At 63.4% G+C, this 114,645-nt stretch carries 98 protein-coding genes and 2 pseudogenes; 63 read left to right on the plus strand and 37 right to left on the minus strand.

Translation table 11 applies throughout. The features are described 5' to 3' along the window. Both PSV33_RS14365 and PSV33_RS14370 read right to left on the minus strand, forming a co-directional pair. A pseudogene (locus tag PSV33_RS14365) lies at nt 1–121 on the minus strand (electron transfer flavoprotein subunit beta/FixA family protein); the annotation flags it as partial. Nucleotides 122–412: 291 nt separating this feature from the next. Next, nucleotides 413–1,012: a TetR/AcrR family transcriptional regulator gene (locus PSV33_RS14370; RefSeq protein ID WP_096666845.1), complete on the minus strand. Its 600-nt coding sequence runs from the start codon at nt 1,010–1,012 to the stop codon at nt 413–415. Nucleotides 1,013–1,157: 145 nt separating this feature from the next. Between PSV33_RS14370 and PSV33_RS14375 the strand changes: the two genes are divergently transcribed. The 20 genes from PSV33_RS14375 (at nt 1,158) to PSV33_RS14470 (ending at nt 28,089) form a co-directional block, all read left to right on the plus strand. After that, entirely contained in the window at nt 1,158–2,294 is a 1,137-nt protein-coding gene (locus PSV33_RS14375) for an acyl-CoA dehydrogenase family protein (RefSeq protein WP_096666847.1), read from the plus strand. Nucleotides 2,295–2,364: 70 nt separating this feature from the next. Continuing rightward, nucleotides 2,365–3,573: an acetyl-CoA C-acetyltransferase gene (locus tag PSV33_RS14380; protein WP_096666849.1), complete on the plus strand. Its 1,209-nt coding sequence runs from the start codon at nt 2,365–2,367 to the stop codon at nt 3,571–3,573. Nucleotides 3,574–3,618: 45 nt separating this feature from the next. Next, nucleotides 3,619–5,751: a 3-hydroxyacyl-CoA dehydrogenase NAD-binding domain-containing protein gene (locus PSV33_RS14385; RefSeq protein WP_096666850.1), complete on the plus strand. Its 2,133-nt coding sequence runs from the start codon at nt 3,619–3,621 to the stop codon at nt 5,749–5,751. Nucleotides 5,752–5,802: 51 nt separating this feature from the next. Then, complete coding sequence (locus tag PSV33_RS14390) at nt 5,803–7,422, plus strand: carboxyl transferase domain-containing protein (protein WP_096666852.1); 1,620 nt, start codon at nt 5,803–5,805, stop codon at nt 7,420–7,422. Between the two features lie 8 nt (nt 7,423–7,430). Then, nucleotides 7,431–9,392: an acetyl/propionyl/methylcrotonyl-CoA carboxylase subunit alpha gene (locus tag PSV33_RS14395; RefSeq protein ID WP_096666854.1), complete on the plus strand. Its 1,962-nt coding sequence runs from the start codon at nt 7,431–7,433 to the stop codon at nt 9,390–9,392. Between the two features lie 55 nt (nt 9,393–9,447). Beyond that, on the plus strand, nt 9,448–10,623 hold the full coding sequence (locus PSV33_RS14400) for an acyl-CoA dehydrogenase family protein (RefSeq protein ID WP_096666856.1): 1,176 nt from the start codon (nt 9,448–9,450) through the stop codon (nt 10,621–10,623). Then, the gene (locus tag PSV33_RS14405; protein ID WP_096666858.1) at nt 10,620–11,756 is read left to right on the plus strand and encodes an acyl-CoA dehydrogenase family protein; all 1,137 of its coding nucleotides are present in this window, start codon (nt 10,620–10,622) and stop codon (nt 11,754–11,756) included. Before PSV33_RS14400 ends, PSV33_RS14405 begins: the two co-directional genes overlap by 4 nt. Beyond that, the gene (locus PSV33_RS14410; protein WP_096666859.1) at nt 11,753–12,721 is read left to right on the plus strand and encodes a MoxR family ATPase; all 969 of its coding nucleotides are present in this window, start codon (nt 11,753–11,755) and stop codon (nt 12,719–12,721) included. Before PSV33_RS14405 ends, PSV33_RS14410 begins: the two co-directional genes overlap by 4 nt. Continuing rightward, complete coding sequence (locus PSV33_RS14415; protein WP_176491323.1) at nt 12,705–14,135, plus strand: VWA domain-containing protein; 1,431 nt, start codon at nt 12,705–12,707, stop codon at nt 14,133–14,135. The genes PSV33_RS14410 and PSV33_RS14415 overlap by 17 nt, the downstream gene beginning before the upstream one ends. 32 nt (nt 14,136–14,167) lie before the next feature. Next, nucleotides 14,168–15,808, plus strand: a complete 1,641-nt coding sequence (locus PSV33_RS14420) for an MBL fold metallo-hydrolase (protein WP_096666863.1) — start codon at nt 14,168–14,170, stop codon at nt 15,806–15,808. A gap of 5 nt (nt 15,809–15,813) precedes the next feature. After that, the gene (locus PSV33_RS14425) at nt 15,814–16,332 is read left to right on the plus strand and encodes a PaaI family thioesterase (protein ID WP_096666865.1); all 519 of its coding nucleotides are present in this window, start codon (nt 15,814–15,816) and stop codon (nt 16,330–16,332) included. A gap of 39 nt (nt 16,333–16,371) precedes the next feature. Further along, nucleotides 16,372–18,153 carry an acyclic terpene utilization AtuA family protein gene (locus PSV33_RS14430; RefSeq protein WP_096666867.1) on the plus strand — a complete coding sequence of 594 codons (1,782 nt, stop codon included), beginning with the start codon at nt 16,372–16,374 and terminating at the stop codon, nt 18,151–18,153. Nucleotides 18,154–18,191: 38 nt separating this feature from the next. Continuing rightward, a complete protein-coding gene (locus PSV33_RS14435; protein WP_096666869.1) occupies nt 18,192–19,385 on the plus strand; it encodes an acyl-CoA dehydrogenase family protein in 1,194 nt (397 codons plus the stop codon). 108 nt (nt 19,386–19,493) lie between these two features. Beyond that, nucleotides 19,494–20,174 carry a TetR/AcrR family transcriptional regulator gene (locus PSV33_RS14440; protein ID WP_255249955.1) on the plus strand — a complete coding sequence of 227 codons (681 nt, stop codon included), beginning with the start codon at nt 19,494–19,496 and terminating at the stop codon, nt 20,172–20,174. A 247-nt stretch (nt 20,175–20,421) separates the two neighbouring features. Further along, the gene (locus tag PSV33_RS14445; protein ID WP_096666873.1) at nt 20,422–21,036 is read left to right on the plus strand and encodes a TetR/AcrR family transcriptional regulator; all 615 of its coding nucleotides are present in this window, start codon (nt 20,422–20,424) and stop codon (nt 21,034–21,036) included. 65 nt (nt 21,037–21,101) lie between these two features. Beyond that, nucleotides 21,102–21,689, plus strand: coding sequence for a hypothetical protein (locus PSV33_RS14450; RefSeq protein ID WP_096666875.1), 588 nt, complete (start codon nt 21,102–21,104; stop codon nt 21,687–21,689). 87 nt (nt 21,690–21,776) lie between these two features. Continuing rightward, nucleotides 21,777–22,214, plus strand: coding sequence for a DUF883 domain-containing protein (locus tag PSV33_RS14455; protein WP_096666877.1), 438 nt, complete (start codon nt 21,777–21,779; stop codon nt 22,212–22,214). 231 nt (nt 22,215–22,445) lie between these two features. Beyond that, the gene (locus tag PSV33_RS14460; protein ID WP_300562916.1) at nt 22,446–23,519 is read left to right on the plus strand and encodes an efflux RND transporter periplasmic adaptor subunit; all 1,074 of its coding nucleotides are present in this window, start codon (nt 22,446–22,448) and stop codon (nt 23,517–23,519) included. Next, entirely contained in the window at nt 23,516–26,797 is a 3,282-nt protein-coding gene (locus PSV33_RS14465; RefSeq protein ID WP_096666881.1) for an efflux RND transporter permease subunit, read from the plus strand. Before PSV33_RS14460 ends, PSV33_RS14465 begins: the two co-directional genes overlap by 4 nt. After that, complete coding sequence (locus tag PSV33_RS14470; protein ID WP_096666883.1) at nt 26,794–28,089, plus strand: TolC family protein; 1,296 nt, start codon at nt 26,794–26,796, stop codon at nt 28,087–28,089. The genes PSV33_RS14465 and PSV33_RS14470 overlap by 4 nt, the downstream gene beginning before the upstream one ends. A gap of 485 nt (nt 28,090–28,574) precedes the next feature. On the opposite strand, the gene PSV33_RS14475 is transcribed toward PSV33_RS14470, so the two are convergent. Continuing rightward, nucleotides 28,575–29,417 carry a TauD/TfdA family dioxygenase gene (locus PSV33_RS14475; protein WP_096666885.1) on the minus strand — a complete coding sequence of 281 codons (843 nt, stop codon included), beginning with the start codon at nt 29,415–29,417 and terminating at the stop codon, nt 28,575–28,577. Beyond that, nucleotides 29,414–30,661: a CoA transferase gene (locus PSV33_RS14480; protein ID WP_096666886.1), complete on the minus strand. Its 1,248-nt coding sequence runs from the start codon at nt 30,659–30,661 to the stop codon at nt 29,414–29,416. Before PSV33_RS14480 ends, PSV33_RS14475 begins: the two co-directional genes overlap by 4 nt. 205 nt (nt 30,662–30,866) lie before the next feature. On the opposite strand from PSV33_RS14480, the gene PSV33_RS14485 reads away from it, so the two are divergent. From PSV33_RS14485 to PSV33_RS14525, 9 genes are all read left to right on the plus strand, one after another. Beyond that, complete coding sequence (locus tag PSV33_RS14485; RefSeq protein ID WP_096666887.1) at nt 30,867–31,712, plus strand: IclR family transcriptional regulator; 846 nt, start codon at nt 30,867–30,869, stop codon at nt 31,710–31,712. A gap of 16 nt (nt 31,713–31,728) precedes the next feature. Beyond that, nucleotides 31,729–32,490 (plus strand): enoyl-CoA hydratase-related protein, encoded by a 762-nt coding sequence (locus PSV33_RS14490; protein ID WP_096667022.1) that lies wholly within the window; start codon nt 31,729–31,731, stop codon nt 32,488–32,490. Between the two features lie 7 nt (nt 32,491–32,497). Then, entirely contained in the window at nt 32,498–33,904 is a 1,407-nt protein-coding gene (locus PSV33_RS14495) for an MmgE/PrpD family protein (protein WP_217992607.1), read from the plus strand. A 343-nt stretch (nt 33,905–34,247) separates the two neighbouring features. Continuing rightward, on the plus strand, nt 34,248–35,234 hold the full coding sequence (locus PSV33_RS14500; RefSeq protein ID WP_096666889.1) for an NADPH:quinone oxidoreductase family protein: 987 nt from the start codon (nt 34,248–34,250) through the stop codon (nt 35,232–35,234). 122 nt (nt 35,235–35,356) lie between these two features. Continuing rightward, complete coding sequence (locus PSV33_RS14505; protein WP_096666890.1) at nt 35,357–36,511, plus strand: acyl-CoA dehydrogenase family protein; 1,155 nt, start codon at nt 35,357–35,359, stop codon at nt 36,509–36,511. 43 nt (nt 36,512–36,554) lie between these two features. After that, nucleotides 36,555–37,031, plus strand: coding sequence for a MaoC family dehydratase N-terminal domain-containing protein (locus tag PSV33_RS14510; protein WP_096666891.1), 477 nt, complete (start codon nt 36,555–36,557; stop codon nt 37,029–37,031). After that, nucleotides 37,028–38,254 (plus strand): CoA transferase, encoded by a 1,227-nt coding sequence (locus PSV33_RS14515; RefSeq protein ID WP_096666892.1) that lies wholly within the window; start codon nt 37,028–37,030, stop codon nt 38,252–38,254. The genes PSV33_RS14510 and PSV33_RS14515 overlap by 4 nt, the downstream gene beginning before the upstream one ends. 200 nt (nt 38,255–38,454) lie before the next feature. Further along, nucleotides 38,455–39,432 (plus strand): tripartite tricarboxylate transporter substrate binding protein, encoded by a 978-nt coding sequence (locus tag PSV33_RS14520; RefSeq protein ID WP_096666893.1) that lies wholly within the window; start codon nt 38,455–38,457, stop codon nt 39,430–39,432. Nucleotides 39,433–39,435: 3 nt separating this feature from the next. Beyond that, nucleotides 39,436–40,578, plus strand: coding sequence for a CaiB/BaiF CoA-transferase family protein (locus PSV33_RS14525; protein ID WP_096666894.1), 1,143 nt, complete (start codon nt 39,436–39,438; stop codon nt 40,576–40,578). 387 nt (nt 40,579–40,965) lie between these two features. Here PSV33_RS14525 and PSV33_RS14530 read toward each other — a convergent pair. The 8 genes and pseudogenes from PSV33_RS14530 to PSV33_RS14565 all read right to left on the minus strand — a co-directional run bounded on the left by PSV33_RS14530 (nt 40,966) and on the right by PSV33_RS14565 (nt 49,417). Next, nucleotides 40,966–42,376: pseudogene (locus tag PSV33_RS14530) on the minus strand (IS701 family transposase). A 60-nt stretch (nt 42,377–42,436) separates the two neighbouring features. Next, on the minus strand, nt 42,437–43,198 hold the full coding sequence (locus tag PSV33_RS14535) for an IclR family transcriptional regulator (RefSeq protein WP_096666896.1): 762 nt from the start codon (nt 43,196–43,198) through the stop codon (nt 42,437–42,439). A 268-nt stretch (nt 43,199–43,466) separates the two neighbouring features. Then, on the minus strand, nt 43,467–44,279 hold the full coding sequence (locus PSV33_RS14540; RefSeq protein ID WP_096666898.1) for an alpha/beta hydrolase: 813 nt from the start codon (nt 44,277–44,279) through the stop codon (nt 43,467–43,469). A gap of 44 nt (nt 44,280–44,323) precedes the next feature. After that, a complete protein-coding gene (locus tag PSV33_RS14545; RefSeq protein ID WP_096666900.1) occupies nt 44,324–45,556 on the minus strand; it encodes an acyl-CoA dehydrogenase in 1,233 nt (410 codons plus the stop codon). Between the two features lie 16 nt (nt 45,557–45,572). Beyond that, nucleotides 45,573–45,974: a Zn-ribbon domain-containing OB-fold protein gene (locus PSV33_RS14550; RefSeq protein ID WP_096667024.1), complete on the minus strand. Its 402-nt coding sequence runs from the start codon at nt 45,972–45,974 to the stop codon at nt 45,573–45,575. A 5-nt stretch (nt 45,975–45,979) separates the two neighbouring features. Then, nucleotides 45,980–47,149 carry an acetyl-CoA acetyltransferase gene (locus PSV33_RS14555; RefSeq protein WP_096666902.1) on the minus strand — a complete coding sequence of 390 codons (1,170 nt, stop codon included), beginning with the start codon at nt 47,147–47,149 and terminating at the stop codon, nt 45,980–45,982. A gap of 20 nt (nt 47,150–47,169) precedes the next feature. Continuing rightward, nucleotides 47,170–48,819: a cyclohexanecarboxylate-CoA ligase gene (locus tag PSV33_RS14560; RefSeq protein WP_096666904.1), complete on the minus strand. Its 1,650-nt coding sequence runs from the start codon at nt 48,817–48,819 to the stop codon at nt 47,170–47,172. A gap of 112 nt (nt 48,820–48,931) precedes the next feature. After that, nucleotides 48,932–49,417, minus strand: coding sequence for a MaoC family dehydratase (locus PSV33_RS14565; RefSeq protein WP_096666905.1), 486 nt, complete (start codon nt 49,415–49,417; stop codon nt 48,932–48,934). Nucleotides 49,418–49,545: 128 nt separating this feature from the next. Here PSV33_RS14565 and PSV33_RS14570 point away from each other — a divergent pair, with 128 nt between their 5' ends. Beyond that, entirely contained in the window at nt 49,546–50,355 is an 810-nt protein-coding gene (locus PSV33_RS14570) for an SDR family NAD(P)-dependent oxidoreductase (protein WP_176491325.1), read from the plus strand. A gap of 8 nt (nt 50,356–50,363) precedes the next feature. On the opposite strand, the gene PSV33_RS14575 is transcribed toward PSV33_RS14570, so the two are convergent. From PSV33_RS14575 to PSV33_RS14640, 14 genes are all read right to left on the minus strand, one after another. Further along, nucleotides 50,364–51,872, minus strand: a complete 1,509-nt coding sequence (locus tag PSV33_RS14575; RefSeq protein WP_096666909.1) for an AMP-binding protein — start codon at nt 51,870–51,872, stop codon at nt 50,364–50,366. A 20-nt stretch (nt 51,873–51,892) separates the two neighbouring features. Continuing rightward, nucleotides 51,893–52,759 carry an alpha/beta fold hydrolase gene (locus PSV33_RS14580; protein ID WP_096666911.1) on the minus strand — a complete coding sequence of 289 codons (867 nt, stop codon included), beginning with the start codon at nt 52,757–52,759 and terminating at the stop codon, nt 51,893–51,895. Then, on the minus strand, nt 52,756–53,457 hold the full coding sequence (locus PSV33_RS14585) for a transglutaminase family protein (RefSeq protein ID WP_096666913.1): 702 nt from the start codon (nt 53,455–53,457) through the stop codon (nt 52,756–52,758). The genes PSV33_RS14580 and PSV33_RS14585 overlap by 4 nt, the downstream gene beginning before the upstream one ends. Nucleotide 53,458: 1 nt before the next feature. Beyond that, nucleotides 53,459–54,340, minus strand: coding sequence for an SDR family oxidoreductase (locus PSV33_RS14590; protein WP_096666915.1), 882 nt, complete (start codon nt 54,338–54,340; stop codon nt 53,459–53,461). Between the two features lie 24 nt (nt 54,341–54,364). Next, nucleotides 54,365–54,799 (minus strand): PaaI family thioesterase, encoded by a 435-nt coding sequence (locus tag PSV33_RS14595; RefSeq protein ID WP_096666917.1) that lies wholly within the window; start codon nt 54,797–54,799, stop codon nt 54,365–54,367. Continuing rightward, the gene (locus tag PSV33_RS14600; protein ID WP_096666919.1) at nt 54,796–55,272 is read right to left on the minus strand and encodes a PaaI family thioesterase; all 477 of its coding nucleotides are present in this window, start codon (nt 55,270–55,272) and stop codon (nt 54,796–54,798) included. The genes PSV33_RS14595 and PSV33_RS14600 overlap by 4 nt, the downstream gene beginning before the upstream one ends. Then, complete coding sequence (locus PSV33_RS14605; RefSeq protein WP_096666921.1) at nt 55,269–56,333, minus strand: MBL fold metallo-hydrolase; 1,065 nt, start codon at nt 56,331–56,333, stop codon at nt 55,269–55,271. The genes PSV33_RS14600 and PSV33_RS14605 overlap by 4 nt, the downstream gene beginning before the upstream one ends. A gap of 2 nt (nt 56,334–56,335) precedes the next feature. Next, nucleotides 56,336–57,481, minus strand: coding sequence for an acyl-CoA dehydrogenase family protein (locus tag PSV33_RS14610; protein ID WP_096666923.1), 1,146 nt, complete (start codon nt 57,479–57,481; stop codon nt 56,336–56,338). Nucleotides 57,482–57,570: 89 nt separating this feature from the next. Next, nucleotides 57,571–58,368 carry a crotonase/enoyl-CoA hydratase family protein gene (locus PSV33_RS14615; RefSeq protein WP_096666925.1) on the minus strand — a complete coding sequence of 266 codons (798 nt, stop codon included), beginning with the start codon at nt 58,366–58,368 and terminating at the stop codon, nt 57,571–57,573. Nucleotides 58,369–58,454: 86 nt separating this feature from the next. Then, complete coding sequence (locus PSV33_RS14620) at nt 58,455–59,432, minus strand: hydroxymethylglutaryl-CoA lyase (protein ID WP_096666927.1); 978 nt, start codon at nt 59,430–59,432, stop codon at nt 58,455–58,457. Nucleotides 59,433–59,450: 18 nt separating this feature from the next. Then, a complete protein-coding gene (locus PSV33_RS14625) occupies nt 59,451–61,448 on the minus strand; it encodes a biotin carboxylase N-terminal domain-containing protein (RefSeq protein ID WP_096666929.1) in 1,998 nt (665 codons plus the stop codon). Nucleotides 61,449–61,514: 66 nt separating this feature from the next. Continuing rightward, nucleotides 61,515–63,122 (minus strand): carboxyl transferase domain-containing protein, encoded by a 1,608-nt coding sequence (locus PSV33_RS14630; RefSeq protein ID WP_096666931.1) that lies wholly within the window; start codon nt 63,120–63,122, stop codon nt 61,515–61,517. Nucleotides 63,123–63,153: 31 nt separating this feature from the next. Continuing rightward, nucleotides 63,154–63,945 (minus strand): enoyl-CoA hydratase/isomerase family protein, encoded by a 792-nt coding sequence (locus tag PSV33_RS14635; protein ID WP_096666933.1) that lies wholly within the window; start codon nt 63,943–63,945, stop codon nt 63,154–63,156. Next, nucleotides 63,942–65,108, minus strand: coding sequence for an acyl-CoA dehydrogenase family protein (locus PSV33_RS14640; RefSeq protein WP_096667026.1), 1,167 nt, complete (start codon nt 65,106–65,108; stop codon nt 63,942–63,944). The genes PSV33_RS14635 and PSV33_RS14640 overlap by 4 nt, the downstream gene beginning before the upstream one ends. Nucleotides 65,109–65,267: 159 nt before the next feature. On the opposite strand from PSV33_RS14640, the gene PSV33_RS14645 reads away from it, so the two are divergent. From PSV33_RS14645 to PSV33_RS14800, 32 genes are all read left to right on the plus strand, one after another. Continuing rightward, nucleotides 65,268–67,316: an NADPH-dependent 2,4-dienoyl-CoA reductase gene (locus PSV33_RS14645; protein WP_096666935.1), complete on the plus strand. Its 2,049-nt coding sequence runs from the start codon at nt 65,268–65,270 to the stop codon at nt 67,314–67,316. Between the two features lie 18 nt (nt 67,317–67,334). Then, nucleotides 67,335–68,501, plus strand: a complete 1,167-nt coding sequence (locus tag PSV33_RS14650) for an acyl-CoA dehydrogenase family protein (protein WP_096666937.1) — start codon at nt 67,335–67,337, stop codon at nt 68,499–68,501. A 93-nt stretch (nt 68,502–68,594) separates the two neighbouring features. Then, on the plus strand, nt 68,595–69,773 hold the full coding sequence (locus PSV33_RS14655) for an acyl-CoA dehydrogenase family protein (RefSeq protein WP_096666939.1): 1,179 nt from the start codon (nt 68,595–68,597) through the stop codon (nt 69,771–69,773). After that, entirely contained in the window at nt 69,770–70,942 is a 1,173-nt protein-coding gene (locus tag PSV33_RS14660) for an acyl-CoA dehydrogenase family protein (RefSeq protein WP_096666941.1), read from the plus strand. The genes PSV33_RS14655 and PSV33_RS14660 overlap by 4 nt, the downstream gene beginning before the upstream one ends. 56 nt (nt 70,943–70,998) lie before the next feature. Further along, nucleotides 70,999–71,919 (plus strand): SDR family oxidoreductase, encoded by a 921-nt coding sequence (locus PSV33_RS14665; protein WP_096666943.1) that lies wholly within the window; start codon nt 70,999–71,001, stop codon nt 71,917–71,919. A 98-nt stretch (nt 71,920–72,017) separates the two neighbouring features. Then, nucleotides 72,018–72,875 (plus strand): MaoC/PaaZ C-terminal domain-containing protein, encoded by an 858-nt coding sequence (locus tag PSV33_RS14670; protein ID WP_096666945.1) that lies wholly within the window; start codon nt 72,018–72,020, stop codon nt 72,873–72,875. Between the two features lie 63 nt (nt 72,876–72,938). Continuing rightward, a complete protein-coding gene (locus tag PSV33_RS14675; protein WP_096666947.1) occupies nt 72,939–73,742 on the plus strand; it encodes an enoyl-CoA hydratase/isomerase family protein in 804 nt (267 codons plus the stop codon). Nucleotides 73,743–73,760: 18 nt separating this feature from the next. Further along, nucleotides 73,761–74,927, plus strand: a complete 1,167-nt coding sequence (locus PSV33_RS14680) for an acyl-CoA dehydrogenase family protein (RefSeq protein WP_096666949.1) — start codon at nt 73,761–73,763, stop codon at nt 74,925–74,927. Nucleotides 74,928–74,935: 8 nt separating this feature from the next. Further along, complete coding sequence (locus tag PSV33_RS14685; protein WP_096666951.1) at nt 74,936–76,153, plus strand: CaiB/BaiF CoA-transferase family protein; 1,218 nt, start codon at nt 74,936–74,938, stop codon at nt 76,151–76,153. 200 nt (nt 76,154–76,353) lie between these two features. Next, on the plus strand, nt 76,354–77,151 hold the full coding sequence (locus tag PSV33_RS14690) for an ABC transporter ATP-binding protein (protein WP_096666953.1): 798 nt from the start codon (nt 76,354–76,356) through the stop codon (nt 77,149–77,151). Next, entirely contained in the window at nt 77,138–79,084 is a 1,947-nt protein-coding gene (locus PSV33_RS14695) for an AMP-binding protein (protein ID WP_096666955.1), read from the plus strand. The genes PSV33_RS14690 and PSV33_RS14695 overlap by 14 nt, the downstream gene beginning before the upstream one ends. Nucleotides 79,085–79,087: 3 nt before the next feature. Further along, on the plus strand, nt 79,088–79,975 hold the full coding sequence (locus tag PSV33_RS14700) for a branched-chain amino acid ABC transporter permease (protein WP_096666957.1): 888 nt from the start codon (nt 79,088–79,090) through the stop codon (nt 79,973–79,975). 5 nt (nt 79,976–79,980) lie between these two features. Beyond that, a complete protein-coding gene (locus PSV33_RS14705; RefSeq protein WP_096666959.1) occupies nt 79,981–81,054 on the plus strand; it encodes a branched-chain amino acid ABC transporter permease in 1,074 nt (357 codons plus the stop codon). 49 nt (nt 81,055–81,103) lie between these two features. After that, entirely contained in the window at nt 81,104–81,919 is an 816-nt protein-coding gene (locus PSV33_RS14710; RefSeq protein WP_096667028.1) for an ABC transporter ATP-binding protein, read from the plus strand. 139 nt (nt 81,920–82,058) lie between these two features. Beyond that, nucleotides 82,059–83,285 (plus strand): ABC transporter substrate-binding protein, encoded by a 1,227-nt coding sequence (locus PSV33_RS14715; RefSeq protein WP_300562945.1) that lies wholly within the window; start codon nt 82,059–82,061, stop codon nt 83,283–83,285. 248 nt (nt 83,286–83,533) lie between these two features. After that, on the plus strand, nt 83,534–84,331 hold the full coding sequence (locus PSV33_RS14720) for an SDR family oxidoreductase (RefSeq protein WP_096666963.1): 798 nt from the start codon (nt 83,534–83,536) through the stop codon (nt 84,329–84,331). Nucleotides 84,332–84,390: 59 nt separating this feature from the next. Then, a complete protein-coding gene (gene badI / locus PSV33_RS14725; protein ID WP_096666965.1) occupies nt 84,391–85,182 on the plus strand; it encodes a 2-ketocyclohexanecarboxyl-CoA hydrolase in 792 nt (263 codons plus the stop codon). A gap of 111 nt (nt 85,183–85,293) precedes the next feature. Further along, complete coding sequence (locus PSV33_RS14730; protein ID WP_096666967.1) at nt 85,294–85,926, plus strand: TetR/AcrR family transcriptional regulator; 633 nt, start codon at nt 85,294–85,296, stop codon at nt 85,924–85,926. A gap of 144 nt (nt 85,927–86,070) precedes the next feature. Beyond that, on the plus strand, nt 86,071–86,580 hold the full coding sequence (locus tag PSV33_RS14735; RefSeq protein WP_096666969.1) for a MaoC family dehydratase: 510 nt from the start codon (nt 86,071–86,073) through the stop codon (nt 86,578–86,580). Between the two features lie 58 nt (nt 86,581–86,638). After that, nucleotides 86,639–88,324 (plus strand): electron transfer flavoprotein-ubiquinone oxidoreductase, encoded by a 1,686-nt coding sequence (locus tag PSV33_RS14740; RefSeq protein ID WP_096666971.1) that lies wholly within the window; start codon nt 86,639–86,641, stop codon nt 88,322–88,324. Between the two features lie 425 nt (nt 88,325–88,749). Continuing rightward, nucleotides 88,750–89,541, plus strand: a complete 792-nt coding sequence (locus PSV33_RS14745; RefSeq protein ID WP_096666973.1) for an ABC transporter ATP-binding protein — start codon at nt 88,750–88,752, stop codon at nt 89,539–89,541. A gap of 11 nt (nt 89,542–89,552) precedes the next feature. Continuing rightward, nucleotides 89,553–90,335: an ABC transporter ATP-binding protein gene (locus PSV33_RS14750; RefSeq protein WP_096666975.1), complete on the plus strand. Its 783-nt coding sequence runs from the start codon at nt 89,553–89,555 to the stop codon at nt 90,333–90,335. Continuing rightward, nucleotides 90,332–92,200 carry an AMP-binding protein gene (locus PSV33_RS14755; RefSeq protein WP_096666977.1) on the plus strand — a complete coding sequence of 623 codons (1,869 nt, stop codon included), beginning with the start codon at nt 90,332–90,334 and terminating at the stop codon, nt 92,198–92,200. The genes PSV33_RS14750 and PSV33_RS14755 overlap by 4 nt, the downstream gene beginning before the upstream one ends. Continuing rightward, entirely contained in the window at nt 92,200–93,072 is an 873-nt protein-coding gene (locus PSV33_RS14760; RefSeq protein WP_096666978.1) for a branched-chain amino acid ABC transporter permease, read from the plus strand. The genes PSV33_RS14755 and PSV33_RS14760 overlap by 1 nt, the downstream gene beginning before the upstream one ends. Further along, nucleotides 93,072–94,118: a branched-chain amino acid ABC transporter permease gene (locus tag PSV33_RS14765; protein ID WP_096666980.1), complete on the plus strand. Its 1,047-nt coding sequence runs from the start codon at nt 93,072–93,074 to the stop codon at nt 94,116–94,118. The genes PSV33_RS14760 and PSV33_RS14765 overlap by 1 nt, the downstream gene beginning before the upstream one ends. Before the next feature lie 41 nt (nt 94,119–94,159). Continuing rightward, on the plus strand, nt 94,160–95,362 hold the full coding sequence (locus PSV33_RS14770; protein ID WP_096666983.1) for an ABC transporter substrate-binding protein: 1,203 nt from the start codon (nt 94,160–94,162) through the stop codon (nt 95,360–95,362). Between the two features lie 55 nt (nt 95,363–95,417). After that, nucleotides 95,418–96,626, plus strand: a complete 1,209-nt coding sequence (locus PSV33_RS14775) for an ABC transporter substrate-binding protein (protein WP_096666985.1) — start codon at nt 95,418–95,420, stop codon at nt 96,624–96,626. Between the two features lie 56 nt (nt 96,627–96,682). Beyond that, entirely contained in the window at nt 96,683–98,152 is a 1,470-nt protein-coding gene (locus PSV33_RS14780; RefSeq protein ID WP_096666987.1) for a biotin carboxylase N-terminal domain-containing protein, read from the plus strand. 2 nt (nt 98,153–98,154) lie between these two features. Continuing rightward, nucleotides 98,155–98,655 carry an acetyl-CoA carboxylase biotin carboxyl carrier protein subunit gene (locus PSV33_RS14785; protein ID WP_205853031.1) on the plus strand — a complete coding sequence of 167 codons (501 nt, stop codon included), beginning with the start codon at nt 98,155–98,157 and terminating at the stop codon, nt 98,653–98,655. A 10-nt stretch (nt 98,656–98,665) separates the two neighbouring features. After that, the gene (locus PSV33_RS14790; RefSeq protein WP_096666989.1) at nt 98,666–100,264 is read left to right on the plus strand and encodes a carboxyl transferase domain-containing protein; all 1,599 of its coding nucleotides are present in this window, start codon (nt 98,666–98,668) and stop codon (nt 100,262–100,264) included. A 9-nt stretch (nt 100,265–100,273) separates the two neighbouring features. Continuing rightward, on the plus strand, nt 100,274–101,137 hold the full coding sequence (locus PSV33_RS14795; RefSeq protein WP_096666991.1) for an SDR family oxidoreductase: 864 nt from the start codon (nt 100,274–100,276) through the stop codon (nt 101,135–101,137). Next, the gene (locus tag PSV33_RS14800) at nt 101,134–102,012 is read left to right on the plus strand and encodes an SDR family oxidoreductase (protein WP_096666993.1); all 879 of its coding nucleotides are present in this window, start codon (nt 101,134–101,136) and stop codon (nt 102,010–102,012) included. Before PSV33_RS14795 ends, PSV33_RS14800 begins: the two co-directional genes overlap by 4 nt. 105 nt (nt 102,013–102,117) lie before the next feature. Here the strand turns inward: PSV33_RS14800 and PSV33_RS14805 are convergent, their stop codons facing one another. The 11 genes from PSV33_RS14805 to PSV33_RS14855 form a co-directional block, all read right to left on the minus strand. Further along, complete coding sequence (locus tag PSV33_RS14805; RefSeq protein ID WP_141396314.1) at nt 102,118–102,456, minus strand: hypothetical protein; 339 nt, start codon at nt 102,454–102,456, stop codon at nt 102,118–102,120. Nucleotides 102,457–102,578: 122 nt separating this feature from the next. Then, the gene (locus PSV33_RS14810; RefSeq protein ID WP_096666997.1) at nt 102,579–103,391 is read right to left on the minus strand and encodes an ABC transporter ATP-binding protein; all 813 of its coding nucleotides are present in this window, start codon (nt 103,389–103,391) and stop codon (nt 102,579–102,581) included. Nucleotides 103,392–103,501: 110 nt separating this feature from the next. Further along, a complete protein-coding gene (locus tag PSV33_RS14815; RefSeq protein ID WP_300562961.1) occupies nt 103,502–104,836 on the minus strand; it encodes an ABC transporter substrate-binding protein in 1,335 nt (444 codons plus the stop codon). Nucleotides 104,837–104,898: 62 nt separating this feature from the next. Continuing rightward, nucleotides 104,899–105,975, minus strand: coding sequence for a branched-chain amino acid ABC transporter permease (locus PSV33_RS14820; protein ID WP_096696809.1), 1,077 nt, complete (start codon nt 105,973–105,975; stop codon nt 104,899–104,901). A gap of 69 nt (nt 105,976–106,044) precedes the next feature. Then, complete coding sequence (locus tag PSV33_RS14825) at nt 106,045–106,974, minus strand: branched-chain amino acid ABC transporter permease (protein WP_096696808.1); 930 nt, start codon at nt 106,972–106,974, stop codon at nt 106,045–106,047. 18 nt (nt 106,975–106,992) lie between these two features. Beyond that, entirely contained in the window at nt 106,993–107,778 is a 786-nt protein-coding gene (locus tag PSV33_RS14830; protein ID WP_170954696.1) for an ABC transporter ATP-binding protein, read from the minus strand. 14 nt (nt 107,779–107,792) lie between these two features. Continuing rightward, nucleotides 107,793–109,739, minus strand: coding sequence for an AMP-binding protein (locus tag PSV33_RS14835; protein WP_300562964.1), 1,947 nt, complete (start codon nt 109,737–109,739; stop codon nt 107,793–107,795). 50 nt (nt 109,740–109,789) lie between these two features. Continuing rightward, the gene (gene meaB, locus PSV33_RS14840; RefSeq protein WP_096696806.1) at nt 109,790–111,136 is read right to left on the minus strand and encodes a methylmalonyl Co-A mutase-associated GTPase MeaB; all 1,347 of its coding nucleotides are present in this window, start codon (nt 111,134–111,136) and stop codon (nt 109,790–109,792) included. Then, entirely contained in the window at nt 111,133–112,821 is a 1,689-nt protein-coding gene (locus PSV33_RS14845) for a methylmalonyl-CoA mutase (protein WP_300562967.1), read from the minus strand. The genes meaB and PSV33_RS14845 overlap by 4 nt, the downstream gene beginning before the upstream one ends. A gap of 1 nt (nt 112,822) precedes the next feature. Then, on the minus strand, nt 112,823–113,263 hold the full coding sequence (locus PSV33_RS14850; RefSeq protein ID WP_096696805.1) for a cobalamin-dependent protein: 441 nt from the start codon (nt 113,261–113,263) through the stop codon (nt 112,823–112,825). Between the two features lie 10 nt (nt 113,264–113,273). Continuing rightward, a complete protein-coding gene (locus tag PSV33_RS14855; RefSeq protein WP_170954692.1) occupies nt 113,274–113,903 on the minus strand; it encodes a TetR/AcrR family transcriptional regulator in 630 nt (209 codons plus the stop codon). A 244-nt stretch (nt 113,904–114,147) separates the two neighbouring features. Here PSV33_RS14855 and PSV33_RS14860 point away from each other — a divergent pair, with 244 nt between their 5' ends. Continuing rightward, nucleotides 114,148–114,591, plus strand: coding sequence for a PaaI family thioesterase (locus tag PSV33_RS14860; RefSeq protein ID WP_300562971.1), 444 nt, complete (start codon nt 114,148–114,150; stop codon nt 114,589–114,591). The last annotated feature ends 54 nt before the right edge of the window (nt 114,592–114,645 follow it).

Below are 114,645 nucleotides of genomic sequence, written 5' to 3' on the forward strand. Positions count from 1 at the left end.
TCTCGTCGAACGGGTTCATGGACAACTTCTGGTTCGCGAGATCGACTCCCGAACCGTCGGACTTGACGCGGGCCTTGACGTTGTAGTCCAGCACCCGCTTGACGGCGACCAATATCTTCACTTCATCTCCATGTGATTAAAAAATAGGCAACTCAAAAATGGTAAGAACGGAGCAAATCCGGTCCGCTTAACCCGAATGGCACTTACTTAAGCCAAAAAGGCTGTCATCCCGGCCTTGAGCCGGGATCCATGCCACATGTTCCACCGCACAGGCCCGCGAGGCATGGATTGCGGGTCAAGCCCGCAATGACAACTTCAGGCGTCATCCACGTTTCCGTTTGTCATCCCGGCTCAACGCCGGGGACAGGTTTCTCGGTATTCGCGCCTTAAGTAAGTGCCATTCCGCTTAACCCTAGCTCACTCCCGATGCGGCCACACGAGGAAACAGCATCGTGTACATGCGCTGCGCCAGCGCGTCAACGTCCAGGCGCCCGCCTGGCCGGTACCACTGCGCCGTCCAATTGAGGGCACCGAGCACCGTCTGGCGCACCAGCACGACATCGGCGTCGACCAGGCCCAGAGTCGCGGCCTCGTTGATCGGCTCCATCCACAAGGCCTCGTAGGCGTCGCGCGATGCCATCACCCGGGTCTGCGCGTCCGGCGACAGGCTGCGCCACTCGTAGAGCAGCACGGTCATGGCGTCGAGCCGCGGACCGAGCAAGGCCTTCAGGTGGCTGCGCACCATCGACAACAGCCGCTCGGGCAGCCGGGGCTGGCCGGCCAGCCCGTCGCGCACCGACTGCATGATGTCGCGAACGCCCTCCTCCATGATCGCCACCAGCAACTCCTCCTTGGTGGCGAAGTGATAGAAGAGCGAGCCCGAAGTCATGCCCATGGCCTGGGCAATCTCGCGCACCGAAGTGCGCTCGAAGCCCTGGCGCCGGAACCGGCTCGCCGCGGTCGCCAGGATCGCATCTCTGCGCGGGAGTGGGTTGCTTCGCTGCTCTATCATGCCATATACTATACCATCTAACAAGCGTTTGGTTGATGGCTTTGTCCATCGCGTGTTGGGCGCTTCCGGCGCCTTCCCGCGTGGACGAGCGACTCTTCGCGGCCGTCGGCCATGCCAGTGTCAATCGGACTTCAAGGACAGACCCATGCTCAACCGCACCATCTTCGGTGAAGAACACGAACTCTTCCGGGACCAGGCCCGCCGCTTTCTGGAAGAAGAAGTCATCCCCCATCACGCCGGCTGGGAAACCGATGGCATCGTGCCGCGCGCCGTCTGGCGCAAGGCCGGCGCCGCGGGCTTGCTGTGTCCAGCCATTCCCGAAGCCTACGGCGGCGGTGGCGGCACGCGCCTGCACAGTGCCGTGCTGATTGAAGAAGTCTCGCGCGCCGGCACGAGCGGGCTCGGCTTCGGCCTGCACTCCGACATCGTGGCGCCCTACATCCTGGCCTACGGCACCGAGGAGCAAAAGCGCAGCTGGCTGCCGAAGATGGCCACCGGCGAGGTGATTGGCGCCATCGCCATGACCGAGCCGGGCGCGGGCAGCGACCTGCAAAACGTGCGCACCAGTGCGGTCCGTGACGGGGACCAACTGGTGATCAATGGTCAAAAGACCTTCATCACCAACGGCCAAAACGCCGACCTGGTGATCGTTGTCGTCAAGACCGACCCGACGCAAGGCGCCAAGGGCACCTCGCTGGTGCTGGTCGAGACCGATCGTCCCGGTTTCACGCGCGGGCGCAACCTCGAAAAGATCGGCATGAAGGCGCAGGACACCTCGGAACTCTTCTTCGACGACGTGCGCGTGCCGGTCAGCAACATCCTTGGCGGCGAGGGCAAGGGCTTTTTCCTGCTGATGCAGGAACTGGCCTGGGAGCGCATGCAGATCGCCATCGGCGCGGTGGCGGGCGCCGAGGCCGCGCTCGAATGGACGCTGGCCTACACCAAGGATCGCAAGGCCTTCGGCCAGCGCGTGATTGACTTCCAGCACAACCGCTTCAAGCTCGCCGAAATGAAGACCGAGGTGCAGATCGCACAGGTCTTTGTCGACCGCCTGCTCGGCCTGCTGATGGACGGTCAGCTTGATGCTGCCACCGCCGCGATGGCCAAGTACTGGACCACCGACCTGCACTGCAAGGTGATCGACCAATGCCTGCAGATGTTCGGCGGCTTCGGCTACATGTGGGAGTACCCGATTGCCCGCGCCTATGCGGATGCGCGCGTCGCGCGCATCTACGGTGGCGCCAACGAAATCATGAAGGAAATCATCAGCCGTACGCTGTAGCACCCGCCGCCAGCCGCTTTTCGCCCTCTTGCCTATCGCTTCCACAGATTCAAAAAGAAGGAAACCCACCATGACCGACGCATTCATTTACGACGCCGTGCGCACGCCGCGCGGCAAGGGCCGCAGCTCGGGTGCGCTGCACGGCACCACGCCCATCAGCTTGGCCATCACGGCGCTGCAGGCACTGCGCGACCGCAACACCCTGGACACCGCCTTCGTGGACGACATCATCCTCGGCTGCGTCGAACCCGCCGGCGAGCAAGGCGCCGACATCGCGCGCGTTGCGGCCATCGCCGCCGGGTACCACGAGAGCGTGGCCGGCGTGCAGGTCAATCGCTTTTGCGCCTCGGGGCTCGAGGCCTGCAACATGGCCGCCGCCAAAGTGATGTCGGGCCAGTCGCCACTGGTCATCGGCGGCGGCGTGGAGAGCATGAGCCGTGTGCCCATGGGCACCAGCGGCGGCGCCTGGGCGATTGACCCAGCAGTGGCGATTCCGACCTATTTCGTGCCGCAGGGCATTTCGGCCGACCTGATTGCCACCCTATACGGCCACAGCCGCAGCGACGTCGACAGCTACGCGGTCGAAAGCCAGCGCCGCGCTGCGCTCGCCTGGGCCGAGGGCCGCTTCGCCAAGTCGATCGTTCCAGTCAAGGACGTGAGCGGTTGCCTCGTACTTGAGCGCGACGAACACATGCGCGCCGAAACCACGCTGGAGTCGCTGGCCAAGCTGGAGCCTGCGTTCAAGGTGCAGGGCGAAAAATACGGTTTCGACGCGGTGGCCATCCAGCGTTATCCGGAGCTGGAGCGCATGGTGCACGTGCACCACGCTGGCAATTCGTCGGGCATTGTTGACGGTGCGGCTGCGGTGCTGATCGGCAACGCCGAGGTCGGTAAACAGCTGGGCCTGAAAGCCCGTGCCCGCATCCGCTCGTTCGCCTCCATCGGCAGCGAGCCCACCATCATGCTGACCGGCCCCTCCTACTCGGCGGAAAAGGCGCTCAAGCTCGCCGGCATGAAGGCCAGCGACATCGACCTCTATGAATTGAACGAAGCCTTCGCCTCGGTCGTGCTGCGTTTCATGGAAGTGATGAAGGTCTCGCACGACAAGATGAACGTCAACGGCGGGGCCATCGCGATGGGGCACCCCCTGGGCGCGACCGGCGCCATGATTCTGGGCACCCTGCTCGACGAACTCGAGCGGCGCAACCTGTCCACCGGCCTGATCACGCTGTGCGTGGGCGCCGGCATGGGCACCGCCACCATCATCGAGCGCGTCTGAAGCCCCGGCACGACGCGAACCTCATCACAGACCTGGACCACCACCATGACGATTGACTACAAGCTTGATGCCGACGGCATCGCCACCATCACTTGGGCCATGCAGGACGTGCCCATGAACGTCCTCAACCAACAATCGATTCCTGCCTTCGCCGACGCCGTGAAGCGTGCCCAGGCGGATTCCGCCGTCAAGGGCGTGATCGTCACCTCGGCGAAGGCGGACTTCATTGCCGGCGCTGACCTCAACATGGTGCTGGCGCTCCAAGATGCCGCTGGCATGCTGGATTTTGTGTCGTCGTTACACAGTCTGCTGCGCGGCATCGAAACGGGCGGCAAGCCATACGTGGCGGCCATGAATGGCACAGCGCTGGGCGGCGGCTATGAAATTGCGCTGGCCTGCCATCGGCGCATCGCCGCCGACAATCCCAAAGCACTCATCGGGCTGCCCGAAGTCACGCTCGGCTTGCTACCAGGCGGGGGTGGCACGCAAAGGCTGCCACGCGTGATCGGCGTGCGCAACGCCCTGCCCTTCCTGCTGGAAGGTAAGAAACTCGCACCCAAAAAGGCACTGGAAGCCGGCCTGGTTGACGAGGTCGTCCCGGCCGATGAATTGCTCTCTCGTGCCAAGGAGTGGTTACTCGGCGACGGTGCCAAGAACGCCACCAGGCCATGGGACCAGAAGGGTTTCAAACTTCCCGGAGGCGCTGTGCAAAGCCCCGCCGGCTACGAAACCTTCACCGCAGGCAACGCCATGCTGCGCGCCAAAACCTTTGGCAACTATCCCGCACCTGAGGCGATCTTGAACTGCGTCTACAACGGCTGCCAGGTCGACATCGACACCGGCTGCAAAGTCGAAATGCGTGAATTCGCGAAGCTGGCGACGGGGGTCGAATCCAAGAACATGATCCGCTCGCTGTTCTTCGGCATCACCGCCGCCAGCAAGCTGGCCTCGCGGCCTAAGGGCGTGCCCAAGGCCAGCTACCGCAAGGTCGGCATTCTGGGGGCCGGCATGATGGGCGCGGGCATTGCCTTCGCCGCCGCGGAGGGCGGCATGGACGTGGTGCTGCTCGACAGCAGCACCGACGGCGCGGCCAGGGGCAAGGCCTACAGCGAAGGCCTGTGGAACAAACGCGTTGGGGCCAAGCGCCTGACCGAGGCCGAGCGTGATGCCAAGCTCGCGCTGATCAAACCGACCACCGACTTTGCCGACCTGGCAGGCTGTGACATCGTGGTCGAAGCGGTGTTTGAAGACCGTGCCATCAAGGCCGACGTGACGCGCAAGGCCGAAGCGGTGATTGCCAGCAGCGCCATCTTCGCCTCCAATACCTCCACCCTGCCGATCAGCGGGCTGGCCGAGGCCTCGGCGCGTCCGGCCAACTTCATCGGCCTGCATTTCTTCTCGCCAGTCGACAAGATGCCGCTGGTCGAGATCATTCGCGGCCAGGCTACCAGTGACGAATGCCTGGCCCGCGCCATGGACTTCGTCAAGGCGATCCGCAAAACGCCCATCGTCGTCAATGACAGCCGCGGCTTCTACACCAGCCGCGTGTTCTCCACCTACGTCGGCGAAGGCCTGGCGCTGCTGGCCGAAGGCGTGAAGCCGGCCCTGATCGACAACGCCGGGCGCATGACCGGCATGCCGGTGGGGCCGCTGGCGCTGGCCGACGAAGTCTCGCTCGAACTGATGGCGCGCATCCGCAAACAAACCGCCGCCGACCTCGGCGCGGCCTACCAGCGCAGCGCCATCGACGACGTTTGCGACCGCATGGTGGACAAATTGGGGCGGCTGGGTAAAAAGACCGGCCAGGGCTTCTACGACTACCCGCAAGACGGCCCCAAGCAGCTCTGGCCGGGCCTGGCGCAGGAGTTCCCGCTGTCAGCCACGCAACCCACAGTCGAAGAGGTCAAGCAGCGCCTGATGTTCATCCAGTCGCTTGAGACCGCACGCTGCCTCGAAGAGAAAGTTCTGCTGGCACCGATCGATGCTGATGTCGGCGCGATCCTGGGCTGGGGCTTCCCAGCCTACCTGGGTGGCCCGATCGGCCAGATCCACAGCCTGGGGGTGTCCGCCTTTGTCAAAGCCTGCGAGAGCCTGGCAGAGCGGCACGGTGCGCGCTTCGCGCCGCCGCAACTGCTGCGCCGCATGGCCGACCATGGTGAGCGTTTTTACGACCTGTAAGCAGGCCTGTTACCACATTCGTTCACTGCGACCTTTCAGCGAGAACCGCCCATGCCCGCCATTCAAAGTCAAGTCGACCCGCAGTCAGAGAGCTTCCAGCGCGAGCGCGCACAGATGCTCGCGCTGATCGACAGTTTCCGCACGCTCGAAGACCGTGTGCGCAACACGTCGAACAGCCAGGAAGCCAAGTTCCGCGCCCGCAAACAGCTGCTGCCGCGCGAGCGCATCGCGCTGCTGCTCGACCGCGGCTCGCCGTGGCTGGAGTTCTCGACCCTGGCCGGTTTCAGGATGCACGACGACGACGGCGAGAAGAACGTGCTGGGGGGCGGGATCATCTGCGGCATCGGGGTGGTGTCGGGCATCCGCTGCGTGGTGATCGCGTCGGACAGCGCGATCAAGGGCGGCACCATCACGCCGATGGGCCTGCGCAAGAGCCTGCGCGCCGAAGCCATCGCACTGGAGAACAAACTGCCGGTGGTGCGACTGGTCGAGTCCGGCGGCGCCAACCTGATGCATGTGGGCGAGGTGTTCATTGACGGCGGCCGCGGCTTCGCCAACCAGGCACGGCTATCGGCCAGGGGCATTCCGCAGGTCTGCGTGATGCACGGCCACTCGACCGCCGGCGGCGCCTACCTGCCGGGCATGTCCGACTATGTGATCATGGTGCGCGGCCGCGCCAAGGCTTTCCTGGCCGGCCCGCCCTTGCTCAAGGCCGCCACCGGCGAGATCGCCACCGGCGAAGAGCTGGGCGGCGCCGAGATGCACTGCTCGATGTCGGGCGTGGCCGAGTACCTGGCCGAGGACGATGCCGACGGCATCCGCATCGCACGCGACATCCTGGCGCGGCTGCCGTGGAACGACCGCTTGCCGATGCGAGCGGTGAAGACCTGGAAAGAGCCGCGTTATCCGGTCGAGCAACTGGCGGGCGTGGTGCCGGTTGACTTCCGCCAGCCCTACGACATGCGCGAAGTGCTGGCGCGGGTGATCGACGACTCCGACTTCCTCGAATTCAAATCGCTGTACGGCTCCAGTACCGTGTGCGGCCATGGCGCCATCGAGGGACACCCTTGCGGCTTCATCGGCAACAACGGGCCCATCGATCCGCAAGGCGCCACCAAGGCGACCCAGTTCATCCAACTGTGCTGCCAGTCTGGCACCCCGATCGTCTATCTGCAGAACACCACCGGCTTCATGGTCGGCAAGGACGTCGAACAGGTCGGCATGATCAAGCACGGCGCCAAGATGATCCAGGCCGTGGCCAATGCCACCGTGCCGCAGATCACCGTGATGACCGGCGCCTCCTTCGGCGCCGGCAACTACGGCATGTGCGGCCGCGCCTACGACCCGCGCTTCATGTTCGCCTGGCCCAACGCGCGGGTGGCGGTGATGGGCGGCGAACAGGCCGCCACCGTGATGCGCATCGTGACCGAGGAAAAAATGGCCAAGACCGGACAGGAACCATCGGCCGAAACCATGGCCACCATGAAGAGCGAGATCCTGGCGCGTTTTGACCTCGAATCGCATTCGCTGTTTGCCACCGCGCGCCTGTGGGACGACGGCATCATCGACCCGCGCGACACCCGCCGCGCGCTCGCCACCACCCTGGCGGTGTGTCGCGAAGCCGGGTTGCGGCCTCTGAACTCGAACACCTTTGGCGTGGCACGGATGTGAGAACCCTGATGAACTTCACAAAAATTCTGATTGCCAACCGCGGCGAAATCGCCTGCCGGATCATCCGCACGGCCCAGGCGCTGGGCTACCGCACGGTGGCCGTTTACAGCGAAGCCGATGCTCAAGCGCTGCATGTCACCATGGCCGACGAAGCCGTGTGCATCGGCCCGGCGCCGGTGCGTGAGAGCTACCTCAATGTCGCGGCGCTGCTGGCGGCGGCGCGCAGCACGGGCGCCGATGCGGTCCACCCCGGCTACGGCTTCCTGTCCGAGAACGACGCCTTTGCGCAGGCTTGCCTCGACGCCGGGCTGGTGTTCATCGGCCCGGACCCGCAGGCCATCCTGAAAATGGGCAACAAGGCCGGCGCCAAGCGCTTGATGCTGGCCGCGGGTGTGCCCTGCGTGCCGGGCTACCAGGGCGCGGACCAATCCGACGCCACACTGGTCGCGCAGGCGCGCGACATCGGTTTCCCGATCATGGTCAAGGCTGCCGCGGGCGGCGGCGGACGCGGCATGCGGCTGGTCGAACAGCCGCAGGACTTGCCCTCCGCGCTGGTCAGTGCCCGTTCGGAAGCAGGCAATGCCTTCGGCAGCGAAGAGCTGATTCTCGAACGCGCGGTGATCGAACCGCGCCACGTCGAAATCCAGGTCTTCGGCGACCGGCACGGCCACATCATCCACCTGGGCGAGCGCGACTGCTCGATCCAGCGTCGGCACCAGAAGGTGTTCGAAGAAGCGCCCTCCCCGGCGGTCACGCCCGAGCTGCGCGCGCAAATGGGTGCGGCGGCGGTGGCGGCGGCGCGCACCGTGAACTACGTCGGCGCCGGCACGGTCGAGTTTTTACTTGACCGCGAAGGGCGTTTCTACTTTCTGGAGATGAACACACGGCTGCAGGTCGAACACCCGGTGACCGAGTGCATCACCGGTCTGGACCTGGTGGCGTGGCAGATCGCCGTGGCCCGTGGCGAGCCCTTGCCGCTGACTCAGGAGCAAGTGCAATTGAACGGGCACGCTATCGAAGTGCGCCTGTATGCCGAAGACCCGTACGCGGGCTTCCTGCCGCAAAGTGGCGATGTTGCGCTCTGGCGCCCGCCCACGGGCGAGGGCGTGCGCGTTGATCATGGACTGACATCAGGTCAGACCGTCAGCCCGCACTACGACCCCATGATCGCCAAGATCATTGCGCACGGCGCGACCCGCGACGAGGCCCGACGACGCCTGATCGGAGCGCTGCAACGCACCCGCCTGCTCGGCCTACCCCACAACCGTGCCTTCCTCGAAGCCGTGGCCAGCCACCCGGCCTTCGCCGCTGGCGAAACGACCACTGCCTTCATCGCCCAGCACTTCGACAGTGCGGCGCTGGTGCGGCCCCAACCCGATTCGTTGGCGTTGGCGCTGGCCAGCACGCTGTGGTTCGAAGCCAGCGCCACGCCGGTCGCAGCCGCGCCCTGGCGCTCCAGCGGACCGGCACGCTGGCCGATGCTGATCGGCGAGGGCGAACACCGCCATGCCGTGCACATCACGGTCACAGGAACCCACAGCTACACGCTCGAAGTGGGCGCGGCGCTGCACCACATCACCCTCAGCGGGCGCGAAGGCGAGTGCCTGCGCCTGATCGCCGATGGCGTGCAGCAGCACGCGGCGGCGGTGTTTGCCGGCGGCGTGTTGCACCTGGAACTGGGCGACCTGAGCGCCAGCTTTGAAGACTTGACCTATGCCCCGCCGGCCGCGGCTGCAGGAAGCGCGGAGTCACGCGTGCTCGCACCCATGAATGGACGGGTGCTGGCAGTTGACGTCCAAAATGGCGACACGGTCACCAAGGGGCAACGCCTGGCGGTGCTCGAAGCCATGAAGATGGAGCATCAACTGCTGGCCCGTCGCGATGGCGTGGTGGACCAGGTTGCGGTGCGCGCTGGCGACCAGGTTGCCACGCGCGCATTGTTGGTGTCACTGGTCGAGCAGCCTGATTGATGCGCACGTCGCCCTGCACGCACGACACACGCCATACCCACGAGGAGTAATACCCATGCCAGCCGAAACCCTGCCTGCCAAGAGCCCCTTCTATACGCCCGAGCACCTGGCGTTCCGCGATGCGATGCGCCGCTTCGTCGCCAGAGAAATCAGCCCGCATGTTGACGCCTGGGACGAAGCCGAGTCCTTTCCTGTCGAGTTGTACCGCAAGGCAGCCGAGATCGGCCTGCTTGGCTTGGGCTTCCCCGAAAGCCATGGTGGCAACGACGGCGACCTGTTCATGACCATCATCGCCGCGCAGGAACTTGCGCGTTGCGGTGCTGGCGGTGTCCTGGCGAGTCTGCTGTCGCACACCATCGGCTGTCCGCCCATCGTCAATGTGGGCAACGAGGCGCTCAAGCATCGCGTCTTGCCGCCGGTGCTGCGGGGCGAGAAGATCAGCGCGCTCGGCATCACCGAACCCTCCGGCGGCTCGGACGTGGCCAACCTCAAGACCACGGCGCGCCGGGATGGCGACCACTACGTCGTCAACGGCTCGAAAACATTCATCACCTCCGGCATGCGCGCCGACTTCTACACCGTGGCGGTGCGCACTGGCGGGCCGGGGCCAGGCGGCGTGTCGCTGCTGCTGATCGAGAAAGGCACGCCCGGCTTTACGCAAACGCCTTTGAGAAAAATGGGCTGGTGGTGCTCCGACACCGCCGCCCTGTATTTCGACAATTGCCGCGTGCCGGTGGAGAACCTGGTGGGGGTGGAAAACCAGGGCTTCAAGGCCATCATGAAGAACTTCAACCGCGAGCGCATCTTCCTCGCCGCCGGTGCCAACGGTTTTGCCCGTGTCTGCCTGGACGAAGCGCTGGCCTGGTCGCGTGAACGCGAGATGTTTGGCGGCAAGTTGATCGACCAGCAGGTCACCCGCCACAAACTCGCCGACATGGCCATGCGCGTCGAGGCGACCCAGGCCATGCTGGAATTGCTGGCCTGGCGCGTCGAACAGGGCGACACGCCAGTGGGCGAAATCTGCCTGCTGAAGAACCAGGCCACCCAGACCATGGCCTATTGCGCTAGCGAGGCGGTGCAACTGCACGGCGGCGCCGGCTTCATGCGCGGTGTCAAGGTGGAACGCATTTACCGCGAGGTCAAGGTCAACGCCATTGGTGGCGGCGCCGAAGAGGTGATGCGCGACCTGGCGGCGCGCCAGCTCGGGTTTTACGCCGGAAGCCCTCGATGAAGTCCACCACCTCACCCACACAGCACATGCCGCCTTCGGCGCTGCCCGAGGCCATGCGCCTGGCCTTGTCGGACGCGCCAGCGCCTGACTGCGCGCACGGCTTCCCCCGTGCCTGGTGGCGTCATCTCGGCGCCAGCGGCCTGCTCGGTGTGGGGTTCGACAGCGACGGCGGGCCGCCCGTCACGGACGCCGTGCGGGTCAGCGCTGTGGCCGAAATCGTCGCCCGGGAATCCGCCAGCCTGGGCCTCGGCATGGCGTGGATGATGCAGCAGATGCTGGGGCGCTTCGTGCTGGCGCCGAATCTGCGCAGCGACCGGCATCGTGCCCTGCTGCAATCAATGACGGTCGGCGACACACTGCTGGCACTCGCGATCTCCGAGCCCGGCACCGGCGCGCATCCCAAACACCTGAGCTGCCGGGCGGTTCGGGACGGCGACGACTGGCTCTTAGACGGCCACAAGGCCTTCGTCAGCAACGGCCCGGCCGCCGATGCCATCATCGTGCTGGCCGTCAGCGGCGAGCACCAGGGGCGCAAGCGCTTCGATGCGTTCGTCGTTGAGGCCAACACACCGGGTCTGACCCGCGAACTGGACGACAAAGTGCGCGGACTGGCGCCGCTCGGCCATTGCGGCCTGCGCCTGGTCGGCTGCCGGGTGCCGGACAGCCAGCGCCTGGGCGCGCCGGGGCAGGCCTTCGACACCATCGCGCGGCCGCTGCGCGCGATCGAAGACGCGCTGCTGCTGGGGGCTATGCTCGGCGCCATGCAAGCCGAGCTGGATGCCCTGGCACGCTGGTTCCGCAATGCAGCCCGCACGCCGGCTTTGACGCGTGACCTGGGCGCCCTGCAACTCGAACTCGATGCCCTGTCACCCGTGGTCCGACATGCTGCCCAGCACCTGGACCAGCACGGGCCGGACGAGGCACTGGCGGCGTTCAATCTGGGCGCGCGCCGCCTGTTTGATCGCTGGCAAGGCGCCTGTGAATCCTTTGCCGCGGCCCTGGACGACCATGAACCGGCCCTGCTCACCCTGGCGCGCGACCTGCGCCTGGTGCTGGGCATAGCCCGCGGCATCGCCGACTCCCGACAACTTCAAGCCGGCGAAAAAATGCTGCTCACCCAAGGAAACCGATGAAAACACTTTACCAAACCCACTTTGATTCCATTGATGGCCTGGCGCAGCGCCTGGCTGCGGTCGACTACATTGCCAGCCGCGAAATCGCCACCTCGGTCTACCTGGGCTTCAACCTGGAAAAGCCGATCCTGGTCGAAGGCCCGGCCGGCGTCGGCAAAACCGAACTGGCCAAGGGCATGGCCGAGATCCTCGACGTGCCCCTGATCCGCATGCAGTGCTACGAGGGCCTGGACGAGTCCAAGGCCCTGTACGAGTGGAAATACGGCAAGCAACTGCTGTACACGCAACTGCTCAAGGACAAGCTGGGCGAGATGATGCAAGGCGCGGTCGGCTTGGCGGCCTCGATCGAACGGCTGCATGCACACGACGACCTGTTCTTCTCCGAACATTTTCTGGAGCCGCGCCCGCTCTACCAGGCCTTGCACCAGGAGCGCGGCTGCGTGCTGCTGGTGGACGAGGTTGACAAGTCCGATCCCGAATTCGAGGCGTTCCTGCTCGAAGTGCTGTCGGACTTCCAGGTCTCGGTGCCCGAACTCGGCACCATCAAGGCCAAGGTCAAGCCCATCGTCTTCCTCACCAGCAACAACACGCGCGAGATGAGCGACGCGCTCAAGCGCCGCTGCCTGCATTTGCACATTCCCTTCCCCGAGGCGAAGCTGGAGCGGCGCATTCTGGAGCGCCGCGTGCCCGGCTTGTCGGCAACCCTGAACCGCGAGCTGGTGGCCTTCATTCAGGCGGTGCGCCAGATGGACCTGAAAAAGCAGCCCTCGGTCAGCGAGACCATCGACTGGGCCAAAACGCTGCTGCTGCTGCACGCCGAACACCTGAGCCTGGACATGGTGAAGGGCACGCTCAACGTCTTCCTCAAGTTTGAGCAGGACATTGCCTCGGCCAGCGAGCAACTGTCGGCCCTGCTGCAGCAAGCGCGCAAGGATGCGGAGATTCCCCGTGCAAGCCACGCTTGAAGACTTTTTCAAGGCGCTGCGCGGCAGCGACCTCGAGATCAGCCTGAACGCCCAGATCGATGCGGCGCGCGCCGTGGAACTGGTGGGCTGGCGCGACCGCACCCTCCTGAAAAGCGCGCTGGGCACGACACTGGCGAAAACCACCCCGGATCGCGTCCTGTTCGACGAGTCCTTTGACCGCTTCTTCCGTTTCAGCTCTTTTGAGAACATGACCGCGCAAGGCCGCCCGACCAAGCACGCTTCCAACCCCGGCGCCGACGCCACACCAGCGCAAGACCTGCCCGAGCAAAGCCCCAAAGACCCGACGGCCACCGGCTCCGGCGGGCCGGGCGGCTGCCAGGGCAGCGGTGGCCAGGCCTTGTCGCAATTGCTGCTGGCGGGCGATTCGGCCGCGCTGGCCAAGCGCATGCAGGAAGCCGCGCGCGAGGTCGGCCTGACCGACATCTGGTTCTTCACGCAAAAAGGCTACTACACCCAGAAGATCCAGAAGGCCATGGGCCTGGAATTGCTGGACCGCGAAATTTCCGACACCAAACGCCAGACGTTGGCGCCCGAGCGCGCTCGCGAACTCGAACGGGTGCGCAAGAAATTGTTCGTGGAGGTGCGCAATTTCGTCGAACGCAAACTCGCGCTCTACGGCACGGCACCGACGCGCCAGTTGCACGACGATTTCCTGCAATCGCAAAAGCTCTCCAACATCGAAAAACGCGATTTCGCGCGCATGCACGTCATCGTCAGCAAGATCGCCAAGCGGCTGGCCGATCGCCACTCGCGGCGCAAGAAAAAACGGGTGCGCGGCCAGCTCGACTTCCGCAAGACCCTGCGCAAGAACGCGGCCTACGACGGCGTGATGTTCGAGACCTTCTGGCGCTCCAAAGTGGTGGACCGTCCGCGCGTGGTGGCCATTTGCGATGTCAGCGGCTCGGTACGCCAGTACGCGCGCTTTTTGCTGCTGTTCCTGCACAGCCTGGGCGAGCAGGTGAGCGACCTGCGCAGCTTCGCCTTCACCAACCACCTGGTCGAGGTGAGCGACACCTTCGAGTCGCTGCCGGTCGAACAAGCGGTCGACAAAGTGATGCAGGCGGTGGGCGGCAGCGGCACCGACTACGGGCAGACCCTGCTCGATATTGAAGAACAATTGCTGGGCGACATCGACCGCCGCACCACGGTGCTGATCCTGGGCGACGCGCGCAACAACCGCGGCGAGGCGCATGTCGAGGTCATGAAGCAGCTTTATGAGCGCGCGCGCCGGGTGATCTGGCTCAACCCCGAACCGACCTCGTTCTGGGGTTTGGGCGACTCGGAAATGAAGCGCTACGCGCCCTATTGCCACATCGCGCGCGAATGCAATTCGCTGGCCCACCTGGAAAGCACGCTCGATGCCTTGTTGCGCACCCATTCGGCCAGCGCGTAGAGCCCATCCACCCCCGCCCAAGGAACACCGCCATGGCCCGCTCCACCCTGCAACTGCACCCCCATAAAGAACCAGCCGTGGCGCACCCGGCGGCCACCCTGTTACTGCTACGCGATGGCGCGCAAGGGGTTGAAGTTTTGATGACCCGGCGATCGCCGACAGCCAGCTTTTTACCCGGCGCCTATGTGTTTCCCGGCGGGCGAGTGGACGCCGACGACCACCAGGCCCACCCGCTGGCGCGCGCACCCGGCGCGGGCGGACGCTACCGCACGGCGGCACTCGCTGCCCTGCGCGAAACCTTTGAAGAGCTGGGCCTCCTGCTGGCGGTGCAGGCCGACGGCAGCCCCGTCACCCACAGCCACCTGCAGGAGCTCGACCGCGGCCAGGCCCTGTACCCGCAACTGCACAGTCGGGGCTGGTCGCTTTCGGTTGATCGGGTGCGCATGCTGGCCTGCTGGACCACCGACCGCAGCGTGCCCAAGCGTTTCGACACCGCCTTCTTCGCCGCCATGATGCCGGCCCAGCAAGAGCCCGTGGCCGACGAGAAGGAACAGTTCGAGCCCGTCTGGGTCAGGCCCGAGGATGCGCTGACGCAGCACCAGGCCGGCAATTTTTTCATGATCTTTCCCACCATCCGCACCCTGCACTGGCTGGCGGAATTCGAGCAGGCCGAGCAGGCCCTGGCTGCCTGCACCGACGACGAACCACTGTGGAACTCCTGCCCCCGTGGCGGCATGGTGAGCGGACAGGCGCAGCGCTTCATGGAACAGGACCTGCCCTACGCCGAACTCGCGCTGGTGTGCCCGTCCGGACAACTGGAGCATGCGCTGGACTGGCAGCACGAGCGGCCGGTGCCCCTGTTGCGGCACCTGCATCGCCTCACCGCCCCCAACGCCAGCGTCATGACCGGCCCCGGCACCAACAGCTACATCGTGGGCGACGCGGCCAGTGGTTACATCGTCATTGATCCGGGCCCCTTGCTGAACGACCATATCGAACGCCTGCTGGCGTTCACGGCGGGCAGGGTCAAGGCCATCGTCTGCACCCACTCGCACCCGGACCACTCCCCCGCCGCGCAGCCGCTGGCCCAGGCCTGCGCCCGCCTGACGGGCCAGACACCACCGGTGCTGGGCCTGGCCTCGGCCGCCACGGCCCGCGCCACGGCGCAGTTCACCCCCGACCGCGCTCTGGCCGACGGCGAGCGCCTGACGCTGCACGATGGCGAGCACACCAGCACCCTGCGCGTGCTGCACACACCGGGGCACGCCGCCAACCACCTCTGCCTCATCCTCGAAGAAGACGGTCTGCTGTTCTCGGGCGACCACATCCTCAGCGGCAGTACCACCATCATCGACCCGCCCGACGGCGACATGAGCGCCTACCTCGATTCGCTGGACCGCCTGGCGCAGGCCTGCGAAAAGGACGGTATCGAATTCATCCTGCCGGCGCACGGCCACGTCATCGGCTGGGCGGCGCAGTCCATTGCGCAGCTCAAGGCGCACCGCCTGCGGCGCGAGGCCAGGGTGCTGGCGGCCATGCGCGCCGTCCCGCAAGGCGGCCTGGACGACTGGCTACCTCTGGCCTATGACGACACCCCCGCGGCGCTCTGGCCAATGGCACGCCGATCATTGGCGGCCCATGTGCAACGCGTCGAGCAACTGGCGATGTTTTGAATCCCATGCGCTTTTTTAAAAACCCACAGGAGCCCAATTTGAATACCAACGCCCCCCACCTTGACCGCATCGCCGCCTGCAAGCAAAGCTGGAACGATAGCCCCTTTCTGAAGGCGCAAGGGCTGGAAGTTGAAGAAACAGCCGTAGGCCGGGCTATTGTGCGACTGCCTAAAGCCCTCCCCACCCAACGCGGCGGCGGCGGTTCGGACACCGTGCTCAATGGCGGCGTCATCTCTTATATGTTTGACGGCGCGCTTGGCTGGGCCATCATCTCCTCGCTGCTGGCCATGCCCGAGGCGGCCGACATTGACCCCTTCGAGCTGCGCCAGTTCACGATCAACCTCGACATCACCTTCCTCAACGCCGCCATGGGCGATAGCTTCGAGGCGCGCGGCAATGTGGTGCGCATCAGCCGCACGACGGCATTTGCCGAAGGGGAGTTCCTGGATGCCAATGGCACAGTCTGCGCCACGGCCAAGGGCATCTGGCGCGTGTTCTGGCCGCGCAGCACCGTGTCCGCCTGAACCCGCGATCCAGGCTTCCCCCCACAAAAGGAGACAAACATGAAACAAAGCACCCTTCGCATCGGCAGCGCCTCGGGCTTCTGGGGCGACAGCGAGTTCGCCGCCGCCCAACTGGTGCAGCGCGGCAACATCGACGTCCTGGTGTTCGACTACCTGGCCGAAATCACCATGTCGCTGCTCAGCCGCGCCAAGGCCAAGGATCCGGCACTGGGCTATGCACCGGATTTCGTGACCACCCTCCAGCCCCTGATGAAGGAGATCAAATCACGCGGCATCAAGGTCATTGCCAATGCCGGCGGCGTCAACCCGTCCGCCTGCCGCGCCGCGCTGGTGGCGGCAGCGCTGGCCGAAGGCGTCGACCTGAAAATCGCCGCCGTGCTGGGCGACGACCTGATGCCACAGGTGGACGCGCTGCGCGCCGCCGGCACCCGGGAGATGTTCTCCAGCAGCCCCTTCCCCGCCAAAGTGATGAGCGCCAACGCCTACCTCGGCGCCTTCCCGATTGCGGCCGCGCTCGATGCCGGCGCCGACATCGTGGTCACCGGCCGCTGCGTCGACAGCGCGGTCACGCTGGCGCCGCTGATCCATGCCTTTGGCTGGACCGTCGCCGACCACGACCGCCTGGCGCTTGGCAGCCTGGCCGGCCACCTGATCGAGTGCGGCACGCAGGCCACCGGCGGCAACTACACCGACTGGGACACGGTGCCGGGCTGGGACGACATGGGCTTTCCCATCGCCGAGTGCCGCGCCGACGGCAGCTTCGTGATCACCAAGCCCGAAGGCACCGGCGGGCTGGTCTGCCCCTCGACCGTGGGCGAGCAGATGCTGTACGAGATCGGCGACCCGCGCGCCTACATCCTGCCCGACGTGGTGTGCGACTTCACCGGCGTGACGCTGACGCAAGTCGGCCCGAACCGCGTCGAGGTCAAGGGCGCGCGCGGCCTGCCGCCGACCGACCAGGCCAAGGCCAGCATCACCTACGCCGACGGCTTTCGGGCCATGAGCCTGTTCATGATCGGCGGCATCGATGCCGGCGCCAAGGCGCAGCGCGTCGGCGCCGCCATGCTGGCGCGCATGCGGCGCCACTATGCGCAGCGCGGCTGGCCCGACTTCACCGAAACCTGTGTCGAGGCCATCGGCGCCGAAGACACCTACGGCCCCCATGCGCGGCCCGATGCGCGCGAGGTGATGCTCAAAGTGGGCGTGCGCCATCCAGTCAGGGATGCGCTCGAACTGTTTTCGCGCGAGGTGGCGCCCATGGCGCTGATGTCGGCCCCGGCCATCACCGGTTTCACCGGCGGCCGGCCCAAAGTGCAGCCGGTGGTTCGGCTGTTCTCCTGCCTGGTGCCCAAGACGCGGGTGGCCGCCAGCATCGACATGGGCGAGCAGACCGTGGCAGCACCCCAGTTGAACGGCCAGACGTTTGATCCGGCAACCCTGCCCCAGGTCGGCGGCCCCCTGCCCGCCGCCGACGCCTTTGCGCGCGGCACGCGCACCGTGCCGCTGGTCAAGCTGGCTTGGGGCCGCAGCGGCGACAAGGGCGACGCCGCCAACATCGGCATCCTCGCGCGCCAACCCGACTACCTGCCCTTCATCCGCGCCGCCCTGACCGAGCAGGCGGTGGCGGCCTGGTTCGCCCACCTGGTCAAGGGCAGCGTGCGGCGATTCGATTTGCCCGGCACGCACGCGCTGAACTTTCTGATGCACGAAGCCCTGGGCGGCGGCGGCATCGCTTCGGTTCGCATGGACTCGCAGGGCAAAGCCTTTGCCCAGATGCTGCTCGATTTTCCAGTCCCGATTCCAGCCGACCTGGCGCTTTGACAAACGCCCATCAACAACCCAAGACGGAGACACCCACCATGAGCACCCCAGCCACCACCGCCATTGCCAACACCGCTTCCGCAAGCCTGCGCGAGCGCATCCGCGACGTGCAGGAAGCCGCCCGCGGCGTCACCACCCTGTACCCGCGCAGCTACATCCTCCAGTGCATCAAGGAAGACCGCTTCCCCGATGAGCTGTGGCAAAAGCTCGGCGAGTTCGGCCTGCTCGGCCTGTCCGTCCCGGAAGAGTACGGCGGCTCCGGCGGCGGCGTGCTGGAGATCACCGCGCTCAACGAGGCGCTCGCTTTGGCCGGCGTGCCCACACTGTTCCTGGTCGTCACCGGGCTGGGCCGGGTGCCGATCATGCGCCACGGCACGCCCGAGCAAATCAAGAAATACGTCACGCCCACCTGTACCGGCGAGAAGAAGCTGTGCTTCGCCATCACCGAACCCAATGCCGGCACCAACAGCTTTGCCATGACCACGCTGGCCACACCGGACGGCGATGGCTGGATGCTCAATGGCCAGAAGGTCTTCATTTCCGGCGCGCGCGATGCCGACTACATGCTGGTGATCGCACGCACCACCAAGGCAGGCGAGGTAAAGCACCGCACCGACGGCATCTCGCTGTTCGTGCTCGACATGAAAACGCCCGGCATCCAGCTGGCGCAACTCAACATCCAGGTCGAAACTGCCGAGCGCCAGTACATGGTGTTCTTTGACAACGTCAAGCTGCCCGCCGACGCGCTGATCGGCGAAGCCGGCAAGGGCGCCAAGCTGATGTTCGAAGGCCTGAACTCGGAGCGCCTGCTGGCCGCCGGAGCCGCCATCGGCCTGGGCGACTATGCGCTGGCCAAGGCGGTGGCCTATTCGAAGGAGCGCAAGCCCTTCGGCAAGCCGATCGGCTCCTACCAGGCACTGCAGCACCGCATGGCGCAGGCCAAGGCGCAGATCGAGGCAGCGCGCCTGATGACCTACAACGCCGCCGAGCGCTTCGACGCCGGCGAGGATGCCGGCGCCCACGCCAACATGGCCAAGCTGCTGGGCTCGCAAGCGGCGGTGGCCGCCGTCGAGGCCGCGCTGCAAACCCACGGCGGCTACGGCTTTGACCGCGACTACGACATCATTACGCTGTGGCCCATGGTCCGCCTGCTGGAAATCGCGCCGATCAACAACGAGATGCTGCTCAACTACATCGGCGAACATGTGCTGGGCTTGCCGAAGTCGTACTGAGCCGATGGCCGTCATCCCCGGCACCGACCACCCGGACCGAGGTTCGCAACACGGTCGAGGCCGCCGGCCGCCGTTTTCGGGGTGGCCTGAGCTTGCGAACCGGCACCATTGGCAGGCGTCGCTACTCGTTCGCTGATGATGTGTGCCGCGCGCTCCCTCCCCACTTTCGCAGCAGCCAAGCGGCCGCGAGGCCGCCCACGCAAGACGCCGCAAGAGCGAAATGAAGGCAACCGCCGTCAAGATATCGTCAAGGCCGCGGCCAAACTGTTTCGACGCAACGGCTTTAACGGAACGAGCACGCGTGCCATCGCCTGCGCCGCAGGCATGCATTCCGGATCACTGTTTTGTCACTTCAAAAGCAAGGATGCGCTGTTGTATGAAGTGATGCAGGAAGGCATGCGCAGCGCGCTGGCGCGCCAGATGATCGTGCTGCTTGCCGAACATGACGCTGCGACCACACTGCGGCAATTGATCCGTTCGCATTTCCACACGCTGCTGGGATCGAACAGCGATTTCATGCAGGCAGTGCTCTACGAGTCGCGCTCTCTCACGACGCGGCAGCGCAGCGTCATCGCAAAGCTGCAAGGCGATTACGAAGCGGCGTGGACGCCTGTGCTCCAGGAACTGGCATCGGCCGGCTGCCTGCAAGCCGAGGTGCCCCTGGCGCGCCTTTTGATCTTCGGCGCGCTGAACCGGTCAGTACAGTGGTTCGACCCCAAGAAGGGAACCTCGCTTGATGACCTGACCGATGCAGTGATGGCGCTGTTCATACGCAAGAAGCCGCGATAGTCAGCATCCGTCCGGCCAACCTGTTCACAGGGACTTCCCGACGTGCTGTCCTGCAGCCTACCCAGCGAGCCGGTCAGACGGACGAGTTGTTGCCGCATAGCTGGCAACCTCACGCCGGAATCCGTTGACCGCCAATGCACCGACCCATTCATCGCTTCAATTTGTGTTCCCAACGCGTTGCGGAATAATGAAAACTGGTGCTTAATGAACGTTCGTTAAGTAGCGTACAAAATACAGGTGATATCCAATGGCGAAGCCAGCTTTCAGGCATACGCGCAAAGAGATCCTCGGGCTGTCAGTTCCGCTCTTCGCAACGGTCGGATTTGACGGGGTTTCGATGCGTGATATCGCGGCTGCCGTGGGTGTGACGCCTGCCGCCCTCTACCACCACTTTTCGGACAAAGAGCAGCTCTATCTGGATGCGGTCGGCCATGCCTTCGAAGAAAAAGTGGGGCCCTTGAAGTCCCTTCTGGAAGGTGGAGAAAACCCCTGGGATCGGCTCGAAGCGTTCGTCGCACTCTTCACGCGCATGCTCGCCAGGGAAAAGGACTTCAGACGCCTGATGCAATGGGTGCTGCTGGACAGCAATGAGCAGCGCCTGCAAAGCTTGGTGGACTGCGTCTTTCGAGACCTGTTTAGCGCACTGCACAAGCTCGCCGGTGAGCTCGCCCCGGTCTATGACGCCCACCTTCTTGTCGTTTCGATGTTCGGTCTGGTGATCTACCCTTTTGAAACCCAGTCGGTGCGGCGCTTCCTGCCGGGCTACCAGCAACAGCACGAAGACCCCGAAGCCATTGCGCGGCATGTCGTCGGCTTGCTGCGCAATGGTCTTGGCATAAACAACGAGGAAAAATCACATTAACGCCCGGCCCAGGGCAAACGTGTGGAGCAGACGTCCCTGCTCCATGACTGCAAGGAGAAAAAGCGATGAAACTGCAAAAATGGTTGATCCTGTCTGCATTGGTGGTGGGCGCAAGTGCGCAGGCTGCGGGAGAACCCGCAGCAAAGGCGGGCGAGGCGGCCAAGGTGTCCGTGCTGCAGAAAGCGGAGGAAGGCGCGAAGAAAGCGGCCGAGGAAGCTAAAGAGGCAACGCGCAAAGCCGCAGAAGCCGCCCAGCGGGCTGCAGAGAAGGCTGAACAGGCAGTCAGTGACGCCTCGCAGAAAACTGCGGAAGCCGCCCGGCAGGCAGCGCGAGACGCTGATGAAGCTGCCAAAAAGGCTGTACGGAAGACCGCAGAAGCGACCAAGAAAGCGACCGCAGCCACCAAAGAGGCTGCACAGAAGGCAGAAGAAGCCGCTAAAAAAGCAGCCGTAGCCACTAAGGAATCTGCACAGAAAGCCGGGGAAGCCGCCAAAAAAGCGGCCAAGTCGGGCAAGGAGGCGGCGCAGAAAGCGGCCGAAGCCACGCGGGAAGCCGCACGAAAAGCCATGGAAGCCACCCGGGAGGCTGCCGACAAGGCGCTTGAGGCAACCAAAGAAACGGCCAAAAACGTCAAGGATGCCGTAACGAAGTAACCCTTGTCGGGCAGGCTGCCTGCCCGATAGTTTTTCAGATCGTTGCGCTTTTATTTTTTATTTTTATCACTGATAGAGAGGAATCCAATGTCTGAATCCAACACGCCCGGCTCCATGAGCAAAGACAAACTGATCGCCGACATGAAGCGCATCGTCGCCGATGCCGATGAGCTCCTGCGCGCCACCGCCGATCAAGCGGGCGAGAAGGTCGCCGGCTTGCGCACCCGCCTTGAGGCAAACCTGAAGGCAGCCCCAGGCCGCCTTGCCGAGTTCGCGGCTACGGACGTCAACAAAACTACGCAAGACATCCGGGACGCGCTGCAAAAAATCTCGGATGCGGCCACCCAATCTTCTGAAGCCGCCAGGGAAGCAGCGCAGAAAGCCGAGGACTCGGTCAAAAAAGCAACTGAGTCTGGCAAGGAAGCAGCCCAGCATGCGGCAGAAGCCGCCAGGGATGCCGCCAACAAGGCACTGAATGCAATCACGGAGATGGCCAGGAAAGCCAAAGACGCCATCAACAAGTAGAGGTTTTGGCAAGCACGGCCTGTCCGCATGAGCGGGCGGGCCGTGGGAGGCACGCACTTTAGATCAATTCCCCCGCGGGTGCCTGAGGCGATGCCATGTCCGTTGCGGCCGCACAGGTTGTTGGCATTTTTCATGTGCGGTACAGCCATGACATCAGGTTGTTCATATCAGCACTTCGCAAGATTTTCCAGCATGCTGGATGAATCAACCAATAAAAAAAGTACCCTCCTTATGAAAAGAAAACACTTGCTCCCGTCCCTGGCGCTGGGCGCACTCCTGAGCGCTTGCGGCAAAGCGCCGGAGGCCCCTGCTGCATCGAATACGACAAGCCATCCCCTGCCGGTCATGACCGCGTCCACCGGGGCGCCGCTCGAATATACGGCGGTCGGCTCGGTGGTGTCGGACCAGCGCGTCGAGGTCGCCTCGCGGCTGAGCGGCTATATCCGCGACATCCTGGTGCAGGAGGGCGACCGGGTGCGGCGCGGGCAGTTGCTGGCCCGGCTGGACGCGTCGGACGTGGAAGGCGGCATTCGCCAGGGCCAGGCGGCGGGCGGCGCGGCAGAGGCGGCGCTGCGCGATGCACAGATTGACCTGGAGCGCTTCGAGCGTTTGTTCGAGCGTGGCAGCGTCTCGGACAACGAATTGCGCAAGGTGCGCCTGAAGTTCGAGGCCGCGCGCGAGGCCCGTAACCAGACGCGCGCCGGGCTCGACACGGCGCTGGCCCAGCGCGCCTACGCCGAAATCACCAGCCCGGTGGACGGCGTGGTGGTGGCGCGCCACAAACGAACGGGCGACCTCGCCCTGCCCGGCATGCCGCTGCTGACCCTGGAGTCGGGCCGCGGCCTGTTGTTCGAGACCTTCGTGGCGGAGGGCCAAGTCGCCGCCATCGCGGCCGGCCAGCCGGTGCAAGTCAACATCGACGGCGTGCCCGCGCCGCTCAAGGGCACGGTGAGCCGGGTGGTGCGCTCGGGCGACCCGGTCTCGCGCAGCTACCAGGTCAAGATCGCCCTGCCCGAAACGGCGGGGCTGATGCCCGGCATGTTCGGGCGCGCGGCGTTCGGGCTCGGTGCGAGCCCGGCGCCACTGGTGCCCAGACGGGCGCTGGTCGAACGTGGCGGGCTCACCGGTGTCTTCGTGGTGGACGGCGAAGGCCGGGCACGCTTTCGCTGGCTGCGCATAGCCCGCGAGTGGCCCGATCAGGTCGAGGTGAGTGCTGGTCTGGCCGCCGATGAGCGCTTCGTGGCAGCGGCTACACCGGCCCTGCGCGAGGGCGACCGCGTCACCGCCGCGAAGGAGGCGCAATGAACCAGCACAAGCTCAACAGCGCCGGCCGCCTGGCGAATCTCTTTGTCACCTCCAAGCTGACCATTTTGTTCATGCTGGCCTGCATCCTGCTGGGGCTGCTGGCCGTGACGCTGACCCCGCGCGAGGAAAACCCCCAGATCGTGGTGCCCGGCGCCCAGGTATGGGTGACACTGCCCGGAGCCTCTGCCGAGGAGGTGGAGGAGCTGGTGATCCGCCCGCTGGAGGGCATCGTCAAACAGATTGCCGGCGTTGATCACACGTATGCGACCGCCGTGAATTCGATGGGCGTGCTGATGGTGCAGTTCAAGGTCGGCGAGGACAAGGAAAAATCGCTGGTCAAACTCTACGACCGGGTGCTGGGGCAGCGCGAGCGCCTGCCTGCGGGCGCGGGCGAGCCGCTGATTCGCAGCGTGGATGTGGACGACGTGCCCATTGTCACCGTCACGCTGGCCTCCGAGATCTACGACGATTACGCCCTGAAGCGTCTGGCCGACCGCCTGATGGAAGGACTGCGCAGCCTGGACAAGGTCTCTGCCATTTCCGTCAAGGGCGGGCGCGACCGGGAACTGCGCATCGAACTGGACCCGCAGCGCCTGCAGGCCTTCGGCGTCACGCTGGACCAGGTGCATGCCACCCTGCGCGCAAGCAATGTCGCCGCGCCCCTGGGAACGGTCGTGCAACAGGGCCAAAACCGCCAGGTGTTCCTGGACGGCTTTCTGAGCTCGGCGCAAGACCTCAAGCGCGTGATCGTGGGCAGCCATGCCGGGCGCCCGATCTATCTGGGCGATGTGGCACAGGTCGTCGACGGTCCGCCGCAAGAGCGCACGCACCTGAGCCGTCTTACATTTGGCCCGGCCGATGCGCGCTTTGGCAAGACGCAGCAGGCGGAGATGCCGGCCGTCACGCTGGCCGTGGCCAAGAAAGCCGGTAGCAACGCCGTCTTTGTTGCCAACGATGTGCTGGAGCGCATCGAGCGGATGAAGGCCCAATTCGTACCGGCAGGGGTCGAACTGGTCGTCACCCGCAATGACGGCGAGAAGGCGGATGCCGCCGTCAGCGGGCTGATCGAGCACCTGGGTATCGCGGTGCTGGCCGTGTTTCTGGTGACTGCCGCGTTCCTGGGCCTCAAGGAGGCACTGATCGTGGGCGTGACCGTGCCGCTGATCCTGGCCCTGACCCTGGGCGCTGCCTATCTCTTTGGCCTGTCCATCAACCGCGTTTCGCTGTTCGCGCTCATCCTGTCGCTGGGGCTGCTGGTCGATGGCGCGATTGTCGTGATCGAAAACATCCACCGCAACTACAGCCGTCTTGGCAAGCAGGACAAACGCCGGGTCACGGTGCAGGCCACCAACGAAATCGGTAACCCCACCAACCTGGCGACGCTGGCGGTGATGTTGGTTTTCGGATCGCTGCTGGTGGTCAGCGGTATGCCGGGGCAGTATTTCTACCCGGTGGCCTTCAACGTGCCGGTCGCCATGGCGGCCTCGCTCTTGGTGGCCTACGCGGTGGTGCCCTGGGCCGCCAACCGCTGGCTCAAGCCCGGTGAAGGGCACGATCTGGAAGACCACGATACCCAGGACCGCCTGCACCGGTTCTACCGCGCCATCATGTCGCCGCTGGTGGATCGCTCGCGCAGCCGCTGGCTCGTTTTTCTGTTGGCGGGGCTGGCGATCGCCTTGTCGTTGCTGCAACCCGCTTGGCAGCTCCTGCGCCCGGCCGGTTTGAGCGGGCCGCAGTCCTGGTTCGGCGTTGAGCTGGCCATGATGCCCAAGGACGACAAGAACACCTTCAACATCACCCTGGACCTGCCCGCGACCGCGCCGGTGGAGACGACCGACCAGTTCGCGCGCGAAGTCGGTGCGCTGCTGCGCGAGAACGCCTACGTTCGCAACTACCAGAGCTGGATCGGCGAGGCCGGCGTGATCGACTTCAATGGCTTGCTGCGTGGCGCCGGCAACAAGCAGGGGGCGCACGTCGCCGAGATCCGCGTCAACCTGCTGGACAAGTCCGATCGGAGTAAGACCTCGATCGACATCGTGCGCGAATTGCGGCCTGCGGTGCAGGCTGTGGCCGCGCGTTACCCCGGCAGTACGGTGCAACTGGTGGAAGACCCGCCGGGGCCGCCGGTGCGCGCTACCGTCCTGGCCGAAATCTATGGCAAGGATCTACCGCAGTTGCGCGCGCTGTCCGCGCAGGTCAAAGCGGCCTTCCAGCAGACGCGCGACATGGTGGAGGTGACCGACTCCGAGGCCCGGGACGTCTACCAGTACCGCCTGACGGTTGACCGGGAAAAGGCCGCGCTGTCCGGGCTGAGCGTGGCCGAAGTAGCGGTCGCGCTGCGTCGCCTGATCGATGGTGAGGAAATGGGTCGGGCCCGCATCGCCGGCGAGAAGAACCCGGTGTCCATCCGCTTGCAGATTCCCCGGCGCCACCAGATCGACCCCGCGTTGCTGGCACGCGTGTCTGTGACCAACCGGCAGGGCCAGCGGGTGCCGCTGTCCGAGCTGGTGCAAGTCGTCCCCGGCGCAGTCGACCGGGCGATCTCGCACAAGGATGGCGAGCGCGTCACCTACGTCGGCGGCGAACTCGAATCCACCGCCCCCGTCTATGCCGTGCTCGACCTTGACCGGCGACTGGACGGCTTGCTGCTCGCCGATGGCAGCCGCCTCACCACCGGCAACCTGCGCCTGAACCCGGTGGCGCCCGACACCCTGGAGGGCCCGCGCCTGCTGTGGGACGGCGAACTGCGCATGACGCTGGATACCTACCGCGACATGCTGGGCGCGCTGGGCCTGGCGCTCACCTTCATCTTTCTGGTGCTGGTGGCTTATTACCAGTCGTTCAGCCTGCCGCTGGTTGCCATGGCGGCGATCCCGCTGGGACTGGCCGGCATCTTTCCGGGGCACTGGCTCATGGGGCAGCCCTTCACGGCCACGTCCATGATCGGCATCATTGCGCTGGCCGGGGTGGTGGTGCGCAACTCGCTGCTCATCATCGATTTCGTGCTGGATTACCGGCGCCAGGGCATGGACTTGCGCGAGGCCATCCTCGAAGCTGGCGCGGTGCGCCTACGGCCCATCCTGCTCACCGCTTTGGCCATCGTGCTGGGCAGCGCCGTGATGCTGACCGACCCGGTGTTCGGCGGGCTGGCGATCTCGCTGATTTTTGGCACGCTGGCCTCCACCGTGCTCACCCTGGTCGTGGTGCCGCTGTTGCTGTATCTGCTGCTGCGCTACAAGGACCAGAAAGAAGCAAGCCTGAAAAAAGGAACCCCATGAACCGCTCGATAAAAGTTCGCGGCCTGTTGCCGCTGGCGGCTCTGGCCGCTGCGCTGCTTGCCGGCAACGCCGCCGCCGAGTCCTTGCAACAGGCATGGGACATTGCACTGACCGTTGACCGTGGGCTCAAAGCCTCACGCGAAAGCACCGCAGCCGCCGCAAGCCTGCTGGAGGCCGCGAAATCCGCCCGCCTGCCCAACCTGGCGCTGGAGGCGGGCTATACCGCCCTCGATAAGGCACCGGCGGCCAGGGTTGATTTTTTTGGCCAGTCGCTGCAAATGCCGCTGGCACAGCGGGAAAGCGCCGCCTACAAGGCCATGGCGACGCTGCCGCTCTACACCGGTGGTCGCATTGAGCGCGGCATTGACGCGGCCACGGCAGGCATGGATGCGGCGCGGCTGGGCGAAAGCGCCGACGCACAGAACCTCAAACTGCGCGTGGCGGATGCCTATGTCAACGTGCTGCGCGCCAGCCGCATGCTGAAGGTCACTGAGAGCCACGTCGCCAGCCTGCAGGCCCATGCGCGTGACGTGGGCAACCTGCACGAGCAGGGCATGGTGGCCAAAAGCGACCTGCTCTCGGTGCAGGTGGCCCTGGCCGATGCGCGCCAGCGCCATCTGCAGGTGGCCAATGGGCTGGATCTGGCGCGCGCCGCCTACAACCGCCTGCTGGGGCGGCCGCTGGATCAGTCCGTCTCGCTCGACGACCTGTCGCCCGAGGCGACGCAGGCTCAGTTTCACGCCCTGACCGAGCGGGCACTGGCCCGGCGCAGTGAGCTGGCGGCACTGGCGCGTCAGATTGAAGCGATGCGCCACCAGGCCGCCGCCGTGCGCGGCGAAACCGCCCCGCAGGTCGCGCTGTCCGGCGGTTACGGCTACCAGGAGAATCGCTATCAGGTACACCCGGGGCAATGGATGGTCACCCTGGGGGTCAAGTGGAGCCTGTTCGATGGCGGCGTGGCCGGCCACCGCGCCAGCGCTGTCGAGCGCCAGGCCGCAGCATTGACGGAGCAGCGCGACGACCTGGCCTCCATCATCGCCCTGCAGGTCCGCCAGACCTGGCTGGATGTGGAAGAGACCCGCAAGCGCCTCATCGTCACCCAGTCGGCCATCGCCCAGGCCGAGGAGAACCTGCTCGTGGCGCGCGACCGCTATGCCAACGGCCTGTCCACCCATACCGAGGTTCTGAATGCCGAGACCTTGCGCACGGGCAGCGAGAGTAACCACGCCAATGCGCTGTTTGATGCCGCACTGGCGGGGCTGCGGCTCAAGCGCGCCACAGGCGAACTCTGAGTTTGGCGAGAATGGTGTGGCAGCTTTGAGTTTGAATCTGCTATCCGGCGAAACTACGCCTGCTAAAGCAACCAAGAAGTTGCTATTGCCGCTGCGGAAATCTGCCGAGCAATTGAGGGCGATGGCCCCGCAGTTTTTAGCCTCCGTTGGGCACACTTTGCCACGAGGCTAGGGGGTCTGGGCGGCAGAACGCCGCGACGCGGAGGTTGACGAGTCGGAAGGTGCGGGCATTGCTCTGGCGGGAAGTGTCCGAATTTCTATGTGTGAGGCGGGAGAAACGTTCCCACAGCGACTGGCGCGGTGGAAAATTTGATTTCATCTTAGAACTTATGTGTAGATTTTGACGCAGTAAGAAATTAATGGATGATCGGTTCTACTGCGCTTGTTCTGGGCTCAGCGAATCACCCCCACGCCGCCGTTGAGGCCGCACGACATCCTGGTAAGCCGATGTCGCGGCCGCAGCCGAAACCCCGGCAAGCGCCAAGCTACCGGCGAGGCCGGTCACCCGCCAGCGTGATGCGGTGCATGACCCGGCGAAAACCGTGGTAATCGTTAACCGGGTAGTGGTGCGTGCAGCGGTTGTCCCAGAGCGCCATGGAACCCACCTGCCAGCGGAAGCGGCAGGTGAACTCTTCCTTCTTCTGGTGCGTGAATAAAAATTGCAGCAGCGGCGCGCTCTCCTCTTCGGTCATGCCGACGAAGCGCGCGGTGTGGGCGCAGTTGATGTACAAGGCCTTGCGGCCGGTTTCCGGATGAGTCCGCACCACGGGGTGCTCGGCCTCGTAATGGCTGTGCTGGTCGGCGCGTCCGGCTTCGGCCAGGCGGTCTTCGCGGGTGCGCGTCACATCAGCCTTGGCCGAGGTGTTGACCGCCGCCAGGGGATCGAGCAGCCGCTTCATGCCATCCGACAAGGCCTCATAGGCCAGCACCTGGTTGGCAAACAGCGTGTCGCCTCCGTAAGGCGGAACCTCGCGCGCAAGCAGCACCGTGGCCATCGGCGGCTGCGCCAGGTAGGCGGTATCGCTGTGCCAGACACCACCGAAATTGACTTTTTCGTGCGCCAGCTTCTTCACTTCGATGATGACCGGAAAGTCCGAAATGCCGCTGACGAACGGGTATTCAACCGGTGTGCCAATGGCCTGGGCGAAGGCCAGAAATTGTTCAGAGGTGAGCTGCTGATCACGCAGAAAGACGACGCCGTGCTCTAACCAGGCACTGCGCAGCGTCGCCAAGTCATGCGGTCGCAACGGCTGCGACAGGTCGAGCCCGGAGAGTTCCGCACCCAGTGCGCCAGACAGTCGGGTCACGATCAATGCCAAGGCGCTCATGCTGACACCTCCGCATCGGCGGCCACCGACACCGCTGCGCCACTGGCCAGCAAGGACGCCAGCGCGCTTGCATCAAAGCCGCATTCGCGCAGCACCGATTCAGTGTGTTCCCCCAGTCGCGGCGCGGGCGCCAGCTTGCTGACGTCGTAACCCACCCAGCGCGCCGGCGCGCCAAAGGTGCGCATGGCTCCCTCGCTCGGGTGCTCGACCTGCTGAAAGAAGCCCACCGCCGCCAGGTGCGGGTCATCCAGCAGGGACTCGATGGTATTCAGCGGCACCGCCGGCACGTCGATTTGTTCGAACAGCGCCAGCCAGTGCGCGGTGCTTTGCCCGCGAAGCGTCTGGCCCAAAAAGCCGTACACATGGTCAATGTGCCGCGTACGGCTGGCCAGGTCGGCGAAGCGCGGATCGACCCGCAAATCGTCGCGCTCGATGGCGCGCAGAAAACGCTGCCAGTGCCCGTCGTTGTAGACCAGCGCACAGATGTAGCCATCGCTGGTTTGGTACGGCCGGCGCCCGGGGGACAGCAGCCGCACGTAGCCGGCGTCACCGCTGGGCGGCTCGAAGGTGTGCCCGTATAGGTGGTCCGACAGCACCACGCTGGCCATGGTCTCGAACATCGGCACGTCGATGCGACAGCCGCGCCCGGTGCGCTCGCGCCCGTACAGCGCCATGGCCACGCTGTGCGCCGCATGCAGGCCGACCATGCGGTCGGCAATCGTCAATGGCACGTAGCGCGGCTCGCTCGCCCCGCTGCGCTGCTGCAGGGCGGCAATGCCGACCGCGCCCTGGATCAAGTCATCATAAGCCGGGCGGCCTGCGTAGGGACCGTCCTCGCCGTAGCCATACACGCCGCACCAGATGATGCGCGGATTGATCGCCGACACGCTCTCATAGTCCAGCCCGAGCCGGGCGATGGAGGCCGGGCGCAGGTTGTGCACGAAGACATCGGCGCCTTCGATCAGGCGCCGCATCGCGGCCGCGCCCTGCGGGGTTTTGAGGTCGAGCGCCACGCTGCGCTTGTTGCGGTTCAGGTGCAGAAACAGCGGACCCATGCCGGGATGGCGTCCGGGGCCGATCCAGCGGGTCGAGTCGCCCTCGGGGGATTCAATCTTGATCACGTCCGCGCCATGGTCGCCAAAAATCTGGGTGGCGTAGGGCCCCATCAGCACCGCGCTGAGGTCAATCACCCGCACGCCCGCCAGCGGCCCCGCAAGTGCCGCCTGGTCTTGTTTGTTCGTCATCTGTGTCTCCTCCGGTCAAGTCGGGGCTTCCTCCACGATGCGCTGCCAGGAAACCCCGATTGACGGTTGTGCATCCTAACGTTATTCTCATATTCAAACAAATATTCTGATATCAGAACGAACGGGAAGCATTGACCCAATGAGTAATCCAATAGCCGCCCGACAGGAACGAACGGGTGCTGCACACCGGGTAGAAGGTGTGCCGATGTCGCTTACACGCGTGCTGCAACTGCTGCAGCTGCTGGCCGACCAGCCCCTTGGTATGGCCCTTGCTCCGCTGTGCGTGTCGATGAATGCACCGAAAACCAGCGTGCTCTCGCTGTTGCGAGGCCTCACCGCGCATGGCTACTTGCAACGCAGCGACGCGGTGTATCGATTGGGCCCCGAATCGTTCTCTCTTGGGGCTTCGCTGGTTTCGGCTAGCTCGCTCGACGTCGTGGCCATGCCGTTCCTGCGCGAAGCGGTGGCGAGATCCGGCGAGACGGCATCGATCGCCAAGATAAACCGCGATGCGGGTCAACTCATCTACAGCCCAATCATCGAGAGCACGAGAACGATTCGATACGCCGTACCGGCCGGAACGACACGACCGCTGTTTGCCTCGTCCGCCGGGCGCGTGTTACTCGCGTTCCAGGACGAGGCATGGCGCGGCGAATATCTGCAAAGCACCGACCTGCGTGCAATGACCCCGCGCTCCGTCACCGACCGAAAGCAACTGACGCGCATCATCGAGCAGGTTCGAGAGACCGGCGTGGCCGTCACGATCGGGGAAGTCACACCGGAAGTGGCCGGTTTTTCAGCTCCGATCTTCGAGCCCGGTGGCCGCGTGAACGCGGCGCTGATCATCGCCGCGCCTATCGAGCGCGGTCGCGCCGCGGCTGCTGACCTGCAGCGCCTGGTGATGGAACTCGCCGCAAACATTTCGCGTGCGCTCGGCTACCGTCCAGAACCGGACCCGCGTGAATTAGCGCCAAGTCAAGCACTGAAAACAAAGCAGCTCCTGCGCCGATCGCGTCAGCACGCGGCCCCAAAGAACCGAACCACAACTTGACATGGAGACTGTCCCTATGACCAACGAACTTCTCTACGAGGTCAGCGACGGCATCGCCGTCATCACCATCAATCGGCCCGAACGCCGCAATGCGCTGAACCGCGCCGTGCGCGAAGGCTTTTTCGATATCTGGCGCCGCTTCGAAGCCGATGCCGAGGCCCAGGTGGCCATCCTCACCGGGGCCGGTGACAACTTCTGCGCTGGCATGGACCTGGTGGAAGCCGCCGACACGCAACTGCGCATCCCGCCCGCGGGTTTCATCGCCGTGCTCGGCGACAACATCGAGGTCACCAAGCCCGTCATCGCCGCCGTGCAGGGCTATGCCTATGCCGGCGGCTGGCTGCTGTCGCAGATGTGCGACCTGTGCGTGGCCGACGAGACCGCCAAATTCGCCATCACCGAGGCCAAGGTCGGGCGCGGCATGCCGTGGGCCGCGCCGGTCATTCACATGTTGCCGCAGCGCATCCTGATGGAAGTGGCGATGACCGGCGACCCGCTGACGGCGCAGCGCGCCTACGAACTCGGCTACATCAACCGCCTGATGCCCAAGGGGCAAGCATTGCAGGGCGCCAAGGAACTGGCGGCCCGGCTCATGGCCAATGCGCCGCTGACGGTGCGCGCGGCCAAGGAAATGGTGCGCCTGTCCACCGAGATGGGCCGCACCGCCGCGTTGCGCGCCTCCAACCGAGCCTTCGATGCCGTTTACCTCAGTGAAGACGCCTTGGAAGGCCCACAGTCTTTCCGGGAAAAGCGCAAACCGGTCTGGAAGGGGCGCTGAAATGAGCGTGACCACGACCACAAAACCCGCACCGTCGGCCGCCGTCCACACCGCTGGCATCACGCGGCAACTGGCCGCACGCAGCGCTGCCCTGTGCTACAACGATCTGCCGGAGGATGTGCGCCTGCGGGTCCGGCAATGCCTGCTCGACTGGATCGGGGTGACGCTGGCTGGCGCGTGCGAGCCGCTGGTTCACATGCTGGCCGAAGAAGCCCGTGAACAGGGAGGCCACGCCCAAGCCACCGTCGTCGGGCACGCCATGACGACCTCCAGCCGACAGGCAGCGTTGATCAATGGAACGGCCTCGCACGCCCTCGATTACGACGACGTCAACATGGCCTGCACCGGCCATCCCTCGGTGGTCCTGATCCCGGCATTGCTGGCCCTGGCCGAGTCGCGCGGCGCCAGCGGACGCGACTTCATGACTGCCTTCGCCGCCGGCTACGAAACCATGTGCCAACTGGGGCTGGCGAGCGGCGACGCACAGTATTCCAACGGCTTCCACACCACGGCCACGCTGGGCACACTGGGCGCGGCCGCCGCCTGCGCGCGCCTGCTTCAGCTCGACGCCGATGACACCGCGACCGCGCTGGGCATCGCCAGCACCATGGCGGCCGGGCTGAAATCGATGTTCGGCACCATGTGCAAGCCCTTGCATGCCGGGCGCGCCAGTGCCGACGGCCTGCAAGCTGCCCAGTTGGCCGCGCGTGGCTTCACCAGCCGTGCCGATGCGATTGAATGCCCGCAAGGCTTCATCGCCACGCACGGTGGCACCGCATCGCTGGAAGCGGCTCTGGCCGCGCCGGACGGCGGCTGGCACCTGCGCCACAACCTGTTCAAGTTCCACGCCGCCTGCTACGGCACCCACGCCGCTATCGAGGCGGCGCGCCAGTTGCGCCTGCAACACGCGCTGCGGTCTGATGACGTGCTTCGGGTGACGGTGCGTGCCAGTGCCGCCAGCGAGGGCGTGTGCAACATCGCCGAGCCGCGCACCGGGCTGGAGGCCAAGTTCAGTCTGCGCCACACGGTGGCGATGGCGCTGGCCGGGGTCGACACCGCCGGACTGGACGCGTTCAGTGACGAGGCCGTGCGCGCGCCTGAGGTCGCGGCCCTGCGTGAGCGCGTGCAGGTCTTGCTCGCACCCCAATGCCAGGAGCTCACCCTCAGCGAGGTGGTGATCGAGACCCAGAGCGGCACCGTGCTGCGCCAGCGCCACGACAGTGGTCGCCCGGCCAGCGACCTGCTGGAGCAGCAGCAGCGCCTGGAGGAAAAGTTCCGTCGCTTGGTCAAGCCCGTGCTTAACCTTGCCGAGAGCGACGAACTGATCGAGCTGGTAGCCCGGCTCGACCACCTGAGCGACCTCTCGCCGCTGGCCGGCATGCTGGCTCGCCAAGCGTGCGTTGTTCCGCGCTGACGGCGGCTCACTAAAACGGGCGAGCCAACGCGCGGGGAAACATGGGTTGTGCAGTGTCCGTCATCGGCCTGTGTCCTCGCTGCTGACCGGGGCGCTGTGCCCAATACGGCCAGCAAGCACTGCAGCATGCCAATCGTCTCGCCGCGCGCACGCTGCTGCGGGTGGTGGCCGACGCCAGGCAATGCAGTCACTTCAAGCGGCATCAGTCCATGGCGGAACATGAAATCAACGAAGAACCAATTGAACTATTATGAAGAGGCGTATTTCCGGCACGAGAGCGACTGCAGGTGGACGGTAATCGCTTTCTCATGATTAATCGGAGTCATAGCCAAGGAGTTTCCTGATGGTGTCTGCCGTTGTCTGCCGTACCTTGGGTACTCCCGATCTCCTGAAGCTGGAAAATTCGCCGGTCATGCATGTCGGGCCGGGTGAAGTCCGAATTGCCATCCACGCAGCCGGCCTTAATTTTCCGGATATCCTGATGGTGGCAGGCAAGTATCAGTTGAAGCCACCCATGCCTTTCATTCCCGGCATGGAGGCCGCAGGAATCGTCACCGAGGTGGGATCCGGCGTAGTGCATCGGCGACCGGGTGAGCGCGTCATGTTTCGCGCATGGCACGGCTGCTACGCCGAGGAGACGATTGCGCCGGTCGAAGAGGTGTTGCCGCTGCCCGAGAATTTCAGCTTTGCCGAAGGCGCCTCATTCATGGTGGCGGTGTCGACGGCGACCAATGCGCTGCTGCAGCGCGGACAGCTGCAGTCCGGCGAGGTGCTGCTGGTACACGGCGCGGCCGGCGGTGTTGGTCTCGCGGCCGTTGAGGTCGGCAAGCTTCTTGGCGCGACCGTCATTGCCACTGCCTCCAGCCCGGAGAAACTCGCGATCGCGCGAGAGCGCGGCAGCGACTATGCGATCGACTACACGCGCGACAGCTTCAAGGATCGCGTGATGGAGATCACCGGAGGCAACGGGGCCGACTTGATCCTCGACACCGTTGGCGGCGAGGTGTTCGAACAGTCAATGCGTTGTATCGCCTGGGGCGGCCGCCTGCTGGTGGTTGGTTTCGCCAGCGGACGGATTCCGGAAATCAAGATGAATCAACCGCTGCTCAAATGCTTCAGCATCGTTGGGGTGCGTGCTATCGAGCATGTCAAACGCAAGCCAAAGGAAGGCGCGGCCTATCGAGACTGGATGCTCGGCTGGGCCAACAAGGACCGGCTAAGGCCGCATGTCTCCCATGTGTTCCCGCTGGAGCGTTTCCGCGAGGCAATGAAACTGCTGGAATCCCGCAAGGCCATAGGCCGGGTCGTGATCGAGGTGCGACCGACTTGAAGTGGTTCATGGTGTCGGTACAAGGAGGAGAGTTGACACAACCATGCAGCGACGTTTATAATGCTGTACACTGTTCATTTATAATGGCAATTTCGTGATCACCACCGTAAGGAGGTTCGCTCTTGTTATCCGCTCTGACCGACGACCAAATCCAGATTCGCGACCTGATTCGCCGAGTCGCCAAAGAACAAGTTGCGCCGCGTGCCAACGAGATCGACCGTAGCGCCGAATACCCGCAGGACATGTTCGACCTGCTCAGGCAACTTGGCCTGTTCACGCTTCCGTTTCCGCAGCAGTACGGTGGCACCAACAGCATGGTTTCCGCATGCCTGGCGATCGAGGAATTCGGCCGGGTCTGCTACAACACCGCCTATCTGCTGCTACTGCAGTGGGTTCCCTTCGGGGCGATCCTAGCTGGCGGCACCGAAGACCAGAAAGGGCGCTTTTTGCACGGCCTGGCCTCGGGAGAACTGCGCGGTGCGATCTCCACCACCGAGTCTCAGAGCGGCTCCGACGTGGCCGGCATCAAGACGCGGGCGACGTCGGTCGCCGGCGGCTACAGTCTGACCGGCTCGAAGATCTGGTGCACCAATTCCCACATCGCCGACTTCGTGCTGGTGGCCGCCAAGACCACCGACGACAAATCCACCGGCAGCATCAACCTGTTCATCGTCGAGCGCGGCAGCAAGGGCTTCGAAGTCGGTCGCAAGGAGGAAAAAATGGGCGCGCGCGGCGTGCCGTCCTGCCCCCTGTTCCTCGACGATGTGTTCGTGCCCGAATCAAATATCCTGGGCGAATCCGGCAAGGGCTTCAAGGTGGTGATGGAGGCATTCAACAAAAGCCGGCCGCTGATCGGCGCGCGCGGTGTCGGCCTGTCGCAAGGCGCGATCGACCATGCCAGCGAATACATCCAGAACCGTGTCGCTTTCGGCCAGAAGATCAGCGATTTCCAGGGCATACGCTGGATGTTGGCCGATATGGCGATCCAGACGGAGGCCGCACGCAACCTTGTCTACAAGGCAGCTGCGATGGTCGACGCAGGGGCCGCCGGCAGCGATCTCGCGCCGATTGCCGCAATGGCCAAGTGCTTCGCGACCGACACCGCGATGAAGGTTGCAACCGATGCGGTGCAGTTGTTCGGCGCCTCGGGCATTTCCAACGAATATCCGATCAACCGCTATTTCCGCGATGCCAAGGTGCTGCAGATCGTCGAAGGCACCAACCAGATCCAACGCAACATCATCGCCAATCACATGCTAGGTCGACCGGCACGCTAGCAGCCTGTGAATCCAATTCTCAATCAAGTAACAAGGAGCAGCAATGCAAACTGTCGGACTAGGGCTTTACTTCGAAGATCTCCCTGTAGGTAAAACCTTCAAAACCCTCGCGCGCACCATCCAGGATGCGGACATCTGCGCTTTTTGCAACGTCATCCACATGACCGAAGTGCTCTTCACGGACATGGAATTTGTCAAGAACGAATCCGACATCAAGGGGCGCCTAGCCCCCGGTGCGCTGAGCTATTGCTTTGCCGAGGGATTGCTAGCGCAGGCGACTATGCAAAAGACCGGCTATGCGTTTCTCAACATGGAACTCAACATAGAGAATCCGGCGTTTGCCGGCGACACCATCCACGTCGAATGCGAGATCATCGAATCGCGGCTGTCCAACAGCCGGCCCGGGCGCGGGCTGGTGCGCAGCCGCAACAAGGTGATCAAGCAGGACGGCAAGGTCGTGTTGACCTACACGCCGCTGCGCATGGTCAAGTGCCGCAGTGAACTTAAGGCCGGAGAGTGACGACCGCCTTTAACACCCCCGCTGTCGGCGCTCTCGCCGGAGTACGTGTGCTCGATCTAACCATCAATGTCCTGGGGCCGGTCGCGACCCAGACTCTAGGCGACATGGGTGCCGACGTGATCAAGATCGAGGCACCGCAGGGTGACCCGATGCGCGATACCGGGCCTGCGCGGCATCCGCAGATGTCGGCCTTTTATCTCAACATGAATCGCAACAAGAAAAGCGTGGTGCTGGACCTCAAAAGCCCCGCCGCGTTCGATGCATTGCTTCGTCTGCTCGGTGATGCCGACGTGCTCGTTCACAGCATGCGCCCGCAGGCAGCCGAACGCTTGGGCCTGAGCTACGCTGCGGTTGCAGCCCACAATCCCCGCCTGGTATACGCCTCGGCGCCAGGATACAGCCCGGACGGGCCGTATCGTGATCGACCGGCCTACGACGATGTGATTCAGGGCGAGAGCGGGCTGGCCGACATGGTCCATACGGCCACCGGCGTACCTGGCTATCTGCCTACAGTCGCGGCTGACAAACTGTGCGGCGTGTTTCTCGCCTCCGCCATCGGCATGGCCTTGTTCAGCCGCGAACGCACAGGCCGCGGGCAGCAGGTGCAGATACCGATGCTCGAAACCATGCTGTCGTTCAACTTAGTCGAGCATCTGTGGACCGGCGCGTTCGGCGACGAAGGCGACCTAGGCTACGGGCGCGCACTGTCGCCCCACCGCAGGCCCTATGCAACCAAGAATGGCTTCATCTGCCTGCTCGCAGTCAGCGACGAACAGTGGAAACGCCTGTTTGTCGCGCTTGACCGGCCGGAACTCGCAGTCGACCTGCGTTTCGCAACCATGGGTGCGCGCACTCAGTACATCAACGCCTTGTACTCGATTGTGGCGGACCAGATTGGCCTGCGCACCACCGGGGAGTGGCGCGCGCGTCTGGACGCGGCGGATATTCCAAACGGGCCAATGAACCGGTTGCAGGACCTGCCCGCCGACCCGTACTTGAGAGAGACCGGTTTCTTTGAACAGTATGAGCACCCCAGCGAAGGGCCGCTGATTACCACTGCGATCCCGCAGCGGTTCTCGCAAACACCCGGCAGCATCCGTCTCCCGCCGCCGCGCCTGGGCGAACACACCCGCGAGGTGCTGCAATCGGCGGGTTATGACGACGCCGATATTGCGCGCATTGTGCAGAGCGCACAGGCCCGTCCGGTAGCAGCATCAGCGTAACCGCGGCCATCTGTCGGGCGCAAAAACCAATCGAAACGACAAGGAGAAGACATGTAAGAACTTGGAGGCAAGATGGTGATCGTTTCGGCGAGGCCGGCGGCATGGCACTGATGAAGCACTTGGCGCGCGTGATCAAGCAGGCCCACGTGACTAGATAGTAACGACACTTAAAACCCGAAGATGGGATCCAAGGAGATTGTATGAATATTTTTTCGAGAGTCGGCGCGAGCCTGTTCGCAGTCTTGGCATTGAGCGCTGCGCAGGCTTCGCTCGCGCAGGATAACTATCCCAACCGGCCGATACGCATCGTTATCGGCTTTGGCGCAGGCGGCGGCACCGACGCGGTGCTGAGGTCGATTGCCGGCAAGCTTGCCGAAAACCTTGGTGTGCCGGTAGTGGTGGACAACAAGCCAGGCGCGAACGGCAACCTCGCCGGTGATGCGGTGTCCAAATCGTCGGCTGACGGATACACGCTGCTCTACAACACATCTTCCCTTGTGCTGAGCCCGCATTTGTACACTCAGCTGAGTTACGACTTCGCCCGCGACCTCACGCCGGTGGCGTTGACGGCAAATATTCCTCTGGCGCTGGTCACCCATCCCTCGGTGCCGGTAACGACGGTGCAAGAGTTCGTGGCTTATCTCAAGGCAAATCCGAACAAGGTCAATTACGCCTCGGCGGGCAACGGCAACGTCACCCACCTGGCGGCGGTGCAACTATTGCAAAGCGTCGGCGCTCAGGCCACCCACGTGCCATACAAGAGCGAGGGGAACGCGCTGCCTGACCTACTCGGCGGTCAGGTCCAGTTCTACCTTGGTACCGTCAATGCAATGATCCCCCAGATCAAGCAGAAAAATCTGAGGGGCCTGGCGGTGACCAGTCTGACGCGAATTGAGGCCATCAGCGATGTCCCAACGCTTGCCGAGACCATCCTTCCGGGCACAGAATTTGGCGCGTGGTCGGGCGTGATGGCGCCGACAAAGACACCGCGCGCGATTGTCGCAAAACTCAACGCCGCGTTGAACAAGGCGCTGCAGGATCCGGAGCTGCGGGCCAAAATCATTGGCACCGGCGCCGAAGTGCGTGGCTCCACCGTCGAGCAATATGACGCCTTTCTCAAGTCGGAGTTCAAGCGCTGGGGCCAGGCGGTCAAGGCCGCTGGCCTGAAAATGGAGTAGCACATAGGACCGCTGGCAGGCATCAAGGTGGTCGAACTCGCCGGCATCGGGCCGGGGCCGATGTGCGCTATGCTGCTGGCCGATCTCGGCGCGACCGTGATTCGCATCGACCGTCGCGAGCCGGTCGATCTCGGTATCAAGCGCCCGCTCAAATTCAATCTCCTGTTGCGCAATCGCAAGGCCATCGCGCTGGATCTGAAACAGCCGCGACACGTCGCGCTGGCGCTACGGTTGATCGACAAGGCCGATGCATTGATCGAAGGCTTCAGACCCGGCGTCACCGAACGCATGGGCCTGGGACCCGACATCTGCATCGCGCGCAATCCACGGCTGGTTTACGGCCGCATGACGGGCTGGGGCCAGGACGGGCCGCTGTCGCATGCTGCCGGCCACGATGTCAACTACATCGCACTGACCGGCGCGCTGCATGCCACGGGGCGCGCCGGTCAGCCGCCCACCGTGCCTGTCAATATCCTCGGCGACTATGCTGGCGGGTCGCTGTATCTCGCCTTCGGCATCCTCGCCGGCATCATCGAGGCACGCACCTCGGGCAAGGGCCAGGTGGTCGATGCCGCGATCATCGACGGCACGGCGCACCTACTGACCTCGTTCTACGGTCTACTGGGGATGGGATCGTTCCGCGAAGAACGCGGCACCAACATCGTCGACTCCGGCTCCTATTTCTACGAAGTCTACGAATGCGCCGACGGCAGGTGGGTCTCGGTAGGACCGATTGAAGGCCGCTTCCACGATGATCTACTCAAGAAACTCGGGATTGCCCCCGCCGAGATCGGCGCACAAATGAATCCGGACAACTGGCCCAGGGGCAAGGCAATCCTTGCGGCGAAGTTTAAAACCAGGACTCAGGCGCAATGGTGTGAACTTCTTGAGGGCAGCGACACCTGCTTCGCGCCGGTGCTTGCCATGTCGGAGGCGCCGCAACATCCACACATGAAGGCGCGCAATTCCTATGTCGAGGTCGACGGCGTCACCCAACCCGCCGCTGCACCACGATTTTCGCGCACACCGGCGGCAACACCCTTGCCGCCACAGGCGATCACTCCCGAAAACACCGACGCAGCCCTCGCCGACTGGCTGGACCAAGCGGCCATCGAGCAACTTCGCGCCGACGGTATCATCGTCTGACTATGGAACTGCGTTACACCCCGAAGAAATTGCACGGCGCGCGCCTTGGCGCGGACGAGCGAGGGTGTATTTCATCTGGTTCAGCGCGGAGGATCGGCATAGGGGGCAGCCGTTAGGCTGCGCCCCTGCCACACCACCCGGCATGCGGGTCCGCACCGGGCGGTTCGCGAAGTTGAGGTCATGTGAGTCTGGGTATGCCAATGCTGTCGAAGTAAGCCACTGTCAGCACGCGGTGTAAGTTGGATCGACTGCAGTGCCACCAACGCCTGCCCGCAGCAGCCACCCTCACGCAGTTGCGCTTCACTTCGCTCACTGTGGCCAGCTTGCGGGAGGACTTTCACCTCCAAGATAGCGCCCATGCTGGGCGCACTAATTTTACTGTGTCATTTAATTAATCTTCCCTGCTGTCGAAGGCAGCAAGGGCACCGTGGAAGGGTACGAGCCAGCAGTGCGCCGATACTATTCGCAAGCTCGTGATTGAGGATGGGACGTGGCGCTGCGTGCGCTGGGCTTCCCCGAGGCTTGTAATGCGTGGGTAGGGCAGGCACTTGGCGTTTGGCGCTGTTTTTTTTGCCCCCGACTTCATCGGGATGACTCAACCGCTGAGCGAGCAAGAAACCGTAGGCGGCAATGCTCAGGCTGGCGTGATGATGAAAGCCGCGCCAGCCCCGGCCCTCGTAGTGGCCCAGGCCGAGGTCCTGCTTGAGGTCCTGGTAGTCACGCTCGATACGCCAACGCATCTTGGCTTCAAACACCATGCGCTCCAGCGGTGTGTCCTCGGGCAGCGTCGACAGCCAGTACTTCAGCGGCTCGGCGTCCCCCTTGGGCCACTCGATGAGCAGCCACTCGGGTTCGCGCAGTTCCTCGCGCAGGTTGTCCCGGTGCGCTGCGCGCACCCGCACGCGGGCCAAGCGCGAATGCAGCTTGGCGTTCGTGCCTTCGCGCCAGGTGACGCTGTGCCAATGCTCGGGCCCAAGCTCCAGGGCGAGGTCCTTGATCGATTGCGGATGGTGTTGCGGCCAAGCGGCGCCGCCCAGACGCAGTCGCTTGGGCACTTGCCCGCGACCCCTGTAGGCTTGCGGCGGCAGAGGCTCGCGTCCGGACGGCCAGACCGTCACACTGCCGCTCACGCCCACCACATAGCGCAGGTCCAACTCGCTCAGGCGTTCTCGAAACGCCGTGTCCACGCCGTAGCCGGCATCGGCCAGCACGCAGTGCCGGGGCGCACCCTGGCCCATCAAATGCTCGATCTGCTGGAGCGCGATCTGCGGTTTGGTCGCAAACTGCAGTGCCTCGGGAACGCCGACCTTGGCGCGTCGCGCCGAATCGTCGGCCCACTCCTTGGGCAGGTACAACTGCGAGGCCACCGGCACGCTGGCCGCCTCGCTCGCCAGCGACACGCTCACCGCCACCTGGCAGTTGTCTTGCTTGCCCAGCATCCCGCAGTACTGGCGCGCCACGCCCACCGAATGCCGGCCCTGCTTGGGGAACCCCGTGTCGTCGATGATCCACCAGCCGCCGCCCGCGAAGTCCATCAGCGGCACGACCCATTGGCACACGCGCAGCAGCATCTGCTCGTCCGACCAAGCTGCATCGGCCACGAAGTGGTTCAGCGACTGGTGCCGCGAGCGCACCTTCAGCGGCTCCACCAGCGCGGCCATGGGCTCCACGCTCTTGCGCTGCAGCGGCGACATCAGCCCGGTGCAGTACCCCCGCGCAGTCCGGCGTGCCGGTCGGCATGGCCCAGCCCTTCGCTCAGATGGGCCATGTAGCGATCAAACTCTTGCAGTTCGTCCATCACGGCCCGCCTTTCACTTGAAGATGCTTGGATAATGCCTTGATTTATAACACAGTAAAACTAGGTCCGCTGCGCGCCCGAGGCGTCGGCGGCGACTTCGATCACAGCTTTGCGCAGCGCCGGGAGTTCTGTCTGGAAGCGCGCTGCCGGCGCCCCAACCAGCAGCGCATGGGTGGCGGTGCCGTCCGCGCCAAACACCGGCGCCGCGATGCCCGCCGCACCGTCTACGGCTTCGCCCACGGTGATCGCAACCCCCGCCTTGCGGATCGCCCCCAGTTCGCGGCGCAGCGCAGCGCGGTCAGTCACCGTCTTCGATGTCAGCGCCTTGAGCTTGATCGACTTCAGGTAGTGCTCGCGCCACGCATCGTCCTGGAAAGCCAGCAGAACCCGGCCCGCGGCCGAAGGGTACAACAGGCGCGTGGTTCCCACCGGTACCGCGTAGCGTACGGCCTGCGGGCTTTCGACACATTCGACGTAGGTGACGATTTTCGCGTCGCGATCCAGCACCGCCAGAAACACGCTCTCCCGTGTGCGCGCGACCAATTCTTCCATGTAGGGGCGGATCAGCTTGGGGAACTGGCGCGCCGAAAGAATCTCTGAAGCCATCCGGAACACGGCTGTGCCGAGCGTGTAGCGAGCGGACGCATGATAGAGATAACCCATCGAAACCAAGGGTTTGAGCAAAAGAAGCAGGCTGCTCTTGGGCGCCTCCAAGGTGGTACTTAATTGGGCCAGGGTGAGCCCGTCGTCCGACTTGGCGATGGTCCCGAAGAGCCTCAACACTCGAGTGAGCGAGCGCGGTGAATAGACCTCTTGTTCCATGCTTTCCCGATGGTGTTGTTAAATGAAAATAAGGGCTGCAGGCCAACCAGCCCCGTACTGCAACTTCTCCTAAGCCGGACGAGCCGGAACCAAACAGGCAAAGCGAGGCCTCGATTGTACGCAAGCTTTTTGGACGCTCAACTCCCATGAGTATTGTGTCGGGAGTATTGAGGCTGGCCCCCCCCCAGGCGTGCGGCTCCCGCACTGATGGCTGCTCGTTAAAGCTGGCGCGCCAGTTCGCTGGCAAGCATTGGTTGTGCAGTGTCAGTCATCCGCCTGTGTCCCCGCTGCCAGCCAGGGCGCCGTGCCCAATGCGGCCGAGCAAGCGCTGCAGCATGCCAATCGTCTCGCCACGCGCACGCTGCTGCGGGTGGTGGCCGACGCCCGGCAATGCAGTCACCTCAAGCGGCATCAGTCCGTGGCGGAACAAGGAAATCGCGCTGGGCCGCCAGCCATATTCATCGTCATTACCGAACAACACGGAGACCGGGCAACGCACGGCAGCGATCTCGGCGCTCATATTCCATTGCAGTGCCTGCGGGCTGGCCCAGGGCTCGTACCAGCCCCAGAACATCGCATCGGTGCTGTCGCCATGGTGGCGCTGAAGTTTTTCACGCAAGCCGTCTTGCTCAAACGCGCGCCGCGCGCCGGCCATGGCATCCACCATGAACGGATCGATGGCCATGGTTGGCGAGCAGGCAAGAACGCCGCATACCAGCTCAGGATGCGCCGCCGCAGCCAGCACCGACATGGCTCCTCCATCACTGTGGCCGAACATCAACGCCTTGTGGATTCCGAAGTGGCGCAACACCTCGCCAAGCACTGGCCCCGCCTCTTCACGCCGGTAACTGGGCTCACGCCCACCCACCAGACTCTCGGATCGCCCATAACCATACCGGTCATAGGCCAGCACCGGCCAGCCGCTGGCTTCGACCAACACCTGAGGCAGGTCTTTCCAGGTGGTGATGCAGTCCAGCCCGCCGTGCATCATCACGATGGTCGGCTGCCCGTTGCCCACATCACCCCAGGTGGTGGCGGCCAGCCGATGGCCTCCCGCAAACAGTTCGTGTTCTTTCATCATGTCAATCTGTCTCCTGGTTGTGCCTTGCAGGGGATCGGCACAGCCTACAGGTCGGCCTGTCCTGTCAGCAGTTGGCGCGCGATGGTGCGGCGCTGGATTTCGCCCGTGCCGTCGGGGATGCGCATCACGCGGGCGAAGCGGTAGCCCTCTTCCAGGCGCAGTTCGTTGGTCAGGCCCATGCCGCCGTGGATCTGGATGCTGCGGTCCATGACGCGCCCGAGCATTTCGGTGGAGAAGGCCTTGACCATGCTGACCTGCGCGGTGGCACTCTGACCGTTGTCAATGCGCCAGGCACAGTTCTGGATCATGGTCTTGGCGGCGTAGATGTCCATGGCGCTGTCGGCCAGCATGAGCTGGATCGCCTGGTGCTCGGCAATCGGCACGCCAAAGGTTTTGCGCACCTTGGCATATTCCACCGCCTGGTCCAGCGCCCAGCGGGCCAAGCCCAGGCAGGATGCCGCCATGCCCATGCGCCCGGCGTTGACGCCGTCCATCGCCACCGCCAGACCGCGCCCGACCTCGCCGAGCCGGTGGTCGTCGCGCACGCGCACGCCGTCGAGCACGATGACGCCGGTGTCGCCGCCCAGGTGGCCCATGGTGTTGATGATGCGCGGCACCGAGAAGCCTGGCGCGCGCGTGTCGACGAAGAAACCGGTGACGCCACCCTTGTGGCGCGCCGCGGCTTCGGGGTCGGTCAGCGCAAACACCATGGCGTAATCGGCGTAGGGCGAGTTGGTGATCCACTGCTTGGTGCCGGTGAGCACCCATTCGTCACCGTCGCGCACGGCGCGGGTTTTCATGCCGAAGGCGTCCGAACCCGCATCGGGCTCGCTCAGGGCGAAACACAGGGTCTTGTCGCCGCTGGCGATGCCGTCGCGGTAGTGCGCAAAGATGTCCGGCTTGAGGTGCCGCAGCACCGGCGACAGACCGTTGGTGAAGGGCGACGGCAGCACCACCGTCTGCACCAGCGGCTGGGGCGGACCGACGCGATGGTTGAGCACCTCTTGCACATGGGCCATGACCTGCGCGCCCTGCCCGCCACCGCCCAGTTTTTCGTCGCCGAACAGGGTGTAAAAGCCCAGCTCGGCCGAGCGCTTGCGCACCTGCTGGCGCAAAGCCAGCGCTTCGGGCACATAGCGGCCGCTGGCGTCGAACAGGGTCCGCTCGCTGCCCAGCAAGTGATGGTGGCGCTGCTGCAGCGGCAGCACTTCGCGCTCGACGAAGCGCAGCACCGCCTCGGAAATCGCCACGGTGTCGGGATCGATGGTGAAGTCCATGCGGGAAGCCTCGTTGTTACAAGAGCCGGAACTTCGGCAGCGTGACCTCGTCGGTCACGTCGTCGTAGTGCACCGTCACGCGCTGGCCGATGCGCACCGCCTCGACATCGTCGGTGACGATGTTGGTCATCATGCGTGCGCCTTCGTCGAGGTCGATCACCGCCACCACGTAGGGGGTGTCGGCCTTGAAGGCCGGGCCGGCCGGCCGGCGCGCGATGGTGAAGCTGTAGATGGTGCCGGTGCCGCAGGCATCGACCCATTCGACGGCATCGGAATGGCAGTGCGGGCACAGGACGCGCGGATAAAAATGGTGCTTGCCGCAGTCGTGGCAGCGCTTGAGTGTCAGGCGATGCTGCTTCAGGGCATCCCAATAGGGGCGGCTTTCGCCATCGATGACGGGCAGGGGTTTGTCGTACATGGTGCTCACCGGGTGGAAAGGATGCAAGTGGCACCGCTGGAGAGCGTGCCGCCGGTGCCGTGGACCAACGCGGTCACGGCGTTCGCGATCTGGCGCGGGCCGCATTCGCCGCGCAACTGGCGCACCGCCTCGATCAGCAGGAAGATGCCGTACATGCCGGGGTGCGCGTAGGACAGACCGCCGCCGTTGGTGTTGAGCGGAAACGCCCCGCCCGGCGCGGTGCGCTGGTTGGCAACGAAGGCGCCGCCCTCGCCACGCTTGCAAAAGCCCAGCGCTTCGAGCGTCAGCAGCACGGTGATGGTGAACGAGTCATAGACCTCGACCACGTCGATGGCGTCATGCCGGATGCCCGCCATGGCAAAGGCGTCGCGGCCCGCCACTTCGGCAGCGGTCAGGTGCGCCAGATCGGGCATGGCGGCAATCGTCCAATGGGTGTGTGATTCGCCATAACCGCGCACATGCACCGGTTTGCGCCCCAGCGCCTTGGCGTGCTCCGCCGTGGTCATGACCACGGCGCCGCCGCCGTCGGTCACCAGGCAGATATCGAGCAGGTGCAGCGGGTCGGCGATCATCGGGCTCTTGAGCACGTCCTCGATCGACAGCGGGTCGCGCATGGTGGCCGCCGGGTTGAGCGCGGCCCACTGGCGCGTGGCCACCGCAATCTCGGCCAGTTGCCCGGAGGTGGTACCGTATTCGTGCATATGGCGCTTGGCCGCCATGGCGTAGCCGCCCACCGGCGTGGGCATGCCCCAGGGCGTTTCGTACTGCATGGTCAGCACCGCCGGACGCCCGGCCAGGTTGCGGCTCATCTCGCTCTTTTGCAGGCTACCGTAAGTAATCAGCGCCACCTCGCAGCGGCCAGCCTCGATGGCGGTGGCGGCATGCGCCACGTGCGCCTCGAAGGCCGAGCCGCCGATGTTGGTGCCGTCGACGAAGCGCGGCGTAATCCCCAGATACTCCGACAGCGTCACGGTCGGCAACTGGCCCGGACCGGGCACCCCCCACAGGCCGGCGGTCAGCAAACCATCGACTTCGCGCATGGCGATGCCGGCGTCCTTGAGAGCGTCGCGGGCGACCAGCGCCTGGGCCTGAAGGACCGACATGGGCGCAAGGACCTTGCCGTCCTTCAGTGGCAGGTCGGCAACGCCGACGATCACAGCTTCTCGTTTTGTCATCTCTTGAATTTTCCTGGTGTTCAAACGGTTTTGTACTGCTCGCGCGCCATTTCGCGCAGACGGAACTTCTGGATCTTGCCGCTCGGGGTGCGCGGGAAGTCTTCGACCGCGGCAAGGAACTCGGGCCAGTACTGCTTGGCCATCTGCTGCTCTTCGAAGAAACGTTTCATGTCGTCGAGCGTAAGGGTCTGCCCGGGCCGCAGCATCACGTAGGCCACCGCGCGCTCGCCCATTCGTGCGTCCGGCACGCCCACCACGGCGGCCACCTGGATCGCCGGGTGTTTGTGCAACAGCTGCTCAACCTCGATCACCGGCACGTTCTCGCCGCCCCGGATGATGATGTCCTTGGCCCGGCCGGTGATGCGCACGTAGCCATCGGCGTCAATGCGCGCCAGGTCGCCGGTCTTGAACCAGCCCTGCGCATCCATGTCGTAACGCTCGGGGCGCTTGAGGTAGCCCACAAAGTGGCTTGCCCCCCGGGATTGCAGCTCGCCCTCCTGGTCCACGCCCAGCGCCTGCCCTGCGGCATCGACGACGCGGATCTCCATGCCCGGCACCGACAAGCCGTCCGTGCCGAACACTTTTTCCGGCACATCCAGCAGTCGCGTGCCGGTGACCAGCAGATTCTCCGTCATGCCCCAGCCAGAGACAATGTGCGCCTTGAGTCGCTCGGTCGCGCTCTGCACGAGGGCGCGCGGAATCGGGGCGCCGGCCGAAATGAAGATGTCAAGCGTGGAAATATCGAAGCGCGGCAGCGCCGGGTGGTCGGTCAGGTCGGCCAGGAAGGGCGTGGCGGCCATCATGAAGTGCACGCCTTCGTCCTGGACCCGCGTCAGCGCCACCTGAGCGTCCCAGACGTCCTGCAACACCATTTTGGCGCCCAGCATCAAGGGCAGTTCCATGCCAATCAGGAAGCCGGTCTGGTGCGCCATCGGCGAGGGCATGAAGATCACATGCTCGCTGCTCAAGCCACAGCGTTTCACCCACTCGACGATGTTGGCGAAATGGGTGTTGGAGGTGTGCAAGGCGCCCTTGGGCTCACCGGTGGTGCCGGAGGTGTAGAGCAACTGCAGCACCTCGTCGGGGCGCATGCGGCGCTCGGCGAACAACTGTTCGGCATGGGGCGTTTCCTGCTCCCAGCGGCGCTCGATGAAGTGCTTCTCGAACGACATGTCGCCTTCGCCGCCGATCGCAAAGATATGCTTGAGCTGCGGCAGCGCCGGCTGAATTTCGCTCAGCATCGCGGCATGGTCAAACCCCCGAAACTCGCGCGGCACGATCATGACCTTCGATTCGGCCAGCCCGAGCATGAAGGTCAACTCGCGGTGGCGGAAGATCGGCATCACCGGGTTGGTGACCGCGCCGATGTGCAAACAAGCCAGGTGCAGCGCCACAAACTGCCACCAGTTGGGCAACTGGTAGGACACCACGTCGCCACGCTCCACGCCCAGCGCCGCCAGACCGAGCGCGATGCGTTTGGACAGGCGCAGCAGTTGCCGGTACGACAGGGTGCTCGCCTGCCCGGTCATGCTGTTGAGATCCGTCACGGCCACTTTGTCGAGGCGGCTGGGCGCGACTTCGTCCAGAAAATCGAGCAGCGTCTTGTCGTGCCAGTGGCCGCCCGCCCTGGCTTGTTGAACCAGTTGGGGGCTCAGTTGAGATTCGATCATGGTGTCTAGTCGTTGTATTGAAATGGAATGAACTTAGCCGTGCCGGATGGCTTGCGACCGGGTCTGGGATCAGCGTGCGCCCTGTCGCGCCCGCGAACTTGGACCATCAGGGTCACCGGGTACCGACCTCCCTGGGCAAAAAAGTAATGGTTTCAGTGAAGTCCACCAGGGTCTCGCCCCGCTGGTTGATGACTAGGTGCTGCAACTCCATCAGGGTATAGCCGCGCGATGTCACAGGCAAGAGGCGCGCCTCTCCTTCGACGTGAATCGTGTCGCCCGGAAACAGCGCGCCGCGCAGGCGTGCCTGTACGCCGGTCATACCGCCGAACGGGCCAACCTCGCGCCCTTCTAGAACCTGCTTGATGATGCCGGACACATAGGTCGCCAGCAGCCCCATACCGAGCGAGATGACCATCGGGCCGGGCGCAAAGCGACTGCGATGCGATCCGGTCATGTTCTCTCGGATGTACTCCATGTCGATAAAAAATGGTTCATGCAAGCCGACCACATTGACGAAGGTGACGATATCGGTTTCGGTGATGGTGCGTCGGTGCGTCTTGAAATGATGCGACTTGGCGCTGTCGGTCAGGTTGGCCATTTTGAAGTCCGGTGATTGATGGGTGGTGATGGATGAAAGTGCTTCTCTGCGGGCAATCCCTCTATCGGCCTGGCCCGCTGTTTTGACACAATCAGGTTTTTATGTCGTCTAGCGCAGGAGAACAGCGGATGAACCCAGCACCCTTGCCTGGCGGTCAACTTCAAGGCCAGATCGCCCTCGTCACCGGTGCCACGGCCTTCATCGGTCGTGCCATTGCGCTGGAGTTGGCGCGGCGCGGCGCGCACGTGATCGTCAACGGCCGCAATCCCGAAGCCGGACAGGCGGTGATCAACGAGATCGCTTCGAACGGCTACAGCGCCACGTTTGAACAAGCCGACCTGACCAATAGCGACGCGGTTCGTGCCATGGTGGATCGAGTTGCCGAGCGCCACGGTCGCCTTGACATCCTGGTGGCCAGCGGCGCAGGTGCCAGTGCCGATTCGCCGTCCTTTCGCCTTTTCAAGGAAATGAGCGACGGCGACTTCGACAACTACATCCGCGCCCACTGGCTCACCCGCGCGTTTGCGATCCAGGCGGCCGCGCGCGTCATGGCACTGCACGGCCGCGGCAAGATCGTTGCGGTGGGTACCGACGCGGGCCGCGTGGCCACGGTGGGCGAATCGTTCATTGGCGGCGCGACCGCCGGCATGATGCAGATGTGCCGCGTGCTGGCACGTGAGCTGGGGCGCGACGGCATTCGCGTCAACTCGGTGGCGATGAGCTACATCTGGGATGCCGAGCCGCGCTGGGGCCCGGGCTCGCCGGCGCTCGAAGGCGGCCATGGCACGGGCATGATCGAGAACCTGCGCAAGCGCATGCTGTTTCCAGTACATTGCCAGGACATCGCCAACGCGGCGGCGTTCTTTGCCGGACCGGAGTCCGATGCCATCACCGGCCAGACGCTCAGCGTCAACGGCGGTTTGAGCACACCGGGCTGACATGGCCATCAGGCCCCGCCGTGAGCGGCCTTGACGGCCGCGCGGTCAATGCTATCGGCACTGCCCAAGGGGAGTGCCGATACAAACACCACATGCTTGGGTTTCTTGTAGCGCGCGATGCGAGCGCCCACGAACTCGATCAGGTCCTCGGCACTCAATATGTGTCCCGCCTTCAGCACGCAGACGGCCTTGACCGCCTCGCCCCACTGAACGTCCGGCACACCGACGACCACCGCCTGCGCCAGCGCCGGGTGCTCCAGAATGGCCCGCTCGACTTCAGCCGGATAGACGTTCTCGCCACCCGGCTTGATCAATTCCTTGGCCGGTGAACGCCCGCTGTACCAGAGGTAGCCCTCGGCATCGATGCGCCCCATGTCGCCCGTGTGGTGCCAGCCGTTGCGCAGCGTGAAGGCGTTGTCTGCTTCGCAGCGCCAGTAGCCCTGGAACACCATCGGACCGCGCACCACGATCTCGCCGGTGGCGCCCACAGGCAGCGGACGGTCCAGCTCGTCCACCACCGCGACCGTGTTCAGCGCGGTGGGACGCCCGGCGCTGCCGGGGCACTCGTCAAACGGCGCCAGACTGACCGAGCCCGAGGTCTCGGTCTGGCCGTAGGCACTCCAGAAGGTCGCATGGGGACAGGTAATGCGCAATCGCGCGATGGTCTCGGGCACATCAATCCCCGACACCACACGCAGCCTGGCCAGTGCAGAGCCTTGGGCTGCGGCGGCGTCCAGCAGGGCGCCCAGCATCGGCGGGAAGGTGCCGATCAGGCTGCCCCCGTCCTCGTCGATATGTTTGACCAGACTGGGCGGATCGAAACGTGTCATCAGCAGCGTGGCGCCGCCCGCCTGCTGCGTGGCCAGCAGGAAGCCGATGGCGGCCACGTGAAACAGCGGCAAGACCCCCAGATTGACATCGGCCGGCGTCAGGCTCCAGGCCAGTTGCGTCTGCAGGCTGGCAGAGATCAGGCCGCGGTGCGAGAGCAGTGCGCCGCGCGGCCGCCCGCCCACGGCGGCGGTGTGGATAATGACGATCCCCTCATCGTCGTTCAGATCAGCGGGCGGCACGGTGGTGCGATCGAGATACAGGGCGCTGACCGCTTGCCACGGTGCCTGTGCTGCCCCCAGCGTGTAGCGCTGCATGCCGTCCAGCCCTTGCTGCGGCAACAGCGCCTTGAATTCATCGGCCACGATCAATACCCTGGGCGCCGCGTCCTCGATGACGTAGGCCACCTCCTCGGCCGACAGCCGCCAGTTGATCGGCACCACGATCGCGCCCAGTTGGGCGGCGGCGCCGAACAAATCGACATATTCCAGGCCGTTGGGGGCCAGTATCGCCAGCCGGTCGCCCTGGCCCACGCCCGCGGCCGCCAGACCAGCGGCCAGGCGCGCCGTGCGCTCGGCGTACTGGGCGTGCGTGACCCGCTGATCGCCGAACACCAAGGCGGTGTTCGATCCGTACAATCGCGCGTTGCGGTTGATGAGATCGTGCAAGGTAAAAGATCGCAAACCCATTTCATGCTCCTCGTTCAGGTTCAGGTCCCGCTCGCCGGGGCCTTCGCCGGCGGCATCACTTCGTGCAGAAAGTTCGCCACGCTGGCGACAAAGGCATCGTTGGCATCACCGGCAATCATGTGGCCGGCGCCCTTCAGATCGACAAATCGCGCGCGCGGCAAGGTTTGCACCAGGGCGCGCGCATCTTCTTCGCTGATCACGTCGCTGCGCTGGCCGCGCAGCAGCAAGGTGGGCGCCTGCAGACCGCGCAAGGCGCGCTCGTAACCGTCGGCGTCGCGCCGGTGGTTGTGGTTGGCCTCGCTCATAATGAGCGGATCCCAGTGCCAGTTCCAGCGGCCCTGCGCATTGAGGCGCAGGTTTTTCTTCAGGCCCTCGATGGGACCCTCCATCGGCCGGCCACGGTAGGCGGCGATGTGCTGTGCGGCCTCTTCGAGCGACGCAAAGCCATCGGGCCGCGCCCGCATGAAGCGCACGATGCGCTCGACACCGGCTTCTTCCATGCGCGGCGCGATGTCCACCAGCACCAGCGCGTTGATCGGCGGCGCATGTGGGCGCCCGATGGCGGCCATGCTGGTCAAGCCCCCCATGGAGGCGCCGACCACCGCCAGCGGCGTTCCCAGCTCGCGCCAGATGCGGCACATGGTGTCGGCCAGCGTCTCGATGCGGTAGTCGCCATCCGTGGCCCAGGCGCTATCGCCATGCCCCGGCAGGTCCAGCGCAACGGTGTACCAGCCGGCATCGCCCAGCACTTGCCCGGCCTTGCCCCAGGCATGGCGGGTTTGTCCGCCACCGTGCAGCAGCAGCACCGTCGGTGCGCCGACCGGGCCGTAGACATCGGCCACCAGGGAGCCGCCAGCAAAGCCGGAAAATTCCCGGCGCGCCATCATGATGGCTTACCCACCTCTTGCGCGAAGTCGGCACCATTGCCTGCAACCTGACCCCAGTCGGCGAAGCTCTTGTAGTGCTCGCGCCATGTGGCCAGCAGTTCCTCGCGCGGCAAGTCGGCGTAGGTGCCGTGGTCGTGCACGTATTCCATGTGCCGGCGGCCACTGACATCGAATTCATGGAAGACAGAATCGGCGCTGCCGTCGAACTCCAACGGCCGGATACCGGCCTTCTCGCACAAGGAACGGTTGAAGGCGGGCGTAGCCTTGAGCCATTGACCGTCAACCCACAGCTCGGTATAGCCGTGAAAGACGAACAAGTCGGTGCCCATCATGTCGTACAGCCGCTTGCTGGTCAGGTGGTTACGAACGTCGGCATAGCCCAGCCGTGCCGGCACGCCCAGGGCGCGGGCCGCCGCCGCCAGCAGCGCCGCCTTGGGCACGCAAAAGCCACGCCCAGCCTCAATCACGTGGCTGCCCTTCAAGCCCTCGACCGTGGTGTCAAAGTAGTAGGGGTCGTAGAGAAACTCGTCGCGCACGGCGTAATAGAGCTTGACCGCGATCTCGCGCGGCGTCATCGCGAGGTCGGCCACCCGGCGCGCGAACGCGATCACCGCCGGGTGATCGCTGTCCACATAGCGCCCAGGCGCAAGATAGCCCGACGGATCGTTCGAATTTGTGGTTTGCATGGTCACGTCCATATCATTGATCCTTGACGCTCAGGCACTTTGGCGGTTCGGCCAACGCAAAGCCGTTGAAGGGTTTGGACCGATCATGGGCCTGCAATTTCCAGGTCGGACGGGCATTGGGCACACCACCATCGACCCGAATGCAAGAACCAGTAATGAAAGCCGCCGCCTCGCACAGCAAAAATACAATCGCTGCCGAAATCTCGGCCTCGGTGCCATAGCGTTGCAGCGGCACCTTGGTTTTCAGGCTGCGCAGTTCGGCCTGCATCTCGGGGCTGTAGGTGTCAAAGCCGCTGCTGGCAATCCAGCCCGGCGCCACGGCATTGACCCGCACGCCGGCGCAGGCCCATTCGCAGGCCGCCGTCTCGGTGAACGACAGCATGCCGGCGCGCGCCGCGCCGCTGTGCGCCATGGTCGGCATGCCGCCCCAGATGTCGGCGATGATGTTGACGATGGCGCCGCCGTTCGATGCCATGGACTGGTTGAAGGCTTCGCGCGCCACCAGGAAGCCGCCGGTGAGGTTGCTGCGCACCACCGCATCCCAGCCCTTCAGGCTGATGTCCTTGACCGGCTGCGGGTACTGGCCGCCGGCATTGTTGACCAGGCCATCGATCTTGCCGTGGCGGGCGATCACGTCGGCGATCATGGCCTTGACGCCCGGCTCGTCCCGGATGTCACAGGCATGAATGCTGGCCTGGCCGCCAGCCTGCGTGATTTCAGTTTGCACCGCTTCCAGTTTTTCGACGCGGCGCCCAACCAGCGCCACGCTGGCGCCCAGGTTGGCCAGCTCGTGCGCGGTGCAGCGGCCGATGCCACTGCCACCACCGGTGACGATAACGGTTTGACCTGCAAACAGGCCAGGACGGAACACGGAACGGTAGGTTGGTTGAGACATGATGGATGTTTCCTTTCTGTGCCCTCAGGCTCGCAGCATGAAATTGCCGTGGCCAAGAGCGATGGGCTTATCGGGGCTGGATTGCCATGCCTGGATGCGCAGGTTCGCCACCCGCTGACCCTGCTTGACCATAACGACGTTGGCATAGGTGTCCTGCGGCCGGCCCGAGCGCAGGTAATCAATGTTGAAATCGATGGTCTTGGGCAAGTCCTGGCTGTCCATGTGCCACAGCAGGTAGAACAGTCCGGCGCACTCCAGAAACCCACCGGTGGCACCGCCATGCAGAGCCGGCAGGATGGGGTTGCCTATCAGTTTTTCCTGGAATGGCAAGACGCAGGTGAACTCCTCGCCCTTGACATCAATGCGCAAGTCCAGAAAACGTGCAAAGGGCACAGCCTGGATCACTTCGCTCCAGTCACCCTGCGCGCGCGCATGGTTAATTTGTTCGGTCCAGTTCATCGTGGCACCTCCTCGTTGCGCAATACCGGTCGCCCGGAAGTAAACATGTAAATGCCGACTGCGGTGGCTATTGGGTCGTCCGACGTGTCGTGGTAGGCAGCGCCGCGAACGAACGCCAGTTCTGCAGTCAGCTTGTAGCAAACGGCCCCCCCCAGAATCGCACGCCCGGGCGTGGCAGGCTTGAGGTAGTCGATGCGCAGGTCCAGCGTGGCCATCGGCCGCATCTCCGGCAGCTTGACGAAAATCGCGAATCCGAATGCGGCGTCGAGCAGCGCAGTGATCACTCCGCCATGCAAAACCCTGGTCTGCGGATCGCCCACCAGCGCTTCCTGGTACTCGACCTTGAGCACGCACCAGTCGGTGCACACCGCGTGCGGCAACACGCCCAGTTCGCGGTTGTACGGCGACACATGGGCGAACTTCTGCCATCGCTTGGCGATTTCTTCTTCGTTGATGGTGTGTGTTTCTGTCATCTCGATACATCTCCAGACAAGGTGAGGGTGGGCTCTTCGCCGGCCGCCGTCACCGGATACCAGCGGGTCGTCACGGCTGGCGTTTCTTCACGGAGCACATGGCCGGAGCGCTCCAGCCACAGCAGGTGCGCCAGGGTTTCGCCCATGGCCAGGTAAGCATGCAAGGGGTCGCTCTGCGCGCCATAAACGGCGTAGCCGAGTTCGGTGGCATTCATGCCCCCCGCGCCCAGACGCGCCGTGAACTTGCGCAGCGCCCGCTGGTGGTGCGCCACCAGTCCATGCGCGCGCTCGACCCCGGCGTGGTAGACACGGTGGTGGGCCGGCAATACGTATTCGATGTCCAGCGCGGCAATGGTGCGCAGGCTGTCCAGGTAACGTGGCAGCGGATCGATTTCGCCATAGGGCCAGACACCAATGTTGGGTGTGATGCGCTCGAGCAACTGGTCGCCCGTGAGCAGCAACTTCAGCCTGGGCTCGTACAAGCAAATTTGTGCAATGCTGTGGCCGCCAAGCACCAGCACGTCGAAAACATGATCGCCGATGTGCAGCGTCTGGCCGGCTTCGAGCGGTTCGACGCGCGTCGGCACGGCACAGGCCATGTTGCTTTGCAACACCCCGCCCACCACCTGCTGCGCGTCCTCCGGCGCCGCCCCATGGCGACGCATGAAGTCGATACAGTACGCGCGGTCGCCGGCGCTGACCACGTGCGTCTGCCGCGCCACCGCCACCTCTTCCTCGCGCATCAGGATCGGCGCCCCGGTGCGCTCGTGCAGCCACACCGCCAGCCCGAGGTGGTCGGGGTGGTGGTGCGAGACGAGGATGCGCGTCAAGCCAGCTGCCAGCGGACCTGCCAATGCGCGCAGCCACAAGGCCCGCGCCGCCTCGCAATCGGCACCAGTGTCGAACAGACACCAGCCCTCGCTTTCTCGAATCAGGTAAATGTTGACGTGGTCGATGCCGTAGTCCACCGGCAGCGTGAACATCAGAATGCCGGGCAGGACCTCCTTCAGAGGCAGCCCGACCAACCCGTCAATGGCTGAAGTAGCCGGGGAGGTGCCCATGTTCACAACCGTTTCGCCACTTCTTCGAGCATCACCTCGGTGGCACCACCGCCGATGGCCTGGACGCGGGCGTCGCGCACCATGCGCTCGATCGCGGCCTCGCGCATGTAGCCGAAGCCGCCGTGGAACTGCTGGCAGTCATAGACCACGTCGTTGACCAGCTCGCCGCACAGCGCCTTGACCATTGACACCTCCTTGACGCATTCGCGCCCCTGCGCGTCGAGCCAGGCGGCGTGGTAAACGAGCTGGCGGCCGGCCTCGACCTGCGCCGCGCGCATTGCCAGGCGCTGGCGGATGGCCTGCTTGTCCCACAGCGTGGCGCCGAAGGCCTTGCGCTCGCGCACATAGGCCAGCGTCAGCTCGATCGCGCGCGCGGCCTCGCCCATCATCTGCGCACCCAGCACCATGCGTTCGTTCTGGAAGTTGCGCATGATCTGGTAAAAGCCCTTGTTCTCGCCGCCCAGCAGGTTGGCCGCCGGGATGCGACAGTTCTCGAACACCAGCTCGGCGGTGTCGCTGCACAGCCAGCCGCTCTTGTTGAGCGCGCGCCCGACACGAAAACCCGGCGTGCCCTTATCGACGATGAAGATCGAAATGCCGCGCGAGCCCTTGGCCGTCGGGTCGGTCTTGGCGGCGACGAAATACACATCGCCATGCACGCCGTTGGTGATGAACATCTTGCTGCCGTTGAGCACCCAGTGGTCACCGTCGCGCACCGCGCGGGTGCGGATGCCGGCCACGTCGGAGCCTGCATCGGGCTCGGTGACCGCCACGGCGCAAATCTTCTCGCCGCGGATGATGGTGGGCAGGTAGCGCTCGAGCTGTTCTGGCGTGCCAAAGTTGGCCAGGTGCGGCGAGGCCATGTCGGTATGCACCATCACCGTCACGGCAAAGCCGCCGTAGGTGGAGCGGCCGAGTTCTTCGGCCAGGATCGCGCTGTACACCGTGTCGAGCTTGGAGCCGCCGTGTTGCTCGGCGTAGCGCACGCCGAGGTAGCCGAGCTCACCCATTTTGCGCAGCACCGCGCGCGGCACCATGCCTTCCTCTTCCCATGGCGCTGCCTGTGGCACCACCTCCTGCTCGACAAAGCGGCGCAGGTTGTCCCGGAACTGTCGGTGCTGCTCGTCAAAATAAATCGGTTCGTTCATTACAGGTCCTTGGAGTCCATCACCACCATCAGATTGCCGGCGCGCGCTGCATTGTCAGGGTCTGCAGAACTGAGGCATTGCCGCTTGCCTCACGGCTGCCGCCAGGAGGGCGGCCTCTTGGCGAAGAAGGCGGCGATACCTTCGCGCCCTTCTTCGGTTTCCCAAGCATCGGCCAGCTTGTCGGCGGCATAGATCATGTTGGTGGCCAGATCGTGCGAGTTTGCATAGGCGACCAGTTTCTTGGTCGCGGCCACCGCACCAGGCGCGCACTGCAACAGGTCGGCCAGTTCACGCTCGACCGCTGCATCCAGCTGGTCGGCCGCTACCACTTCGGACACCAGGCCCAGACGCTTCGCCTCAAGCGCATCCATGCGCCGCCCGGTAAGGAAAGTGCGCCGCGCGTTCGCCTCGCCCATGCGCGCGACCACATAGGGTGCGATGTTGGCCGGCAACAAGCCCAGCCGCACCTCGGTCAGCGAGTAAACGCCGCTGTCCACCGCGATGGCGATGTCGCAGACCGAAATCATGCCGACACCGCCGCCATAGGCGGGGCCGTTAACGCGTCCGATCAGCGGCATCGGCAGGTCGTTGAGTGCGCGCAGCATAAGAGCTAGATCGGCGCTCTCGGCCACGCGTTCGGCGCGCGTCTTTAACATGTTCTGCTGCATCCAGCCGAGGTCGCCGCCGGCGCAGAAAGTCTTCCCGACGCCGGTGAGCACCACCGCGCGCACAGCAGCGGCGCGGCCAAGCCAGGCAGCAGCCTGGGACAGGTCCGAAATCAACTGCGCATTCAAGGCATTGTGGGTGTCTGGCCGGTTGAGCGTGAGGCAGGCCACGCCGCGGGCGTCGACGGCAAACTGCAAGGTCTGGAAGGAAGGCGTGTTCATGGTTGGGTTCTCACAGGCGATAAACAGGGCTTGCGGCAGAGCCAGCGCCGATCGGCGGCACCCGGGTTGAGACGGCGCGCAGTCATTCAGGGCAAGGCGATCTGCGCTGCAGGGCTGCGCAAGCCGGTCAGCGAGCCGCTGTGCATCACATGGCCGACCAGGGTTCGTCCGATGATGCGCTCGGCCAGACGGGCAGCCTCGATTAGGGCATCGAGATCGATACCGGTCTCGATCCCGAGTTCATGACACATGAACACCATGTCCTCAGTACAAATGTTGCCGGCGGCGCCGCCCTGCTTGTGCCCGGCAAAGGGACAGCCGCCCAAGCCGGCGACCGAGCTATCGAACAGTCGCACCCCCATTTGCAGCGCGGCATAGACGTTGGCACCACCGACACCGCGCGTGTCGTGCAGATGCAATCCAATGCTGGTATCCGGAACGATCTCGCGCACCGCGCCGATGCGGCGCTTGATGTCTTCGGGGTTGGCCCAACCCATGGTGTCGGCCAGGTACACCGCTGGCAACGGCACACCCCGATCGGCGCAGGCATCAACCAGCCAGCGGACCTGATCGGTCACGGCTGACAGCGGAACGTCGCCACCGAGATTGCAGCCAAAAGCCGTGATCACGTAGGCTTTCTCCACCGGAATGCCCAAGGCGATGTAGCGGTCCAGCCAGCCGAGCTGGCGTTCGCGCATCTCGGCCACGCTGCAATTGTTGTTGCGCTGCGAAAACGGCTCGGTGGTGTAGAACATCAGCTTGCCGTCCAGGTCCACCTGTTCGCAGGCGCGCGCCCGCTCGAAGCCGTTGTCGTTGAGCCAGAGCGCCGTGTAGCGGGTGCCGGGACGCTTGACGATGGCGGCAAACAACTCGGACGTGTCGGCCATCTGCGGCACCGCACGCGGACTGACGAAGGACGCCACCTGGATCTGCTTCAGGCCCGAGGCCGCCAACGCGTCAATCAGCGCGGCGCGATCTGCCAGCGGATAGGTTTGCTGCTCCATCTGGAAGCCCTCGCGCGGGCCCTCCTCATGGAACTCGACGGATGCCGGTAAATCACTCATGGTAAAACTCCTCGGAAATCAGGCAGCGGTGACTTCGGCCAGCACCTGGTGGCGCTCGACCATGTCGCCGACCCGGCAGCGCAGGCTGCTCACGCTGCCTTCAAACGGCGCCGTGACGTGCAGTTCCATCTTCATCGATTCAAGCACGATCACGGTCTGGCCGACGGAGACCGTCTCGCCGACCGCCGCCTTGACCGCGACCACCTTGCCCATCATCGGCGCGCCCAGTTGCCCGCTGGCCGCCGCGTCACCGGCGGCGCCGCCCAGATAGGGTTGCGCCGTTAACACGCTGCTGCCCAGCGCACTGGCGAGCTCGACCTGCCGCGCATCGCCCCGGATCGTCAGCTCCAGCGCCCGCCCGTCGCAATGCAACAGGGAGCGCCCGGCCGCCAGCGGCTGCAGCGAGGTGTTCACTTCCTGCTCGCCAATGACCAGGGTGCAGGCACCATGAACATCACGGGCCGAAAAGCGCACCGGCCACTCGGTCGCACCGACCTTTAGCACCAGGGTCGGCTGGGGCGCGGCCTGAATTGGCCCACTGCTCAGGCGCCAGCCGGTAAAGTTGTCCCACAGGGTCCAGCAGCCCAGCGCGGGCGACTCGGCGCGCCGCTGCGCCAGCCAGTGCAGCGCCGCCGCCGCCAGGTGCTCCAGTGGAGGCGCCGCGGGGGCCAGCACGCCGCGCTGCGCATGGCGCTCGTCAATCAGGCGGGTGTGGAAAGTGGCATCGCGGGTTTCCGGCCATTCCAGCAGTTCCTGCAGGAACTCCAGGTTGGTGACCAGGCCGATCACCGTGCTCTCGCGCAATCCGGCCACCAGCGCCCGGCGCGCCGAGTCGCGATCGCTCGCGTGCGCGATGAGCTTGGCGATCATCGAATCATAGTGCGGCGAGATTTCGTCGCCGCTGTCCACGCCGGACTCGATGCGCACGCCCGCGCGCGAAAAATCGACCACCTGCAGCCGCCCGGTGGCCGGCAAAAAGCCCGCGGCGGCGTCTTCGGCGCACAGCCGGGCTTCGAAAGCGTGGCCGGTGCACTTCACGTCAGCCTGCGCCAGTGGCAAGCGGCCGGTGTCGGCAATGCGCAGTTGCAGCTCGACCAGATCAAGGCCGGTCACTTCTTCGGTCACCGGGTGCTCGACCTGCAGGCGCGGATTGACCTCCAGGAAGTAGTGCTCCTCGCCCGTGACCACGAACTCCACCGTGCCCAGGCCGCGGTAGTTCACGCCGGCGGCCAGCTTCACCGCATCGGCCAGAAGGGCGGCGCGCAGTTGGGGGCTCAGGCCGCTCGACGGCGCCTCTTCGATCACTTTTTGGTGGCGCCGCTGCAAGGTGCATTCGCGCTCGAACAGGTGAATGGCATGGCCCTGGCCGTCACCGGCCACCTGCACTTCCAGGTGGCGCACCTGCGGCAGGTAGCGCTCGACGATCAATTCGCCGTTGCCGAAAGATTTTTCCGCCTCCCGCATGGCACTCTCGATGCGTCCTTCCAGCCCGTCCAGCGTGTCGATCACCGCCATGCCGCGGCCGCCGCCGCCGGCCACGGCCTTGAGCAGCACCGGCAGCGTCATGCCGCGCACCAGATTCAACACCTCGGCCGGGTCGGTCATGCCGCTTTCGCTGCCGGGGATGACCGGCACGCCCAGGCGGGCCGCCTCGCGCTTGGCGCTGGCTTTGCCACCGACACGTTCGATGGTCTCGGCCCGGGGGCCGATGAAAGTGAGTCCGGCGGCTTCGAGCGCGCGCACGAAGTCCGCGTTCTCCGAAACGAAGCCATAGCCCGGGTGCACGGCGTCGGCGCCGACGCGCCGGGCCGCCGCGATGATGGCCTCGATGTTCAGATAACTTTCGCTCGGCGCGGCGCCCCCGAGTTCGACCGATTCACCGATTTCGCGCACATGGCGGGCTAGACGGTCGGCACTGGAATGCACGGTGGCCACTTCCAGGCCGAGCTTGCGGCAGGTGCGGGCAATGCGGCAGGCGATCTCGCCGCGGTTGGCAATGAGGACTTTTTTAATCATGTCCGACTCCCGCGGCGAATTGGATCATCAAGACGGTAAGGATGCGTTGCATGGCTGGCGTCCTGGTTAGAAACGGAAGACACCGAACGGCGTCGGTTTGGCGGCAGTACGGGATGCGAGGTCGAGCAGCAGCCCCATGGCGTCGCGTGTTTCCACCGGATCGATGATGCCGTCCACCCACAAATTCGAGGAGAAGTTTTTCGCCGGCTGGAAGTCTTCGTAAATCTTGCGCACCGGGGCCTTGAACGCCTCTTCTTCCTCGGGCGTCCACTCTTTTCCCTCGGTCTTGTTGATCTGTTTGCGCACCAGCGCCATCACAGTGGCGGCCTGATCCGGACCCATGATGGCCGCGCGGCCGGTCGGCCAGGCAAACATCGCGGTCGGATTGAACGGGCGGCCGCACATCGCCAGGTAGCCGGCGCCGTAAGAGGCGCCCATGATGATGGTGTACTTGGGCACGTTGGCCGACGCCATGGCCGTGATCATCTTGGCGCCGGCCTTGGCGATGCCGGCCTGCTCGGCGGCGCGCCCGACCATGAAACCGGTCACATCGGCCATGAACAGCAGCGGGATGTCGCGCTGGCAGCACAAATCAATGAAGTGCGCCGCCTTCATCGCGCTGTCCGGGAACAGCACGCCCTGGTTGGCCAGGATGCCGACCTCGTGGCCATGGATGCGCGCAAAGCCGGTCAGCAGGGTGTCGCCGTACATCGGCTTGAATTCCTGAAACCGGCTGTCGTCGACAAAACGCGCCAGAATCTCGCGCGTGTCGGTCGGAATCTTGGTGTCGCGGCTGATGATGCCGTAAATCTCGCGCGGATCGAAGCGCGGCGGCAGCGACGGCTGGCGCGTCCAGCGTGGCTTGGGCTGCTCGCCCAGGTCCCGTACGATTTCACGCGTGATGGCCAGCGCGTGGCGGTCATCTTCGGCGATGTGGTCGGTGACGCCGCTGACACTGCAGTGCATCTTGGCGCCGCCCAGCGACTCGGCATCCACCGTCTCGCCGGTGGCGGCAAAGGTCAGCTCGGGACCGCCGAGGTACATATAGCCCTGCTCCTTAACAATCACCGCCTCGTCGCACAGCGCCGGGATGTAGGCGCCACCCGCCGTGCAGGGGCCCATCACCACGGCAATCTGCTGGATGCCTTCGGCCGACATGCGAACCTGGTTGTTGAAAATGCTGCCGAACTGCCCCACATCGGGAAAGATGTTGGCCATTTCCGGCAGGAAGGCGCCACCACTGTCCACCAGCGTGATGCAGGGCAAGCGGTGTGCCCAGGCAATCTGCTGCGCCCGCACATGCTTCTTGCAGGTCATGCCGTAGTAGGTGCCGCCCTTCACGGTGGCGTCGTTGGCGATGATCATGCACGCTCGACCCTGCACCAGGCCGATGCCGGTGATGATGCTGGCGCCCGGCGGCACGCCGTCGTACATGCCTTCGCCGGCCAGCATGCCGACCTCCAGGAAAGGCGAACCCGGATCGAGCAGCACTTCGACGCGATGCCGCGGCAGGATCTTGTTGCGCGCCAGGTGTTTTTCCCGCGCTTTCAGGGGGCCACCGGCCAGCGCCTGTTGGCGACGACTCTGCAGGTTCGCGATCACGGCCTCGTAGGCTTGGCGGTTGAGCCGAAACTCGTCGTCAGAAGTCGACACACGTGAAGAAAGAATGGTCATAGTCGCTCTTGCGTCGGTTCGTAAAAAAGTATCAGGGCTTGAACACGGGGGTGCGGCGGGCTTCGAACGCCGCCAGGCCCTCGCTGACGTCGTCGTCCATCAGGGCGGCACTGGCCAGGTCTTCTTCCAGCTGGAGGCCGACCTCCAATGAGCCCTCCATGCCCTGGCGCGCCAGGCGCTTCATGGTCGCCATGCCGATGCGGCTGCGCGTGGCGATCTTGGTGCAGTACGCCAGCGCCTCTTCGTGCAGCTTGTCGGGCTCGACCACGTAATTGACCAAGCCCCACTGTTCGGCAGTGGCGGCATCGATCCAGCGCGCCGAGAAAAACATGTCCAAGCCGCGGCGCAGGCCAACGATGCGCGCAAAGCGCTGGCTGCCGCCCCAGCCGGGAATCAGGCCGAACTGGGCATGCTGGTCGCCAAAGCGCGCGTCCCTGGCCGCAAAGATGATGTCGCAGGCCAGCATCAGTTCACTGCCACCGGCCAGGGTCAGGCCCTGGCAGGCCGCCACCACCGGCAGATCGCTGCGCTCCAGGCGCTTGAGCACGCTGTGGCCATAGCTGATGAACTGCTTGAGTTTGGCCGGGTCAGCGCGCAGCAACTTCACCTCGTCGAGGTCGGCGCCGGTGCAGAAATGCTTGCCTTGCGAGCGGATCAAGATGGCGCGCACACCGGAGCCGGGTTTCTCGAATTCGTCAACCGCCGCCTCGATGCCCGCATGAACGGACATCGACAGACAATTGAATTTCTCGGGGCGTGCCAACTCGATGATGCCGACCGCACCGGAACAAGTGACGACGACAGGAGGGGGAACCTGACTCATTTCTTGCTCTCCTTGGCATACTGCACGGCGGCGCGGCCCACGCGCTCGCGGGCAACGATCAGCTTCATGATTTGCGCCGTGCCGTCGCCGATTTCCAGGCCCATCACATCGCGCAGGCGCTGCTGGTGCGGCAGGTCCATCGACCAGCCGTAGTGACCAAACGTGAGCAGGCACTGGTGGATCGTGTCAAACGCCGTTTTGGGGCCCATCCACTTGACCATGGCGGCTTCCGCGGTGTGCGGCTGGCCGGCGTCGCGCAAGGCCAGACCGTGGTAACAAAGCTGGCGGCAGGCGGCGATCAGGGTCTCGAATTCGACAATCGGAAAACTCACGCCCTGGTACTGCGCCAGCGGTGCACCAAAGGTGTGACGCTCCTTCACGTACTCCCAGGTCTCGTCGATCGACGCCTGCGCGGCGGCCACGCATTGGAGCGCGATCAGGATGCGGCTGAAGTCAAAGCCCTGCATCACCTGCGTGAAGCCCTTGCCCTCCGCGCCCAGCCGGTTCTCGACCGGCACCCGCACGTCGTCGAAAAACACCGAGCCACGGCCGATGATCTTGCTGCCGACGTCGTTGAAGCGCGTGCGCTGCACGCCTTTCTGGTTCAGGTCCACCAGGAACGCGCTGATGCCGCGCGCGCCCTCCTCGGGCTTGCCGGTGCGCGCGAACAACACAATGGCATCGGCCTGATCGGCAAAGGTGATAGAGGTCTTCTCGCCGGAAAGCACGTACTCGTCGCCAACGCGACGCGCCTTGAGTTGCAGATTGGCGGCATCCGAGCCGCCCCGCGGTTCGGTCAAACCCAGAGCGACGATGGCCTCGCCCGCCACGATCCGGCTGTTCCAGGTGCGCGCCAGCTCGGGGGACGCATTGGCATGAATGATGGCACCCATCAGCGAACTGAGCAACTGCATGTAGCTGACGTTGAAGTCGCCATAGGCAATTTCCTCGGTGATGATGCCGGCCGTGACACCACTCAAGCCCAAGCCGCCATATTCCTCGGGCAGATCAACGCCGATCAGACCGAGTGAACCCATTTCCTTGAACAGCGCACGGTCGATGCCCGGTTGCGATTCGCGCTTCTGGTAATCGGGCCTGAGCCTCTCTCTCGCAAAGCGGCGCGCCACGTCACGCAGCGCAATCTGGTCGTCATCGAACATCATGGGTAATACCTCCTTGCTGACTGTTGTCGAAATCGCCGCCTGCATCACACCGTCAATCCGGACGAAGAATTTGAGGTGCTCGCCAATTGCATGGCTGGTCGACGCCGTATGATATATCATCGAACAGGTGTTAGTTAGATTTTCAAGGAAACTTTCTCGATGTCCACCGAAGCTACTGTTTTCTTTCCGACGCTACTCTCCACCCTGAAGGTCGGCGCGCACACCCTTGGCAACCGGACGCTGATGGGCTCGATGCACACACGTCTGGAGTCGCTGGACCGCTCCATCGACCGGCTGTCCCTGTTCTATGCCGAGCGGGCACGCGGTGGTGCGGGCCTGATCGTCACCGGCGGCTATGCCCCCTGCCAGGATGGCCTGCTGGATGAAACCGGCCCCCTGCTTGTCACGACGGAGCAGGCCGATGCGCTCAAACCGATTCCGCAGGCGGTGCATGCCGAGGGCGGCAAGATCATTCTGCAAATCCTGCATACAGGCCGCTACGCAAAAGTCGCCAGGCCCGTCGGAGCCTCCGAAATTCCCTCTCCCATCAACCCGCGCGCGCCGCGCGCCCTGAGCACGGCCGAAGTCTGGCAAACGATTGAGGACTATGTGCGCTGCGCCGAACTCGCGCAACGCGCCGGCTTCGATGGCGTCGAGATCATGGGCTCGGAGGGCTACCTGCTCAACCAGTTCACCGTCACGCGCACCAACAAGCGCGGCGACGAATTTGGCGGCAGCATGGAAAACCGCCATCGCCTGCCGGTGGAGATCGTTCGTCGCACGCGTGCCCGGGTGGGTCCAGAGTTTCTGCTGATGTTCCGGGTCTCGGCGCTTGATCTGGTCGAGGGCGGCGCCCCGGCTGACGAAATCGCCCATCTCGCCCAGGCGGTGCAGGCTGCTGGCGCCGATATTATTAACACCGGCATCGGCTGGCACGAAGCCCGCATCCCGACCATTGCCTACGTTGTACCGCGTGCCGCCTGGCGCTTCGCCGCGGCCCGCATCAAAAAAGCGGTGACGATTCCCGTCATCGTCTCCAACCGCATCAACACCCCGGAAGTGGCCGAAGACATTCTGGCCAGCGGCGACGCCGACATGGTGTCGATGGCCCGCCCCTTCCTGGCCGACGCCGACTTCGTGCGCAAGGCGGCCGAGGGTCGCGCCGACGAGATCAACACCTGCATCGCCTGCAACCAGGCCTGTCTCGACTACATCTTCTCCGAGCGCCCGGCCACCTGCCTGGTCAACCCGCGCGCCGGGCGTGAGCTGGAGTTTTCACTATTGCCGCCACGGGCCGTGCCGCGCACGGTGGCGGTGATCGGCGCCGGCGCGGCCGGGTTGGCCTGCGCGCTGACCGCCGCCGAGCGCGGCCACGCGGTCACCCTGTTCGAAGCCGGTCCCGAGATCGGCGGCCAGTTGAACCTGGCCCGGGCCGTGCCGGGCAAGCAGGAGTTCAATGAACTGCTGCGCTACTTCAAGCAAGGCGTGGCGCGGCATGGCGTGACGCTCAAGCTCAATACCCGGGCGGATGCCCCCGCTCTCGTCAACGGCCACTACGACCGCATCGTGGTGGCCACCGGCGTGCGCCCGCGCACGCCGCAGATCCCGGGCATAGCTCACCCGAAAGTGGTGAGCTATGCCGACCTGCTGTCGGGCCGGGCACAGGCCGGCCGCAAGGTGGCCGTGATCGGCGCCGGCGGCATCGGCTTCGACGTGGCAACGTTCCTGCTGCACGAAACGCCGCCCGATGGCCCCCGGCCGCAGACGGTCGCGCAGTTTCAGTCCGAATGGGGTGTCGACACCTCGCCCACAGCCGCAGGCGGCCTCAAACCGATGCAGTCCGTCAGCTCGCCACGCGAAGTCACCCTGTTGCAGCGCAAGCCGGAAAAACCCGGGCGCAGCCTGGGCATGACCACCGGCTGGGCGATCAAGGCCGAGCTGGCGCGGCGCGGCCTGCGCACGCTCTCGGGCTGCAGCTATGAACGCATCGACGACGCCGGATTGCATCTGAGCGTCAACGGCGTGCCACAGACGCTGGAGGTGGACACCATCGTCCTGTGCGCCGGTCAGGACAGCGAGAACGCATTGCTTGCCGAACTGCGCGCGCTCGGCCTCACGCCCGATCTGATCGGCGGGGCCGAGCTGGCCACCGAACTCGATGCCTTGCGCGCCATTGACCAGGGCACGCGCCTCGGTCTGGCCCTCTGAACCCACTCGAGCATCCCCATGGATTTCACACCCAACCCAGAGCACGAATCCATCCGCGAGGCCATCGGTAAAATCTGCGCCCGCTTCGACGACGGCTACTGGCTCGAACGCGACAGGGTTGGCGGCTTTCCGCACGAGCTGCACCGCGCCCTGGCCGATGGCGGCTGGCTCGGCATTTGCCTGCCGCAGGAATATGGCGGCGGCGGGCTGGGCATCAGTGAAGCCACCGTGATGATGCAGGCCATCTCGCAGTCGGGCGCCGGGCTGTCGGGCGCATCGGCGGTGCACATGAACATTTTCGGCCTGCAGCCGGTGGCCGTGTTCGGCAACGAGGCGCAGAAACGCCGCATGCTGCCGCCGCTGATCCAGGGCAAGGAAAAAGCCTGCTTCGCCGTCACCGAGCCCAACACCGGGCTGAACACGACCCGTCTGAAAACCCGAGCCGAACGGGCAGGCGACCACTATGTGCTGTCCGGCCAGAAGGTCTGGATCTCGACCGCCCAGGTGGCCGAGAAGATGCTCATTCTGGCGCGCACCACGCCGATCGAGGACTGCAAGAAACCGACCTTCGGCCTGAGCCTGTTCTACACCGACCTGGACCGCCGTTTTGTCGAGGTGCGTGAAATCGACAAGATGGGGCGCAAGGCGGTGGATTCGAACCAGGTCTTCATCGACGGGCTGCGGGTGCCGCTGGAAGACCGCATTGGTGAAGAGGGGCGCGGCTTCGAATACATCCTGCATGGCATGAACCCCGAACGGGTGCTGATCGCCGGCGAAGCGGTCGGCCTGGGCCGCAAGGCGCTGGAAGTGGCCGTCAAGTACGCCGGTGAACGCGTGGTCTTTGACCGGCCCATCGGGCAGAACCAGTCGATCCAGCATCCGCTGGCGCAATCATGGATGGAGCTTGAGGCCGCCGAGATGATGGCGATGCGCGCGGCCTGGAAATACGACAATGGCCTGCCCTGCGGCGCCGATGCCAATGCCGCCAAGTACATGGCGGCCGAGGCCGGTTTCAACGCCTGCCAGCGCGCCATGGCCACGCTCGGCGGTTATGGCTACGCGAAGGAGTACCACGTCGAACGCTACCTGCGCGAAATGATGATCCCGCGCGTTGCGCCGATCAGCCCGCAACTCATCCTGTGCTTCATCGCCGAGAAGGTGCTGGGCCTGCCCAAATCCTATTGACATTCACGAGCCCACGACCGATTTTCTTTCTGCCAAGGCCAGCAATGCCCTCGTCAATACCCTCTTTTAACCCATGACACCACCCACCCCATCATGACCACCACTCCCGACAGCGAACACGCTGAACAACTGAATGAACAACTGAACATGCTGCGCGAGAGCGCGCTGAGTTTCGCCACCAAGGAATCTCCACTGACTCGCGCCCGCGCCCTGCGCCGGCAGACGCCGGGCTTCGAACGCCGCTTCTGGGGCGCCCTGGCCGAGCAAGGCTGGACCGGGCTGCTGGTACCCGAAGCCATGGGCGGCTACGAGCAAGGCTTCGCCGAAATGGCCGAGGTGGTCGCCGCGCTCGCCACGCAGGTCGCGCCCGAGCCGGTGGTACCGGTGCTGGTCTTCGCGGGCCGCCTGCTGGCCCATGCGGGCAGCACCGAAACCGCCACCCGCCTGCTCACCGAAATGGCCGAAGGCCGCACCCTGCCCGCCGTGGCCTGGCAGGAAGACGTCACCGGCGCCAAAGACCGGCCAGGCCAGGCGACCACCCGGCTGGAGCGCCAGGCCGACGCCCTGCTGTTAAATGGCAACAAGCGCCATGTGCGCCCCGGCGCCGGCGCCGACGGCTATATCGTCAGCGCCACCGGTCCCCAAGGCCTGGCCCTGGTGTGGGTGCCTGCCGATGCGGCCGGCCTCGCCGTGAGCAGCCAGCCGCTGGCCGACGGCAGCTATGCCGCCCAGCTCGACCTCAACAAGGTTCGCCTGCCCGCCAACCACCTGCTGGCCGAAGGGCCCACGGCCGTGGCCGCCCTAACCCGTGCCTACGACGAAACCCTGATCATGACCAGCGTCGAACTGCTGGCCCTGGTGCGCAGCATGCTGGCCATGACGCAGGACTACCTGCGCACGCGCATCCAGTTCGGCAAGCCGATTGGCACTTTCCAGTCGCTGCAGCACCGCGCCGTCGACCTGCTGATCCAGCAGGAACTGACCGCCAGCATCGTGACCCAGGCCCTGGCCCTGCTCGACGCCCCGGACGGCGACGCCAGCGCGCGCTCGGCCCTGGCCAGCCGCGTCAAGTCGCGCGCATCGGACGCCGGCTTGCAGGTGGCGCGCGAAGCCGTGCAACTGCACGGCGCCATCGGCGTGACCGACGAGTACGACCTGGGCCTGTACCTGCAGCGCGCCCTGGTGCTGGCTGCCTGGCTGGGCAACGGCACCCAGCAACGCCGCCGCTACGCCAGCCTCACCCGCAACACCACCGCGCAGGAACACGCATGAACACCATCTCATCCACCACCAGCACCGACTGGAATGCGCTGGACAACGACAGCTTCCGCGCCACCGTGCGCGAATTTTTCGAAACCCGGTATCCGGGCGAACTGCGTTACCCCAAACGGCGGCTGCGCTGGTCCGAAATCGGGCACTGGTACCTGACGCTCTCGAAAAAAGGCTGGGTTGCGCCGAGCTGGCCCACGCAATACGGCGGCATGGGCCTGAGTCCCGAGAAGCTCATCATCTTCATTGAAGAGCAGGAGCGCTGGGGCGTGGCGCGCGCGCCCGACATGGGCATCACCATGGTCGGCCCGCTGCTGATCAACCACGGTGACGAGGCGCAGCGCAGCTCTTATCTGCCCAAGATCATCGCTGGCGAGCACATCTGGTGCCAGGGTTACTCGGAACCCAATTCGGGCTCCGACCTGGCCAGCCTGCGCACCGAAGCCGTGGCCGATGGCGACGACTTCATCGTCAACGGGCAAAAGACCTGGACCACGCTGGCGCAGGACGCCACCCACATCTTCCTGCTGGTGCGTACCGACAAATCAGCCAAGAAGCAGGAGGGCATCAGCTTCCTGCTGGCCGACATGAAAACGCCAGGCATCACGGTGCGCCCCATCCGCAACATCGCGGGCGCCGAAGATTTCTGCGAGGTTTTCCTGGAGAACGTGCGCGTGCCGCGCAGCAGCATCGTGGGTGAGTTGAACAAGGGCTGGACCATCGCCAAGGCGCTGCTCGGCTTCGAGCGCATCTTCCTGGGCAGCCCCAAGCAAAGCCAGTACGCGCTGGCGCGGGTGCAGGAAGCCGCGCAGCGCCTCGGCCTGTTCGAGGACACCGGCTTCGTGGACCGATACATCAAACTGGCACTGGACGTGGCCGACCTGGGCGCGCTCTACGGCCGCTTCATCGAGCAGGTCAAGCGCGGCGAAACCCTGGGCCCCGATGTCTCCATGCTCAAGCTCTTCGCCACCGAAACCTATTCGCGCCTGGCCGACCTGCTGGTGGATGTCATGGGCTCGAGCGGCGGCACGCCCGGCTCCATTGACCTACCGGGTGGCGCGGTCGATGCCCTCACCACCTTCTACAACGCGCGCCCGGCCACCATCTACGGCGGCAGCAACGAAGTGCAGCGCAACATCCTGGCCGCCAGCGTGCTGAAGCTGCCGTCATGAGCGCCGCACGGCCGCCACCGTCTGACTTATCTACATCAACAACCAGGAGTCATTTCATGAACAAAGGCATCATGCTGCAAGACAAGGTGGCCGTGGTCACCGGCGCGGGCCGGGGCATCGGCCGCGACATCGCATTGATGATGGCGGCGCAGGGCGCCAAGGTGGTGGTCAACGACATCGGCGCCTCGGTCGGCGGCGAAGGCAGCGACGCCAGCCCCGGCCAGCAAGTGGTCAACGAGATCAAGGCTGCTGGCGGCCAGGCCGTGCTCAGCACCGACAGCGTCTCGACCTGGCCCACGGCCAACCGCATCATCGAGTGCGCGGCCGACACCTTCGGGCGCATCGACATTGTGGTCAACAACGCCGGTATCCTGCGCGACCGCCTGTTCTTCAACATGTCACCCGAGGAGTGGAGCGCCGTGATCGACGTGCACCTCAACGGCAGCTTCTTCACCTCGCGCGCGGCCGCCCCGCACTTCAAGACGCAAAAATCGGGCGCCTACGTGCACATGACCTCGACCTCGGGCCTGATCGGCAACCTGGGCCAGGCCAACTATGCCGCCGCCAAGCTGGGCATCGTGGCCATGTCGCGCCACATCGCCGGCGACATGCAGCGCTACAACGTGCGCTCCAACTGCATCTCGCCTTTTGCCTGGAGCCGCATGATAGGCGCCATCCCCACCGACACGCCCGAGCAGCAGGCCCGCGTGGAAAAACTGAAAAAACTCGGCACCGAGCAGATTGCGCCCATGGCCACCTTTCTGGCCAGCGATGCCGCGGCCGACGTCACGGCCCAGATCTTCGCCGTGCGCGGCAACGAGATCTTCCTCATGAGCCAGTCGCGCCCGATCCGCGGCATGCACACCAGCGAAGGCTGGACACCCGAGACCATCGCCGAGCGCGTGCTGCCCGCGATGAAGCAGAACTTCTATCCACTGGAGAGCTCGAACATCGTGTTCTCCTGGGACCCGGTCTGAGATGCGCGCCCCGACGTTTGCGGCTTTGCCGCTGCACTGCCCCCCGGGGGGGACTTGCCCTTCTTGGGGCGACCCGGCGAAGTGCGGCGCCTAGCATCATGGCGATCAACTACGAGCACCTGATGGCATGGCCGTTCGAGGACGTGCGCCATCGCTACACGCAACGCGACACCATGCTGTATGCGCTGGGCATCGGCCTGGGCAGCGACCCGACCAACGAGACCGAGCTGCGCTTTGTCTATGAAAAGGACCTGCTGGCGCTGCCCACGCTGCCGGTGGTGCTGGGCTACCCGGGCATGTGGCTCAAGGACCCGGCCACCGGCGTTGACTGGGTGCGGCTGGTGCATGGCGAACAGGGCCTGCGCCTGCACCGGCCGGTGCCACCCGAGGGCGAGGTGATCGGGCGCACGCGGGTGAGCCAGATCATCGACAAGGGGCCTGGCAAGGGCTCGCTGATTTACACCGAGCGCGCGGTGACTGACGCCGCCAGCGGCGCGCTACTGGCGACGCTGAGCTCGACCACCTTCTGCCGCGCCGACGGCGGCTTTGGTGGCCCGGCCGGCCCCGTCAAAGCCGTGCACGAGCTGCCCGCGCGCGCGGCCGACCACAGCACCGATTTCGCCACACAGCCACGCGCCGCGCTGATCTACCGGCTCTCGGGCGACTACAACCCGCTGCATGCGGAGCCGGCAGTGGCGCGCGCGGCCGGCTTCGAGCGGCCCATCCTGCACGGCCTGGCCACCTATGGCATTGCCGGTTGGGCCCTCACCCAAAGCGTGTGCGGCGGCGACCCGAGCGCCCTGCAGTCGCTGGATGTGCGCTTTTCGTCACCGGTTTATCCCGGCGAAACGATACGCACCGAGATCTGGGTGGATGGCAAGGTCGTGTCGTTCCGCGCCCGCGCCGTCGAACGCGACATCGTCGTGCTGAACAACGGCCGCGCCGAGCTGCGCTGACATTCACTGATCTTTCTTCTCCCCTTTTTCCCAACTTTCCCATTTTTTTCAAGGAGCCTCAAGATGAACTACGCTGACTTTCAATTCCTCAAGTTCGAAAACAAGCCCAATGGCGTGCTGTTGATCACCATCAACCGCCCCGAGGTGATGAACGCCACCAATGCCCGCCTGCATTGGGAACTGACCAAGGTCTGGGGCGTCGTCAATGACGATCCAAAAACCAAGGTGGCGGTCATCACCGGTGCCGGCGACCAGGCCTTCTCGGCTGGTGGCGACCTGGATTGGGTAGGCAACATGGTCGGCAACCCCAAGGAAATCGCCAACACCATGACCGAGGCTGCGGACGTGGTCTACAACATGATGGCCTGCGACAAGCCCATCATCTCGGCCATCAATGGCGTGGCCGTGGGTGCCGGTCTGGCGGTGGCCTTCCTGGCCGACATCAGCATCATGGCCGAGGAGGCCAAGGTCACCGACGGCCACGTCAAGATCGGTGTCGCCGCCGGCGACCACGCCGCGATCCTGTGGCCGCTGCTGTGCGGCATGGCCAAGGCCAAGTACTACCTGCTGACAGCCGATTTCGTAACCGGCAAGGAAGCCGAGCGCATCGGCCTGGTCAGCCTGTGCGTGCCGCGCGCCGAGCTGATGGACAAGGCGATGGCCGTGGCCAACAAGCTGGCCAATGGCAGCCAGCAGGCGATCCGCTTCACCAAGCGCTCCCTGAACGGCTGGATGAACCTGGCGCGCCCGATTTTCGAGAGTTCACTGGCGATGGAGATGCTGTGCTTCCTGGGTGAGGACGCCAAGGAAGGCGTGGCCTCGGTACGCGAGAAGCGCGCGCCCAAGTTCCCTTCCGCCCAACTGTAAATTAAGAAAGGAGTCCCCATGGATTTCAACCTGACCCAGGAACAACGGATGATCTACGAGTACGGCGACCGTATCTCGAAGCAGTTCGACCACAACTACTGGAGAGGCTACGCCGAGAAGAACGAGCGCCCGACCGAACTGTACAAACAGATCACCGACGATGGCTTTCTCGGCATCATGGTGCCCGAGGCCTATGGCGGTGCCGGCCAGGGCATGACCGAGATGCTGCTGTTCATGGAAGGACTTTCCAACAACGGCATTCCGCTGCTGAATCTGGTGGTCGGCCCCACCATGACCATGGGCCTGCTGGCCAAGCATGCCAGCGAGGACATGAAGCGCCGCTTTCTGCCGGGCGGCTGCACCGGCGAGATCAAGTTCTGCTTCGCCATCACCGAACCCAACGCCGGCTCGAACTCGATCGAGATCACCAGCATCGCCAAGTCCGACGGCAAGGGCGGCTTCAAGCTCAACGGCCAGAAGGTCTTCATCACCGATGCCAATTGCGCCGACTACGCCATGGTCGTCACCCGCACCACGGCGCGCGCCGACGTGAAGAAGAAGACCGACGGCTTCACCATCTTCATGGTCGACATGAAGAAGAAGGGCATCAGCAAGACGCTGATTCCGATTGCGTTCCCGGTGCCCGAGACGCAGTGGCAGGTGTTCTTTGACGACGTGGCGCTGACCGAAGCCGACGTGCTGGGTGAGGTCGGCAAGGGCTTCAACATCCTGTTCGACACCCTCAACCCCGAGCGCATCATCCTGTCGGGCCTGTGCACCGGCGTCGGCCGCTTCGCACTGAAGAAGGCCGTGGCCTACGCCAACGACCGCAAGGTGTTCAACAATACCCCCATCGGCGCCTACCAGGGCGTGCAGCACCCGCTGGCGATGGCGCGCAGCGAGATCGAGATGGCTTCGCTGATGGCGCTCAAGGCCGCTTGGGCTTTCGACCAGGGCCTGCCCGCCGGCGAATTTGCCAACATGGCCAAGTACGCCGCCGCCGAGGCCGGCATTCACGCCGTCGACAGCGCGATCCAGTGCTTCGGCGGCAACGGTTTCACCAAGGAATACGGCATGTACGATCTGTACGGCCTGGTGCGCCTGCTGCGCACCGCGCCGCTGAACCGTGAAATGGTGCTCAACCACATTGCCGAGCACGTGATGGGCCTGCCGCGCTCGTACTGACAGCCGCCATGAGTACCAATGCTCCCCTGCCCGCCTTCGGCGCCCTGGCCGGCCTGAAGGTGATCGACCTGTCGCGCGTGCTCGGCGGGCCCTACAGCGGCCAGATCCTGGCCGACCACGGCGCGCAGGTCATCAAGGTCGAGCCGCCCGCCGGCGACGAAACCCGCGCCTGGGGCCCACCCTTTGCCGACGACGGCACGGCGGCCTACTACAACGGGCTGAACCGCAACAAGCGCGATATCGTGATCGACTTGTCGAAGCCCGAGGGTCGCGAGATCGTGCTCAAGCTGCTGGAAGACGCCGACGTGCTGATCGAGAACTTCAAGATCGGCACGCTGGAGCGCTGGGGCATCGGCTATGAGCAGACGCTGCGCGAACGCTTCCCGCGCTTGATCCACTGCCGGGTCAGCGGCTTTGGCGCCGATGGACCGCTCGGCGGCGCACCGGGCTACGACGCGGTGGCACAGGCACTGGGCGGCCTGATGAGCGTCAACGGCACGCCGGACACCGGAGCGCTGCGGGTCGGGGTCCCGGTGGTGGACATCGCCACCGGCCTGTCGGCCGTGATCGGCGTGCTGCTGGCGGTGATCGAGCGGCAGCGCTCCGGGCGCGGGCAGTTCGTCGAGGCCACGCTCTACGACACAGCCGTGTCGCTGCTGCACCCGCAAAGCGCCAACTGGCTGCAGTCGGGCCAGACACCCAAGCTCAGCGGCAATGCGCACTCCAACATCGTGCCCTACGACAAGTTTGCCACCCAGACCTGCGAGGTCTTCCTGGGGATCGGCAACAACGGACAGTGGAAAAAGCTGTGCGAGTTCCTCGGCCGTCCCGAAATGGCCGACGAGCCGCGCTTTGCCACCAACGCCGAGCGTTTTCGGCACCGTGATGCGCTACGCGCCCTGCTCGAGGAGCACCTGCTGAAGGTGGATGGCGAGTGGCTGTGCCAAGAACTGCTGGCAGCCGGCATTCCGGCCGGTGCCGTCAGGACCGTTCCTCAGGTACTGACCGACCCCCACACCCTGCACCGGGACATGGTCGTGCAGGTGGAGGGCGTGGCGGGCATCGGCATCCCGGTCAAGCTGTCACGCACACCGGGCCGGGCGCACAGCGCCCCGCCGCGCTTTGGCCAGCACACGCGCGAGCTGCTCATTGAACACGGCTACGGCGCCGCCACCGTTGACGCAATGATCGCGCGGGAAACCATCGTGGAACACGTTGAGGAATGAACCCTGCCTGTCAGAGAGTAGGGAAACCCCCAGATACCTAACTAATGTTAGGCTCTAAAATAAAAATCTTTTATGCAGAACAGAAATCGAGTCGGCAAGCTGCGCACAGGCAGATGGTCGACCGTGCAATGTCATAGGCACCTTCAGTGATCAACACCATCAGTACCAATAGCAGTACCAGAGAGCAGGGGTCGGCTCCGATGCAAGCCAGCAACGAGGCACCAGCACCCGTCCTTGAATGCCGGGGGCTGGAGCGGCGGTTCGGCGGTCTGGTCGCGTTGACCGGGGTCAATCTGCGCATCGAGCGCGGGGAGATCTTTGGCCTGGTCGGGCCCAACGGCAGCGGCAAGACGACCATGACCAACGCCATCACCGGCTTCTTCCCACCCCAGGTCGGCAGCATATGGCTCAATGGCCGCGACATCACCGGCATGGCGCCCCACAAGGTCGCCGCCCTGGGCGTGGCGCGCACCTTCCAGAACCTGGCGCTCTTCAACGGCATGAGCGTGCTTGACAACATCCTGCTGGGCCGCCACATCCACATGAAGCCCGGCGTGGCAAAAACCGCCCTGTATTGGTGGCTGGGTCGCAAGGACGAGATGGCGCACCGCCTCAAGGTCGAGGAAATCATCGATTTCCTGCAGCTTCAGAGCGTGCGTGACGAACTGGTGGACAGCATTCCGATCGGGCTGAAAAAACGCGTCGAACTGGCGCGCGCGCTGGTGGCCGAGCCCAGCTTCCTGGTTCTTGACGAACCCATGGCCGGCATGAACCAGGAGGAAAAGGAATACATGGCGCGCTTTATTCTCGATGCGCGCGACGAGCGCCATGTCACCGTGCTGCTGATCGAGCACCACATGGACGTGATCACCGGCATCTGTGATCGCATGATGGTGCTCAGCTATGGTGAAACCATAGGAACCGGAATTCCTGCCGAGGTGATGACGGATGAGCGCGTGATCAAGGCCTACCTGGGAGGTGCGCATGCAACGCACTGACATTGACATCGCCAAGGGCGGTAGCACCACAACCTGGGACCTGGGCACCGACACCACCCTCATCCGCATCCTGGCCCGCAACGCCGAGTTGCTGGGCCATCGCGTGGCCATGCGCGAAAAAAACCTGGGAATATGGCAGGAGACCACCTGGTCGCAAATGCTGGATGCCACGCTCGCCTGCGCGGCCGGCATGGAAAGTCTCGGGTTTGGCGCCGAGGATGCCTTGCTGGTGCTGGGCGACAACCGGCCCCGGCTTTACATGGGCATGCTCGCGGCTGGCATGTTGGGCGGCTACGCGATGCCGGTCTACCCCGACGCCACGCATGACGAAATCCATCACTTCATGCATGAGGCGAATGTCCGCTTTGTCCTGGCCGAAGATCAGGAACAGGTCGACAAGGTGCTCGATCTGGGTGATCGGGGCGCGACGATCACCAGCATCATCTACGACGAACCACGCGGCTTGGCCAGCTATCCGAATCCCGGGCTGGTGTCGTGGGAAAAGTTGCAGGCCATTGGTGCGGATCGCCTGCGTGCCGAACCGAAACTGCGAAATACCTTGATCGAACGGGCACGGCCCGAAGGACCAGCCGTGTTCGTGCACTCGTCGGGAACCACGGGCAAACCGAAGGGCGTGGTGCTGAGCCACAGGAATTTGCTCGCCGGGGTTGGCAACGCCCATCGCGGTGGCGCCTTCACCTTTGGCGAGGACATCCTCGCCTATCTGCCCATGGCCTGGGTGGGTGACTTTGCGATCACGGTCGGCGCCGGTGTTGCGCTGCACTTCACCATCAACATTCCCGAGCGGCAGGAAACGGTGCTGCATGACCTGCGCGAGGTCGCGCCCACTTTCTATCTGGCGGCACCCCGAAGCTGGGACAACATGCTGACCACCATCCAGGTGCGCATGGAGGATTCGACGCCGCTCAAAAAATGGTTTTACGATGTTTTCATGAACTCCGCGCTGGCCGCTGAACGACGCAAACTCGAGGGAAAACCGCCCCACCTGAAAGAGCGATTGATGCGGCAGCTGGGCGAGTGGCTGATCTTCGGGCCGATCAAGGACCAGTTGGGGCTGACCCGCCTGCGCAATGCCTTCACCGGCGGCGAGGCCATTGGAGAGGATACTTTCGTGTTTTACCGCGCGCTGGGCGTGAAACTGCGACAGTTCTATGGTCAAACCGAAAGCAGCGCTTTCAATGCCTTGCAGGACACCGAAGAAGTACGCCTGCACACGGTCGGCAGGCCATTGCCGGGGGTTGAGGTCAAAATCGGCGACAACGGCGAGATCATGGTTCGATCCGGGAGTGTGTTTTCCGGTTACTACAAACTTGAAAATGCCACCCGGGAAGCACTGGAGGATGGCTGGCTGCGCACGGGTGATGCCGGTTATGTCGAGCCTGACGGGCATATGGTGGTGCTCGGACGTTTGTCGGAGGTGGTGCATACCGCCAAAGGCGAACGCTACATCCCGAACTACATCGAAAACCGCCTCAAGTTCAGCCCGTACATCAAGGATGTGGCGGTGCTCGGGAGCGGTCGCGACACGCTGGCGGCCATCATCTGCATCGACAAGGAACCGGTCGGTCACTGGGCCGAAGTACGGGGCATTTCCTACATGTCCTATGCCGACCTGTCGCAAAACCCCGAGGTGATCGCACTGGTCACGGCAGCGGTCAAACGCGTCAACAGCATCCTGCCAGACGGACTGAAACTGCATCACTTCGTGTCGCTGCACAAGGAGTTCGACCCCGATGATGGGGAGGTCACACGGACCCGCAAGTTGCGCCGCAACGTGGTGGAAGAGCGTTATGCACCCATCATTGATGCGATCTACGGCGGCCAGAAGACGGTCACGATGAAGGCGCAGATCACGTACGAATCCGGTGAGGTCGGCACCATCGAGCGCCAACTCTCGGTGCAGGAGATTTAAATCATGGACTTTTCACTGTTTGCCGAGTTGGCCATCAATGGCGCACTGTCGGGGTTGATGTACTCATTGGTGGCCCTGGGCATCGTGCTCATCTACAAGTCGTCCTCCGTGCCCAACCTGGCGCAAGGTGCGATGACCATGCTCGGTGCCTATGTGGTGCTGGCCATCGCCAATGGCCTCGGCCTGCCCATGTGGACGGCCATTCCACTGGCCATGGGGACGATGTTCTTTATAGGCATGGGCATCGAGCGGGTGGCGTTGCGCCGGCTGGCGGGCCGTCCCATCATCATGATTCTGATGATGACGCTGGGACTGGACATCTTCATACGCGCGACAACCATGGCCATCTGGGGCGGCTCAAGCCGTCCGATGTCCATCGGCATCAGCGACGAACCGCTGTTCCTGGGACCGCTGCTGCTCAATCGCTCCTACGTGGTGGGGGCCATGGTTGCCGCGGCACTGTTTGCAATCTTCTTTTTCTTCTTTCGCACGCGCAGGGGCATTGTCCTGCGCGCCATCTCCGATGACTACATCGCATCCTGGTCAATCGGCATATCGGTTGAGCGCGGGGTGGCTTTTTCCTGGGCCATGTCCTCGGTTCTGGCCACAACGGCCGGCGTGTTGTGGGGCTCGGTTCAAGGGGTCAATCAGGGGCTGGCGCTGCTATTGCTCAAGGGCCTGACCGTCGCCGTTCTGGGCGGTCTTGACAGCATTGGCGGTGCCATTCTGGCCGGCTTGCTGCTGGGCCTTCTTGAAGGTGTTGCGTCAGGCTATCTCGACCCATTGGTGGGTGGTGGCAGCCGCGACCTGGTGGTTGCCGCGACGCTGATTCTGACCATCCTGATTCGGCCCCACGGTCTGTTCGGGCGCCACGACATTGAAAGGATCTGAAGGTCATGCTATTTCGTCAATCAGGAATTTTTCACACCAGTTACGCGGACGCGCGGGCACTTTTTCCGCTGCCTGCTGATCGCTGGATGATCGGCTTGCTGCTGGCCTTTGCAATCACCGCGCCACTCACCATGAGCTCGCTCGTCCTCAGCACCCACCTGCTGCCCTGGCTGGTGTGGACTGCGGCTGTGCTCGGCTTGAACCTGATCCTGGGCTGGGCCGGTCAGTTCCACTTCGGCTACGCCGCCATCATGGGCATCGGCGCCTACACGGCGGTGCATGGCGCGCGCAACGGCATTCCCTGGGAGATCGCGGTGGTGCTCGGCGGCGTGATGGCCGCGGTCATCGGCATCGTTTTCGCTTTCGCGGCGCTGCGCGTGAAGGGCCTGTATCTGGCGCTCAGCACGCTGGCCTTGCAGTTCGTGATGGACTGGGTGATCTCCCATGTTCCGGCCATCAGCGGTGGCTCCCAGGCCACGCTGCAAGCACCAGCGATGCGCCTGCTCGGTCAGGCCGTCACGTCGGAAACCGGCCTCTATTACGTGGCGCTGGGCTGGTGCCTGCTCGTGACGGTCTTCATGCTCAATCTGCGCCGCAGCGCGCTGGGCCGCGCGCTCGTCGCCGTGCGTGAAAAGGACTTCGCCGCGGCAGTCATCGGCGTGCACAGCCTGTATTACAAGCTGGTGGCTTTCGCGACCTCGTCCTTCATTGGCGGCGTCAGCGGCGCCATCCTGATTTTCACCTTCTACCGGGCGGCCACACCGGAGCAGTTTGCCGTCAATGTATCCATCGAGTTGCTGGCCATGGTGATTGTCGGCGGGTTGGGCAGCATCATCGGCAGCTATTTTGGGGCCGCCTTCATTCTGTTGATGCCCGGCCTGATGAACAGTCTGATCGGCTGGCTGGCGCAGCTCGCAGGTGCCTCGCTCGGCGTTGAAACGCTGGCCCACATCCCGCATGCGGTTTATGGTGCCTTGATCATTGTGTTCCTGCTGGTTGAGCCGATGGGTCTGGGCAAGATGTACACGAACCTGCGCAACTATCTGCTGGTCTGGCCCTTCGGCTACGCCCGAAAGTAAAGATGACATCATGCACGCGACTGACAACTTGACTTCCACCCCGACGCTGATGCACAACCCCGCAGCGAGCCCTGCACCGGTGCTGTCGCTGAACAACGTCGAGGTCATCTACGACCATGTGTCGCTCGCCATCAAGGGCGTGTCGATTGATGTGCCCCAAGGCGGTATGGTGGCGCTGCTGGGGGCCAACGGCGCCGGCAAAAGCACAACGCTGAAGTCGATCAGCGGTTTGCTACGCCCCGAGCGGGGCCTGGTAACCCGCGGTGAGGTACGTTTCATGGGACATAACATCGATGCGCTGGCGCCTCAGGAGCGCGTCAAACTCGGTATCGTTCATGTGCTGGAAGGGCGGCGCGTGTTTGAACACATGACGCCTGACGAGAACCTGATCGCGGCCTCCGCCGTTCGCGGTAGCCGCCAGGACATGCTGCGAAACAAAGACATGGTTTACACCTACTTCCCGCGCTTGCACCAGCGGCGTACCGCGCAGTCCGGCTACCTGTCAGGCGGCGAGCAGCAGATGCTGGCCATCGGTCGCGCCCTGATGACGCAGCCCAAGCTGTTGATGCTCGATGAGCCCAGCCTGGGACTGGCGCCCTTTCTCGTGGCCGAGATTTTCGACATTGTCCGGCGCATCAACAAGGAAGAAGGTCTGTCCGTTCTGCTGGTGGAGCAAAACGCCATTGCCGCTCTGGACGTGGTCTCGCATGGCTACATGATCGAGAACGGCCGCGTGGTGATGCATGACAGCGCAGAAGCCATGAAGAAAAATCCGGACATCCAGGAGTTTTACCTCGGAGGCGCTGAAGGCCACAATTTCCATGACATCAAGCACTATCGCCGGCGCAAGCGCTGGCTGACCTGACCGAGGGTAAAACCCTGTCTACGTCGATATCCGGTTTCGCGTTCAGTCTTGGGGCGTACTGTACGGCGTGCCCATCGGACTTCTTTTAACCCGTACGATTCTTAGGAGAACAGACATGAGATCCAAGTTACTTTCTATCGTGGCAGGTCTGGGATTGGCGCTTGCCGGTCTGCAGTCTGCACAGGCGCAAGCCCAGCCCATCAAATTCGCGCTTTGTTATGACCTGAGCAAGTCCTACGGCTTTGTCACGCCGCAAATTACCCAGGCGGTGAACGACTATGCCAAGATATTGAACCAGAAAGGCGGCATCGAAGGCCACCCCATCGAGATCCTGGTTCAAGACCATGGCAACGAGCCGCAGCGCGGCATCGAGTGCTACGAAAAGATGAAACGCGAAGGCGCCATTGCCTTCGATTTCCTGTCCACGCCGGTTTCCCGCGCCGTTCTGCCTCGCGCCATGGCGGATGGCAATGTGATGGTGCAATCTTTCGTAGGCCGTGGCGATGCGGTCGATGGTGATGTGTTCAAGTGGATTTTCCCCATTGGGCCAACCTATTGGGGCCAAATGGCCAACAATATTCACTACATCAAAACCAAGGCCAACGGCAACCTCAAGGGCGTGAAGATCGCATTCATCTACCCCGACTATCCGTTCGGGCAGGAGCCGATCGGCGTGCTGAAGACGCTCGCGGCCAAGGAAGGTTTTGATTTGCAACTCATTCCCAACCCGATGCCGGGCAATGACCAATCCGCAGCCTGGACTCAGATCCGCCGTATCAACCCCGATTGGGTGATCAGTTGGAATCTGGCCAGCATGCATGTTGTCGCAGCGCGCGAGATGAAGCGCAACGGCATTTCGATGGACAAATACCTTTCCGTCAACTGGCTCAACGAAGTTGACCTCGCCAACATCGGTCTGGAAAACGCAAAAGGCCTCAAGCGCGGCACCAACGTGGTGGGTGGACAGAGCCACCCGCTGATCCAGCAAATCATCAAGGACCTGTATGAGAAAGGCAAGGGCAGCGGTGACCGCAAGCATCTCAGCGATATTTACTACAACACCGGTCTGGCCATCTATGCCAGCGTTTTCGAGGGCGCTCGCCTGGCCATCAAACAAAATGGCTGGCCCATCACGCCTGACAAAATGAAGCGCGGTATGGAAAGCCTGAAAAACTTTGATGCCGAAGCCCTGATCGCCCCCGTAACGGTGACCGCCAAGGACCATGGCGGCGGAGGCAAGACGCGCATCGACATGTGGGATGGCGCCAAGTGGGTGCCCCAGACTGACTGGTTCTCGGCGTATGACGACGTGATCCAGGACATCGTGAAGAAAGAATCCGGCGAGTTCGCCAAGAACAAACAGTAATTGCCATCCCTTGGGAGGGGCACGGTCAGGCGTGTTGCGCACCGATCATGCCCTTCCCATCCTGTTTTTCGGATTTTCATCCATCTCTTGAATCGACCGGTGGCAACTTATGCCACAGCGAATTGCCATGGTAGCTGCAAAGCCCACGACCAAACACAGGAAAATCCGGCCACTTTACCTAACTACCGTTTGACAGCTATAATATCAACCACACAAATGTGGCGCCAAAAGCGCAAGGAGTAATAAATATGGATCTCGATCTAAAAGGTAAATCGGTCATCGTCACTGGTGGCGGCTCGAACATTGGCCGCGGCATCGTGCTCGGCTTCGCTGCGGAAGGCGCCAACATCACCATCGGGGACATCGACGACAAGCAAGCGCAAAAAACGGCGGAACTCGCGTTGGCGAGCGGTGCGGCGTCGGCGCAGGTTGTCAAGACCGATGTCACCAAGCTCGACCAGGTGCAGGCCATGTTCAAGGCTGCGACTGACAAGTTCGGCGGCGTCGATGTCCTCGTCAATAACGTGGGCTGGGACCAGTTGATGTTCTTCACGCAGACGACCCCCGACCTGTGGCAAAAGATCATCAACATCAACTACCTCGGCGTTCTCAACTGCACCAAGACCGCGCTTGAAGTCATGGTTCCTCGCAACGCCGGCTCCATCGTCTCCATCAGTTCCGATGCCAGCCGACAAGGTGAGCCACGCGAAGCGGTGTACGGGGGCGTCAAGGCCGCCATCAACAGCTTCATGAAAACGATCGCCAAGGAAAACGGGCGTTACGGCATCCGCTGCAACGTGGTATGCCCCGGCGTCACGATCCCGAGCACCACCGACGAAGTGGGCGGAAGCAGCATGTGGATCGATGCCGGCAGCATGTTCACGCCCGAGCAACTGGAAAAAGTCGCCAAGGCGCTGCCGCTGCGCAAGGTGGGACGGCCGCAGGATATTGCCAATGCAGTCGTCTTCCTGTCTTCAGCGAAGGCTGCGGGTCATGTCACCGGGCAGGTTCTTTCAGTGTCTGGTGGTTACAGCATGATTGGGTAAACGCCTGGGCATGGTCGGCAGGCATGCGACGTTGAAATACCAAACAAAAAGGAAAATTCATGGAATTCAAGGACATCATCTACGAAGAACGCGACTCGGTTGCCTACATCGCGATCAATCGCCCCGAGGTGATGAATGCGTTTCGCGGCCAGACAGTCGAGGAACTGCTGCAGGCATTCATGAAAGCAGGCTGGGACAAGCGAATCGCCGCCATTGTGCTCACGGGTACGGGTGACCGTGCTTTCTGCACCGGCGGCGATCAGTCGGCCCATGCCGGCCAGTACGACGGCCGGGGCACCATCGGCATTCCTGTGGAAGAGTTTCACAGCGCCATTCGTGACGTACCCAAGCCCGTGATCGCCCGCGTGCAGGGCTACGCCATTGGCGGCGGCAATGTCTTGGCCACCTTGTGCGACATGACCATTGCCTCGGAAAAGGCCGTGTTTGGCCAGGTCGGCCCGAAGGTTGGCTCGGTCGATCCTGGCTGGGGCACGGCCTACCTGAGCCATGTGGTTGGCGAAAAGAAAGCACGCGAGATCTGGTACATGTGCCGCCGCTACAATGCGCAGGAGGCCTTGGCCATGGGTCTGTGCAACACCGTCGTGCCCCACGACCAGCTCGACGCCGAAGTCGCCCGCTGGTGCAAGGAAATTGTCGAAAAGAGCCCGACCGCGCTGGCCATCGCCAAGCGTTCGTTCAACGCATCCACCGAGCACATTCGCGGCATCGGCAGCCTGGGACTTCAAGCGCTGAGCCTGTACTATGACACTGCAGAATCAAAAGAAGGCGTGAGCGCTTTCCTGGAAAAGCGTAGGCCTGATTTCAGGCAGTGGGCCAATGGCGGCAAGTGAGCAAATGCAAGCCCTGAATAACCCCATGCGACGCGCCCATGCACGAGGCCGCCCCTTCGACAAAAGCTAGGTTTGATACGATTTGTATTTTGAATCTACCTAACGGTCAATATGAAGTCAAATACAGACGCAAAACCCAGCAAAAATGACGTAGATGGCCCCGCTACACGCGAACGGGTGCTGCTCGAAGCTGCACGCCTATTCAGGCATCATGGCTATGCCGCAACTACTTTGCGCGAGGTAGCGGATGCTGCCGGCGTCAAAGCCGGCAGCATCTACTATCACTTCGAATCGAAAGAGCAGATCCTGGGCGAAGTACTGGACAAAGGCATCACCATCGTAGCGGATGCCGTGCGCACCCGTATTGGGGCTCTTCCCGAAAGTGCACTCTGGCGAGACCGAATCGCCGCTGGCATTGAAGGCCATCTCTGGGGAATGCTGCATTATGGCGACTTCACGTCGGCCAACATCCGCATCTATGGCCAAATCCCGACCAGCGCAAAAAATCGCCACCGGGTCGTGCGGCGGGCTTACGCAGACTACTGGGATCGGCTGTTCGAATCAGCGCTCGCCAGCGGCGAATTGCGCCCGGACACCAGCACGGCCATGATTCGGCTTTTCGTGATTGGCGCATTGAACTGGACCGTCGAATGGTACAACCCCCAGCGCGGCTCTTTTCAGGACTTCTCACGCCAAATCACAGCGATCGTGTTCGATGGAATCCTCACGCATGACAAAGCATAACCGCGATGCATTGCCGGCAACTTCGACAGGCCGGGCCGAGGGACTGACGGCAATAGTCCTCATGTCGCCTATGTGGCTCAGTGGCACGCTGACCGGCTGCGTCTGGGGACTCTCAAATTGGACAACCCGCCGCAGGAGCAACCAATGACTGTCAAGGAAGGCTGGCGCGGCCGGTTCTATGAAGACTTCGAGGTCGGCGACGAGTATCGGCATGCCCTCGGCCGCACCCTGACCCAGAACGACAACATCTGGTTCACGCTGTTGACGCAAAACACGGCTCCGCTGCACTTCGACGCCCACTACGCCGCGCAGACGGAGTTCGGCCGCCCGCTTGTCAACTCCTGCCTCACACTGGCCCTCGTAACGGGCCAGACGGTGAGCGATGTCTCGCAAAACGTCATGGCCAACCTTGGGTGGGACGAAGTCCGTCTGCCGCATCCGGTGTTCGAGGGCGACACGATCTATTCACGTTCCACGGTGCTGGACAAGCGCGAGTCACGGTCGCGTCCCAATGTTGGCGTCGTGACGGTACGAACCGAAGGCTACAACCAGAGCGGCGTCATTGTCTGCACGTTCAAGCGCACGGTCATGGTCTACAAACGTGACGGCGCTCCGCGCACCGCACCACCGCTGCCGGCCGACAACAGCCCCTGAACCGCCCCCTTTCGTCAACTTCGGCCCCAGGGCCGCCAACTTTTTTGATTCTCTCCGCATGAAGCCCACCTCCCTGCTCGATCAATACGGCCCCCGCGAAGCGATGGAATATGACGTGGTGGTGGTGGGCGCCGGCCCCGGCGGTTTGGCCACGGCCATCCACCTCAAGCAGCTCGCGGCAGAAAAGGGCGAGGACGTCTCGGTGGTGCTGCTGGAAAAAGGCTCCGCGCCCGGTGCTCACATCCTCTCCGGCGCGGTCATGGATCCGATCGCGCTGAACGAACTCTTCCCCAACTGGAAGGAGCTGGGCGCACCGCTGAACCAACCCGTCACCGGTGACGACGTGCTTTTCCTAAGCGAAACCGGTGCCAGGCGCACGCCCAACTTCCTGGTGCCCGACTGCTTCCACAACGAGGGCAACTACGTCATCAGCCTGGGCGCCCTGACCCAATGGCTGGGCGAGCAGGCTGAAGGCTTGGGCGTGGAAATCTTCCCCGGCTTCACAGCCGCCGAGGTGCTGTACAACGACAACGGTTCGGTCAAAGGTGTAGCCACCGGCAACCTTGGCATTGGCAAGGACGGCCAGCCGCACGACGGCTTCCAGCCCGGCATGGAGTTGCACGCCAAGTACACCATCTTTGCCGAAGGCGCGCGCGGCCACCTGGGCAAGCAGCTCATCGCAAAATACAAGCTCGACGAAGGCCGCGATCCGCAAAGCCATGCCATCGGCATCAAGGAACTGTGGGAGATCGACCCGGCCCGCGCCCAACCCGGCCGGGTGGTGCACACGGCCGGCTGGCCGATGGACAGCCAGACCTACGGCGGCGGCTTTCTCTACCACTTGGAAGGAAGCAAGGTCACGCTTGGCTTCGTCACCGGACTCGACTACAAAAACCCTTGGCTCAGCCCCTTTGAGGAAATGCAGCGCTGGAAGGCCCACCCGGCCATTCGCGCCCACATCGAAGGCGGCAAGCGCATCGGCTACGGCGCGCGCGCCATCACCGCCGGCGGCCTGCTCAGCCTGCCCAAGACCGTGTTCCCGGGCGGCGCGCTGATCGGCTGCGATGCCGGCTACCTGAACGCCGCACGCATCAAGGGCAGCCACGCCGCCATCAAGAGCGGCATGCTGGCCGCCGAAGCCGCGTTTGAAGCCCTGGCCGCCGGACGCAGCAGCGACGAACTCAGCGCCTACCCCGCTGCGTTCGAAAACAGCTGGCTGCACACCGAACTCGACCAGTCGCGCAACTTCAAGCAGTGGTTCAAGAAGGGCAGCCTCGTCGGCGCCCTGATGACCGGCATTGAACAGTGGCTGTTGCCCAGGCTCGGCATCAAGCGTCCGCCCTGGACGATTCACCGCACCCAGGCCGACCACGCCACCCTGCGCCCGGCCGCCGAGATGCCGCAGATCAGCTACCCCAAGCCCGACGGCAAGCTCACCTTCGACCGGCTCTCCAGCGTATTCGTCAGCAACACCAACCACGAAGAAAACCAGCCCGCGCACCTGACGCTCAAGGACGCCAGCGTGCCGGTGCAGATCAACCTGGCGAAATACGCCGGCCCCGAGAGCCGCTACTGCCCGGCCGGCGTCTACGAGTTCGTGAAGAACGACGACGGCTCGGACCGGCTGCAGATCAACGCCCAGAACTGCGTGCACTGCAAGACCTGCGACATCAAGGACCCGACGCAGAACATCGTCTGGGTCACGCCCGAAGGCGGCGGCGGGCCGAACTACGCGGGGATGTAGCCGAGAGACGCTGAATCACCGGCTCCCATTCGGAAGCGAGCCTGGGCAGAAGTTGCCGCTCGCACTCGCAACCGGAGTCGTCGGCACCGGCATAGGGATTTCCCGAGTTGACGCAAACCTAACTATCGTTAGATTAATACCCTATAAACAAGGCACGATGCATACCTCGCAGAACGGCAAGGCACAAGGCAGGCAAGCCGCCTACCCAACACGGCCAACACGGGACAAACTTTGAGAAAATTCACTGCCCCCCCGACCGGTACCCTGGAAACCAGAGGCCATGGTCGCGCCCATGAATCCGGCCCATCCGAGCCGAAGGTCTGCACGACTGCGGCTGCCATCCTGGCGCACCCCTCCACTACGCTCGACCGGCAGACCCGTTCAATGGTTGAGCCCCTGCAGCACGGCGCAAGGAACGGCCTGTCATGCTGAATCTCACCAATGTCCAGATCGTTTACGACAACACCATCGAGGCGGTGCGAGAGGCCTCATTGGCCGTCGGCAAAGGTCGCATCGTCGCCCTGCTCGGTTCCAACGGGGCCGGAAAATCAACCACGCTCAAAGGCATTTCGGGCGTGCTGTATCCGGAAGACGGTGAGATCAAGGGTGGCCAGATCACGTTTGAAAACCGCCAGCTGACCGGCCTGGCGCCGGACGAAATCGTGCGCGCCGGCGTGGTCATGGTGCCCGAGGGGCGCCGCCTGTTCGACCAGTTGACGGTCGAGGAAAACCTCGTGATGGGCGGCTACACGCGCAGTCTGACCGACGCCAGGCGCCAGATGGAGATGGTGTATGGGCTGTTCCCGCGTCTGGTGCAAAAACGCAGCACGGTGTCGGGCTACCTGTCGGGCGGCGAACAGCAGATGGTGGCCATCGGCCGCGCGCTGATGTCGTCCCCGAAACTGCTGATGCTCGACGAGCCCACGCTCGGGCTGGCGCCACAGATCAGCGAAGAGATTTTCGAAATCATCACCCGCCTGTGCCGTCAAGAAGGCATGGGCATTCTCCTGGTGGAGCAGAACGCGCAGATGGCGCTGGCCATTGCCGACTATGGCTACATCATGGAAAACGGCCGCGTGGTGCTCGACGGTGAGGCCGACAAGATGCTGCGCAACGACGACGTGCGCGAGTTCTACCTCGGCTTCGGCGAAGGCGGATCGCGCAAGAACATGCGCGACGTGAAGCACTACAAGCGGCGCAAGCGCTGGCTGTCCTGAGAGAAAAAAACATGAACGACACATTGTTAAGGGTCGAAACCCTGTCCAAGCGCTTCGGCGGCGTCGAAGCCGTTGCCGGTGTCAGTTTTCACGTCCGGCGCGGTGAAATCTATTCCCTGATCGGCCCCAACGGGGCCGGCAAGACGACCACCTTCAACATGATCAGCGGCGTCGTCAAGCCCAGCAGCGGCACCGTGCATTTCGATGGCCGCGACATCACCGGCATGCCGGCGCACCGCCTGGCCGCCATCGGCATCGGTCGGACCTTCCAGAACCTGGCGGTGTTCAAACATGCCAGCGTGGTGGACAACCTGCTGGTCGGCCGCCACTGCCACATGGCCACCAACGTGCTGGATGCCTCGTGGTTCTTCGGACGGGCGCGGCGCGAAGAGCTCGAACACCGTCGCAAGGTGGAAGAGATCATCGACTTTCTCGAAATCGAGGAAATTCGCGACATGCCGGTGGGCACCCTGTCCTATGGCCTGCAAAAGCGGGTCGAGCTGGGGCGCGCACTGGCCACCGAGCCCAAGTTGCTGCTGCTGGACGAAATGGTATCAGGCATGAACAACGAGGAGACCGAAGACATTGCCCGCTTCGTGCTTGACATCCGCGACGAACTCGGCATTTCGGTCCTCATGGTCGAGCATGACATGGGCATCGTGATGGACATCTCCGACCGCGTCTGCGTGCTCAACTTCGGCCGCAAGATCGGCGAGGGCACGCCGGCCGAGATATCGGCCAACCCGGCCGTGATCGACGCCTACCTGGGCAGCAAAACCAAGGAGGCCGCGTGATCGACAACCTGGGCGCCTCGCTGCGCGACGGCAACACCACCCTGCCCAAGCTGCTCAAGCATTGGGCTCAGAGCTTTCCGGATGCGCTCGCGTTTCGCGAGAAGGACTACGGCATCTGGAACCGCATGAGCTGGCAGCACTATCTGGAGACCGCTCGCCGCTTCGCTCACGGCCTGAAGGCCCTCGGATTCGAAAAGGGGGACCGCCTGGCCATTGCCAGCGAGGACAGCCCCCACTGGATGTTCTCCGATCTGGCGACGCAGGCCATCGGTGGCATTGTGGTCGGCATCTACCCCACCAACCCGTGGCCGGAGCTGCAATACATCGTGCACCACTCGAACAGCAAGTTCGTGGTCTGCGGCGACCAGGAGCAGGTCGACAAGGTGCTCGACGCCATGGACAAGCACGCCACCGGCCTGCCCGACCTGGTGAAGATCATCTGCGCCGACATGAAGGGGATGCGCGGCTACAAGCACGACCAGCTGATGTCGTTCGACGACGTGCTCGAGCTTGGCGACCAATACGCTGCGGCATCGGCCCAGCACGCGGGCACCTTTGATCGCGCCATCGAGGACACCCAGCCCGACGACACCTGCATGCTGGTCTATACCTCGGGCACTACCGGCCCCCCTAAGGGGGCGATGCTCTCGCACCGCAACCTGATCGTCACCGTTGACAAGCTCAAAACCCATTTCAAACTGGACCGCCAAAACTACGAGGTGGTCTGCTACCTGCCGTTGTGCCACGTGGCCGAGCGTGCCTTCTCGACGGTCTTGCACCTGCTCACCGGCGGTGTGGTCAACTACGCCGAATCGATCGACACGGTGGCCGTCAATCTGCGCGAGATCGCACCCACGGTGTTTTTGGGTGTGCCGCGCATCTGGGAAAAGCTGCAGCAAGGCATTTTGATCCGCATGCAGGACGCCTCGCGCTTTCAGCGCTGGGCTTTCAAGCATTGCCTCGATGCCGGGCGTCGTCTGTTCGAAAAGGTCGAGGCGCAAGGGGGCCAGCGCAGCCTGTCGGATCGCCTGCACTTCTTCGTGCTGTGGTTGCTGATGTTTCGCAATCTGCAGAAATTCATCGGCCTGGACCGCATGCAGTGCGGCTTCTGTGGCGGCGCCAGCGTCTCGCCCGAGGTACTGAAGTTCTTCCGTATTCTAGGCATTCCGGTGTACCAGGTCTACGGCATGACCGAGTCCGGCGGCGTGATCTTCTTCCAGCATGAAAAAGCTGTCAAACTGGGCGCCACAGGCCTGCCCATCGACGGCCTGAACTGGAAGATCGCCGACGACGGCGAGCTCATCGTCAAGCACCCCGCCGTGTTCAAGGGCTATCTCCACGACGAGAGCGCCACCGCCAAAACCGTGATCGACGGCTGGCTGCACACGGGCGACATCGTGGCGCTGGCTGACAACGGCGAGCTGATGATCGTCGACCGCAAGAAAGCCATCATCATCACCAGTGGCGGCAAGAACATCGCACCGTCCGAGATCGAAAACGCGCTCAAGGACAGCCTGTATGTGCGCGAAGCCATCGTTCTGGGCGACGGGCGTCACTACCTGTCTGCATTGCTCCAGATCGACTTTGACACGGTGGGCAAGTGGGCACAGGAGCGCAAGCTGGCATACACCACCTACAAGAGCCTGGCCTTGCTGCCCGAGGTGCGCGAACTGATTGACGAGGACGTCAAGCGCGTGAACAAGCTGTTTGCCCGGGTCGAAAACATCCGCAAGTTCCTGATTCTGGAGAAGGAACTCGACCACGACGACGGCGAACTCACCGCCACCCAGAAGGTGCGCCGCAACGTCATCGAAAAAACCTTCGCGAAAGAGATCGCGATCATCTACGGTGGAGGGGCGGGCTGATGGACTATTTTCTGCAACTGGTCATTTCCGGCATCGCCGTCGGCCTGGTCTACGGCTTCATCGGCATGGGCTTTGCCATGATCTACCGCGCCACCGGCGTGGTGAACTTCGCCCAGGGCGAGCTGATGATGCTGGTGTCCTACATCGCCTTCACCCTGGCCGGCACCTTCCAATTTGGCTTCTGGCCCATGCTGGCAGCAACTGTCGCGGCCTCGGTGCTGATCGGCCTGCTGATCGAGGTCTTGCTGATCCGTCCGATGCTCGGTCAGCCGGTGTTTTCCACGGTGATGGTGACCATTGGCCTAGCCGTGATCCTGCGCTCGGTGGTGGTGCTGATCTGGGGCGCAGACCCCATGCCGCTCAATTCCGGCCTGCCAACGGAGGTCATCAAGATCGGCCCGGCCGGCCTGTACCCGGCGCAGCTGTATTCCGTTGGGCTGATGGCGGCCGTACTGCTCGGCCTGTGGACCTTCTTTCGCTATTCACGGGTCGGTATCGCCATGCGTGCCACCGCCAACGTGCAAACTGCAGCCCTGCTGATGGGCATCAATGTCAAGCGCATCTTCGCTTTGTCCTGGGCCCTGTCGGCCGGTCTCGCCGCCATTGCCGGCGTGTTGATCGGCGTGATCTACGATGTCAACCCCGGCATGTGGACGACCGGTCTGCGCAGCTTTCCGGCGGTCATTTTGGGCGGGCTGGACTCGGTATTCGGTGCCGCACTCGGCGGCATCCTGATCGGGGTGGTCGAGAACCTGTCGGAAGGCTATATCGGCCGCGGCATGAAGGAGATCGCCGGTTTTGTTTTGATCCTCGTCGTCCTTATGGTCAGACCCTATGGCCTGTTCGGCAAACCTGATATCGAGCGTGTCTGATGCGTAGCGGAAATTTCAAACAAAACTATCGTCAACTGCTGGCACTGACCGACTCGGTTCCTGTCATCGTCTGGTCGTGTCTGCTGGTGGCGCTGCTGGCGGCCGCGCCACTGCTGCTGTCCAAGTACTATGTCTCCGTCATTTTGCTGCTCCTGATCACAGCGGTGGGGGTGTTGGGCCTGAACCTGCTGACCGGGACCACCGGGCTGATCTCGCTCGGGCACTCGGGCTTTCTGGCGGTCGGCGCCTACACGGCCGGTATCGTGGCCGGCAAACTTGGCTGGCCGATGCTGGCGGCCATCTTCGCCGGCGGCGTGAGCGCTGCCGTCGCCGGGATCATCGTGGGCATACCGTCGCTGCGCCTCAAGGGCCTGTATCTCGCCATCACGACGATGGCGTTCGCCGTGATCATCAACCACCTGATCCTCAACGGCGGCAGTCTCACCGGCGGCTCGGAGGGCCTGACGGTGCCGCAGCCCTCCCTGTTCGGCCAGGCGCTGGGGGCCGAGCGTGGCTACTATTACGTGGTGCTGTCCTTTGTGGTGGTGTTCACCTTCATCACCCTGAACATCCTGCGCAGCCGCATTGGCCGGGCGTTCCTGGCGATTCGGGAGCACGACATCGCCGCCAAGGCCATGGGCGTCAACCTGGTGCGCTACAAGTTGCTGGCGTTCATGGTCAGCGCCTTCTACACCGGCATCGCCGGGGGCTTGCTGGCCTACTACACACGCTACCTGAACGTGGACAGCTTCAGCCTGCTGATATCGATCGAGGCGCTCTCCATGCTCATCGTGGGTGGCCTGGGTTCGGTGGCCGGAGCCTTGCTCGGCACGGCTTTCATCGTCCTGCTCAATGAGAGCCTGGGCTTCGTATTCGGCATGATCGGCGCCAGCTTCGGCGGGTCGGGCTCCACTGCCGCCTATGAGATCAAAGGCGTCATTTATGGGCTCGCGATTGTGTTGTTCCTGCGTTTTGAGCCCGATGGCCTCATGGGGCGATGGCGCGACATCAAGCATTACTGGACCCACTGGCCCTTCCGTTTCTGACCCCGCAGCACACGCGCTGCTTATTCCACAGGAGACCTGAGATGCGAACACTACAGAAGCTGACCCAGCGCCTTTGCCTCAGCGCACTCGCCACACTGACCTTCGGCAGCGCACAGGCGGCAGACCCCGGGGTCACGAACGACAAACTCGTGCTCGGTGCCGTGATGCCGCTCAGCGGCCCGCCCAGCATCATCGGCAAGGCAATTGCCACGACCTTGAAAGTCTGGGAACAAGACGTCAATGCGCGCGGCGGCATCGGCGGACGCAAGGTCGACATTCGCATCGAGGACGACGGCTATGTGCCGCAGCGCGCCGTCCAGGGCCTCAAAAAGCTGATTGATGTTGATCATATCTTTGGCTTGATCGGAGTCTCCGGCTCATCGCAGTTGCTGGCCATGCTGCCCATCATCGACGAGCAGAAGATCCCCGCGATCAACCACATCGCGGTCAACAGCGCCCACTTCAACCCACCGCACAAGACGCTGTTCAATATCGGTGCAACTTACTGCCAGGAGGTCTCTGCCAGCATGAAGCATCTGGTGACATCCCAGAAGCTGCAGGGCTCCAAGTTCGGCCTGATATTTCAGGAGGATGATTATGGCGTCGATGTCAAGTGTGGCTACGACCAGGCCCTGAAAGAGCTCGGTTTGAAAAGCAGCATCGAAGTTGCCTACAAACGCGGGGCGAAGGATTTTTCCGCCGAGGTGTTGAGCGTGCAGCGCGCCGGCGCCACCTTTGTGCTGACCGGCGGCATCATCACCGAAACCGCCGCAATGCTCAAAGAGATCGCGAAGAACCAGATGCAAGTCGTGCGCCTGGCCGCTCACCCTTCGCATCTGCCTGCGGTGCTGGCCCTGGCCGGCCCGGCAGCGGACGGCATGTACGTCGCCGAGTATGTGCCTCCAGTGACCGACACTGAAACCCAGGGCATCGGCAAACTCACAGCACTGACCTACAAATACTTTTCAGCCAATGAGGTCAAGGGCATGAACCGGTATTCATTGACCGCCTATGTGGGTGTCCAGTTGCTCGAATCAGCGCTCAACGCCTGTGCCAAAAACCTCACGCGTGCCTGCGTGGTCGAAAAGCTCGAACAGACCAAGAATTTCACTAGCGACGGCATCATGGCCCCCTTGACCTTCGGGCCCAATGTTCGACAGTCGGGCACCCGCCCCATTTTGCTGAAGGCGAATGCCAGCGCCGGGAAATTCGAGCGAGCCTCTGAATTTCTGAGCGCCAAGTGATCCTGACGACGCGCCACTAGCCCCACCCCCATTTCTCAACCAGGAGTGCCTTTTCATGACACGCAAATACTTTCGATATGCCGCCACCAGTCTGCTCAGCATGGTCATCGGTCTGACGGCCACGACCGCCGCCGCTGCCGACCCCGGCGTGACCGACACCAAAATCGTCCTCGGCTCGGTGACGCCCGTCAGCGGCCCCCCTAGCCTGCTGGGCAAGGCCCACATGCTTGCCTTGCGGGTATGGGAGCAGGATGTCAACGCCCGCGGTGGCATCAACGGCCGCAAGTTGGAAATTCGCCAGGACGACGACGGCTATGTGCCCCAGCGTGCCGTGCAGGGCGTCAAGCGACTGGTCGACGTGGAAGGCATCTTCGGCCTGATCGGCACCTCGGGTTCAGCCATGCTGCAAGCCATGCTGCCCTACATCAACGAGCAGCGCTTGCCAACCATCAACGCCATGGCCGTGGCAGCGGCGCACTTCACGCCACCGAACAAAACGGTATTCGTGGTGGGGCCAACCTATTGTCAGGAGTTGAGCTCCGCCATGAAGTACATGGTGGCGAGCAAGAAGCTGCAAAAGGAGAAGTTTGCACTGGTCTATCAGGATGACGAGTTTGGCAGCGACGTGCGTTGCGGCTACCAGAAGGCGATCAAGGAGCTGGGGCTCAACAGCGTGTCCGAGATCTCCTTCAAGCGTGGCACCAAGGACTTCTCGGCCGAGATGCTGAGTCTGAAGCAGGTGGGTGCGACCTTTCTCGCGTCGGGCGGCGTGGTGGCCGAGCATTCGATGCTGATGAAGGAAGCCGCCAAAAACCAGATGCCGCTGACCATCCTTGCGGTGCACTCGGCCCACCTGACCCCTGTTCAGGCGCTCGCCGGCGCCGCGGGCGACGGCTACTTCGTCGCCGACTATGTCCCGCCTCTGACCGACCTGTCGGTGCCAGGCATGGCCAAGTTCATGGGGTTGGCACAGAAGTATCTGTCAGCCGACGAGCAGAAGATGCTCAACCGCTATTCGATCACAGCCTACGTCGGTGCGCTGCTGATGGAAGACGCGATCCGCCGCTGTGGCAAGGCGCTGACCCGCGCCTGTGTCGTCGAGAAGCTGGAAACAACCAAGAACTTCAGCACCGATGGGCTGGCTTCTCCAATCAGTTTTGGCCCCAATGACCGGCACTCGCCGAGCAGCGTGCTCGTGTTGCGTTCGGACGCCAAAAACTCCCGCTTCGAGCGCGTGTCCGACCCCATCCCCGTGCTCGATTGACACCAGACGCCGTTGCATGCATTGACCGTCACCCGCCGTACAGCTGGGTCCCGCCCGTGTTTCAAAAAGTTCTGATCGCCAACCGTGGCGAGATCGCGCTGCGGATCCTGCGCACACTCAAGGGCATGGGGCTCGCCACCGTGGTGGCCTACCACGCGGTGGACGCCGATAGCCCGGCCGTGCTGGAGGCTGACGAGTCGGTCGAATTGCACGGCTCGACACCCGTGGCTGCCTACCTCGATATCGCGCAGCTGGTCGAAGCGTGTCGGCACAGCGGGGCACAGGCGGTGCATCCCGGTTACGGCTTCCTGTCTGAAAACGCTGCGTTTGCGCGTGCGCTAGACGCTGCTGGCATCGTCTTCATTGGCCCGCGTTCGGACACCATCGAACTGATGGGCGACAAGGTGCGCGCGCGCAACTTCGTCGCCAAACGCGGCTTTCCGGTAGCGCCGAGCGCCATCGAGGACGATGACCCGGCCAGCTTCGTCGAGCGCGCCAGGGCGCTCGGCGCGCCGCTGCTGATCAAGCCTTCAGCCGGCGGTGGCGGCAAGGGCATGCGCATCGTGCGTGACCTGTCCGTTTTGGATCGCGAGATCGAGACCGCACGGCGCGAAGGTGAGCGCTATTTTGGCGACGGTCGGCTGTTTGTCGAACGCTATGTGGAGCGCCCGCGACACATCGAGGTGCAGGTGATGGGCGACGCGCATGGCCAGTTGGTGCATTTCTGGGAGCGTGAATGTTCAGTGCAGCGGCGCTTCCAGAAAATCATTGAAGAAACCCCCTCCCCGGCCCTTTCACCGGCGCAGCGCCACGATATCTGCGAAGCCGCGGCCGGCATTGCCCGCGCCGCCAACTATCGCGGCGCAGGCACCGTGGAGTTCATCTACGGCGCCGGTGGCGAGTTTTACTTTCTTGAGATGAACACGCGTCTGCAGGTCGAACACCCGGTCACCGAAATGGTCACGGGCTTTGACCTCGTTCGCGAACAGGTGCGCGTTGCCCAGGGTGAGCCGCTCGGCTACGCCCAGGCGGACATCGTGCGGCTTGGTCACGCCATCGAATGCAGGCTTTACGCCGAAGATGCCGAGCATGATTTCCGCCCCGCCACCGGTGACATCCTGTGCTGGCGGCCGCCATCCGGTCCCGGCGTGCGGGTTGATGCCGGCGTGCGCGAAGGTCAGGCGGTGAGCACTGCATTTGACCCCATGATCGCCAAAATTATTTGCCATGGCAACACGCGTGCACAGGCTATCGAACGCTCCATCCTGGCGCTTGAGCAATCGGTGCTGTTGGGTCTGACCACCAACGCACGCTACCTCACGCGGGTACTGCGCCATGCCGAGTTCCGTGCTGGCCAGGCCGACACCGGCATGCTGGCACGCTGTGCCGACGAGCTGCGCGAGTCTCTCACACCCGATGACATCGACCTGGTACTGGCATCGGCGGTGCTCGCCGACCGCGAACTGTTGCGCGCCGTGCACGCCATTCCCGCGATGCACGCCGCCATGGGACCCTGGAGGAATTGACGATGCGCCGCCGCTATGTCATCAATGGCCAGGTCCATGACCTCGTGGTAACACGTGGAGCGAATGGCGTGTTCCACGTCAGCCATGGCGAACGCAAATTCGAGATGCAGGGAAAGGCGCTGACTGATGGCCGTTGGCGGGTAGCCGTGGATCAGCGCTCGCAAGCCGTCTGGATCGCCACACGGGGCGACAGCCGATTCGTGCATAGCGCGGCCACCGGCGCCCTCGAGGTCGAGGTGATCGATCTCAGCGCAGCCTCCGGCGGCGACCGGGCCGGTGCCGCTTCCGACTTGCTGCAGGCACCGATGCCCGGCACGGTGATCGCGGTTCATGTGGCCGTCGGTGATGCCGTGCACGTTGGTCAACCGCTCATCGTGATCGAAAGCATGAAGCTGGAAACCACGCTGACGGCACCGCGCGATGCCCGGGTCAAGGCGGTGCACTTTGCCATCGGCAACACCTTCGCTCTCAAGTCCACCCTCGTGACGCTGCAAGACCTCTGAGAACTGATTGATGAAACGCATCGACTCCCGCATCGACACCGCATCCGAAGCGTTCCGGCGAAACCATCAAGCCATGAGCGCTATCGTCGCGAATTTTCGCGAGCGCATGGAAATCACGCGCCACCAACGTCCGCCGCATGAGATCAAGCGCGTGCGCGCGCAGGGAAAACTGCTAGTGCGTGAACGGCTGGACTTGCTACTCGATCCCGGTACGCCCTTTCTTGAGTTCTCGGCGCTGGCTGCTTGCGAGGACTACAACGGCGAGGTACCGGGTGCCAACGTGGTCACCGGTCTCGGCGTGGTCAGTGGCCGCGAGGTGCTGATCCACGCCGACGATTCCAGCGTCAAAGGCGGTGTCTGGTACACATTGACACCGCGCAAGCTGGCACGCCTGCTGGACATCGCGCTGGAGAACCAGTTGCCGGTCCTGCATCTGTGCGACAGCGGCGGCGCCTTCCTTGAAGAACTGTCAGGCGTGTACATCGAAGGTGGCCGGGTGTTCCGCAACCAATGCCTGCTGTCCAAGGCCGGCGTGCCGCAGGTCGCGATGGTGTTCGGCCACTGCACCGCCGGCGGTGCCTACATCCCGGCGCTGTGCGATTACAGCATCATCGTGCGTGGCGCCGGCGGCGTGTTCCTCGGCGGGCCACCGCTCGTCAAGGCCGCCACCGGTGAGGAGCACACTGCCGACGAGATCGGAGGCTGTGATTTACACACCCAGGTATCCGGCACGGTCGATTACCCGGCCGACAACGAAGCCCACGCCATCGAGATTTGCCGCGAGATCGTCGCGCAGTTCAAGCCAGCGACGAAGAGCTATCTGCCCGAGCGCGATGCCGAGCCACCCTACTACGACCCCGACGAAATGCTGGGCATCGTCTCGCCCGACCACCGGGTGCAGTTTGACCAGCGCGAACTCATCGCCCGCATCGTGGACGGCAGCCGCTTCCACGAATACCAGCCCGCCTACGGCACGACGCTGGTCTGCGGCTACGCCTACATTTGGGGCTACCGCGTCGGCATCCTGGCCAACAACGGCGTGTTGTTCAGCGATAGCTCCAAGAAGGCGGCGCACTTCATTTCGCTATGCAACCAGAACCGCACGCCGCTCGTGTTCCTGCAAAACACCACCGGCTACATGATAGGCCGTAGCTACGAGATGGAAGGCATCACCAAGGACGGTGCCAAGATGCTGATGGCACAGGCCGGCAGCGAGGTGCCCAAGTTCACCGTGATCACCAGCGCGGCATTCGGTGCGGGCTACTACGGCATGTGCGGCCGGGCCTGGGACCCGCGCATGATCTGGGCCTGGCCGAACGTGCACATGGGCGTGATGGGCCCGGACCAGGCGGCCAACACCCTGGTCGATGTGAAAATCGCCCAACTGCGCCGCAACGGCCACACGCCCAACGAGGCCGAAATGGCGCAATTGCGCCAGCGCGTGTACGAAAAGGCCGAGCGCGAATCCAACGCCTACTTTGCCACCTCGCGCTTGTGGGACGACGGTCTGCTGGCGCCCACTGACACCCGCAACGCACTGGGCATGGCGCTCTCAGCCGCCGCCCACGCCCCGATCGCCGACCCGCATTACGGAATTTTCCGATTCTGAAGGGACAACATGACAGAAGACACTACCTTCGGCTTCGACGACGAAGCCCTCGCAACCCGACCCACCGTCTACCAGCCCGGACTCTTCGATGGGCAGGTGGTGATTGTCAGCGGCGCCGGCAGCGGCATCGGCAAGGGAATCGCCTTTCTGTACGCGCGCCTGGGCGCCAGGCTGGTCATCTGCGGGCGCGATCAGGAAAAGCTCGAAGCCAGCGCCGAATGGCTGCGCCGGCTCGGCAGCTCTGACGTGCTGGTGCAACCCATGACGATCCGCGAGCCCGAGCAGGTGGAACAGTTGATCGACGTGGCGTGGCTGCACTTCGGACGCATAGACGTGCTCGTCAACAACGCCGGCGGGCAATTCCCGCAGCGGGCGCTGGACTACAGCGTCAAGGGCTGGAAGGCGGTGATAGACACCAACCTGAACGGCACCTGGTACATGATGCAGACACTGGCGCGCCGCTGGCGCGATACCGGCACGCAGGGCAACATCGTCAACATCGTCGCCACCTTCCAGCGCGGCATGCCGGGCGTGGCGCACACCTGCGCGGCGCGCGCCGCCGTGACCCACCTGTCCAAAACCGTTGCCGTGGAGTGGGCGCAGCATGGCATCCGCGTCAATTGCATCGCGCCGGGGGCGATCGCCAGCACCGGCTTCCGTCAGTATTCCCCCGAGGCGGTGAAAGCCTTCGCAGGTGCCAACCCGATGAAGCATGTCGGTGACGTGCAGGACGTGGCCGAGGCCGCGGTCTACCTCAGCGCACCCAGCGGCAAGTTCATCACCGGCGAGCTGCTCACGGTGGACGGCGGCGGCGTGCTCTGGGGCGAAGTCTGGACCATCGCCAAACCCGATTACTTCAAGGTGAGCGCATGAACTCGGCTGAGACGCAACACCCCAAGTTCGGCCCGGGCGACGAAGCCCTGGCCGCGCTCCCGACGGTCTACCGCGATGACCTGTTCGCCGGCAAGGTGGTACTGGTGTCGGGCGCCGGCAGCGGCATCGGCAAGGCGATCGCCTTTCTGTTTGCCCGGCTGGGTGCCACGCTCGCGATTTGCGGGCGCAAGGCCGACAAGCTCGATGACTGCGCCGAAAAACTACGCGCGCTATCGGGCCGCGAGGTATTGACCTACCCGATGACCATCCGCGAGCCCGAGCAGGTGGACGCCATGCTCAGCGCCGTGTGGGAACGCTTCGGCGGCGTCGACGTGCTGGTCAACAACGCCGGCGGCCAGTTTGCCGCCCATGCGATGGACTTCAGCGTCAAGGGCTGGAACGCGGTGATCGACACCAACCTCAACGGCAGTTGGTACATGATGCAGGGAGCGGCCAAACGCTGGGTGGAACAGGGCCGACCCGGCAACATCGTCAACATCACCGCAGCCATCGACCGCGGCCTCACCGGCATGGCGCACACCACCGCCTCGCGCGCGGGCGTCATCGCGCTGTCGCGCACGCTGGCCATCGAGTGGGCAGAGCACGGCATCCGCCTGAACTGCATTGGCGCCGGCGCCATCGAGAGCAACGGTTTCAACAACTACCGCGAGGAAAACGTCGCCACTTTCTACCAGTGCAACCCGATGAAGCGGGCCGGCGACGTGCAGGACATCGCCGAGGCGGTGGTCTACCTCGCCGCTCCCTCGGGCAAGTTCATCACCGGCGAGGTGCTCAACGTCGAAGGCGGGATGCTGCTGTGGGGCGAGTTCTGGCCTGCTGGCAAGCCGGACTACTTCAAGGTCGATCAGCCATGAGAGCGCAGGGCCTGGCCTCGTCGGCAGCCTTACGCGCATGCGTTCCGTCTCCCGAGACTGCGGGGCCGCAGTCTCGGGTATCTCCGGTTAATCTTGCTTTCTTGGTCAGTCAATTTCCAATTTTTCCGTCGCTTCCATGTTGGGTAATTGGCTGAGAGGCAATGCGCTGGATTGGAAGCTTACCTGGATACGATTGACCGAAGAGATCATCAAGCAGCGCACTGCGATATCGGACGATTCCGCTGCCACCCTCTCGCAGTATTCCCATTGTTCTTTAGTCACAGACGCCTTGACCTCGACAGCCTTTGCCAACCGGATGACTGCCAACCGGCGGTGACCAAATTTGATGCTACGCGTCAACAACGCGAGCGCAGCTTCTCGGGATCGCTCTTGATCATCGGAGGGCGCGTATGGCATAACGCCTCGTCGGACTAATCGTTTCATGTCTCGCACTGCTTTACGCGTCATCCGTCAGGGTTCCCAGGTTGTCATGTCGCTAATATCGCACCGACTATGTGACGTCTCGCATTCGGTCGCCGGAATCAATGTCTTCTGCGCCATCTCGCTCACGCCAACCAGCGTTTCCTGCGCTTGTAGCTCTTCACATCCCTGAAGCTCTTGCGGTCGCCGCTGCCCACGCCAAGGTAAAATTCCTTGACGTCCTCGTTCTCCCGCAGCGAAACGGCTTCGCCGTCCATCACGATGCGCCCGTTCTCCAGGATGTAGCCGTAGTCCGAGTAGCGCAACGCCATGTTGGTGTTCTGCTCGGCGAGCAGAAAGGTCACGCGCTCCTTGGCATTCAAGTCCTTGACGATCTCGAACACCTCTTCGACGATTTGCGGCGCCAAGCCCATCGACGGCTCGTCGAGCAGCATCATCTTAGGGTTCGCCATCAGCGCGCGACCGATGGCGCACATCTGCTGCTCGCCGCCCGAGGTGTAGGCGGCCTGCGAGGTGCGGCGCATTTTCAGGCGAGGAAAGTAGGCGTAGACCTTCTCTAGTGTCGCCGCCACTGCGGCGCGTCCGTCGCGGCGAGTGTAGGCACCGGTCATCAGATTGTCCTCGATGGTCAGGTGGGCGAAGCAGCGGCGGCCTTCCATCACCTGGATCACGCCACGCTCGACCATGTCGGACGCGTTCAAGCGTTCAATGCGTTCGCCGCGCAACTCGATGCGGCCCTTGGTCACCGCGCCGCGTTCGCCGGCCAGCAGGTTGCTCACCGCGCGCAGCGTGGTCGTCTTGCCCGCCCCGTTGCCACCCATCAGGGCAACGATGCGGCCCTCAGGCACCTGCAGCGACACGCCCTTCAGTACGAGGATCACGTGGTTGTAGATGACCTCGATGCCGTTGACGTTGAGAAGGATGTTTTTGGAGTCCATGGATTCTTTCTTTTACCAATCTGCAGCACTGCGCGCAATGCTGGCGGCTGTCCTGTCATTGCGGATCAAGTCCGCAATGACATTTAAAAAGCCCGGAATGACAGGTCGAATCAGGACTGGCAGTCTGCGCCCGAACGACGAGTCAGTTTCTTCTCGGCAGCGTACTTGTCAGCAGTCGCCTTGATCATCGGTTTAAGAATCTGATCGTCCGCTTCCATCCAGTCGGAAGAGGCCGTCCACTTTGTGCCGTTCCATGAGTGAGCACGTGCCCACGAAGACCCCATGTGGTCGACGCACGACGTGGACAAGGGTCGCATCACACCCGAAAAGCCCATTGCGTCGAGCTTCTTCTGGTCGAGTGCGAGGTTCTCCAGGCCCCAGCGCACCTGTTCACCGGTCATCCACTTGCCTTTGCCGAAGCGCTCCTGCGCGCGACGAACACCTTCGATGCCCAACATGGCGGACACGAGACCCCGCATGTAGAGTACCTGACCGACTTCTTCCTTCGCGCCCGTCCCTTCACCCTTGGCGTGCAATTGAGCCAAGATGTCCTTCACCACTTTCGCCTCAGGCGCGGCCCCGGTGGGTTGCAGCACCACAGCGCTGTAACCAATCGCGGCATCGCCCACATCTTTTACATCAGGGTCCCCGCCTGAAGCCCATTGCCCGATGATTTTGCTGGCCGGAAAGCCGGTGGCCCGTGCCTCTTTGAGTGCGGTGGGATTCATGACGCCCCAGCCCCACAACAAGACGTAGTCGGGGGGGCTTCGGCGCACTTGCAGCCATGCCGACTTTTGCTCTACACCCGGATGGGTGACCGGAATCGTTGCAAGATCAAAGCCGTGCATCCTGGCGCGCTCCTGCAATACCGGAATTGCTTCCTTTCCATAGGGGCTATCGTGGTAAACCAACGTTAGTTTCTTTCCCTTCAGTTTGTCGAAGCCGCCTTCCTTCTTGGCGATGTATTGGATTTGAAGGTCCGCAGAGGCCCAATGCACACCAGTGAGTGGGAAATTCCACTTGAATACACCACCGTCTGCACTTTCGCTGCGACCGTACCCAGCGGTAATAAGAGGAATCTTGTCCTCAGGCGCCTTTTCAGTCAGCGCGAAGGTGACTCCCGTCGACAGCGGCTGGAACACCGTTGCGCCCCCGTTCTTGCCCTTGAGCCGCTCGTAGCATTCCACACCACGGGCCGTGTCATAGCCAGTCTCGCACTCTTCAAACGAGAGCTTGACGCTGTTGATGCCTCCTTGCTTGTTGACTAGCTTGAGGTAATCAACGTAGCCATTTGCCCACGGAGTGCCGTTGGCCGAGTACGCGCCCGTGCGGTAAACCAGCACGGGGAAGAACTGCTCCTTGGCCTGAGCAAATGCACTGGTCGATACGCCCGACGCGCCAGCAGCCACCACGGCCGCTGCCAGAATCAATTGACGAACTTTCATTGTTGTCTCCTTAAAAATAATAAATACAAACCACCCGAAAAAAACTCAAACCTTGATGCGGCTCAATGCGGAAATGGCCACAGCCGCAATTTCTGTTTGCCCGTGGACCAGAGCTTGGCCAGGCCGTGTGGTTCCACAATCAGGAACCACACAATCAGGCCGCCAAAAATCATCAGCTCCGCGTGTGAAATGCCGACGGTGGAAATTTCGATGCCAAACGTGTCGAGCAGCACCGGTAAAAACCGGTTCAGGGCGATTGGCAGTATCACGATGAACGCCGCACCAAAGAAGCTGCCCATGATGGAACCCAGGCCGCCAATGATCACCATGAACAGCAGCCGGAATGACTGGTCTACCGAGAACGCGGCCGGCTCCCACGCACCCAGGTAGATGAAGGCCCACAAGGCGCCGGCCACCCCGATGATGAAGGAGCTGACGGCAAAGGCGCTGAGCTTGGCGTACATCGGGCGAATGCCGATCACGGCGGCGGCGACGTCCATGTCGCGGATGGCCATCCACTCGCGACCGATGGCACCGCGCACCAGGTTCTTGGCCAGCAGCGCCACCACGACCAAGATGCCCAGGCAGAAGAGGTACTTGCTCAGCGCGCTGCCAATGGGCATGCCCAGCACCTGCAGGTTGGACACCGATACCGAGCCCGAGGGCGAGTCGTTGGTGAACCACCTGATGCGCAGGAACATCCAGTCGCTGAAGAACTGCGCGGCCAGCGTGGCCACCGCCAGGTACAGCCCCTTCACGCGCAGGCTCGGCAGACCGAACAGGATGCCGAAGAACGTGGCGCAGAGCCCGCCCAGAATCAGCGCCGGAATCAGCGGCATGCCGGGGATGCGCACGAAGAAGTTGTAGGCGCCATAGGCACCCACGGCCATGAAGGCACCCGAGCCCAGCGAAATCTGGCCACAGTAACCCACCAGAATGTTCACCCCGATCGCCGCCAGTGAAAAGATCAGGAAGGGAATCAGGATGGCGCGGAACAGGTAGTCGCTGGCGAACATCGGCACGGCCACAAAGACGACGGCCAGCATCAGCGCGACGGCGATGCGATCCTGGGAGATCGGGAATATCTGCTGGTCGGCCCGGTAGCTGGTCTTGAATTGACCGTTTTCTCTGTAAAACATAGGGGTTACTCAGTCAGTTGGGGACAGAGTTGGCTCGCTTCGCGTAGCTGCGGTCTGTTCCACAATGTTTCAAACTCGGTCAATAATTTTTTCGCCAAACAGCCCTTGCGGCCGGAACAGCAGGAAAACGAGGGCCAGAACATAGGCAAACCAGATTTCGATGCCGCCGCCGACGAACGGGCCGAGGTACACCTCGGAGAGTTTTTCGCCCACACCAATGATCAGGCCGCCGATGATGGCTCCCGGCACCGAGGTCAGGCCGCCCAGCATCACGACCGGCAGCGCGCGCAACGCCACGGTCGCCAGCGAAAACTGCACACCCAGCTTGGAGCCCCAGATCATCCCGGCCACCAAAGCCACCACGCCGGCCACGCACCACACGATCACCCAGATGCGGTTGAGCGGAATGCCGATTGACTGCGCCGCCTGGTGGTCATCCGCCACGGCACGCAGCGCGCGGCCCGTGGACGTCTTCTGGAAGAATAGGCTCAACACCACCACCAGCGCCGCCGCGATGGCGGCGGCGATCAAGTCTTCCTTGTTGACCAGGACGCCACCCTGAAACACCGATTCCATCACGAAGACCGGTTCCTTGGGCATGCCGATGTCGATCTTGTAGATGTCACCGCCAAACAGGGTCTGGCCCAGGCCTTCCATGAAGTAGGCGATGCCCAGCGTCGCCATGAGCAGCGTCGCCCCCTCCTGGTTGACGAGATGGCGCAGCACCAGCCGCTCGATCAGCCAGGCAAGCGCGAACATGATGGCGCCGGCTATCACGAAGGAGATGATGTTGGCGACCACGGCGCTTTCGATGCCGGTCCACCTCGGAATCCACTCGGCAAAGCGAGCCATGGCCAGCGCCGCAAACAGCACCATTGCCCCCTGTGCAAAGTTGAATACGCCCGATGCCTTGAAGATCAGAACGAAGCCGAGCGCCACCAGGGAATACAGCATGCCGGCCATCAGGCCGCCAGTCAGTGTTTCGAGAAAGAATGTCATTTTTTTGTCTCCCGACGCTCAATGGTTGGTACCCAGATAGGCGCTGATCACTTCGTCGTTGTTGCGTACTTCATCCGGCGTGCCGTCGCCGATCTTCTTGCCGTAGTCGAGCACCACAACACGATCTGAAATGTCCATCACCACCCCCATATCGTGCTCAATCAGCACGATGGTGGTGCCGAACTCTTCGTTCACATCCAGCACAAAACGACACATGTCCTGCTTTTCTTCCACGTTCATGCCAGCCATCGGTTCGTCCAGCAGCAGCACCTGTGGCTCCATGGCCAGGGCGCGGCCCAGGTCGACGCGCTTCTGCAGGCCGTAGGGCAACTGGCCGACCGGGGTCTTGCGGTAGGCCTGAATTTCCAGAAAATCGATGATGTGCTCAACCGCTTCGCGGTGCATTTCTTCTTCGCGCTGGGCCGGTCCGATGCGCAGCGCCTGCCACAGCAGATTACTTTTGATCTTGAGATTGCGCCCGGTCATGATGTTGTCAATCACGCTCATGCCCTTGAACAGCGCCAGGTTCTGGAAGGTGCGCCCGATGCCCATCACGGCCACCTGGTGGCTGTCCATGTGGCTGAAGGTTTTGCCGCGAAAGGTGATGGAGCCTTGCTGCGGTGTGTAGACACCGTTGATGCAATTCAGCATGGAGCTTTTTCCGGCGCCGTTGGGACCGATGATGGCACGCACCTCGTGCTCGCGCACATTGAATGAAATGTCGGTCAGCGCCTTGACGCCGCCGAAGCTGAGGGAGATATTCTTGACGTCAAGAATGACATCACCGATGTTTTTTCTCATGATACTTACGTCATTTCTCAGGCGGCTGCTTTCACAGGGGCAAAGGTCTTGGCATCGGAAATCTTCAGGGTCGCGCTCACGCTGCCGGAGCGTCCGTCCTCGAACTTCACCACGGTCTCGATGAACTGCTCGATCTTGCCGCCATAGAGTGCATCGACCAGCGGCTGGTATTTCTCGGCGATGAAGCCGCGCCGTACCTTGTTGGTGCGCGTGAGTTCGCCGTCGTCGGCATCGAGTTCTTTGTGCAGCACCAGGAAGCGGCTGATCTGGCTGCCGGCCAGCAGCGCATCGCGGCTGAGGTCGGCGTTGACCTTTTCCACGCAGTCCTGGATGAGCTGGTACACCTCGGGCTTCTGCGCCAGATCGGTGTAGCCGGCGTAAGGCAGGTTGCGGCGCTCGGCCCAGTTGCCCACGGCGTCGAAGTCAATGTTGATCATCACGCAGACCTTCTCGCGCTGGTCGCCGTAGGCGACGGCCTCCTTGATATGCCGGAAGAACTTGAGCTTATTCTCCACGTACTTGGGCGCGAACATGGCCGCATCAAAGGCGCCGCCCTTGATGCGGCCGACGTCTTTGACGCGGTCGATGATCTTGAGGTGACCGTGCGCGTCGATGAAGCCAGCGTCGCTGGTGTGATACCAGCCGTCGGCGGTCAGCACCTCGGCCGTGGCTGCGGGGTTCTTGTAGTATTCCTTGAGCAGGCCGGGCGACTTGACGAGAATCTCGCCGTTGTCGGCCACCTTGATCTCCACGCCTTTGCAGGGAATGCCTACCGTGTCGGCGCGCGCCTCATGGTCAGGCTGCAGGCAGACGAACACAGCGGTCTCGGTGGAACCGTAGAGTTGCTTGAGGTTGATGCCGATGGAGCGGTAGAAGCTGAACAGGTCCGGGCCGATGGCCTCGCCGGCCGTGTAGGCCACGCGCACGCGACTCATGCCAAGGTTGTTGCGCAAGGGGCCATAGACCAGCAAGTTGCCCAGGGCATAAAGAGCAGTGTTGAGCAGGCCGATGGATTGGCCGCTCATGCGCGCCGGGCCGACGCGACGCGCCAGATCCATGAAGTAATCGAACATACGGCGCTTCGGGCGGGAAGCATCTTCCATGCGGATCATCACGCTGGTCAGCAGCCCCTCGAACACGCGCGGCGGCGCGAAGTAGTAGGTAGGCCCCACTTCCTTGAGATCGATCATGACCGTGCTGGACGATTCCGGGCAATTGACCACATAGCCGCAAACCAGCCACTGCGCATAGCTGAAGATGTTCTGGCCGATCCAAGCTGGCGGCAAATAGGCCAGCACTTCTTCCGAATCGCGAAGGTGGTCGAACTCGGCGCCGGCCTGAGCTCGGTTGATTAGCGTGTCATGGGTATGCACCACGCCCTTGGGGTTGCCGGTGGTGCCCGAGGTGAAGAACATGGCAGCCACATCGCCGGGCTGCACTTTCTCCATCTCCTGGCGGAAAAAGTCCGGGTGCTGCTGCGCAAACACCTTGCCTGCCGCAAGCAGTTCATCCAGCGAGCCCAGGCCGTTCTCGACGTAATTGCGCAGACCGCGCGGATCGTCGTACCAGATGTGCGTGAACTGGGGGCACTGCTCGCGCACCTCCAGCATCTTGTCAACCTGTTCCTGGTCCTCCACCAGGGCAAAGCGCACCTCGGCGTTGGTAATGGGGAACAGGCACTCGGCCGCCACCGCGTCCTGATACAGCGGCACGGGCACCGCGCCCAGCGATTGCGCTGCCAGCATGGTGGCGTTCAGGCGCGGGCGGTTGGCGCCAATGATGATCATGTGTTCGCCGCGCTGCAGGCCAGCCTGGTGCAGGCCGCAGGCCATGTGCTCCACAAGTTGCGCCATGTCGGCCCAACTGTGGGCTTGCCAAATGCCATATTCTTTTTCACGCATCGCGGGCGCGCTGGCGCGCTCAGCGGCTTGTTTAAGCAGCAGGCGCGGGAAGGTCGTTTGCATGAAGGTTTCTTGTCCAAAAGTCATTATCAAGCGTCTCCACCATGCCGTCTTCAGTCCTTGGCGGTTCGATAAACATCGGGAACGGGCGCGCCGTTCGCCAGACCATTTGTCACGGACCCGGTCTGGCGTTTTGCCTGGGGCTCCTGCCTGATGTAGACCGTCCCGGTAAAGTTGGACACGGGAGTCTCCTCCCCGTCAGCCTCCACTCGCGCAACGTCGACTCTGTACATGCCGATTCGATGACTGCGCATAAGCTCGGTTGCCCGGGCAACAAGGTTCTCGCCAACCCCTATCCCGACCTGGAACGTAACGTGGGCGTCGATGCCCATCGCCAATGCACCGTGTGAATTGGAGGCCAGGCCGAATGCGCTGTCGGCCAGGGAAAAAATCGCGCCGCCATGACAACCACCGTTGAAGTTCATATGCCGGGCATCAACGGTCATGCGCACCACTGCGCGCCCTGGCCCGCCTTCGGTCACGGAAATTCCCAACGTTGCACAAAGCCCATCGCGTTGTGCCAAAGACGACAGGTGCGCCAACCAAGGCCCGGCATCGGGTATCGGTCCATCGGAGGAGTCCGACATCTGCGCAGCGGTGCTGGCATTTGCCGCGAGCCGACGACCGGTACCGGCTGCGGCCGCATGTTCTTCGATCGCCGCAACGAGCTCGGAAACGCCCTTGGACTGCGCTCCGCTCACGACCATCACCCTGGGTGTCCATGCGCCGTTCTTGACCGCTCGGCGCAGCGTCAGCATCTCTCGCATGTCGCGGGCCGTCTCTTCGGCCAGCGGCAGGTCGCCCTTGCTGACCGCGAGCAAATCTGCAATCTCGAGGATGCCCGCCTTGATGGCCTGCACGTCATCCCCCAAGCCCGGAGGACAAACCACTACGCGGGTGTCCGCCAGTGACGTAATGGCAGTTTCAGACTGACCGGCGCCAACGGTCTCCACGATCACTCGGTCAAACCCGGCCGCATCAAAGCAGTCGACCGCAGCACGCGCCGTGCCGGACAGACCGCCCAGTTGACCGCGGGCTGAAAGCGAGCGTATGAAGCAGTTCGGATGCGCACCATATTCACTCATCCGGATTCGGTCGCCCAGCACAGCGCCACCGCTGACCGGACTCGATGGGTCGACAGCAACCACTGCCACCCTCAGGTTTCGGGCGAGCCAAATACCCATCATGGCGTTGACAAGGGTAGATTTGCCGCCGCCCGGAACGCCTGTGACTCCGACCACGAGCGCACGACCAGCATGCGCGGACAAGAGCTCAGCGGCCTCCTGGCTACCCGGCACGCCATCGTCCAGGCATGTCAACATGCGGGCAATCACCCGGCGATCACCCGCCAGCACATGGGCGAGCATGGATCGGCGGCTGGTATCTGACGACAGCATCATACGACTGCCAATGGGTGGCCAAAACCAAGATCTCGGCGCAGGCGTGCGCAGATTTCTTCATGCGTCAGCCCTGCTCGTGCGCCATCAACGACTGCACCGAATACATTGCCTGAAGAATCGTCGACAACACGGGAGATATGGTCCAGCGCTTTGTCAACGTCAGTGGCGGAGCGCCCGTTTTTCCACACCGCAAAATCGTCCAAATGCCGCTGCATGATCACCGGATCAGGACGTTCGATGAGGGGTCTGGCACTGGCGTTCTCGTCGACTTTAAACGCGTTGACACCTACGACAATCTGCTCTCCCGACTCAATGCGCCGCTGGGCCCGCAGGGCTGACGCGCCGATCATTCGCTGGACCTGTCCAGACTCGACGGCCTTGTACATTCCACCAGCTTCATCGATCATTTTGATGATGGACCGGATCTTGTCTTCCATTTGGTCCGTCAACGCTTCTACATAAAACGATCCCCCAAGCGGATCAATCACGTCCGTCAGGTGCGACTCCTCGCGAAGGATGTTCTGGGTCGCGACGGCAATCCGCGCACCAAATTCGCTGGGACACGCCAGTGCCTCATCGTAGGCATCCGTATGCAGCGACTGGAGACCTCCAAAGATTCCGGCCATTGCCTGAACGGTGACGCGGGCAATGTTGTTGAGCGGCTGTTGCCGTGTCAGGTCAACCCCTGATGTCTGCCCGTGAAATTTGAAGCGGCAAGACCGCGGATCCTTGGCGCCGAGTCGCTCACGAGTAATCTGGGACCAAATACGTCGCCCGGCACGAAACTTGGCAACCTCCTCAAACAGGTTCAGCGAGATGTCGAAGAAGAACGTGAATCGCGGCAAGAAATCATCGGGATCCATGCCACGAGCGATGCAGTCTTCGGCGTTCTGAATAGCCGTACACAGCGTGAAGGCCATCGCCTCAGCCGGCGTCGCGCCTGCCTGCTGCATATGCTGGCCGACCACCGACATCGGATTCCAGCGGGGAACATACTGCTTGCAATACGCAATGTGATCGAGCAATACGCGGCGCGAACCACTCAGCGAAAGCCGGTAGAACATGTGATTCGCGACAAAGTGCGAGATGTAGTCACTCTGGTTGGAAGTGCCAGTGATTGATCGCCAGTCGGTACCTCGCCTTTCCGCCGCAATTAGCATGAAGGCCAAAAGAGTAAATGGCGACGGGTCATTCAATGCGCACGAGACTTCTCCGACGTCAACCCCCTGGAGGCTTCGTTGCATGTGGTCGACGTTGTTGATCACAACGCCACATGTTCCGAGAAGTTCCTTGTCGACCGTGCTCATGTCATAGCCGCGATACACCGAATTGCAGGGAATGAGTGAAACAGCCGTCGCACCGCCCTCCATCAGGCCTAGTAGCCGCGCGTTGTAGTCCGCCGGGGTACCGAGCCCGACCAGTTGGCGCTGAGTCCAGGTGCGCCCACGATACATCGTGGCATAGATGCCACGCGTGTAGTCGGGCTGGCCAGGGTAGCTCAGCGGATCATCGCTACCGTACCGCGCCCAGTCCTGAGGGGTGTAAAGCGGCTTGACCGGAATTCCCGACACGTTTTCGAGTGGCCGCTCAGCCGGAATCGACTCGCGGTATTCCGTTTCCCACGCGGCGTGAGAGGGTGTCGATTCAGAACTTTTGTCGCTCATTGGTTCAATTAACTTGTCCATTTCAATTTCCTTTATCAAGCAAGGCAGCACCCTCGATTCGAGCTTCGCGTGCATAGTCGCGAATGCGGGCCGTAATTTCATCCATCGTGCTGCCGGGATGGAATACCTCCCGTACGCCACTCTCAAGCAACAGGGCTTCTTCGTTGTCCGGCACAATGCCGCCAACGACGACGCGCAAATTACCCAAACCGGCTTCCCGAAGCGCTTTCGTCAGCTTGGGGACGATGAGATGATCGGTGGCCAGAGATGAGATGCCGATCACATCGACACCCTCCTCAAGAGCGGTTTTCACGACCGTCTCTATGCTCTGCCACGGAGGGGTATAAATCACCTCCATTCCCGCGTCGCGGCATGCAGCAGCGACCAGGCGGCTGCCGCGGTCGTGACCATCCAATCCAATCTTCGTCACCAACACCCTGGGGTTGAAGTTTTGTAAGGTCATTTGACTTCCTTTATGGTTTAAGTAGATTCATTTTTAATAACTGAACGAAGCGCCTGGCAATCTTGTCCGGCGTCAACGCGCCCCCTTCCCTGAACCAGGTTTGACTCCAATTCAATGCACCCATGAGCAAGAGGCGCAGATCACGCCGTTCGACCGACTTCGGCAATGGAAGCATTTCGAGCAGAGCTTCGAAGCGGTGCTCGTAGGAGTTGCGCAGGATGGTCAGTTCGGTAGCGACGGAAGGGGCATCGTCGGGTCGGATCCGTATTACCACTTGCGAGTAATCTGTGCGGTCGAGCAAGGCAGACAGGTGTCCTATACAGGCGGCTTCAAGCCGATCCCACGGAGCGTCAACACCCTCAATGGCGGCATCGACCCTGGCAGAAATGCGTTCAACGCCTTCGCGATAAACAGCCACTAGCAAGGCTTCTTTAGTTTCAAAGTGGTAGTAGAGCGAGCCGGGCAGCATCCCCACGGGTTCAACAATCTCTCGAATCGACGCGGCGGAGAACCCCCGCTTGGCGAATACGCGCGCTGCTTCGTCAAGCAATTTGGGCAAACGGTTGTGAGCGCGCCGGGAGACCTTTGCGGCGTCTGAACGGGTCTCGGAAGCAGTGTCGAGACGGGAGAGCTTTGTCACGGGCGTTTCCTTGGCTCGCTTGTCGAGCATACTTTTTTTGCCACAACTAAAAAAACAAACACTTGTTTTGTTAAAAATATAAACTCAATCTCACCGCTTGGCAATAGTTACTTACCAAGCCTTGTCCAATGAGGTATGAGCGTAGTAATCGGCCCACTGGTCAAGTTGGGTGGGCACCATTGCGGTGGACGGCACCAAGATCAAGGCCAAAGCCAGCCGCGACAAGGCCATGAGCTACGACTGAATGCTCCAGGCCGAGGCCGAACTCCAGGCGCAAATCAAGCCCCCACTTCCGTCCGCCACTTACTCTCACGGGCCGTTCCAGCAGCTCGTGGGCTATGACATCCTGCACGGAGAAAACGGCCTGTATTTCCGGCTTCCGATCCGGCGCGACCACCTCAACCCCCACGGCGTTCTCCACGGCGGCGTGCCCTTGACCTTGCTCGATGCGGTCGGGGGCAGAACGCTGATCGACCGGCCTATCCCCGGCAGCGGCCAGCTCATCCAGTCGTCGGTAACGGTCACGCTCACCGTGGATTTCATTCGTGCGGTCGGCACCGGGATCCTGTTTGCATCGGCGATACCCGACCACATCGGCAAGACGCTGGCCTACGTGTCGGTGAAAGTGATGCTCGACGCACTCGACGGAGACATCGTGTCGCGCGGCATCGGCACCTACCGCATCTAGGCTAAATGAGCCCATCCCCTCTACAGGGACTTCCAGTTAAGTCAAGAACGGTTT

It is taken from the genome of Polaromonas sp., from assembly GCF_029945895.1.
Lineage (GTDB): Bacteria > Pseudomonadota > Gammaproteobacteria > Burkholderiales > Burkholderiaceae_C > Polaromonas.

Bases quoted from the DNA above. Each gene is read 5' to 3' on its own strand.
- PSV33_RS14370 (WP_096666845.1), bottom strand. From the start codon at position 1,012: ATGATAGAGCAGCGAAGCAACCCACTCCCGCGCAGAGATGCGATCCTG.
- PSV33_RS14375 (WP_096666847.1), top strand. From the start codon at position 1,158: ATGCTCAACCGCACCATCTTCGGTGAAGAACACGAACTCTTCCGGGAC.
- PSV33_RS14380 (WP_096666849.1), top strand. From the start codon at position 2,365: ATGACCGACGCATTCATTTACGACGCCGTGCGCACGCCGCGCGGCAAG.
- PSV33_RS14385 (WP_096666850.1), top strand. From the start codon at position 3,619: ATGACGATTGACTACAAGCTTGATGCCGACGGCATCGCCACCATCACT.
- PSV33_RS14390 (WP_096666852.1), top strand. From the start codon at position 5,803: ATGCCCGCCATTCAAAGTCAAGTCGACCCGCAGTCAGAGAGCTTCCAG.
- PSV33_RS14395 (WP_096666854.1), top strand. From the start codon at position 7,431: ATGAACTTCACAAAAATTCTGATTGCCAACCGCGGCGAAATCGCCTGC.
- PSV33_RS14400 (WP_096666856.1), top strand. From the start codon at position 9,448: ATGCCAGCCGAAACCCTGCCTGCCAAGAGCCCCTTCTATACGCCCGAG.
- PSV33_RS14405 (WP_096666858.1), top strand. From the start codon at position 10,620: ATGAAGTCCACCACCTCACCCACACAGCACATGCCGCCTTCGGCGCTG.
- PSV33_RS14410 (WP_096666859.1), top strand. From the start codon at position 11,753: ATGAAAACACTTTACCAAACCCACTTTGATTCCATTGATGGCCTGGCG.
- PSV33_RS14420 (WP_096666863.1), top strand. From the start codon at position 14,168: ATGGCCCGCTCCACCCTGCAACTGCACCCCCATAAAGAACCAGCCGTG.
- PSV33_RS14425 (WP_096666865.1), top strand. From the start codon at position 15,814: ATGCGCTTTTTTAAAAACCCACAGGAGCCCAATTTGAATACCAACGCC.
- PSV33_RS14430 (WP_096666867.1), top strand. From the start codon at position 16,372: ATGAAACAAAGCACCCTTCGCATCGGCAGCGCCTCGGGCTTCTGGGGC.
- PSV33_RS14435 (WP_096666869.1), top strand. From the start codon at position 18,192: ATGAGCACCCCAGCCACCACCGCCATTGCCAACACCGCTTCCGCAAGC.
- PSV33_RS14445 (WP_096666873.1), top strand. From the start codon at position 20,422: ATGGCGAAGCCAGCTTTCAGGCATACGCGCAAAGAGATCCTCGGGCTG.
- PSV33_RS14450 (WP_096666875.1), top strand. From the start codon at position 21,102: ATGAAACTGCAAAAATGGTTGATCCTGTCTGCATTGGTGGTGGGCGCA.
- PSV33_RS14455 (WP_096666877.1), top strand. From the start codon at position 21,777: ATGTCTGAATCCAACACGCCCGGCTCCATGAGCAAAGACAAACTGATC.
- PSV33_RS14460 (WP_300562916.1), top strand. From the start codon at position 22,446: ATGAAAAGAAAACACTTGCTCCCGTCCCTGGCGCTGGGCGCACTCCTG.
- PSV33_RS14465 (WP_096666881.1), top strand. From the start codon at position 23,516: ATGAACCAGCACAAGCTCAACAGCGCCGGCCGCCTGGCGAATCTCTTT.
- PSV33_RS14470 (WP_096666883.1), top strand. From the start codon at position 26,794: ATGAACCGCTCGATAAAAGTTCGCGGCCTGTTGCCGCTGGCGGCTCTG.
- PSV33_RS14475 (WP_096666885.1), bottom strand. From the start codon at position 29,417: ATGAGCGCCTTGGCATTGATCGTGACCCGACTGTCTGGCGCACTGGGT.
- PSV33_RS14480 (WP_096666886.1), bottom strand. From the start codon at position 30,661: ATGACGAACAAACAAGACCAGGCGGCACTTGCGGGGCCGCTGGCGGGC.
- PSV33_RS14485 (WP_096666887.1), top strand. From the start codon at position 30,867: ATGTCGCTTACACGCGTGCTGCAACTGCTGCAGCTGCTGGCCGACCAG.
- PSV33_RS14490 (WP_096667022.1), top strand. From the start codon at position 31,729: ATGACCAACGAACTTCTCTACGAGGTCAGCGACGGCATCGCCGTCATC.
- PSV33_RS14500 (WP_096666889.1), top strand. From the start codon at position 34,248: ATGGTGTCTGCCGTTGTCTGCCGTACCTTGGGTACTCCCGATCTCCTG.
- PSV33_RS14510 (WP_096666891.1), top strand. From the start codon at position 36,555: ATGCAAACTGTCGGACTAGGGCTTTACTTCGAAGATCTCCCTGTAGGT.
- PSV33_RS14520 (WP_096666893.1), top strand. From the start codon at position 38,455: ATGAATATTTTTTCGAGAGTCGGCGCGAGCCTGTTCGCAGTCTTGGCA.
- PSV33_RS14535 (WP_096666896.1), bottom strand. From the start codon at position 43,198: ATGGAACAAGAGGTCTATTCACCGCGCTCGCTCACTCGAGTGTTGAGG.
- PSV33_RS14540 (WP_096666898.1), bottom strand. From the start codon at position 44,279: ATGATGAAAGAACACGAACTGTTTGCGGGAGGCCATCGGCTGGCCGCC.
- PSV33_RS14545 (WP_096666900.1), bottom strand. From the start codon at position 45,556: ATGGACTTCACCATCGATCCCGACACCGTGGCGATTTCCGAGGCGGTG.
- PSV33_RS14550 (WP_096667024.1), bottom strand. From the start codon at position 45,974: ATGTACGACAAACCCCTGCCCGTCATCGATGGCGAAAGCCGCCCCTAT.
- PSV33_RS14555 (WP_096666902.1), bottom strand. From the start codon at position 47,149: ATGACAAAACGAGAAGCTGTGATCGTCGGCGTTGCCGACCTGCCACTG.
- PSV33_RS14560 (WP_096666904.1), bottom strand. From the start codon at position 48,819: ATGATCGAATCTCAACTGAGCCCCCAACTGGTTCAACAAGCCAGGGCG.
- PSV33_RS14565 (WP_096666905.1), bottom strand. From the start codon at position 49,417: ATGGCCAACCTGACCGACAGCGCCAAGTCGCATCATTTCAAGACGCAC.
- PSV33_RS14570 (WP_176491325.1), top strand. From the start codon at position 49,546: ATGAACCCAGCACCCTTGCCTGGCGGTCAACTTCAAGGCCAGATCGCC.
- PSV33_RS14575 (WP_096666909.1), bottom strand. From the start codon at position 51,872: ATGGGTTTGCGATCTTTTACCTTGCACGATCTCATCAACCGCAACGCG.
- PSV33_RS14580 (WP_096666911.1), bottom strand. From the start codon at position 52,759: ATGATGGCGCGCCGGGAATTTTCCGGCTTTGCTGGCGGCTCCCTGGTG.
- PSV33_RS14585 (WP_096666913.1), bottom strand. From the start codon at position 53,457: ATGGACGTGACCATGCAAACCACAAATTCGAACGATCCGTCGGGCTAT.
- PSV33_RS14590 (WP_096666915.1), bottom strand. From the start codon at position 54,340: ATGTCTCAACCAACCTACCGTTCCGTGTTCCGTCCTGGCCTGTTTGCA.
- PSV33_RS14595 (WP_096666917.1), bottom strand. From the start codon at position 54,799: ATGAACTGGACCGAACAAATTAACCATGCGCGCGCGCAGGGTGACTGG.
- PSV33_RS14600 (WP_096666919.1), bottom strand. From the start codon at position 55,272: ATGACAGAAACACACACCATCAACGAAGAAGAAATCGCCAAGCGATGG.
- PSV33_RS14605 (WP_096666921.1), bottom strand. From the start codon at position 56,333: ATGGGCACCTCCCCGGCTACTTCAGCCATTGACGGGTTGGTCGGGCTG.
- PSV33_RS14610 (WP_096666923.1), bottom strand. From the start codon at position 57,481: ATGAACGAACCGATTTATTTTGACGAGCAGCACCGACAGTTCCGGGAC.
- PSV33_RS14615 (WP_096666925.1), bottom strand. From the start codon at position 58,368: ATGAACACGCCTTCCTTCCAGACCTTGCAGTTTGCCGTCGACGCCCGC.
- PSV33_RS14620 (WP_096666927.1), bottom strand. From the start codon at position 59,432: ATGAGTGATTTACCGGCATCCGTCGAGTTCCATGAGGAGGGCCCGCGC.
- PSV33_RS14625 (WP_096666929.1), bottom strand. From the start codon at position 61,448: ATGATTAAAAAAGTCCTCATTGCCAACCGCGGCGAGATCGCCTGCCGC.
- PSV33_RS14630 (WP_096666931.1), bottom strand. From the start codon at position 63,122: ATGACCATTCTTTCTTCACGTGTGTCGACTTCTGACGACGAGTTTCGG.
- PSV33_RS14635 (WP_096666933.1), bottom strand. From the start codon at position 63,945: ATGAGTCAGGTTCCCCCTCCTGTCGTCGTCACTTGTTCCGGTGCGGTC.
- PSV33_RS14640 (WP_096667026.1), bottom strand. From the start codon at position 65,108: ATGATGTTCGATGACGACCAGATTGCGCTGCGTGACGTGGCGCGCCGC.
- PSV33_RS14645 (WP_096666935.1), top strand. From the start codon at position 65,268: ATGTCCACCGAAGCTACTGTTTTCTTTCCGACGCTACTCTCCACCCTG.
- PSV33_RS14650 (WP_096666937.1), top strand. From the start codon at position 67,335: ATGGATTTCACACCCAACCCAGAGCACGAATCCATCCGCGAGGCCATC.
- PSV33_RS14655 (WP_096666939.1), top strand. From the start codon at position 68,595: ATGACCACCACTCCCGACAGCGAACACGCTGAACAACTGAATGAACAA.
- PSV33_RS14660 (WP_096666941.1), top strand. From the start codon at position 69,770: ATGAACACCATCTCATCCACCACCAGCACCGACTGGAATGCGCTGGAC.
- PSV33_RS14665 (WP_096666943.1), top strand. From the start codon at position 70,999: ATGAACAAAGGCATCATGCTGCAAGACAAGGTGGCCGTGGTCACCGGC.
- PSV33_RS14670 (WP_096666945.1), top strand. From the start codon at position 72,018: ATGGCGATCAACTACGAGCACCTGATGGCATGGCCGTTCGAGGACGTG.
- PSV33_RS14675 (WP_096666947.1), top strand. From the start codon at position 72,939: ATGAACTACGCTGACTTTCAATTCCTCAAGTTCGAAAACAAGCCCAAT.
- PSV33_RS14680 (WP_096666949.1), top strand. From the start codon at position 73,761: ATGGATTTCAACCTGACCCAGGAACAACGGATGATCTACGAGTACGGC.
- PSV33_RS14685 (WP_096666951.1), top strand. From the start codon at position 74,936: ATGAGTACCAATGCTCCCCTGCCCGCCTTCGGCGCCCTGGCCGGCCTG.
- PSV33_RS14690 (WP_096666953.1), top strand. From the start codon at position 76,354: ATGCAAGCCAGCAACGAGGCACCAGCACCCGTCCTTGAATGCCGGGGG.
- PSV33_RS14695 (WP_096666955.1), top strand. From the start codon at position 77,138: ATGCAACGCACTGACATTGACATCGCCAAGGGCGGTAGCACCACAACC.
- PSV33_RS14700 (WP_096666957.1), top strand. From the start codon at position 79,088: ATGGACTTTTCACTGTTTGCCGAGTTGGCCATCAATGGCGCACTGTCG.
- PSV33_RS14705 (WP_096666959.1), top strand. From the start codon at position 79,981: ATGCTATTTCGTCAATCAGGAATTTTTCACACCAGTTACGCGGACGCG.
- PSV33_RS14710 (WP_096667028.1), top strand. From the start codon at position 81,104: ATGCACAACCCCGCAGCGAGCCCTGCACCGGTGCTGTCGCTGAACAAC.
- PSV33_RS14720 (WP_096666963.1), top strand. From the start codon at position 83,534: ATGGATCTCGATCTAAAAGGTAAATCGGTCATCGTCACTGGTGGCGGC.
- badI (WP_096666965.1), top strand. From the start codon at position 84,391: ATGGAATTCAAGGACATCATCTACGAAGAACGCGACTCGGTTGCCTAC.
- PSV33_RS14730 (WP_096666967.1), top strand. From the start codon at position 85,294: ATGAAGTCAAATACAGACGCAAAACCCAGCAAAAATGACGTAGATGGC.
- PSV33_RS14735 (WP_096666969.1), top strand. From the start codon at position 86,071: ATGACTGTCAAGGAAGGCTGGCGCGGCCGGTTCTATGAAGACTTCGAG.
- PSV33_RS14740 (WP_096666971.1), top strand. From the start codon at position 86,639: ATGAAGCCCACCTCCCTGCTCGATCAATACGGCCCCCGCGAAGCGATG.
- PSV33_RS14745 (WP_096666973.1), top strand. From the start codon at position 88,750: ATGCTGAATCTCACCAATGTCCAGATCGTTTACGACAACACCATCGAG.
- PSV33_RS14750 (WP_096666975.1), top strand. From the start codon at position 89,553: ATGAACGACACATTGTTAAGGGTCGAAACCCTGTCCAAGCGCTTCGGC.
- PSV33_RS14760 (WP_096666978.1), top strand. From the start codon at position 92,200: ATGGACTATTTTCTGCAACTGGTCATTTCCGGCATCGCCGTCGGCCTG.
- PSV33_RS14765 (WP_096666980.1), top strand. From the start codon at position 93,072: ATGCGTAGCGGAAATTTCAAACAAAACTATCGTCAACTGCTGGCACTG.
- PSV33_RS14770 (WP_096666983.1), top strand. From the start codon at position 94,160: ATGCGAACACTACAGAAGCTGACCCAGCGCCTTTGCCTCAGCGCACTC.
- PSV33_RS14775 (WP_096666985.1), top strand. From the start codon at position 95,418: ATGACACGCAAATACTTTCGATATGCCGCCACCAGTCTGCTCAGCATG.
- PSV33_RS14785 (WP_205853031.1), top strand. From the start codon at position 98,155: ATGCGCCGCCGCTATGTCATCAATGGCCAGGTCCATGACCTCGTGGTA.
- PSV33_RS14790 (WP_096666989.1), top strand. From the start codon at position 98,666: ATGAAACGCATCGACTCCCGCATCGACACCGCATCCGAAGCGTTCCGG.
- PSV33_RS14795 (WP_096666991.1), top strand. From the start codon at position 100,274: ATGACAGAAGACACTACCTTCGGCTTCGACGACGAAGCCCTCGCAACC.
- PSV33_RS14800 (WP_096666993.1), top strand. From the start codon at position 101,134: ATGAACTCGGCTGAGACGCAACACCCCAAGTTCGGCCCGGGCGACGAA.
- PSV33_RS14805 (WP_141396314.1), bottom strand. From the start codon at position 102,456: ATGAAACGATTAGTCCGACGAGGCGTTATGCCATACGCGCCCTCCGAT.
- PSV33_RS14810 (WP_096666997.1), bottom strand. From the start codon at position 103,391: ATGGACTCCAAAAACATCCTTCTCAACGTCAACGGCATCGAGGTCATC.
- PSV33_RS14815 (WP_300562961.1), bottom strand. From the start codon at position 104,836: ATGAAAGTTCGTCAATTGATTCTGGCAGCGGCCGTGGTGGCTGCTGGC.
- PSV33_RS14820 (WP_096696809.1), bottom strand. From the start codon at position 105,975: ATGTTTTACAGAGAAAACGGTCAATTCAAGACCAGCTACCGGGCCGAC.
- PSV33_RS14825 (WP_096696808.1), bottom strand. From the start codon at position 106,974: ATGACATTCTTTCTCGAAACACTGACTGGCGGCCTGATGGCCGGCATG.
- PSV33_RS14835 (WP_300562964.1), bottom strand. From the start codon at position 109,739: ATGCAAACGACCTTCCCGCGCCTGCTGCTTAAACAAGCCGCTGAGCGC.
- meaB (WP_096696806.1), bottom strand. From the start codon at position 111,136: ATGATGCTGTCGTCAGATACCAGCCGCCGATCCATGCTCGCCCATGTG.
- PSV33_RS14845 (WP_300562967.1), bottom strand. From the start codon at position 112,821: ATGGACAAGTTAATTGAACCAATGAGCGACAAAAGTTCTGAATCGACA.
- PSV33_RS14850 (WP_096696805.1), bottom strand. From the start codon at position 113,263: ATGACCTTACAAAACTTCAACCCCAGGGTGTTGGTGACGAAGATTGGA.
- PSV33_RS14860 (WP_300562971.1), top strand. From the start codon at position 114,148: ATGCTCCAGGCCGAGGCCGAACTCCAGGCGCAAATCAAGCCCCCACTT.